At 61.8% G+C, this 110731-nt stretch carries 105 protein-coding genes and 2 pseudogenes (1 of these 107 only partly in view); 59 read left to right on the top strand and 48 right to left on the bottom strand.

Going from position 1 to position 110731, the window contains the following annotated elements; all coding sequences use genetic code 11:
* From repC to repA, 3 genes are all read right to left on the bottom strand, one after another.
* Nucleotides 1-1215 carry a plasmid replication protein RepC gene (gene repC / locus AMK02_RS29850; protein ID WP_064808804.1) on the bottom strand — a complete coding sequence of 405 codons (1215 nt, stop codon included), beginning with the start codon at nt 1213-1215 and terminating at the stop codon, nt 1-3.
* Nucleotides 1216-1369: 154 nt separating this feature from the next.
* Nucleotides 1370-2365, bottom strand: coding sequence for a plasmid partitioning protein RepB (repB, locus tag AMK02_RS29845; protein WP_064808803.1), 996 nt, complete (start codon nt 2363-2365; stop codon nt 1370-1372).
* Nucleotides 2362-3558 (bottom strand): plasmid partitioning protein RepA, encoded by a 1197-nt coding sequence (gene repA / locus AMK02_RS29840; protein ID WP_064808802.1) that lies wholly within the window; start codon nt 3556-3558, stop codon nt 2362-2364. Before repA ends, repB begins: the two co-directional genes overlap by 4 nt.
* Nucleotides 3559-3761: 203 nt before the next feature.
* On the opposite strand from repA, the gene cobF reads away from it, so the two are divergent.
* The 5 genes from cobF (at nt 3762) to AMK02_RS29815 (ending at nt 8093) form a co-directional block, all read left to right on the top strand.
* Nucleotides 3762-4526: a precorrin-6A synthase (deacetylating) gene (gene cobF, locus AMK02_RS29835; protein WP_064808801.1), complete on the top strand. Its 765-nt coding sequence runs from the start codon at nt 3762-3764 to the stop codon at nt 4524-4526.
* 63 nt (nt 4527-4589) lie between these two features.
* The gene (gene cobG / locus AMK02_RS29830) at nt 4590-5969 is read left to right on the top strand and encodes a precorrin-3B synthase (RefSeq protein ID WP_064808800.1); all 1380 of its coding nucleotides are present in this window, start codon (nt 4590-4592) and stop codon (nt 5967-5969) included.
* Nucleotides 5970-5971: 2 nt separating this feature from the next.
* Nucleotides 5972-6604, top strand: coding sequence for a precorrin-8X methylmutase (locus tag AMK02_RS29825; protein ID WP_064808796.1), 633 nt, complete (start codon nt 5972-5974; stop codon nt 6602-6604).
* On the top strand, nt 6601-7332 hold the full coding sequence (locus AMK02_RS29820; protein ID WP_064808795.1) for a precorrin-2 C(20)-methyltransferase: 732 nt from the start codon (nt 6601-6603) through the stop codon (nt 7330-7332). The genes AMK02_RS29825 and AMK02_RS29820 overlap by 4 nt, the downstream gene beginning before the upstream one ends.
* On the top strand, nt 7329-8093 hold the full coding sequence (locus tag AMK02_RS29815; RefSeq protein ID WP_064808793.1) for a precorrin-3B C(17)-methyltransferase: 765 nt from the start codon (nt 7329-7331) through the stop codon (nt 8091-8093). The genes AMK02_RS29820 and AMK02_RS29815 overlap by 4 nt, the downstream gene beginning before the upstream one ends.
* Here AMK02_RS29815 and AMK02_RS29810 read toward each other — a convergent pair.
* Nucleotides 8057-8827, bottom strand: a complete 771-nt coding sequence (locus AMK02_RS29810) for a cobalt-precorrin-6A reductase (RefSeq protein ID WP_064808791.1) — start codon at nt 8825-8827, stop codon at nt 8057-8059. The two genes, AMK02_RS29815 and AMK02_RS29810, sit on opposite strands and share 37 nt — an antisense overlap.
* Here AMK02_RS29810 and AMK02_RS29805 point away from each other — a divergent pair.
* Both AMK02_RS29805 and cobM read left to right on the top strand, forming a co-directional pair.
* Nucleotides 8826-10058, top strand: a complete 1233-nt coding sequence (locus AMK02_RS29805; protein WP_064808789.1) for a bifunctional cobalt-precorrin-7 (C(5))-methyltransferase/cobalt-precorrin-6B (C(15))-methyltransferase — start codon at nt 8826-8828, stop codon at nt 10056-10058. The genes AMK02_RS29810 and AMK02_RS29805 overlap by 2 nt on opposite strands.
* A 4-nt stretch (nt 10059-10062) precedes the next feature.
* On the top strand, nt 10063-10821 hold the full coding sequence (gene cobM / locus AMK02_RS29800) for a precorrin-4 C(11)-methyltransferase (protein ID WP_064808787.1): 759 nt from the start codon (nt 10063-10065) through the stop codon (nt 10819-10821).
* A 56-nt stretch (nt 10822-10877) separates the two neighbouring features.
* Here the strand turns inward: cobM and AMK02_RS29795 are convergent, their stop codons facing one another.
* The gene (locus AMK02_RS29795) at nt 10878-11690 is read right to left on the bottom strand and encodes a TIM barrel protein (protein WP_064808785.1); all 813 of its coding nucleotides are present in this window, start codon (nt 11688-11690) and stop codon (nt 10878-10880) included.
* 163 nt (nt 11691-11853) lie between these two features.
* The gene (locus tag AMK02_RS29790; RefSeq protein ID WP_010007774.1) at nt 11854-12882 is read right to left on the bottom strand and encodes a LacI family DNA-binding transcriptional regulator; all 1029 of its coding nucleotides are present in this window, start codon (nt 12880-12882) and stop codon (nt 11854-11856) included.
* Between the two features lie 131 nt (nt 12883-13013).
* Between AMK02_RS29790 and AMK02_RS29785 the strand changes: the two genes are divergently transcribed.
* The 13 genes from AMK02_RS29785 to AMK02_RS29730 all read left to right on the top strand — a co-directional run bounded on the left by AMK02_RS29785 (nt 13014) and on the right by AMK02_RS29730 (nt 25808).
* Nucleotides 13014-14102: a fatty acid desaturase family protein gene (locus AMK02_RS29785; RefSeq protein WP_064808783.1), complete on the top strand. Its 1089-nt coding sequence runs from the start codon at nt 13014-13016 to the stop codon at nt 14100-14102.
* A 21-nt stretch (nt 14103-14123) separates the two neighbouring features.
* Nucleotides 14124-14438 carry a MocE family 2Fe-2S type ferredoxin gene (locus AMK02_RS29780; RefSeq protein WP_011428298.1) on the top strand — a complete coding sequence of 105 codons (315 nt, stop codon included), beginning with the start codon at nt 14124-14126 and terminating at the stop codon, nt 14436-14438.
* A gap of 10 nt (nt 14439-14448) precedes the next feature.
* Nucleotides 14449-15675, top strand: a complete 1227-nt coding sequence (locus tag AMK02_RS29775; RefSeq protein WP_064808781.1) for an NAD(P)/FAD-dependent oxidoreductase — start codon at nt 14449-14451, stop codon at nt 15673-15675.
* Nucleotides 15676-15700: 25 nt separating this feature from the next.
* Entirely contained in the window at nt 15701-16516 is an 816-nt protein-coding gene (locus AMK02_RS29770; RefSeq protein ID WP_189637049.1) for a 3-methyl-2-oxobutanoate hydroxymethyltransferase, read from the top strand.
* Nucleotides 16517-16595: 79 nt separating this feature from the next.
* The gene (locus tag AMK02_RS29765) at nt 16596-17534 is read left to right on the top strand and encodes an NUDIX hydrolase (RefSeq protein WP_189637048.1); all 939 of its coding nucleotides are present in this window, start codon (nt 16596-16598) and stop codon (nt 17532-17534) included.
* A 69-nt stretch (nt 17535-17603) separates the two neighbouring features.
* On the top strand, nt 17604-18575 hold the full coding sequence (gene nadA / locus AMK02_RS29760; protein ID WP_064808777.1) for a quinolinate synthase NadA: 972 nt from the start codon (nt 17604-17606) through the stop codon (nt 18573-18575).
* Complete coding sequence (locus AMK02_RS29755) at nt 18572-20113, top strand: L-aspartate oxidase (RefSeq protein ID WP_064808775.1); 1542 nt, start codon at nt 18572-18574, stop codon at nt 20111-20113. The genes nadA and AMK02_RS29755 overlap by 4 nt, the downstream gene beginning before the upstream one ends.
* Nucleotides 20091-20981 (top strand): carboxylating nicotinate-nucleotide diphosphorylase, encoded by an 891-nt coding sequence (gene nadC / locus AMK02_RS29750; RefSeq protein ID WP_189637052.1) that lies wholly within the window; start codon nt 20091-20093, stop codon nt 20979-20981. The genes AMK02_RS29755 and nadC overlap by 23 nt, the downstream gene beginning before the upstream one ends.
* Before the next feature lie 271 nt (nt 20982-21252).
* Nucleotides 21253-23208, top strand: a complete 1956-nt coding sequence (locus AMK02_RS29745; RefSeq protein WP_064808771.1) for a BTAD domain-containing putative transcriptional regulator — start codon at nt 21253-21255, stop codon at nt 23206-23208.
* 106 nt (nt 23209-23314) lie between these two features.
* The gene (locus AMK02_RS31980) at nt 23315-23458 is read left to right on the top strand and encodes a hypothetical protein (RefSeq protein ID WP_164517828.1); all 144 of its coding nucleotides are present in this window, start codon (nt 23315-23317) and stop codon (nt 23456-23458) included.
* A gap of 15 nt (nt 23459-23473) precedes the next feature.
* Nucleotides 23474-24736, top strand: coding sequence for a YcaO-like family protein (locus AMK02_RS29740; protein ID WP_064808769.1), 1263 nt, complete (start codon nt 23474-23476; stop codon nt 24734-24736).
* Nucleotides 24733-25476, top strand: a complete 744-nt coding sequence (locus AMK02_RS29735; protein WP_064808767.1) for a TfuA-like protein — start codon at nt 24733-24735, stop codon at nt 25474-25476. Before AMK02_RS29740 ends, AMK02_RS29735 begins: the two co-directional genes overlap by 4 nt.
* 65 nt (nt 25477-25541) lie before the next feature.
* Nucleotides 25542-25808, top strand: coding sequence for a hypothetical protein (locus tag AMK02_RS29730; RefSeq protein WP_004668299.1), 267 nt, complete (start codon nt 25542-25544; stop codon nt 25806-25808).
* Between the two features lie 41 nt (nt 25809-25849).
* Here the strand turns inward: AMK02_RS29730 and AMK02_RS29725 are convergent, their stop codons facing one another.
* From AMK02_RS29725 to AMK02_RS29715, 3 genes are all read right to left on the bottom strand, one after another.
* Complete coding sequence (locus AMK02_RS29725; protein WP_064808765.1) at nt 25850-26254, bottom strand: helix-turn-helix domain-containing protein; 405 nt, start codon at nt 26252-26254, stop codon at nt 25850-25852.
* Between the two features lie 269 nt (nt 26255-26523).
* A complete protein-coding gene (locus AMK02_RS29720; RefSeq protein WP_064808763.1) occupies nt 26524-27360 on the bottom strand; it encodes an amidohydrolase family protein in 837 nt (278 codons plus the stop codon).
* Between the two features lie 89 nt (nt 27361-27449).
* A complete protein-coding gene (locus AMK02_RS29715; RefSeq protein WP_064808761.1) occupies nt 27450-28235 on the bottom strand; it encodes an IclR family transcriptional regulator in 786 nt (261 codons plus the stop codon).
* 295 nt (nt 28236-28530) lie between these two features.
* Between AMK02_RS29715 and AMK02_RS29710 the strand changes: the two genes are divergently transcribed.
* Together AMK02_RS29710 and AMK02_RS29705 are read left to right on the top strand one after the other, a co-directional pair.
* Nucleotides 28531-29265, top strand: a complete 735-nt coding sequence (locus AMK02_RS29710) for an SDR family oxidoreductase (protein WP_064808760.1) — start codon at nt 28531-28533, stop codon at nt 29263-29265.
* Nucleotides 29266-29343: 78 nt separating this feature from the next.
* Entirely contained in the window at nt 29344-30621 is a 1278-nt protein-coding gene (locus tag AMK02_RS29705; RefSeq protein WP_064808758.1) for an L-fuconate dehydratase, read from the top strand.
* A gap of 60 nt (nt 30622-30681) precedes the next feature.
* Here AMK02_RS29705 and AMK02_RS29700 read toward each other — a convergent pair whose 3' ends face one another.
* Complete coding sequence (locus AMK02_RS29700; RefSeq protein WP_064808756.1) at nt 30682-31575, bottom strand: NAD(P)/FAD-dependent oxidoreductase; 894 nt, start codon at nt 31573-31575, stop codon at nt 30682-30684.
* 202 nt (nt 31576-31777) lie between these two features.
* On the opposite strand from AMK02_RS29700, the gene AMK02_RS29695 reads away from it, so the two are divergent.
* Together AMK02_RS29695 and AMK02_RS29690 are read left to right on the top strand one after the other, a co-directional pair.
* A complete protein-coding gene (locus AMK02_RS29695; RefSeq protein ID WP_064808873.1) occupies nt 31778-32434 on the top strand; it encodes a TetR/AcrR family transcriptional regulator in 657 nt (218 codons plus the stop codon).
* A 28-nt stretch (nt 32435-32462) separates the two neighbouring features.
* On the top strand, nt 32463-33326 hold the full coding sequence (locus AMK02_RS29690) for a class I SAM-dependent methyltransferase (protein WP_064808754.1): 864 nt from the start codon (nt 32463-32465) through the stop codon (nt 33324-33326).
* 259 nt (nt 33327-33585) lie between these two features.
* Here AMK02_RS29690 and AMK02_RS29685 read toward each other — a convergent pair whose 3' ends face one another.
* From AMK02_RS29685 to AMK02_RS29670, 4 genes are read right to left on the bottom strand one after another with little or no spacing between them, the layout of a single operon-like run.
* Entirely contained in the window at nt 33586-34119 is a 534-nt protein-coding gene (locus tag AMK02_RS29685) for a sarcosine oxidase subunit gamma family protein (RefSeq protein WP_064808752.1), read from the bottom strand.
* A complete protein-coding gene (locus AMK02_RS29680; protein WP_064808750.1) occupies nt 34112-37063 on the bottom strand; it encodes a sarcosine oxidase subunit alpha family protein in 2952 nt (983 codons plus the stop codon). The genes AMK02_RS29685 and AMK02_RS29680 overlap by 8 nt, the downstream gene beginning before the upstream one ends.
* Nucleotides 37060-37341, bottom strand: coding sequence for a sarcosine oxidase subunit delta (locus tag AMK02_RS29675; RefSeq protein ID WP_064808748.1), 282 nt, complete (start codon nt 37339-37341; stop codon nt 37060-37062). Before AMK02_RS29675 ends, AMK02_RS29680 begins: the two co-directional genes overlap by 4 nt.
* 13 nt (nt 37342-37354) lie before the next feature.
* A complete protein-coding gene (locus AMK02_RS29670) occupies nt 37355-38605 on the bottom strand; it encodes a sarcosine oxidase subunit beta family protein (protein WP_064808746.1) in 1251 nt (416 codons plus the stop codon).
* 86 nt (nt 38606-38691) lie between these two features.
* On the opposite strand from AMK02_RS29670, the gene AMK02_RS29665 reads away from it, so the two are divergent.
* The 10 genes from AMK02_RS29665 to minE all read left to right on the top strand — a co-directional run bounded on the left by AMK02_RS29665 (nt 38692) and on the right by minE (nt 47991).
* Nucleotides 38692-39651 carry a GlxA family transcriptional regulator gene (locus AMK02_RS29665; RefSeq protein WP_064808744.1) on the top strand — a complete coding sequence of 320 codons (960 nt, stop codon included), beginning with the start codon at nt 38692-38694 and terminating at the stop codon, nt 39649-39651.
* Nucleotides 39652-39721: 70 nt separating this feature from the next.
* The gene (locus AMK02_RS29660) at nt 39722-40405 is read left to right on the top strand and encodes a helix-turn-helix domain-containing protein (protein ID WP_064808742.1); all 684 of its coding nucleotides are present in this window, start codon (nt 39722-39724) and stop codon (nt 40403-40405) included.
* Nucleotides 40406-40494: 89 nt separating this feature from the next.
* Complete coding sequence (locus tag AMK02_RS29655) at nt 40495-41400, top strand: class II glutamine amidotransferase (RefSeq protein ID WP_064808741.1); 906 nt, start codon at nt 40495-40497, stop codon at nt 41398-41400.
* A gap of 58 nt (nt 41401-41458) precedes the next feature.
* The gene (locus AMK02_RS29650) at nt 41459-42145 is read left to right on the top strand and encodes a GXGXG domain-containing protein (RefSeq protein ID WP_064808739.1); all 687 of its coding nucleotides are present in this window, start codon (nt 41459-41461) and stop codon (nt 42143-42145) included.
* Nucleotides 42146-42159: 14 nt separating this feature from the next.
* A complete protein-coding gene (locus AMK02_RS29645; protein ID WP_064808737.1) occupies nt 42160-43488 on the top strand; it encodes an FMN-binding glutamate synthase family protein in 1329 nt (442 codons plus the stop codon).
* A 79-nt stretch (nt 43489-43567) separates the two neighbouring features.
* The gene (glnT, locus tag AMK02_RS29640) at nt 43568-44875 is read left to right on the top strand and encodes a type III glutamate--ammonia ligase (protein ID WP_064808735.1); all 1308 of its coding nucleotides are present in this window, start codon (nt 43568-43570) and stop codon (nt 44873-44875) included.
* Nucleotides 44876-44977: 102 nt separating this feature from the next.
* Complete coding sequence (gene purU / locus AMK02_RS29635; protein ID WP_064808733.1) at nt 44978-45862, top strand: formyltetrahydrofolate deformylase; 885 nt, start codon at nt 44978-44980, stop codon at nt 45860-45862.
* A gap of 254 nt (nt 45863-46116) precedes the next feature.
* Nucleotides 46117-46839: a septum site-determining protein MinC gene (gene minC, locus AMK02_RS29630; protein WP_064808871.1), complete on the top strand. Its 723-nt coding sequence runs from the start codon at nt 46117-46119 to the stop codon at nt 46837-46839.
* Nucleotides 46840-46918: 79 nt separating this feature from the next.
* Nucleotides 46919-47734, top strand: coding sequence for a septum site-determining protein MinD (gene minD, locus AMK02_RS29625; protein WP_064808731.1), 816 nt, complete (start codon nt 46919-46921; stop codon nt 47732-47734).
* Nucleotides 47731-47991, top strand: coding sequence for a cell division topological specificity factor MinE (gene minE, locus AMK02_RS29620; RefSeq protein WP_064808730.1), 261 nt, complete (start codon nt 47731-47733; stop codon nt 47989-47991). The genes minD and minE overlap by 4 nt, the downstream gene beginning before the upstream one ends.
* A 260-nt stretch (nt 47992-48251) precedes the next feature.
* Here the strand turns inward: minE and AMK02_RS29615 are convergent, their stop codons facing one another.
* Together AMK02_RS29615 and AMK02_RS29610 are read right to left on the bottom strand one after the other, a co-directional pair.
* Nucleotides 48252-49283 carry an aldo/keto reductase gene (locus AMK02_RS29615; protein WP_064808728.1) on the bottom strand — a complete coding sequence of 344 codons (1032 nt, stop codon included), beginning with the start codon at nt 49281-49283 and terminating at the stop codon, nt 48252-48254.
* Between the two features lie 224 nt (nt 49284-49507).
* On the bottom strand, nt 49508-50776 hold the full coding sequence (locus AMK02_RS29610) for a flavin monoamine oxidase family protein (protein WP_064808726.1): 1269 nt from the start codon (nt 50774-50776) through the stop codon (nt 49508-49510).
* A gap of 118 nt (nt 50777-50894) precedes the next feature.
* Here AMK02_RS29610 and AMK02_RS29605 point away from each other — a divergent pair, with 118 nt between their 5' ends.
* The 5 genes from AMK02_RS29605 to AMK02_RS29585 all read left to right on the top strand — a co-directional run bounded on the left by AMK02_RS29605 (nt 50895) and on the right by AMK02_RS29585 (nt 55192).
* Entirely contained in the window at nt 50895-51875 is a 981-nt protein-coding gene (locus tag AMK02_RS29605) for a 3'-5' exonuclease (RefSeq protein WP_064808724.1), read from the top strand.
* Nucleotides 51876-52037: 162 nt separating this feature from the next.
* Nucleotides 52038-52184 (top strand): DUF1127 domain-containing protein, encoded by a 147-nt coding sequence (locus AMK02_RS29600; RefSeq protein WP_011428254.1) that lies wholly within the window; start codon nt 52038-52040, stop codon nt 52182-52184.
* A 543-nt stretch (nt 52185-52727) separates the two neighbouring features.
* Entirely contained in the window at nt 52728-53564 is an 837-nt protein-coding gene (gene kduI / locus AMK02_RS29595; protein ID WP_064808722.1) for a 5-dehydro-4-deoxy-D-glucuronate isomerase, read from the top strand.
* Nucleotides 53561-54325: a 2-dehydro-3-deoxy-D-gluconate 5-dehydrogenase KduD gene (kduD, locus tag AMK02_RS29590; protein ID WP_269465936.1), complete on the top strand. Its 765-nt coding sequence runs from the start codon at nt 53561-53563 to the stop codon at nt 54323-54325. The genes kduI and kduD overlap by 4 nt, the downstream gene beginning before the upstream one ends.
* A 123-nt stretch (nt 54326-54448) precedes the next feature.
* Nucleotides 54449-55192, top strand: coding sequence for a FadR/GntR family transcriptional regulator (locus AMK02_RS29585; RefSeq protein ID WP_064808720.1), 744 nt, complete (start codon nt 54449-54451; stop codon nt 55190-55192).
* 4 nt (nt 55193-55196) lie between these two features.
* Here AMK02_RS29585 and AMK02_RS29580 read toward each other — a convergent pair whose 3' ends face one another.
* Nucleotides 55197-58478, bottom strand: a complete 3282-nt coding sequence (locus tag AMK02_RS29580) for a GH36-type glycosyl hydrolase domain-containing protein (protein WP_064808867.1) — start codon at nt 58476-58478, stop codon at nt 55197-55199.
* Nucleotides 58479-58677: 199 nt separating this feature from the next.
* Nucleotides 58678-59166: a hypothetical protein gene (locus tag AMK02_RS29575; protein ID WP_064808718.1), complete on the bottom strand. Its 489-nt coding sequence runs from the start codon at nt 59164-59166 to the stop codon at nt 58678-58680.
* Between the two features lie 242 nt (nt 59167-59408).
* Between AMK02_RS29575 and AMK02_RS29570 the strand changes: the two genes are divergently transcribed.
* Nucleotides 59409-59819 carry a hypothetical protein gene (locus AMK02_RS29570; protein ID WP_064808716.1) on the top strand — a complete coding sequence of 137 codons (411 nt, stop codon included), beginning with the start codon at nt 59409-59411 and terminating at the stop codon, nt 59817-59819.
* A 14-nt stretch (nt 59820-59833) separates the two neighbouring features.
* On the opposite strand, the gene AMK02_RS29565 is transcribed toward AMK02_RS29570, so the two are convergent.
* The gene (locus AMK02_RS29565) at nt 59834-61375 is read right to left on the bottom strand and encodes a DHA2 family efflux MFS transporter permease subunit (protein WP_064808866.1); all 1542 of its coding nucleotides are present in this window, start codon (nt 61373-61375) and stop codon (nt 59834-59836) included.
* A 238-nt stretch (nt 61376-61613) separates the two neighbouring features.
* Nucleotides 61614-62522 (bottom strand): flagellin N-terminal helical domain-containing protein, encoded by a 909-nt coding sequence (locus AMK02_RS29560; protein WP_064808714.1) that lies wholly within the window; start codon nt 62520-62522, stop codon nt 61614-61616.
* Between the two features lie 378 nt (nt 62523-62900).
* Here AMK02_RS29560 and AMK02_RS29555 point away from each other — a divergent pair, with 378 nt between their 5' ends.
* Nucleotides 62901-64922 carry a beta-N-acetylhexosaminidase gene (locus tag AMK02_RS29555; RefSeq protein WP_064808864.1) on the top strand — a complete coding sequence of 674 codons (2022 nt, stop codon included), beginning with the start codon at nt 62901-62903 and terminating at the stop codon, nt 64920-64922.
* Nucleotides 64923-64931: 9 nt separating this feature from the next.
* Here the strand turns inward: AMK02_RS29555 and AMK02_RS29550 are convergent, their stop codons facing one another.
* Nucleotides 64932-65672, bottom strand: coding sequence for a helix-turn-helix domain-containing protein (locus AMK02_RS29550; RefSeq protein ID WP_064808862.1), 741 nt, complete (start codon nt 65670-65672; stop codon nt 64932-64934).
* Between the two features lie 278 nt (nt 65673-65950).
* Here AMK02_RS29550 and AMK02_RS29545 point away from each other — a divergent pair, with 278 nt between their 5' ends.
* Nucleotides 65951-66865 carry a DMT family transporter gene (locus tag AMK02_RS29545; protein ID WP_064808713.1) on the top strand — a complete coding sequence of 305 codons (915 nt, stop codon included), beginning with the start codon at nt 65951-65953 and terminating at the stop codon, nt 66863-66865.
* Nucleotides 66866-66882: 17 nt separating this feature from the next.
* On the opposite strand, the gene AMK02_RS29540 is transcribed toward AMK02_RS29545, so the two are convergent.
* The 5 genes from AMK02_RS29540 to AMK02_RS29520 form a co-directional block, all read right to left on the bottom strand.
* Nucleotides 66883-68085: an ROK family transcriptional regulator gene (locus tag AMK02_RS29540; protein WP_064808711.1), complete on the bottom strand. Its 1203-nt coding sequence runs from the start codon at nt 68083-68085 to the stop codon at nt 66883-66885.
* Nucleotides 68086-68160: 75 nt separating this feature from the next.
* Complete coding sequence (locus AMK02_RS29535) at nt 68161-69384, bottom strand: MFS transporter (RefSeq protein ID WP_064808709.1); 1224 nt, start codon at nt 69382-69384, stop codon at nt 68161-68163.
* Between the two features lie 103 nt (nt 69385-69487).
* A complete protein-coding gene (locus AMK02_RS29530; RefSeq protein WP_064808707.1) occupies nt 69488-70264 on the bottom strand; it encodes an SDR family oxidoreductase in 777 nt (258 codons plus the stop codon).
* Between the two features lie 38 nt (nt 70265-70302).
* A complete protein-coding gene (locus AMK02_RS29525) occupies nt 70303-71166 on the bottom strand; it encodes a MurR/RpiR family transcriptional regulator (RefSeq protein ID WP_064808705.1) in 864 nt (287 codons plus the stop codon).
* A gap of 22 nt (nt 71167-71188) precedes the next feature.
* The gene (locus AMK02_RS29520; RefSeq protein WP_012490676.1) at nt 71189-71578 is read right to left on the bottom strand and encodes a RidA family protein; all 390 of its coding nucleotides are present in this window, start codon (nt 71576-71578) and stop codon (nt 71189-71191) included.
* Nucleotides 71579-71689: 111 nt separating this feature from the next.
* Between AMK02_RS29520 and AMK02_RS29515 the strand changes: the two genes are divergently transcribed.
* Genes AMK02_RS29515 through AMK02_RS29505 form a run of 3 tightly spaced genes read left to right on the top strand, consistent with a single transcriptional unit; the run spans nt 71690 to nt 74778 of the window.
* Entirely contained in the window at nt 71690-72172 is a 483-nt protein-coding gene (locus tag AMK02_RS29515) for a hypothetical protein (protein ID WP_064808703.1), read from the top strand.
* A gap of 30 nt (nt 72173-72202) precedes the next feature.
* Nucleotides 72203-73678, top strand: coding sequence for a M81 family metallopeptidase (locus AMK02_RS29510; RefSeq protein WP_064808701.1), 1476 nt, complete (start codon nt 72203-72205; stop codon nt 73676-73678).
* Nucleotides 73678-74778, top strand: coding sequence for a D-TA family PLP-dependent enzyme (locus AMK02_RS29505; protein ID WP_064808699.1), 1101 nt, complete (start codon nt 73678-73680; stop codon nt 74776-74778). Before AMK02_RS29510 ends, AMK02_RS29505 begins: the two co-directional genes overlap by 1 nt.
* 179 nt (nt 74779-74957) lie before the next feature.
* On the opposite strand, the gene AMK02_RS29500 is transcribed toward AMK02_RS29505, so the two are convergent.
* Nucleotides 74958-75716, bottom strand: coding sequence for an SDR family NAD(P)-dependent oxidoreductase (locus AMK02_RS29500; protein WP_064808860.1), 759 nt, complete (start codon nt 75714-75716; stop codon nt 74958-74960).
* Between the two features lie 169 nt (nt 75717-75885).
* On the opposite strand from AMK02_RS29500, the gene AMK02_RS29495 reads away from it, so the two are divergent.
* Nucleotides 75886-76785 (top strand): AraC family transcriptional regulator, encoded by a 900-nt coding sequence (locus tag AMK02_RS29495; RefSeq protein WP_064808697.1) that lies wholly within the window; start codon nt 75886-75888, stop codon nt 76783-76785.
* A 293-nt stretch (nt 76786-77078) separates the two neighbouring features.
* Here the strand turns inward: AMK02_RS29495 and AMK02_RS29490 are convergent, their stop codons facing one another.
* From AMK02_RS29490 to AMK02_RS29475, 4 genes and pseudogenes are all read right to left on the bottom strand, one after another.
* On the bottom strand, nt 77079-77804 hold the full coding sequence (locus AMK02_RS29490; protein WP_040111566.1) for a hypothetical protein: 726 nt from the start codon (nt 77802-77804) through the stop codon (nt 77079-77081).
* 179 nt (nt 77805-77983) lie between these two features.
* Nucleotides 77984-79747, bottom strand: coding sequence for a hypothetical protein (locus AMK02_RS29485; RefSeq protein ID WP_064808695.1), 1764 nt, complete (start codon nt 79745-79747; stop codon nt 77984-77986).
* Between the two features lie 167 nt (nt 79748-79914).
* Nucleotides 79915-80547, bottom strand: a pseudogene (locus AMK02_RS29480) (ABC transporter ATP-binding protein); the annotation flags it as partial.
* Nucleotides 80548-80672: 125 nt separating this feature from the next.
* A complete protein-coding gene (locus AMK02_RS29475) occupies nt 80673-81659 on the bottom strand; it encodes an MBL fold metallo-hydrolase (protein ID WP_064808693.1) in 987 nt (328 codons plus the stop codon).
* A gap of 134 nt (nt 81660-81793) precedes the next feature.
* On the opposite strand from AMK02_RS29475, the gene AMK02_RS29470 reads away from it, so the two are divergent.
* Complete coding sequence (locus AMK02_RS29470) at nt 81794-82690, top strand: LysR family transcriptional regulator (RefSeq protein ID WP_064808691.1); 897 nt, start codon at nt 81794-81796, stop codon at nt 82688-82690.
* Between the two features lie 230 nt (nt 82691-82920).
* Here AMK02_RS29470 and AMK02_RS29465 read toward each other — a convergent pair whose 3' ends face one another.
* From AMK02_RS29465 to AMK02_RS29450, 4 genes are read right to left on the bottom strand one after another with little or no spacing between them, the layout of a single operon-like run.
* Entirely contained in the window at nt 82921-83430 is a 510-nt protein-coding gene (locus AMK02_RS29465; RefSeq protein WP_064808689.1) for a hypothetical protein, read from the bottom strand.
* Nucleotides 83427-83915, bottom strand: a complete 489-nt coding sequence (locus AMK02_RS29460) for a TspO/MBR family protein (RefSeq protein ID WP_064808687.1) — start codon at nt 83913-83915, stop codon at nt 83427-83429. Before AMK02_RS29460 ends, AMK02_RS29465 begins: the two co-directional genes overlap by 4 nt.
* 60 nt (nt 83916-83975) lie before the next feature.
* Nucleotides 83976-84200 carry a DUF378 domain-containing protein gene (locus AMK02_RS29455; protein ID WP_009990023.1) on the bottom strand — a complete coding sequence of 75 codons (225 nt, stop codon included), beginning with the start codon at nt 84198-84200 and terminating at the stop codon, nt 83976-83978.
* 26 nt (nt 84201-84226) lie between these two features.
* Nucleotides 84227-84712 (bottom strand): fasciclin domain-containing protein, encoded by a 486-nt coding sequence (locus tag AMK02_RS29450; protein ID WP_009990021.1) that lies wholly within the window; start codon nt 84710-84712, stop codon nt 84227-84229.
* Between the two features lie 161 nt (nt 84713-84873).
* Here AMK02_RS29450 and AMK02_RS29445 point away from each other — a divergent pair, with 161 nt between their 5' ends.
* Nucleotides 84874-85458, top strand: coding sequence for a helix-turn-helix domain-containing protein (locus AMK02_RS29445; protein WP_040111560.1), 585 nt, complete (start codon nt 84874-84876; stop codon nt 85456-85458).
* Between the two features lie 176 nt (nt 85459-85634).
* Here AMK02_RS29445 and AMK02_RS29440 read toward each other — a convergent pair whose 3' ends face one another.
* The 5 genes from AMK02_RS29440 to AMK02_RS29420 all read right to left on the bottom strand — a co-directional run bounded on the left by AMK02_RS29440 (nt 85635) and on the right by AMK02_RS29420 (nt 91045).
* Entirely contained in the window at nt 85635-86768 is a 1134-nt protein-coding gene (locus AMK02_RS29440; protein WP_064808685.1) for an ABC transporter ATP-binding protein, read from the bottom strand.
* A gap of 91 nt (nt 86769-86859) precedes the next feature.
* Nucleotides 86860-88065, bottom strand: a complete 1206-nt coding sequence (locus tag AMK02_RS29435) for an ABC transporter substrate-binding protein (RefSeq protein WP_064808683.1) — start codon at nt 88063-88065, stop codon at nt 86860-86862.
* Between the two features lie 70 nt (nt 88066-88135).
* Complete coding sequence (locus AMK02_RS29430; protein ID WP_064808680.1) at nt 88136-88993, bottom strand: carbohydrate ABC transporter permease; 858 nt, start codon at nt 88991-88993, stop codon at nt 88136-88138.
* Nucleotides 88990-89874, bottom strand: a complete 885-nt coding sequence (locus AMK02_RS29425; protein ID WP_011428222.1) for a carbohydrate ABC transporter permease — start codon at nt 89872-89874, stop codon at nt 88990-88992. Before AMK02_RS29425 ends, AMK02_RS29430 begins: the two co-directional genes overlap by 4 nt.
* 13 nt (nt 89875-89887) lie before the next feature.
* Nucleotides 89888-91045, bottom strand: a complete 1158-nt coding sequence (locus AMK02_RS29420) for a Gfo/Idh/MocA family protein (protein ID WP_012490664.1) — start codon at nt 91043-91045, stop codon at nt 89888-89890.
* A gap of 329 nt (nt 91046-91374) precedes the next feature.
* Between AMK02_RS29420 and yghX the strand changes: the two genes are divergently transcribed.
* Nucleotides 91375-92262 (top strand): YghX family hydrolase, encoded by an 888-nt coding sequence (yghX, locus tag AMK02_RS29415; RefSeq protein WP_012490663.1) that lies wholly within the window; start codon nt 91375-91377, stop codon nt 92260-92262.
* Between the two features lie 42 nt (nt 92263-92304).
* Here the strand turns inward: yghX and AMK02_RS29410 are convergent, their stop codons facing one another.
* A complete protein-coding gene (locus tag AMK02_RS29410) occupies nt 92305-92745 on the bottom strand; it encodes a DMT family transporter (protein ID WP_064808678.1) in 441 nt (146 codons plus the stop codon).
* The gene (locus AMK02_RS29405) at nt 92742-93227 is read right to left on the bottom strand and encodes a DMT family transporter (RefSeq protein ID WP_064808858.1); all 486 of its coding nucleotides are present in this window, start codon (nt 93225-93227) and stop codon (nt 92742-92744) included. The genes AMK02_RS29410 and AMK02_RS29405 overlap by 4 nt, the downstream gene beginning before the upstream one ends.
* Nucleotides 93228-93378: 151 nt before the next feature.
* Here AMK02_RS29405 and AMK02_RS32655 point away from each other — a divergent pair.
* Both AMK02_RS32655 and AMK02_RS29400 read left to right on the top strand, forming a co-directional pair.
* Nucleotides 93379-93623 (top strand): annotated as a pseudogene (locus AMK02_RS32655) (pirin family protein); the annotation flags it as partial.
* Between the two features lie 250 nt (nt 93624-93873).
* Nucleotides 93874-94098 (top strand): hypothetical protein, encoded by a 225-nt coding sequence (locus tag AMK02_RS29400; RefSeq protein WP_009995706.1) that lies wholly within the window; start codon nt 93874-93876, stop codon nt 94096-94098.
* Nucleotides 94099-94475: 377 nt separating this feature from the next.
* On the opposite strand, the gene AMK02_RS29390 is transcribed toward AMK02_RS29400, so the two are convergent.
* The 3 genes from AMK02_RS29390 to AMK02_RS32650 all read right to left on the bottom strand — a co-directional run bounded on the left by AMK02_RS29390 (nt 94476) and on the right by AMK02_RS32650 (nt 98295).
* The gene (locus tag AMK02_RS29390) at nt 94476-96470 is read right to left on the bottom strand and encodes a glycosyltransferase (RefSeq protein WP_064808674.1); all 1995 of its coding nucleotides are present in this window, start codon (nt 96468-96470) and stop codon (nt 94476-94478) included.
* On the bottom strand, nt 96452-97684 hold the full coding sequence (locus tag AMK02_RS29385; protein ID WP_064808673.1) for an HlyD family secretion protein: 1233 nt from the start codon (nt 97682-97684) through the stop codon (nt 96452-96454). Before AMK02_RS29385 ends, AMK02_RS29390 begins: the two co-directional genes overlap by 19 nt.
* A 410-nt stretch (nt 97685-98094) precedes the next feature.
* Nucleotides 98095-98295 carry a hypothetical protein gene (locus AMK02_RS32650; protein WP_064808671.1) on the bottom strand — a complete coding sequence of 67 codons (201 nt, stop codon included), beginning with the start codon at nt 98293-98295 and terminating at the stop codon, nt 98095-98097.
* Nucleotides 98296-98772: 477 nt separating this feature from the next.
* Here AMK02_RS32650 and AMK02_RS29375 point away from each other — a divergent pair, with 477 nt between their 5' ends.
* Entirely contained in the window at nt 98773-99915 is a 1143-nt protein-coding gene (locus AMK02_RS29375; protein ID WP_064808669.1) for a helix-turn-helix domain-containing protein, read from the top strand.
* 206 nt (nt 99916-100121) lie between these two features.
* On the opposite strand, the gene AMK02_RS29370 is transcribed toward AMK02_RS29375, so the two are convergent.
* Complete coding sequence (locus tag AMK02_RS29370; RefSeq protein ID WP_064808667.1) at nt 100122-101147, bottom strand: LacI family DNA-binding transcriptional regulator; 1026 nt, start codon at nt 101145-101147, stop codon at nt 100122-100124.
* A gap of 172 nt (nt 101148-101319) precedes the next feature.
* Here AMK02_RS29370 and AMK02_RS29365 point away from each other — a divergent pair, with 172 nt between their 5' ends.
* The 6 genes from AMK02_RS29365 to AMK02_RS29340 all read left to right on the top strand — a co-directional run bounded on the left by AMK02_RS29365 (nt 101320) and on the right by AMK02_RS29340 (nt 108694).
* Nucleotides 101320-102579, top strand: a complete 1260-nt coding sequence (locus AMK02_RS29365; protein ID WP_064808666.1) for an ABC transporter substrate-binding protein — start codon at nt 101320-101322, stop codon at nt 102577-102579.
* Nucleotides 102580-102639: 60 nt separating this feature from the next.
* The gene (locus AMK02_RS29360; protein WP_003594698.1) at nt 102640-103521 is read left to right on the top strand and encodes a carbohydrate ABC transporter permease; all 882 of its coding nucleotides are present in this window, start codon (nt 102640-102642) and stop codon (nt 103519-103521) included.
* Entirely contained in the window at nt 103514-104350 is an 837-nt protein-coding gene (locus AMK02_RS29355) for a carbohydrate ABC transporter permease (RefSeq protein ID WP_064808664.1), read from the top strand. Before AMK02_RS29360 ends, AMK02_RS29355 begins: the two co-directional genes overlap by 8 nt.
* A gap of 13 nt (nt 104351-104363) precedes the next feature.
* Nucleotides 104364-105506, top strand: coding sequence for an ABC transporter ATP-binding protein (locus AMK02_RS29350; protein ID WP_064808662.1), 1143 nt, complete (start codon nt 104364-104366; stop codon nt 105504-105506).
* Between the two features lie 53 nt (nt 105507-105559).
* The gene (locus AMK02_RS29345; protein WP_064808660.1) at nt 105560-106921 is read left to right on the top strand and encodes a NosD domain-containing protein; all 1362 of its coding nucleotides are present in this window, start codon (nt 105560-105562) and stop codon (nt 106919-106921) included.
* A 111-nt stretch (nt 106922-107032) separates the two neighbouring features.
* On the top strand, nt 107033-108694 hold the full coding sequence (locus AMK02_RS29340; protein WP_064808658.1) for a glycoside hydrolase family 32 protein: 1662 nt from the start codon (nt 107033-107035) through the stop codon (nt 108692-108694).
* A 78-nt stretch (nt 108695-108772) separates the two neighbouring features.
* On the opposite strand, the gene AMK02_RS29335 is transcribed toward AMK02_RS29340, so the two are convergent.
* Nucleotides 108773-109180, bottom strand: coding sequence for a carboxymuconolactone decarboxylase family protein (locus tag AMK02_RS29335; protein ID WP_064808656.1), 408 nt, complete (start codon nt 109178-109180; stop codon nt 108773-108775).
* A 299-nt stretch (nt 109181-109479) separates the two neighbouring features.
* Here AMK02_RS29335 and AMK02_RS29330 point away from each other — a divergent pair, with 299 nt between their 5' ends.
* Nucleotides 109480-110409 carry a TauD/TfdA dioxygenase family protein gene (locus AMK02_RS29330; RefSeq protein ID WP_064808654.1) on the top strand — a complete coding sequence of 310 codons (930 nt, stop codon included), beginning with the start codon at nt 109480-109482 and terminating at the stop codon, nt 110407-110409.
* 83 nt (nt 110410-110492) lie between these two features.
* Here AMK02_RS29330 and aspA read toward each other — a convergent pair whose 3' ends face one another.
* Nucleotides 110493-110731, bottom strand: the end of a protein-coding gene (aspA, locus tag AMK02_RS29325) for an aspartate ammonia-lyase (protein ID WP_064808652.1). 1189 nt of this gene lie beyond the right edge of the window; the window shows 239 of its 1428 coding nt (coding positions 1190-1428); the start codon falls outside the window, past its right edge; it ends in the stop codon at nt 110493-110495.

Raw genomic sequence — 110731 nt, 5'->3', positions numbered from 1 at the left:
TCATCCCGTTTTTCTCGTCATCGGACCATTGGCCCGCATCAACGCCATCAGCATCGGACCGAGCGAGAACTCACCGCGCTCCGCCCGCCGCGTCAGATCACGCAGATAGCCGCCGGCCGAATTGATATGGCCGCCGCGTTCCAGAATGCAGGCGATCACGGTGGCAGCATTCTCCGGCCCCATGACGTCGCAGGCTTGCTGATAGGCGCTGGGGCTGACGCCAAGGGTGGAACGGACGACGACGGCGGCGGCCATCAAATCCCGCCAGCTACCGATTCCGCCGCCCGGCCCATAGGCAACAATCTCGGGGCAGGCCTGCAGCACCACGGCAAGGGGGAAGGATTTCGGCGGCTCCCGCCACGGCCGCGGTTCTTCCTCCGGCTTCGCGCCCTGCTTCGTGTCGAAGCTTGGTTCAAGTTCAGATATGGGGTGTGGGTTTGAATTATGTATGTGCCGACCGTTTTGGCTGTCATTGGCGTCTGTTTTTTTTGCTTTTGCCTTCGATTCCAGCGTCTTGACGATCATTTCGCGGAACGCTTCGAGATCAGTCAGCAGGCTCTGGATCTCCGCGGTCGACGGGCGGCGCGGCAGGCTTGCCGATAGGCAATTGAAATGTTGCTGCATCTTGATCCACTCGCCGGCGATTTCCTCTTCCAGCGCGATCTCGATGAGCTTGGTGATGTCACGCCGGCAAAGGCTCAGCCGCTCTCTCAGGCGCTTCCATTCAAGCTTGTCGGCCAGCACCTGCGCCGCCTGGGCTTCGATCTCGCGAGCGCGCACGACGAGCGGTGCCAGGCTGAAGCCGAAGGCGTCCCCAACCCCGCCCTCGCCGTTGCGGCGGGCAAAACGTTTTCCGTTCGGACTATCCCGCCGGATGATCAGGCCGGCCTCCACCAGCATCGCCAGGTTTCGCCGCAGCGTGGTGCCGGCCATGCCATGAGTGCGCAGCGACAGCTGCTCGTTCGAAGGAAAGACGACGAAGCCGTTGGTCTCGGCAATCTCGTTCTTCGGATAGAAGGTCAACAGCGCGTTGAGAACGGCAAGCGCACGGTCGGACACGCCGATCAGGCTCTTTGCTTCACAGAGCGCACGAAAGATCTTCCATTTGTCGACCGATGCGTCCGCATCGATCCTGCTGGCGCTTTCCTGGCTTTCCAGCATGCCAAGCGTCATCGATCGCCGCCCGAAGGGCGTCGATACATATTGAGGCTCCATGTCCCTCACCTTTTTTCAAGGCAAAAGAAATCTACCATCCAAAAGGATGCCGAAGAAGCTTGACACTGATTCGAGGAAGTGCGATTCTCAGATTGTCCAGATATGAGAAAGGCTTCCGCGACGGCAACGTTCGGAGGCTTTTTTCTTTTGCGGCCTACTCTCCTGCTTGCAACTTGCCGGCCTGATAAGCTTCGTAAAGCTCATCGAGACGGCGTGAAATGTAAGCGCCGAAATCCGGCGCATCGCCTGTTTTCAACGCGATCGTGAAGGAACTGCCGGCGCTTTTGATTCGGCCGGCAATCTTGCCGCCGCTCTTCGGCTTCCAGTCATATTCGGTGGGCTCGGGCCTGGCCTCTTTCCTGGCGAGTTCGGCGACCAACAGCTCGAATCGGCGGTCGCTCTCCTCCGCCCTGAACCGATCCGAGGCGATGAACTTCGCAAGCCGCGCCGCCGTCGTCCCATTCCAGTCCTGGGCAAGCGCCATCCACTTGCGTCGTCCGATACCGGGTGCGTCCCCCACCGACCTGATGATTTCGGCCGGAATGGCCTTGGCTACCGACAGCAGCTTCGATAGCTCCGTCTTATCAGTGGACAGCGCCTTCATGATAACGGGACGTTCAAAGCCCTTGAGCTCGAGATTGAGAGCGAAGACGGCGCGTTCGATATAGGAAAGGTTCCGGCGCGCCGAATTCTCGATGCCCTGCGCAATGACGACATCGGTGTCGTCGAGCTGGCGGACGATCGCCTGCACCCTGCGCCCGAGCAGCTTGACGGCCTGCAGCCGGCGATGGCCGTAAGCGATCTGGTACCGCTCGCCATCTTCGGGATGGCGCCGAACAAGGATCGGCACTTCCTGGCCATTGTCGGCAATCGACTGCACTAGCTCGTCCTCGCGATCGAGCGGCTGGTCGGCAAGGCGATCGCGGACGAAGGAAGAATCGATCAGCTCGGGATCGAGTTCGACGATGCGCTCGCCGGAGAGCAAAGCCTCCTGCATCGCCCTGCTCTCTTCCTCCATGCGGCCAAGGGTCAGCGCCATTGTCCGAACCGGACCGGCCGATCCACGCAAAGAAGGCTCCTCGTAGTTGGCCGCGGCCAACTCCTGCGCCGTATCGTCGAAAAGACCTTTCAGGCGATCACGTCTGCTCATGTGCGGCCCCAGGCTTTGTGAATGCCGGCAAGAACCTCGCCATTGGCAGCGTTGACCGATTCCAGCGCCCGATCATACGTCGAGCGGCGCACCTGCCCCTTCTCGATTTCGTAAAGCGTCTGCTTTGTCAGCCCGGCATCGGCGATTGCCGTCGATTTGAGAATGGTTGCCGTCAGCACGTCGTCGCCGAACAGGCTGCGCAACAGCGCAACGATCTGTGACTGCGGTGCATCGAAGGGTTCGTGACGGGTGACGACATATTTGATGAAGTCGTGCTGCAGGTCGCCGCCGGCCCTGCGAACCACAGAGAGAAGATCCGAGGTCATCAGCAGGAACTGCGACATGGAGGCGACATCAACCATCTGCGGGTGGATGGTGATGAGCAGCGATGTGGCGGCGCAAACGGCACCGAGGGTGAGGTAGCCGAGCTGCGGCGGGCAGTCGATCACCACCACATCGTAATCGGCCTCGACCTCGGCGATAGCGACGCCGACGCGGCGGAAAAACAGCTCGGCCGGCTTCTGGCGATCATTGAGCGCCCGCGGCGTCTCATGCTCGAACTCCATCAGTTCGAGATTGCCGGGCACCAGATCGAGTCCGTCGAAATAGGTCTTGCGGACGATCTCCTTCAGCGGCTTACGAGCCGCATCGTAGCGGATGGCCCCATACAGCGTATCGCCGTCGGAAAGATCGAATTCCGGCTGAACGCCCAGCATGGAGGAGAGCGAAGCCTGCGGGTCGAGATCGATCGCCAGCACCCGGTAACCCTCCAGTGCCAGATGTTGCGCCAGATAAAGCGTGGTCGTCGTCTTGGCCGAACCGCCCTTGAAATTGGTGACGGCGACCGTCTGCAGCTTTTCGCCGGGGCGACGCCACGGGAGGTAACTCAGCGCATCCTTCGGCTTCAGGTTCGCCATGTAATGGCGCAATTCATTGATCTGCCCGAGCGTATAGGAACGTCGACCATTTGAGGAAAGCTCCGGCTGCGGCCCCTTGCCGTCAAGCGAAAGCTGGCGAAGATAACCGTCGGAAACGCCGATCATCTGGGCGGCTTCGCCGGAAGAGAATGTGCGCAGCGTCTTCTGCGCAAGCGGCGGAAACAGCTTGTCGCGGAGAAGCTTCAGTTGCCGCGAAAGCTGGTTCGCATGCCGCTCGATCCGCACGTCTGTCGTCGATACGCTAATGTTGTCCAAAACACCCAATCCTTTTCGATGCGCTTTTCTGTCAACATAGCGTCAAAAAGCGTATCGAAAGTGACACGATTCGGGATTTACGGCAACAATAGGGGTCAAGCCACCGCGGCTGGCCGAGTTGGCCGCGGCCAACTCCCTGCCCTGCCCTTGCGGGCGGCCGGGTTTTTGGGCAAGACCGCTTGGACTCACGGGGAAATATCCGCTTGAAGCATATCAATATCATCGGAATCGGCACGGGCAATCCGGAGCACGTCACCATACAGGCGATCAAGGCGATGAACTCCGCCGAGGTGATCTTCCTGCCGCTCAAGGGCGCCGGCAAGGAAGAGCTCGCCGAGATCAGGCGGGAGATCTGTGAGCGTTATGTCACCCGTCCAGGCGTCCGGATCGCAGAATTCGCGGTGCCGGAAAGGCAGACCGCACACAGAAGCTACTCCCAAAGCGTCGATGCCTGGCACGGCGAGATCGCGAATATCTATGGAGAATTGATCTCGGGCCTGCCGGACGGCGGCATCGGCGCCTTTCTCGTCTGGGGTGATCCCAGTCTTTACGACAGCACGATCCGCATCATCGAACGCGTGCGTCAAGCAAACAGCATTGATTTCGATTACAGCGTCGTTCCCGGCATCACCAGCATCCAGGCTTTGGCGGCCAGCCACAAAATCCCGCTCAACCTCGTCGGCCAACCGGTCGAGATCACCACCGGGCGGCGGCTGGCGCGGGATGGATTTTGCGGCGGCAGTACGGTCGTCATGCTCGATGGCGAACAGGCTTTTGCGAAGATCGACGATGCCGACGCCGAGATCTTCTGGGGCGCCTATCTCGGCACTGGAGACGAGATCATCCGATCGGGACGGCTCGCAGACATCGCTGCCGACATCCAGACACTCCGAAGCGAGGCGAGGCAGCGGCACGGCTGGATCATGGACATATATCTGCTGCGCAAGGGACGCGACTTCGAGGAATAGCCATCGCCATCGTGTTTTGCCGCGCCGGCCGCGATCATGTAAGAGATGATCAGAGGGTTGAGAATGGGCACAAAGGCCGCCAAGGCAATCGACAGGACAGGCGAGGCGGATCTCGATGATCGGCCGCCGGCGAAGCCACGCCCGCGCGGCGCCTGCCCAGCCCTTGCCGCACCCATGCCGACCGGCGATGGTTTGCTCGTGCGGCTGCGTCCGGCCGGCGGCGCCTTGATGCTATCGCAATTCTCAGCGCTTGCCCGCTCGGCTGCGGAGCATGGAAACGGCATCGTGGAAATCACCGCGCGCGGCAACCTGCAGATCCGCGGGCTGCGGGTCGAGACCGTTAGGCGCCTCGCCGCCGATATCGATGCCGCCGGGATCGCCGTGCCGGACGGGCCGGCCATCGAAATATCGCCGCTGCACGGCATCGATCCCGAGGAGATAAGCGATCCGGCAGCGCTGGAACAAGCGTTGCGCAGCACGCTCGGAGAGCGGCTCGCCTCGCCGCGGCTAGCACCGAAACTCTCGCTCATCATCGACGGCGGCGGCGCGTTCGGTTTATCGGCGCTTCCGGCCGATATTCGTATCGTCGCGCGACCCGGCGCACAATGGCTCGTTGCGATCAATGGCGACGGCGAGACGGCAACGCCAGTTGCGAAGGGTGCAGCAGAAGCGGCGATATCAGCCGTTGGCGAGATTCTCGAGCTGCTGGCGGTCAGGCAGAGCCGACGGGCGAGGGATATCGATCCGGCCCTTCTGCGGGCGCGGTTTCCCGCTATGGATGCCATCCGATTTCGTCCGTCACATCGAGCAAAGATGCCGCTTTCCGGCTTGCACCGGCTGAAGAACGGAAAACATGTGCTTGGTGTGCGGCCGGAATTCGGTCAGATGAGGGCATCCGATCTGACCACCCTGTTCGACGAGGCAAAAGCCCACGGCGCGACAGCCATTCGACTCGCGCCCGGCCGCGGCTTCTTCTTCACCGACTTTCCGGCGGGTGCTGCGCCGGCCCTGCAGATCACTGCGAGCAAACATGGCTTCAGTGTACAATCCGGCGAGAAATGCGAATATGTCGCTGCCTGCGCCGGCGCCGGCGCCTGCGGCTCCGCTTTCTTCGAGACCGGAACGCTGGCGCGCCGAATTCTGGCCGCGGCACCCGACCTTTTCGACGGCTCGCTGATGCTGCATCTCTCCGGCTGCGCCAAGGGCTGCGCGCATCCGCGTCCGGCACTGACGCTGACCGGCACGTCTGAAGGTTACGATCTCATCCTCAACGGGTTGGCAATGGACCGGCCGGATGAACGGATCGCTGGCGGACGGATCGATTTCGCTATAGAGAGGCTCGCCCGCTCCATCGAAGACAACAGAGGCGCTGGCGAATCGACCGCCGCCTGCCTTAAACGGCTTGGCGCAACCGGCGTTGCGAAGGCGCTGCGACAGGGATAGGAATGCCAGACTACGATTATATCCGCAGCGGCGACGCGATCTACGAGCGTTCCTTTGCGATCATCCGCGCCGAGGCCGATCTTTCGCGTTTCACCGAAGATCAAGCCGAGATCGCCGTCCGCATGATCCATGCCTGCGGGCTGGTCGAAGCGGCGGAGCATTTCGTCTTTTCGACCGATTTCGTCGGTGCCGCACGCGAGGCGCTGAAGGCCGGGGCGCCGATCTTCTGCGACGCGGAAATGGTCTCCCATGGTGTCACCCGGGCGCGGCTGCCGGCGCTGAACGAGGTGATCTGCACGCTGCGCGATCCGGCGACGCCAGAGCTGGCGCGCGAGATCGGCAATACGCGCTCGGCCGCCGCCATGCATCTGTGGCTCGACCGGCTCGGCGGAAGTGTCGTCGCGATCGGCAACGCGCCGACGGCGCTGTTCCACCTGCTCGAGCTCCTGCGCGACGGCGCTCCGAAACCCGCTGCGATCCTCGGCATGCCCGTTGGCTTCGTCGGCGCGGCGGAATCGAAGGACGCGCTGGCAGAGAATTCCTACGGCGTTCCCTTCGCCATCGTGCGCAGCCGGCTTGGGGGCAGCGCCATGACGGCTGCAGCGCTCAATGCGCTGGCGAGGCCGGGGCTATGACGGAACATGGCCGTCTGATCGGCGTCGGCACGGGTCCCGGCGATCCCGAGCTTCTGACCCTCAAAGCCGTCCGCGCCATCGAAGGCGCCGAAGTCATTGCCTATTTCGCCAAAGAGGGCAGGGGCGGCAACGGCAAGGCGATCGTCGAGCCGCTGCTGAAACCCGGCGTGACGCTGCTGCCGCTCTATTATCCCGTGACGACCGAGATCGACAAGAACGACGAACGCTACCAGAGCCTGATCACCCGGTTCTATGATCGCTCTGCCGCGGCAATCGCCGACCATCTCGATGCCGGGCGGACCGTCGCGGTGCTCAGCGAAGGCGATCCGCTGTTCTATGGATCCTATATGCACCTGCATGTCAGACTTTCCCAGCGCTACCCGACGGAAGTGATCCCCGGCATCAGCGCCATGTCGGGCTGCTGGTCGTTAGCCGGCATGCCGATCGTGCAGGGGGACGACGTGCTGTCCGTACTGCCAGGTACGATGGCGGAGACGGAGCTGACGCGCCGCCTGGCCGATACGCAAGCGGCCGTCATCATGAAGGTCGGCCGCAATCTGCCGAAGATCCGCCGGGCGCTCAAAGCTGCCGGCCGGCTTGCGGAAGCCGTCTATGTCGAACGCGGCACCATGGCGAATGCGGCCATGGTAAAGCTTGCCGACAGAGCTGACGGCGAGGCGCCGTATTTTTCGCTGGTGCTGGTTCCCGGCTGGGAGGGCAGCCGATGAGCGGCGCGCTCTTCGTGATCGGCACCGGTCCCGGCAATCCCGAGCAGATGACGCCGGAGGCGTTGGCTGCTGTCGAAGCTGCGACCGATTTCTTCGGGTATGGACCCTATCTCGACAGGCTGCAGCTGCGACATGATCAGCTGCGGCATGTCTCGGACAATCGCGAAGAGCTCGACAGGGCAGGGGCGGCACTGTCGATAGCGGCGGATGGTGCCAAAGTCTGCGTCGTCTCCGGCGGCGATCCCGGTGTCTTCGCCATGGCGGCGGCCGTGTGCGAGGCGATCGAGAACGGACCGGCCGCCTGGCGCGCCGTCGATCTCACCATCCTGCCCGGCGTCACCGCCATGCTGGCAGTGGCGGCAAGGGCGGGGGCGCCGCTTGGTCACGACTTTTGCGCCATATCGCTCTCCAACAATCTAAAGCCCTGGAATATAATAGAAAACCGTCTTGAATTGGCGGCCAAGGCCGGGTTCGTCATCGCCCTTTATAATCCGATCAGCCGGGCCCGGCCCTGGCAACTCGGCGAGGCCTTCAAGCTGCTGCGGGCGCATCTGCCTGCAACGACACCAGTTATTTTCGGGCGTGCGGCCGGGCGGCCGGACGAACGTATCGCCGTGCAGCCGCTTTCTCAGGCTGATGCCTCGATCGCCGATATGGCGACCTGCATCATCATCGGCTCGGCCGAAACGCGGATCATCACGCGGCCCGGCAGGCCGGATCTCGTCTATACCCCGCGTTTCATGGCGGAGGGAAAGAGGTGATCGATCGCCGCCAGCGCCGCCGCGACAGTTTCGACCGTCTTGACCGCGGACGCCTCAGCCCGCGCGACCATCAACACCTCGATGCCGAGCAGGCGGGCTGCCTCGATCTTCGCATAGGTGGCGGCGCCGCCGCTGTTCTTCGCAATGATGACATCGATATGGTGTTGCCTCAGCAGAGCCAATTCGCCTTCCAGCGTGAATGGACCGCGATCGAGGATATAATCGACATTCGCAAGCGTCAGCGGCGGCTCGACGGGGTCGACGCTGCGGATGAGATAGTGATGCTGCGCTGCCGCTTCCGCATAATGCGCACCCTGCCGGCCGGTTGCCACGAAGACGCGGCGAGGGGAGGGGCCAAGCGCCCCGATCGCCGCCGGAATGCTTCGCACGTCCCGCCAATGATCGCCCGGCAGGCGCTGCCATTCGGGACGGCGCAGAGCGATTGCGGTTATGCCGATGGCCTCGGCAGCATGGGCGGCATTGGTGGAAATGCGCTCGGCGAAGGGATGCGTGGCGTCGATCAGCAGATCATATCCGCCGGCCTTCAGGAAATCGGCGAGCGCCGCAGCCCCGCCGAAACCACCGATTCGAACCGGAACCGGCTGCGCGGCCGGTTTTTCGGTACGACCGGCCAGCGACAGAAGAACGTCGCAATCGTCACGCGCCGCGAGCGCTTCGGCCAGCAGACGCGCCTCGTTGGTGCCGCCGAGGATCAGGATGCGAGGTCGTCCCATGGCTGATGTCTCTCCTGCCGGCAATCCGCCGTGGCTGACTATTATCGGCATCGGTGAAGATGGTCCAGAAGGGCTGGGCGAGGAGGCGAGGAGGCTGATCGCCGGCGCACCGGCCGTCTTCGGCGGCGCACGGCATCATGCGCTGGCGGCGCCGCTGATATCAGGTGAGACCTTTGCCTGGCAGAGCCCGTTCGAGCGCTCGATCGAAGCCATCCTTGCCAGGCGCGGCACGCCGGTTGTCGTGCTCGCCTCCGGCGATCCGTTTCTCTATGGCGTCGGCGCAACGCTCTCCCGCCATGTGGCAGTGGACGAGATGCGCACCATCCCCGCGCCCTCGGCCTTCAGCCTTGCCGCCTCGCGCCTCGGCTGGCCGCTGCAGGACGTCGCGACGATTTCGCTGCATGGCAGACCGATCGACCTGATCCGGCCGCATCTGCACCCAAGGCGGCGCATCATTGCGCTGACGTCGGACGAGAATGGGCCTCGCGCGCTGGCAAACCTGCTGGCCACCGATGGCTTCGGTCAGTCGCAGCTTACCGTTCTCGAGGCGCTCGGCGGCGCGCGGGAACGGCGCAGAAACGCGATCGCGGCCGATTTCGATCTCACAGATATCGATTCCCTCAACGTCTGCGCCCTGCAAATCGCGGCAGGGGAGGGGGCGCGCATTCTGCCTTTCGCCGCAGGCCTTGAGGACGGGCTGTTCGAACATGACGGTCAGATCACCAAACGCGAAATCCGGGCGATGACGGTGTCGGCGCTTGCGCCGCGTCACGGGCAACTGCTCTGGGACATCGGCGCCGGTTCCGGCTCGATCGGCATCGAATGGATGCTCGCCGATCCGTCGCTGAAGACGATCGCCCTCGAGCAATCGTCGGAGCGGGCGGCGCGGATCGCCCGCAATGCATCCGCTTTCGGCGTGCCGCATCTCGCCGTCGTCGAAGGCGCAGCACCCGGCGCATTGGCGGGCTTGCCGGAACCGGACGCGATCTTCATCGGCGGCGGCGGCAGCGAGCCCAACGTTATCGATGCTGCGACTGCGGCGCTGAAGCGGGGAGGGCGGCTCGTCGCCAATGCCGTGACGCTCGAAATGGAGGCGGTGCTGCTCTCAGAACACGCAAAACGCGGCGGCTCGCTGACGCGCATCGAAATAGCGCGCGCAGGCGCCATCGGCGGCATGAGCGGCTGGCGGCCGGCCATGCCGGTGACGCAGTGGTGCTGGACGAAAGGATGACGGAATGACGGTGCATTTCATCGGCGCGGGGCCGGGGGCTGCAGATCTGATCACGGTGCGTGGCCGCGATCTCATCGCCCGGTGCCCGGTCTGTCTTTATGCGGGTTCGATCGTCTCCCCCGAACTGCTGCAATATTGCTCGGCGGATGCGCGGATCGTCGACACCGCACCCATGTCGCTCGACGAGATCGAGGCGGAATATCTGAGCGCCGCTGCCGCCGGCCAGGACGTCGCAAGGCTGCATTCCGGCGATCTCTCGGTCTGGAGCGCGGTCGCCGAGCAGGTGCGCCGGCTTGAAAAACACGGCATTGCCTATACGATGACGCCAGGTGTTCCGGCCTTTGCCGCCGCTGCCTCGGCACTCGGGCGCGAGCTGACGATCCCGGCCGTCGCCCAGAGCCTGGTGCTCACCCGCGTTTCCGGCCGCGCTTCGCCGATGCCGAACGATGAGACGCTGGCGAAATTCGGCGCGACAGGCGCCACGCTGGCGATCCATCTGGCAATCCATGCGCTGAAGCAGGTGGTGGAGGAATTGACGCCGCTTTACGGCGCCGACTGCGCGGTCGCCATTGTCGTCAAGGCCTCCTGGCCGGACGAGCGCGTCCTGCGCGGCACGCTCTCAAATATCGAGGCAAAGGTTGCGGCCGAACCGATCGAACGCATGGCGATCATTTTCGTCGGCCCGTCGCTTGCGGCAGAGGATTTTCGCGAGAGCTCGCTCTACGACCCCACCTATCAGCGCCGGTTCAGAGGCCGCGAATAGATCGATACGATCGGCCGCTCGCCGGCGGCCGATCGTCAGGCGACATTGCTTAGGCTTCAAACCCTTGCGGAGAGATAATCCATGCTGGCGCGCAACGCGCCGGCCGGGTCCTTGACCGCATGCACTTCGGCTGCGAAGGGCTCGAAGGAGAAGGGACCCTTATAACCCGCCTGCAGCAGCGCCTTGATCTGCCCGGCATTGTCCAGCCGGTCGTCACCGTCGACGAGCACGCGGTGGGAATCGCGCATATCGGCAACGGAAACAGCGGGATCAGCGACGCCGGAAATGTGGACGAGACCGGCCAGTTCGGGGAAGGTCGCGGCTTCGCCGGCAAGGTGATGGTGGAAGGTGTCGTGGACGAGCTTGAAGGTCGATTGCGCGCCGAGTTCCTTGATTGCCTCGGCCACCTCGGTCTTCGAGCGCAGCGAGCAGATCTCGAAACCGAGCGGCTCGACGAGACCGATAATGCCGGCTTTATCGAGCATCGGCTTCAACGCCGTCAAGGACTGGCGCAGATTGGCCTGCCGTTCGCCATCGGCGCAGCCGGTGCCGTCGTTCTTCGGAACGAGGACGAGCGCCTTGGCGCCGCAGGCGCTGGCATAATCGATCAGTTCCTGCGCTTCTCTGGCGCGGGCTTCATTCCATTCGTTGAAGCGCTGCAGGGCGTTGATCGAAATGATCGTCAGGCCGTGGCGGTCGGCAGCCTGCTTGATCGCTTCGGGTTTGGTGCCGTCGAGAACCGCATTGCCGGAAAGGTCATTGCGGATCTCGACCTCTCCGATGCCGAGCGACTTTGCCAGCGCGAAGAAATCATCGATTGCGAGCGACGGCGCGGCCATGTGGTTGAGCGCAAAGCGGATCGAAGTCATGACGGATATATCCTCCTCGTCTCCGCGACATCAGCGGAGCAGTTCCTCGTGAATGAGCCTGCGAATCTCTATCGGAATTCCTGCGGCAATCCATCGGGCATCGCTGCCGCCCGCCCTCATTGCTGAAAGAATTTCAGCCGAAATGATAGATTTCCATCATTTCTCAGATATTCTCCGAAATATGGATATCGAAGGGCAGGAAGAACTGGCCGGGAACGGCCGTTTCGCTGTTTTCGATCGCACTTGTCATCAGCCCTATCAGCTCTTTGCACAGTGCGGGCAGGGGGGTGCCGATCGCCATGGCGACGATATCGTCGGCAAGCCCGGCTTTGCTGTCGGGCGTCAGCTCGTTGACCACGAGAACGATCCTGCCGCCGAGATTCTCCTCACGGATCGCCGAGATCGCGCCCTCCATGCCGCCGCCGCAGACATAAAGGCCGACGAGATCGGGATGCTTCTGTAGCAGCGTCAGCGTCGCCTCATGGGTGATCTCCGGAGTATCTAGGTTGATCAATGTATCGATGACGTCGAATTCCGGCGCGTTTTCACGAAAATAGGAACGAAAACCGATCTCACGCAGCTCATGTCCGTGAAAACGATGACTGCCGACGAAACAGGCGACCTTACCCGGCACACGGGCAGTCTTGGCAATCACCCACGCGGCGGTCCGGCCGACCTTGCGGTTGTTGACGCCAATATAGGCATTGCGCACCCCTGAGGCGAAGTCGGAAAGCAGCGAAAAGACGGGAATGTCTCTTTCCCTCAGTTCCTCAATTGCCGCCGTCACCGCAGGATAGTCTGGAGCGACGAGAGCGATGGCCTGATTGCGGGCGCCGAGGGCCTTGAGCTTCTCGACGATCGCCGCCGGTGTTGAAGCCGAGGGATAGTCGATCTGGGTCTGGACACGGGCGGTGGTCACGGCGCGCGCCGCCACTTCGATCTCGCGAGCGAAAGCCTGATAGAAGGGCTGCATCGGCTTTTGCAGCAGGAACGCCAGCCTGTATTGCGGCAGATCCTCGAAGACCCGTTGCCGGATGAGGCCGACGGCATGGTAGCCGATCGACTGGGCTGCGTCATAGACCCGCCGCGCCGTTTCCTCGCGCACGCGGTGGCGACCGTTGAGCACCCGGTCGACGGTGGCGACGCTGACGCCCGAGGCGCGGGCAAGGTCGGAGATGGTGGGGCGGCGCATGGTGTTTCCTGATGGATTCGCTCATGGATGCGAGCCACTCTTGATGGCTTTTGATAGATTACATCAAGCCTGCATTGAGCCTCGCCCAAAGTCAACCTATTCTCCCGGCAACAGCATTAGGGAGGCGGATAATGGCGAGCGAGACCAAGAAGCGTGACTACGACCTGCTCGGCGAAAGCGGCCGCACCGCGGTGGAGACGGGACTGGCGGCTGCCGAATGGTATCACACCGAGATTCCCCGCAAGGAGATGAAGGCGCTGATGCAGCGATCCGATGCGCCGGCGATCCGTGACACGGTCATCTGGCTCGGCAGCATGGTGGTCTTTGCCGGTCTCGGCATCTATTTCTGGGGCTCCTGGATCGCGCTGCCCTTCTTCCTCGCTTACGGCGTGCTCTACGGCTCGGCCTCCGACAGCCGCTGGCATGAATGCGGTCACGGCACCGCCTTCAAAACGCGCTGGATGAACGACGCCGTCTACCAGATCGCCTGCTTCATGATCATGCGCAATCCGGTGACCTGGCGCTGGAGCCATACGCGCCATCATACCGATACGGTCATCGTCGGCCGCGATCCGGAGATCGCCGTCATGCGGCCGCCGGACCTGCTCCGGTTGATCCTCAATTTCTTCGGCATCCTCGACGTCTGGCATGCTGTCCTCGACATGCTGCGCAACGCCTTCGGCATCATCAGCGCGGCGGAAAAGACCTTCATTCCGGAGATGGAGCAGCCGAAGGCGATCCGCTTCGCCCGTATCTGGCTGGCGATCTATCTCGCGACGACCGCCGTCGCGGTCGCCACCGGCTCGATCCTGCCGCTGATGCTGATCGGCCTGCCGCGCCTCTACGGCGCCTGGCACCACGTGCTGACCGGGCTCCTGCAGCATGGCGGCCTTGCCGACAACGTCATCGATCACCGGCTGAACAGCCGCACGGTCTATATGAACCCGATCAGCCGTTTCATTTATTGGAACATGAATTACCACGTCGAACATCACATGTTCCCGATGGTGCCCTATCACGCGCTGCCCCGGCTGCACGCAATGATCAAGCATGATCTGCCGGAGCCAAACCGGTCGATCTGGTCGGGCTACCGCGAGATGATCCCGGCTTTCCTGCGCCAGCTGCGCAACGAGGATTATTTCCTGAAGCGGGAACTGCCGGCCACCGCACGGCCGTACCGCGAGGAATTCCACAACGAACTCGCCCCGGCGGCGCAATAATCACAATCAAGGGAGTTAGAGATGAGCGGAAACTGGATCGAAGTCTGCGGCAAGGACGAGATCGACGAAGAGGATGTCATCCGCTTCGATCATGGTGGGCGCACCTTCGCGGTCTACCGCAGCCCCGACGACGAATTTTTCGCCACCGACGGACTCTGCACGCATGAACATATCCATCTCGCCGACGGGCTTGTGATGGATGAAATCATCGAATGCCCGAAACATAACGGCCGCTTCAACTACAAGACGGGCGAAGCCAAGGGTGCACCGGTCTGCGTCAATCTCAAGACCTATCCGGTCAAGATCGAAGGCGACACCGTCTTCATCGCTGTCTGAGGAGGCTGATGTGGCTCATTTCGTCATCCTCGGTGCGGGCGAATGCGGTGCTCGCGCCGCTTTCGCTCTGCGGGAAAAGGGTTTTGCCGGCGAGATAACGCTCGTTGGCGCCGAACCCCTTCACCCTTATGAACGGCCGCCGCTTTCGAAGGCCGCTGCCGCCGATGCCGGCGATCCGAAATTCATCGCGGCTGCGGAAAAATACGCCGAAAGCGGCATCCGGCTGCTGATCGGTCTTGAAGCCAGGGATTTCGATCCTGCCTCCCGGACCGTCCTGCTTTCGGATGGCGCCGCACTCTCCTACGACAAGCTTCTGCTGGCGACGGGCGCGGCCGCGCGATCGTTCCCGGGCGCCTCCGAAAGCAATCCGCATATCCGTTCGCTTCGCACCCATGAGGATGCGGCCGCTCTGCGCGAGGCCATGAAGCCCGGCCGGCATATCGCCATTATCGGCGGCGGCTTCATCGGGCTGGAACTTGCCGCGACGGCGCGCCTGCTTGGCGCCGATGTCACCGTCATTGAGGGCCTGGAACGCGTGCTGAAGCGCGGCGTGCCGGACGAGATCGCTCATCTGCTGACCGAACGCCACCGGGCCGAAGGTGTCGATATGCGCTGCGGTGTCTCGATTGAGACATTGACTGCGGAAAGCGGGAAGGCCGTCGTCAAACTGTCGACTGGCGAGGTGATAGAAGCCGATCTCGCCCTCGTCGGCATTGGCGCGCGGCCGAATGTCGACATCGCCGAAAGAGCGGGGCTTACAATCGAAAACGGCATTGCCGTCGACACCTATCTCCGGACCTCGGCGCCTGATGTTTTTGCCGCCGGCGACTGCTGTTCCTTTCCGCTGCCGATCTATGGCGGCCGGCGGGTAAGGCTCGAATCCTGGCGCAATGCCCAGGAGCAGGGCACGTTGGCCGCCGCCAACATGCTCGGCTGCGACGAAGCCGTTTCAACCGTGCCGTGGTTCTGGTCGGATCAATACGACATGACGCTGCAGATATCAGGCCTCGCCGAAGGGGCGGTCCTGCATCTGCGCCGCGACCTCGGACCGGACGCCTTCATTCTCTTCCACCTCGACGCCGATGGCCGCTTGATCGCCGCAAGCGGCATCGGCCTGGGCAATGCCGTGGCGCGCGACATCAGACTTGCGGAAATGTTGATCGCGGCTGGCGCCCATCCAGACCCTGCTGCGCTGACATCAAGCAACGTCAAGCTGAAATCCCTTCTGGCCGCCTGAGCCCCCGATATTTTCAAAGGAATTGATGATGAAAAAACATAAGCGTGCAACCGTTGCCGATCTGCTTGCGGAAAAGGGCAAGCGCCAGCTGACCATGCTGCGCGTCACCTCGCTCGAGGAGGCCGAAGCCGCCGAAAAGGCCGGGATCGATATCGTTTCGGTACCACCGTCGCTGCTCGGCCCGGTCTTCCGCGAGATCGCCCCCACGCCCTTTGCCATTCCGGGTCTCGAATATGGCGACCACGTCTCGGCCGAAGACTACCTGCGCGCCGCCTTTGCGGCCCTGAAGGCCGGCGGTGATGCCGTCTATTGCGCCGCGAGCCTGCAGACGATCCGTCGCCTGCGCGACGAGGGCATCCCCGTCTGCGGCCATCTCGGGCTGATCCCCTCGAAAGCCACCTGGACCGGAGGCTTCCGCGCCGTCGGCAAGACGGCAGCAAGTGCGGCCGAGATCTGGCGGCAGACCAAAGCGCTCAAGGAGGCTGGCGCCTTCGCCGCCGAAATCGAAGTCGTGCCGGGTGACGTTGCCGCCGCCATCAGCAGCAACACCTCGATGCTGATGATCTCGATGGGCGCGGGCAGCGGCTGCGACGCCCAATATCTCTTCGCCGACGACGTGCTCGGCGCCAATCGCGATCATTATCCCCGCCATGCCAAGGTCTATCGCAACTTCGCCGCCGAACATGATCGGCTGCAGCGCGAGCGCATCGCCGCCTTCACCGAATTCGCCGAGGACGTCAGGACCGGCGCCTATCCGGAAAAGCGTCACTGCGTCGGTATCGACGAGGCCGAACTGAAGATTTTCCTCGACCGGCTGACTAACGAGACGGGCAAGCGCTGACGCCTGCCCGGCGACTCCCTTCTTCCCAGCGGGGAGAGGGGGAAAGTTGCATTGGCTTCCGTCGCCGCCTGTGGCAGGAATGATCCGTTCGATTCATTCGGAACGGAGTATTCGGCCCCCTGTGACGATCGGCTTTGCGCATGCGGAACTGATTGCAGTGCTCGTCGCGGTGACGGGGGATGAGCCGCGCGTCATGACCATCCGCTCCGGCAACGCGCTGCCGTCGGGCCCATTCGAAATGGGCCATCGAACCCTGCAATCGGGCCTGCGCGAATGGGTGCAGGAGCAGACCGAGCACCCGGTTGGTTATCTCGAACAACTCTATACCTTCGCCGACCGCGACCGGAACAACGAGATTCTTGGCGGGCGGACGATCTCGATCAGCTATCTCGGCCTCGTCAACGAGCAGGCGGGCGCCGGCCGGCCCGGATGGCACGGCTGGTACGACTATTTTCCCTGGGAAGACCATCGGCAGGGCCGGCCGGCCGTGCTGGATGAAATCGTGGCCCGCCTGAAAAGCTGGGCGGATGCCGATCCGACCCGGCGGGACCATCGCCATCGCCGCGCCGACTTCACCTTCGGCCTCGACGGCGGCGGCTGGAATGAGGATCTGGCCCTGCAACGCTACGAACTGCTTTATGAAGCCGGCCTCGTGGCCGAAGCCGGATGCGGGGCGGAAGCCAATCTCGGCCGGGCGATGTTTGCCGATCATCGCCGCATTCTTGCGACCGGGATTGCTCGGCTGCGCGCCAAGATCAAGTACCGCCCCGTCGTCTTCGAACTGATGCCGGAGAGTTTTACGCTTCTGCGGCTGCAGCGCACAATCGAGGCCCTGGCCGGACTGACGCTGCACAAGCAGAATTTCCGCCGCCTGATCGAACAGCAGGAACTGGTCGAGGAAACCGGCGGAACCGAAAGCGAAACCGGCGGCCGGCCGGCCAAGCTCTTCCGCTTCCGCCACACCGTGCTCGAAGAACGGGCGCTCGCAGGAACGAAATTACCGCTCTCCCGCAATTGACATATGCTCATAGCGAGAATATGTCTTTGCCTGTGATATGCTCAAATCGAGCATAATTAGGAGCCGGTCATGAATCACGCAGTTTCCGCATCCTCGCTCTACAACCGCGTCAGCCGCGTCATCCCCAAAGCCGAATGGATGTCGTTCGCGGACGACGTGGACGCCATTCTCGAGCTCAAGCGCCGCCGTAATGCCGTCATTCTCGCTCACAACTATCAGACGCCTGAGATTTTTCACGGTGTGGCCGATATCGTCGGCGACAGCCTGGCGCTCGCCCGCAAGGCTGTCGAGGTCGATGCCGATGTCATCGTGCTGGCCGGCGTGCATTTCATGGCCGAGACCGCCAAGCTTCTGAACCCCGAAAAAACCGTGCTGATCCCCGATCTCGGCGCCGGCTGCTCGCTGGCGGATTCGATCACGCCGCAGGATATTGCGCTGCTGCGCCAGGCCCATCCCGGCGTGCCGGTCATCACCTATGTCAATAGCTCGGCGGCGGTGAAGGCCGCCTCCGACATCTGCTGCACCTCGGGCAATGCCAAACAGGTGGTGGAGTCGCTCGGCGTGGCGAAGGTGCTGATGATCCCCGACGAATATCTCGCCCGCAACGTCGCCCGTGAGACCGACGTCGAGATCATCGCCTGGCATGGGCATTGTGAGGTGCATGAACTCTTCACCGCAGACGATGTTCGCCAACTGCGTGAAAACCATCCCGGCGTGACGGTGCTCGCCCATCCGGAATGCCCGCCGGACGTGGTGGCGGAGGCCGATTTCGCCGGCTCCACCGCTGTGATGTCCGATTATGTCGGCAGGCAGAAGCCGGCGCGCGTCGTGCTACTGACCGAATGCTCGATGAGCGACAACGTCGCAGTCCACCATCCCGACGTCGAATTCATCCGCCCCTGCAATCTCTGCCCGCATATGAAGCGGATCACCCTCGCCAATATTCGCGCCGCACTTGAGGAAAACCGCCATGAAGTGACGGTCGATCCGGCAATCGCCGCAGCGGCGCGGCGCGCCGTCGAAAGGATGCTGGCGATATGAGCGAACGTCTCGATCATCTTGCCGGGCGCACCGTCATCGTCGGCAGCGGCCTCGCCGGGCTGATGACGGCACTGACGCTGGCGCCGGAACCCTCCGTCATAGTCACCCGCGCCGCCCTCGGCACACAGACCTCAAGCGCCTGGGCGCAGGGCGGCATTGCCGCCAGCATCGGCGCCGACGACAGTGCGGCGCTTCATCTGGCCGATACGCTTGCTGCCGGCGACGGGCTCTGCGACCGGACCGTCGCGGCCGGCATCATTGCCGAGGCACCGGCAGCAATTGCCGCGCTGGAACAGGCCGGCGTGCGCTTCGACCGCAATGCGACGGGAGAATTCTCGCTCGGATTGGAGGCGGCCCATAACCGCCGCCGCATCGTCCATGCCGAAGGCGATGGTTCGGGTGCGGCAATCATCGCCGCATTGGTACGGGCCGTGGCGCAGTCGCCTGCCATTTCAGTGCTCGAAGGCTTCGAAGCGCGGCGGATTCTGATGGACGGAGAAGGGGTCGCCGGCCTGCTCTGCGCGACGGCGGATGGGACTGCCATCCTGCCGACCGCGAAGGTGGTGCTGGCCACTGGCGGTATCGGGGGCCTTTATGATGCGACCACCAATCCGATCGGCAATTTCGGCCAGGGGATTGCGCTCGCGGCACGGGCGGGTGCCGACCTTGCCGACATGGAATTCGTCCAGTTCCATCCGACGGCGCTCGATTCTCGCCGCAGGCCCTTGGCGCTGGTCAGCGAGGCGGTTCGCGGCGAGGGGGCTCTGCTCGTCAATGAAAGCGGTGAACGGTTCATGGCCTGCATCCCGGGCGCCGAGCTTGCGCCGCGCGATGTGGTGGCGCGCGCCATCAGTGCCGAGATCGCCCGCGGCGGCAGGGTCTTCCTCGATGCCCGCGACGCGCTCGGCAGCCGGTTCGCTACACGCTTCCCTGTGATCGCAGCCCTTTGCGGCGAAGCCGGAATCGATCCGGCGAAAGACCTCATTCCGGTGCGCCCGGCCGTTCACTACCACATGGGCGGCGTCGCAACTGATGCCAACGGCCGCAGCTCCGTTCCCGGCCTCTGGGTTGCCGGGGAGGCGGCCTCGACCGGCCTGCACGGCGCAAACCGGCTGGCCAGCAATTCGCTGCTGGAAGCGGCGGTGATGGGCATGCGGGCGGCGCGCGACATAGCGGGCATGCCGGCACGAACCGGCAGTCCCTTCCAATCGGAAAGGCTGCCGGCGCCGGCCGACGCATCGCTGGTCCGGCCGGTCGTCTCGCGCCATCTCGGCGTGCTGCGCAATGGGGGCGCGGTGCAGGACGCGATTGCCGCCCTGCTGCCGCTTGCCGAAAGTGACGGCCCGGCCGCCGATCCGGCCATCGTCGCGCTTCTGATCGCCGTCTTTGCCGGTCTGCGGATGGAATCGCGCGGCGCCCATGCCCGCACCGATTTTCCGCTGAAGCTCGCTGATATCAAGCGTCGTCGGATGCGTCTGTCCCAGGCGTTGGAGATCGCCCGTGCAACACCGTCGTATGCCCTTGCCAGGAGTGCCTGAGATGAGCCTTACTCCCCTTCCGCGTCTGATTATCGAACCCTTGGTGCGGGCAGCCCTGCTCGAAGATCTCGGCCTTGCCGGCGACATCACCTCGGCATCGGTCATTCCCTCGGATCACCACTCCACGGTGGTGATGGCCGCCCGCCAGCCCGGCGTGATCGCCGGCCTCGATGCGGCCGACCTCGCCTTCACGCTCGTCGATCCTCAAATCGTCATGCGCCGCCACATCGAGGACGGCGATGCGGTCAAATCCGGTGACGTCATCGCCACCATCGAGGGCCCTTCGCGCGGACTCTTGACCGGTGAGCGCACCGCGCTGAATTTCCTCGGCCATCTCTCCGGCATCGCCACCGTCACCGCCGGGATTGCCGCTGCCATCAGCGGCACCAAGGCCTCGGTCGCCTGCACGCGCAAGACGACGCCGGGGCTGCGGGCGCTGGAAAAATATGCAGTACGGGCCGGCGGCGGCATGAACCACCGTTTCGCGCTTTATGACGCGGTGCTGATCAAGGACAACCACGTGGCCATATCAGGCGGCGTTGCCGAGGCAATCCGCCGGGCGCGGGCCGGCGTCGGTCATCTGGTCAAGATCGAGGTCGAAGTGGACAGGCTCGATCAGCTGCAGGAGGCGATGGCCGTCGGTGTCGATGCCGTTCTGCTCGACAATATGACGCCGGACCAGCTGCGCGAGGCGGTCGCCATCGTTGCCGGGCGGGCAATCACCGAGGCATCGGGCCGGGTGACGCCGGCAACGGCCGCTGCAATCGCCGCTTCCGGCGTCGACCTTATTTCGGTCGGTTGGCTGACGCACAGCGCGCCCGTGTTGGATATCGGCCTCGATTTCGTCGAGGCCGCCGGCGCGGCGTAAACCAGCGCCAAATAGATCGCGCCGATGCTGTGATCGATCAGGATCGCTTGCTGTCGGTTGCGGCTGTAGAGGCCGCAACGGCTGGAATAACGGATCAAAATCACGTCGGGGGGCAAAGTGTTGGCAAGCATTTCCGGCCGCTTATGTGAGAAAATGCAAATATTCGGTGTAAAAACTTCTTTTTGCGCTATGCGCGGGCCTATTATCGCTCTAACATGTTCCTGAGCGACCGGTGCGTATGCGCGTCTGGTCTTCAGGGGTGAGAAGCGGGATGCAACGGACATCCGGACAGATGTCGACGAACAGGCTTTGCCTGCTCGGAAGACCGCGATTGCTGGCAGCGGGGAGGGAACTCCCCTTGCCGGAGAAATCTTATTTTCTCTTCGCCATGCTCGCCGCCGAAACCAATCTCGAACTCGACCGGGAAACCGTCAGGCGGCAGCTCTGGCAATCGGAAGCCCCGGAAAAACGCGCAGGCAGTCTGCGCCAGCTGCTGGCGCGCATCGAGCAAAGCATTCCCGCCGACCTTCCGCCGCTGCTGAAAACGACCCGAACCCATATCGGCCTTGCTGACGGCTGGGAGGTCGACGTCCATATACTGAAACAGAAAGGGCCGCTCGCGGCCGAAGACGGCGACATTCTGAATGGCGAATTGCTTGAAGGCGCCAAGTCGCCGACGCAGGGCGCCGAAGACTGGCTGACTTTCGAGCGCCAGCGCATCGATGAATTGCGCGCCGCCCATCTGACGCGGCTGGTGGAAACCGCTGAAGACAGATCGGATGAGGAGCAGGTGGCCTTTGCCCGTCGCCTGCTGGAGCTCGACCCCGCCAGCGAGACGGCCTATCGGTCGCTGATGCGCACTTATGTCAGGATGAACGATCCGGCCGCCGCCCGACAGTCCTATCTGAAGTGCAAGAGCCAGTTGAAGGAAGAGTTCGACACCGAGCCGGAGGAAAGCACCACCGCGCTTGCCCGCGAACTCGGCCTGATCCCGGCAGCTCAGCCCGCAGCGGCCGAACGTCCGTCGGCAGTGCCCGGCGGCTTCGCCGATCTGCTCGGTCAGCCGCGGATCATCATCCTGCCGCCGGAAAGCATTTTCACCGATCCGCTGATGGAGCGCGTCGGCAGAGCCTTGCTTGAGGACGTCACCATCGGCCTCAGCCAGCAGCGCGGTTTCAAGGTGATCGCAGCCCATACGAGCCTCGAAATCCTCAGCCGTTCGGTCGATCCGGCCCGCGTGGTGCCCCGCGCGCTCGACATTAGCTTCGACTATGCGGTTTACGTCACCATCCAGGGCCGCGACGAGGATGTCTATGCGACCTGCCGTCTGACGCGGACGACGACATCGGAGGTGATCTGGGCTCTGGAACTGCCGCTGGTCATGCAGAAGATCAGCGAATCCTTCGCGCATCTGACACGGCGCATCGTCTCCTCGCTTGCCGATACGGTCGAACGCCACGAGCTGGCGATGCCGATCGGCGAGGCGCCGCCATCCGCTTACCGTCTCTATCTGGAAGGCAAGCGGCTGATCGCCCAGACCGATCTGCAGCATCTGCGCCAGGCGCGAAAATGGTTCAGATCCTCGCTTAATCGGTACGAGAATTTCTCGGCCGCCCATGCCGGCGTATCGCGTGCGCTCGGCATGGAATGGCTGATCCGCGGCATGCAGGACACCGAACTGCTCGACGAGGCGAACGGTGCGGCCCGGCTGGCGCAGCAATCCGACCCGAACAGCGGCCGGGCTTACCGCGAACTCGGCTTCGTGGCGCTGTATCGCCGCCGTTTCGACGAAAGCCTGGACTATTTCCAGCAGGCTCAGGATCTCAATCCGAACGACGCCGACATCCTTGCCGATTATGCCGATGCGCTTTCTCACGACGGCGATTTCGATCGGGCGCTGGAGCTGAGCAACGCGGCTTTCAAGCTCAATCCGCTGCCGCCGGACTATTATTACTGGAACCTCGGCGGCATCCATTTCATGCGCGAAGAATATAAAAAGGCGATTGAAGCGCTGGAACCGGTGAAGACCAAGCAGGCAACGGCGCGCCTGCTGGCAGCCTCTCATGCTATGGCGGGCGATCAGGGCAAGGCTGGGAATTACGCCCGGGTCGTCCTTGAAAACTTCCCTGATTTCCGCAGCGACGATATCCGTCACTTCGTTCCCGATCGCGACCCCGCCTTTACGGAACCGCTGATAAAAGGCCTGCAACTTGCCGGTCTTCCGTGATTGCATCGCCTTTTAACGAAGCCTGTAACGCTTAAATGACGCAGGCAATGTTTCCTTCGAATGGTTAACGGCAGAAACGCGCCGTTTAATCAATCGGAGATGAAACATGAAGACGAATGCTGAAACTCCCGCCGCTCAGACACAGTCCCTGCGCTTTTCCGCAGCCGCCAAAGCAGCCCTGAAGCAGGACGAACTCAACGTTTCCGCCAATGGGCTCGAGAGCCTGACGCATGCCCTGAGGTTTCGTTAAAGGGACGAGATCGGTATGTCCGCCTTCGCCGACCTCGAAACGCTTGCCGGTGACCTCGAACGATCATCGGCAGGCGTCAGCGACTATCACGACCGAGCAGTCACGCCGGCGCAGACACTTGCAGCCATCAGGCCGCATCTGCGCGGATTCGGTATTACGCGCGTCGGCCTGCTGACGGCTCTCGACGTGCTGAACATCCCCGTCGCCTTCGCGACGAGGCCGAACAGCCACACGCTTTCGGTCTTCCAGGGCAAAGGCATCGACAATGATGCCGCCATGGCCTCGGCCGCCATGGAAGCGATCGAGACGCGGATCGCGGAAATACCGCCCGCCGACCTGACGCAGGCGACGGTGGAGAGCATGCGGGCGGAACGCGCCGCCATGATCGATCTCGACAGTGTCGCACGATGCGCGCCCGATGAAATCGGCGGTGACCCCGTCCCCTGGTGCTCCGGCCTCGACGTTCTGTCCGGCAGCAGCGTCTTCGTCCCCTGGTGGCTCGTCGGCCTCGACCATCGCGGCGAACGGCCGCCGGGCTTCGAGCAATCGAGCGATGGGCTTGCCTCCGGCAATACGCCGTCCGAAGCGGTCCTGCACGGACTTTGCGAGCTGGTCGAGCGCGACGCCTGGGCTCTGACCCAGTTGAAATCACCACAGCGCCTCAAGGAAAGCCGCATCGACCCCGCCTCCTTCGGCGATGCGGTCATCGACGTCATGACCGACCGGATCGCGCGCGCCGGCATGCGGCTGCTGCTGCTCGACATGACTACGGATATCGGTGTTCCGGCTTTTCTGGCCGTCATTATGCCGGGCAATCTTTCCGACCGCGTCGACGCGCGCTGGTCGCATGTCTGCGGCGGCTGCGGCTGCCATCCCGATCCTGTGCGCGCCGCGCTGCGCGCCATTACCGAAGCGGCCCAGAGCCGGCTGACCGCAATCGCCGGCAGCCGCGACGATTTCTCCCCGCGCGTCTATCAGCGGCTCGACCGGAGTGCGGCGATGCAGCAGGTGGTCGAGCTCTGCCAGGGCGACGGCCGAACGCGCGCCTTTCAGAACCGCCATCACCGCTCGGCGACAATCCAGGAGACCATCCGCCACATAGCCGACCGGCTGGTGGCGAACGGGATCGAGCAGATCGTCGCCGTGCCCTTTGCCCATCCGGCTTTGCCGGTCTCGGTCGTCAGGGTGATCGTGCCGGGCCTGGAGGTCGATATATCAGGTCAGTACATCCAGCTCGGCCTGCGCGCCGTCAATACCATGAGAGGAGCCCAATCATGAAGGTTCTGTTCGTCGGTCCGAGCCTTGGTGGCGGCCTTGCCGCAGCGAGAAACATGTCTCCCTGCATCGATTTCCGCCCGCCCGCCGCCCGCGGCGATATTCTGAAGGCGGTGGAGGATGGCGCCACCGCGATCGGCCTCGTCGACGGCTATTTCGGCGATCTTCCTTCGGTCTGGCACAAGGAAATCCTCTACGCGCTCGAACATGAAGTCGCCATAGCCGGCGGCGCCAGCATGGGCGCGTTGCGGGCTGCGGAATGCGCGCCGTTCGGCATGGTCGGCCTCGGCTCGATCTTCAAAGATTACGATTCCGGACGGCTGCTCGATGACGAAGCCGTTGCGCTGGTACATGCGCCGCAGGCGCTTGGCTGGCTGCCGCTTTCCGTGCCCTGGGTCGATTTCGAGCCGACGATCGATGCGCTTTATGCCTGCGGGGAGATTTCGACGGGTGAGCGCAAGAAACTGCTGCTCTCCGGCCGCTTCCTGCATTTCTCCGAGCGCACCTATGCGCGCGTGGTCGACGAGTGCCATTTCCGCAAGCCGCGCCGCGATCACCTTCTCGCCGCTCTCCGCAAGAATCGAGTCGAACGCAAGCGCGACGACGCGCGGCTGGTGCTGGAGTGGCTGCACCGCGACGAATTCGCGCCCGTCAACCGTGACTGGCGCTTTGCCGCAACCTCGCATTGGGAGCTTTTGCACGCCGAAGTCACACGCAATGTGACTCCTGTAACGCTAGAATAACGGTCTCGGCGAAATGATGCAGTACTGATGGAATCTGAGGCTTAACGGCCAAAGGGGCGGGAACAATGTTTGAACAACATAACGAAGGTACAGGCAGTGAATACGCAAGGATCTTCCGGCTGCTGTCGGCAGCCAAGGAGGAGGCTGAAAAACTTCAGCTGCGTAATCTGATGCACCTGACGAACATGGCGCTGCTGCAGGTCGTAATCGATTGGGACGGCATAGATCCGGACAGGGAACTTGACGTCAACCTCGAGAAACTGCTCGGCAGCAAGGCCAAGATCGCAATGAAGGACGCTAGCGAGAATCTGATCCTGATCGATCGCCATTGACCATCATGCCGTCCGTTAGGATCGCGTGAAGGAGACCCGGCCTATTCGGCCGCTTCACCGTCGACCTGTTCGGTGTGGGCGATTGCCTGAACAAGCTTCAGGATCTTCTTGCGAAGAGCTTCGTTTTTGATCGAGAAGAACGCCGCATTCAAAAGGACACCCTCGCGCGAAATAACGAATTCCTCGCTGGGTGCGGGGTTGTCGTTAGCCGTTTCAGGGGTCGACAGGTCGTCGAAGAACGTCCTGACGTCGACATTCAGCGCGCCGGCGATTTCAACCAGCATGCTGGCGGAAACGCGGTTGGAGCCTTTTTCGTATTTCTGGATCTGCTGAAACGTTACGCCGACACGATCGCCCAATTCCGTCTGCGAAACTTTGCGCAGCAGACGCTGTATGCGGATCGTCTTTCCGACATGAACGTCCACTGCGTGCGGTTCTTCTTTCATTTGTTTTCCCTCCTGAGGACACGGACATGAGGTTATTCGCCATATCCGTGTCTGACAACTTGTAACTGAGACACACAAAGCTAGCAATTGTTTGGCTGTAAGTCGTCCCAAACCGAAACATTGCATCGCTTCATATTAGCAGCAGCAAAAAACATGCCAAAGTAGCACTTTTGGGGGGTACATCATCCGATTTCAGGGTGCCGGATATGGTGCGCAAACTTTGGCGGCGGGTTTCGCAGCCAAAGGATCGGGGCAGCGTAAACAAAAAGTTACAATGACCAGAGGCGCTGGGCATTGGCGAAGAGCAGCTTGGACCGCTCCGCCTCGCTGCTGCCGGAGATGACGGCATGGGTCGCTGCAACCCAGGTGGAAAGGCCCCCGCCGAGCGTGCAGACCGGCCAGTCGCTGCCCCAGACGACATGATCCCAGCCGAAACTTGCGATCACATGTTCGATATAGGGCGTCAGCGTCTGTGCTGTCCATGTCTGCGCATCCGCATAGGCGACAACGCCGGAAATCTTGCAGATCACGTTCGGCCGGCGGGCGATCTCCGAAATGCCGGCCTTCCATGGCTCGAAGGCATCGGAGCGGATATCCGGCACGCCGCAATGATCGAGGACGAACTGCACGTCGGGCGCGAGATCGACGAGAGCGGTGACGCGACCGGCCTGGTGCGGCAATGTGCAGAGATCGAAGGTCAGGCCGCTGCCACCGATGCGCCGGATATTGTCTCGAAACAGGACACTTTCCGAGACGGTGTCAGGCACGACATGCAGCACGCGGCGGAAGCCCTTGACGAAGGGATCGGCCTTCTGCCGCTCGAGATAGGCTGCAAAACCCTCCTCTTCCGGGCGGCAGGAGACGATCGCCCCGGCAATCAGGCTGCCTCGCCCTTTGGCGAGAGAGGCAATGTGGTCGGTCTCAGCCTGCATCACGGCCGGATCGACATCGACCTCCATATGCAGCGCCGTGGTAATGCCGCAGCGCCGCGCCTCGGTCGCATAGGTCTCATAAAGAAAGTCATGATCGAGGGCCGGCACGCCGGAAAGCCAGGGATAAGAAAGCGCCGACCGGTCGATGATGTGCAGGTGGGTGTCGATGAGCACGTTTTCCTCCTCCAGAAATGGCCTTTGCCGCAACCTATTTCTCGTGAATGGATTATTCAAATAGAAATTCCCGAGATCCTCCCACCGATTCAGCCGGAATTGATGACATCCGCCCCGGCCAGCAGCGAAAGCTGAGCGGCGGTCTTCTGCACCAGCGTGATCGTCTGGGTGATATCGGGGGCAGACGGGGCGTTGACAAGGGCGATGAAGGGGCAGGTGAGGGCGGCGATGCAACGCCGATCCGGCCCGAGAACGGGCGCCGACAGATTGTAGACGCCCGATGTCTGGGCGCTTGCCATCATCTCGTAGCCGCGCTCGCGGATCTGGTCGAGACGATCGTAGAATTCGGCACCGAGGTCGATCTCGGCGCGGTTGCGCGCATGTTCCGATATCATCATCTCCCGCTCCTCGTCGCTGCGGAAGGCGAGCAGTACATGCCCCGAGCCGGTGTCGAACAGGCTGATATGAGCGCCGATGCGGATCGAGAAGCCCCAATAGTCCGGCGCCTCCTGCTGGGCGATGACAACGGCGGCGCCACGGTCGAAGACGGCGAGATGATTGGCCTGGCGGGTGCGCTGGGCGAGATCGCGCATCAGCGGCGTGGCGTAGGAGGCAAGCCGGCGCACAGGCGCATGCAATTGCGCAAGACCGAAGAGCTTCAGCGTCAGCGAATAACGATCGCCGTCCAGCCGGGTGACGTAACCGCGACGCACCAGCCGGTCGAGCATGCGATAGAATTCATTGGGGCTGCGGTCGAGCCGCTTGGCGATCTCCGCCTGGGTGAGGCCGCTGTCGACGCCGGCAAGCAGCTCCAGGATATCGAGACCCTTGTCAAGGGCAGGAGCGCGGTAGCGGTCTGACTCGTCGGTCTCCATTCCTTCCTCCTGTGAATATTGTTCTGCATATACGCAGAACCACGGCCGGAAAAGGAAAACTTCGCGCTTGACCCTTGGCCAATCGTCTGTTTGTCTATAAACAGACAAATCATAATTGAAGATAGCCGATCAGCGGAAACGAGGCGAGGCTTCGTGCCTTGCTCCAGACCGGACGAAACGCGCAAAGAGAGAAAATGGCAGGCTCTGATGGACGCCCTATTCCATCACTGCTCGGCCTTCGGCAAGATAACCGCATGCATCGTCTCATGTAGACAATCCAGAAGAGGTCCGTGACATGACAAACAGACTTTCCGGCAAGACCGTTCTCATCACCGCGGCCGGCCAGGGCATCGGCCGGGCGACGGCGGCAGCCTTTGCCGCGGCCGGCGCCAAGATCCATGCAACCGACATCAACACCGATGCGCTGGCGACCCTTGCCGCGGAAACCGGCGTCTCCACCCATAAGCTCAACGTGCTCGATGGGGATGCGGTCACGGCGCTCGTCGCCGAAATCGGCGCTGTGGACGTGCTGTTCAACTGCGCCGGCTTCGTCCATGCCGGCTCGATCCTGGAAATGCCGGATTCCGATCTCGAATTCGCTTTCGACCTCAACGTCAAGGCAATGATCCGCACCATCCGGGCGGTGCTGCCCGGCATGCTCGAACGCAAGGACGGGTCGATCATCAACATGGCCTCCGTCGCCTCCAGCATCAAGGGCGTGCCGAATCGCTTTGCCTATGGTGTCACCAAGGCGGCGGTCATCGGTCTTACCAAATCGGTCGCCGCCGATTATGTTGCTCAAGGCATCCGCTGCAATGCCATCTGCCCCGGCACGGTGGAAAGTCCGTCCTTGCAGGACCGCATGCGCGCCCAGGGCGATTATGATGCGGCCCGCGCCGCCTTCATCGCCCGCCAGCCGATGGGCCGGCTCGGCACGCCGGAAGAGATCGCCGATCTCGCCGTCTATCTCGCCGGCGCTACCTACACGTCTGGCCAGGCGATCGCCATCGACGGCGGCTGGACGATCTGACGTCGGCTCGTGACGCGGCCGGCAGACCGCCGGCCGATCCGGCTATCGCAATTGGCCCCATAAATCGGGAGGAACACCATGACCCGCATCACCGACCTTCGCGTCTTCGATCTCCGCTTTCCCACCTCGCAAAGCCTGGACGGATCCGATGCGATGAACCCCGATCCCGACTATTCGGCCGCCTATGTCATTCTCGACACGGATGTTCCAGGCCTTGCCGGCCATGGCCTGACCTTCACCATCGGCCGCGGCAACGACATTTGCTGCATGGCGATCGAAGCGATGCGCCATCTTGTCATCGGCACCGACCTCGCCGAAGTTCTCGCCCATCCCGGCAAATTCTGGCGGCACCTGACCAGCGACAGCCAGTTGCGCTGGATCGGCCCGGAAAAGGGCGCCATTCACCTGGCGACCGGTGCCGTCGTCAACGCTGTCTGGGATCTGCTTGCCAAACAGGCCGGCAAGCCGGTCTGGCGGCTGGTCGCCGAGATGTCGCCGGAAGAAATCGCCGATATCGTCGACTACCGCTACCTCACCGACGTGCTGACGCGCGATGAAGCGGTCGCTATCCTCAAGAAGGCGGAAGCCGGCAAGGCGGAACGGATCGCCATTCTCGAAAAGGAGGGCTACGCCTGCTACACGACGTCGGCCGGCTGGCTGGGTTATGAAGACGAGAAATTGCGCCGGCTCTGCCAGGAAGCGATCGATGCCGGCTTCAACCATATCAAGATGAAGGTCGGCCGTGATCTCGACGACGATATCCGCCGTCTGAGGATCGCCCGCGAGGTGATCGGCCCCGACCGCTACCTGATGATCGACGCCAACCAGGTCTGGGACGTCGGCCAGGCGATCGACTGGGTCAAGGCGCTCGCCTTTGCCAAGCCCTTCTTCATCGAGGAGCCCACCAGCCCCGATGACGTCGCCGGCCATCGCAAGATCCGCCAGGCAATCACCCCGGTGAAGGTCGCGACCGGCGAGATGTGCCAGAACCGCATCATGTTCAAGCAGTTCATCGCCGAGAGCGCCATCGACATCGTCCAGATCGATTCCTGCCGCATGGGTGGGCTGAACGAGGTCCTTTCTGTGTTGCTGATCGCCGCCAAGTTCGGCCTGCCGGTCTGGCCGCACGCCGGCGGCGTCGGCCTCTGCGAATATGTGCAGCACCTGTCGATGATCGATTACGTCGCGGTGTCAGGCACCAAGGATGGCCGCGTCATCGAGTATGTCGATCACCTGCACGAACACTTCCTCGACCCCTGCCGGATCGAGAATGCCGCCTACATGCCGCCGACCCTGCCGGGCTTCTCCATCGAGATGAAACCGGCTTCGATCAGCGGCTATACATTTCGAGGCTGAGCAACCAGCGCCGGCGGCGCGCTCGTCCCCGCCAGAACCCGGAGAAGGAATTCTCTGCTCTCAAACCAGCATCGACTGCTGGGCGAAGATACCCGCCATCGCACCCTGCGATATTGCCGTGGTGACGGAGGCCATGGCTGGGTTGGCGACGTCGCCGGCCGCGTAGATGCCGGGCATGCTGGTTTCGCGGCGCTCGTCGACCTTGAGGGCGATGCCGAAGGGCGTATCGACCGTGGCGAGGCCCAGTGATTCATGCAGGCTTGCGGATGGCTTGTTGCGCGGATGCGCGAACAGGATATCAACCCCGGCATTGCGGCCGCTCTCGAGATTAACGGTGGTGATATGGCCCCGGTGATGGGCGATTTCGGCGATCCGGTCATCAACGACAGGTATGTTGCGGCGCGCCAGATCGGCGCGGATATCGGGCGCAATGTCGTGACCATCGGCGAAGACCGTCAACGTGTCGGTCCAGTCGTGATACAGCCTGACATAATTGTGCGACGGCGGGCCGGACCAGACAAGGCCCCAATGCTGGTCGGCGACTTCAAAGCCATCGCAATAGGGGCAGGGCACGATGGAAGTGCCCCAGCTTTCGGCAAAGCCGGGAACATCAGGCATCTGATCGGCGACGCCATAGCTCAGGATGAGGCGGCGCGCCCCAAGGCTTTCGCCATCGCCAGTGAGGACGGAGAAATCATCGATGGCGCCGGAGATGCTGTCGGCCCGGGCATTGACCAGCCTAACCGCGGGATAGCGTGCCAGCTGCTTCCGCGCCTCGGCCAGGATCTCCAGCGGTGGCTTGTGATCGTGGCCGAGCAGGCCATGCGAGTGGCCGGCGAAGCGATTGCGCGGCAGGCCCGTATCGAGAACGGTGACCCTGCGGCGGGCACGGCCGAGCTGAAGGGCGGCGGCGAGACCGGCAAAGCTGCCGCCGATGATGATGACGTCATCCATGGTGATAAGCTCCGTGCTGTTGAGCGAGTGTGATTGGCTGAGCCTTGGCGCGTCTCGTCCACCGATCTGCATCGATATGGCCAAGCGGCTTAGAGACTCGATCTATGGGACAGGATAAAATCCGTTCGTTGGCTTGCATATTTCCGATACTGCGTGGTATCGTAAGACATGAATAACGATACTGTCAAGGATCTTAATGGTCGTGACCGAAAATAGTCGAGGCCGGCGCGGCCGGCCAGCCAACGAGGCGCTTGGCCAAACGATAGTCGACGCAGCATACGAACTCTTTGTGGAATTGGGTTTTCAAGCGACGACATTGGACAAGGTCACCCAGCGAGCGAAGATATCCAAGCTCAGCATCTATCGGCACTTCGAGAACAAAGAGGCGCTGTTCAGCGCTGCCATCGCGGACCGCTGCCATCAGTTTGCACCACAGGCCCTTTTTGAAGGCGTCGACGGTTCCGCCGAAGAGCAGCTCATGGCGGTGGGATCATCCCTCCTTCGCACGCTGTTGAGCCCGGACGTCCGCAGTGTCGAAGCCATGGTCATGGCCGACAAGACGAATCAAAAGTCGTTAAGCAAGCTCTATTACGAAGCCGGCCCCGCCCATGTCATCGCCCAAATCGAGGCCCTATTGCGTCAGTTGCATGCGAAGGCGGTTCTGAACGTCCCCGATCCTCTCCAGTCCGCCCGCTTGTTTGGCGCGCTTTTCAAAGGATCCGATCTCCTGATTATTGCGCGCTTCGACCCGGCAAGAGCAGAGGACGATAACGAAATCGAATCCTATTGCCGGTCGGCCGTCGCCATGTTCATCGCCGCGCACGGTGGCAGCGACCACGCGGGCGGATCACTTGGTTAAGAACGGATCAGAACAAGGATATGGCATCGTGGCAGAGGAAAATTTTTATCAGGTAGCCGACTGGAATGGCCAAAGCGGGGAGCGCTGGGTCGCCAACCAGGCTCGGCTCGACGCCATGCTGGCGGTGTTCGGCCAGGCCGCGATCGAAGCCGCCGCGCCCGCCATAGGCGAACGCGTGCTGGACGTCGGCTGCGGCGCGGGGGCGTCTACTCTGGATTTGGCCGCCCGCGTCGGCGCGGGGGGCCAAGTGCTGGGCGTGGACATATCCGAACCGCTGATCGGCAGAGCGCGCGCGTTAGCACCGCAGGATACGCCGGCCCTGTTCCAGGTGGCCGACGCCAGCAGCGCCGAACTGCCCGAGGGCGCGTTCGACATCTTGTTCTCGCGTTTCGGCGTGATGTTCTTTGACAACCCGACAGGGGCGTTCGCCCATATGCGCCGTGCGCTCAAGCCGGGCGGGCGGGTTGCTTTCGTCTGCTGGCGCGGCATGGCCGAGAACGATTGGGTGCGCTTGCCGATGGGCGCGATCAAGGGCATCCTCCCGCCGACCGCGCCGCCCGATCCCGAAGCGCCCGGCCCGTTCTCGTTCGGCGACCGGGGGAGGGTGGCGCGTATCCTGACGGCGGCTGGCTTCACCGATATCGCTATCGCGCCATTCGATGCCTCCATCCCATTCGGCGAGGGAAGGACGCGGGACGCGGCAATCGACGACGCGGTTGAGATGACACTCGAGGTCGGCCCGCTGTCGCGCGCGCTCGCTGATCAGCCAGACGACATCCGCGCCCGCGCCTCGGCCGCGGTTCGTGCCGCCTTCGCGGACCGCCCCGGCGAGCGGTCGGTGATGATCGACGGCGCGGCATGGATCGTCACGGCGCGCAAGGCGGCAAGCTGACGGGGATTGACCGGCATTATGGCCCTCAATATGCCACAGCAAGCGCCGCGGGCAGAGCCATGTTCGCGACCTCGCGATTGGAGAAAAAGAGCAGCAACGACGCCGATCGCCTGAGTAAATATCTCGCGCGCTTCAGTCTTAGATTCGAAGACATCAAGAAACCGGGATAAGGGCTATTGCTGCGCGCGCGACTGCCGATCATCTCTTTCCATTGAGGCGACAAACATTGGCGGTTGACGGCAAGGATAGTCTTTACGCGCTATCCTTCAGCGCCCGCCGCCATATGCTTAAGCTCGTCCCAGAGGCTTTCGGCGAAGCTGCGCAGGACCGTGAGCTCGAAGCTGTCATCGCCGGTGCGGGCGATCTGTACGGAGATATGGCCGATCATCGTCATCGCCGAACTGTTTTCCTGAAAGACGGCGGGGTCGAGATCGACGGCGGTGCCCTTTGAAAGAAGCAGGCGCGCAGACCGGCCGGAAATGCCGATGCGGACACGGCCGTGGCTCTGATCCATGACGAAGGCTTTTCCGGCAAGCGCTGCTGTGAGAGTTTCAAGACCTGCGGATGAAAGCGGCGCGTCGCCGGCGACGAACCATTGCCGGAAACCGGCCTGACGGATCGAACTTTCCGCAAAGCCCGCCTTCGTCAGTTCAGCGGCAAGCGCCGCTGGCTCACTTCCGCCGAGCACATGCAGCAGATGGCCTTCCGGCAAGGCTTCCAGCCGGATGCCGGGTCCCGTTACGTTATGTGCCGTGCCGGCGAGAACCGGTCTATGCTGGGGAAGATCAGGCATGGAGCTTCTCGCTTTCGGGATCGATGAAGACGGGATGGCAGAGCACCGCTTCGGTGAATTCATTGCGCAGGCCGTTCCAGACCGTCACCTTTTCGCCGATGCGCTCAGGCCCGCGCCGGACCAGCGCCAGGCCGATCGTATGGCCGAGGCTCGGTGAAAAGGCGCTCGAGGTGACATAGCCCTGGTCGTTTTCCAGCGTCGCCGCGGCGCCCTCGGCAAGGATATGCGAGCCGGTGCGGAAGCCGCTTGCCGGGTTGAGCGGCTTGACGCCGACGAGGCGCGGCCGCTCGGGATCCTGCAGGCCTTCGCGGGCGAGCATCGCCTTGCCGATGAAATCCGGCTTGGTCGATGACACAATGCGGCCGAAGCCGAGATCACCCGGGGTGACCGTGCCGTTGATCTCGGCGTGGGTGACATGGCCCTTCTCGATGCGCAGGACGCCGAGCGCTTCGGCGCCGTAGGCGCAGATGCCGTGTTTTTCGCCGGCGGCCATGATGGCGTCGGCAACGCTTTCGCCGTAGCCGGCCGGCACCGCCAGCTCGTAGGCGCGTTCGCCGGAGAAGGAGATGCGGAACAGCCGGCCTTCGAGACGGCCGCCGAACAGCGAAATCTCGCGGGCGCTCATGAAGGGGAAGGCGGCATCGGAGATATCCTCGTCGACGATCTCGGCGAGGATGGCGCGGGACTTCGGCCCGGCAACGGCCATCTGCGCCCATTGGTCGGTCGAGGAGGCGAAGCAGACGTCGAGCTCCGGCCAGAGTGTCTGGGCGCAGAATTCGAGATGGGTCAGCACGCCGGCGGCAAGCGCCGTCGTCGTGGTCATGAAGAAATGCTCGTCGCTGAAGCGGCTGGTCGTGCCGTCGTCATAGATGAAGCCGTCCTCGCGCAGCATGATGCCGTAACGCGCCTTGCCGACGGCAAGCTTGGCGAAGCCGTTGCAATAGACCCGGTCGAGGAAGGTCGCGGCATCACGGCCGAAGATTTCGATCTTGCCGAGCGTCGAGACGTCGCAGAGGCCGGCATTTTTACGGATATTCAGCACTTCGCGGTCGACGCTTTCGCGCCACGTCGCCTCGCCCGCGCGCGGAAACCAGGAGGAGCGATACCAGAGGCCGGTTTCGACGAAGACCGCGCCGTTCTTCTCAGCCCAGCCATGCAGCGGCGATTTGCGCGCCGGCTGGAAATCCTTGCCGCGCGATGCCCCGGTCAAGGCGCCGAAGGAGACCGGCGTATAGAAGGGCCGGAAGGTCGTCGTACCCACCTCGGCGGGCGACACGCCACGCGCTTCGGCCAGGATGCCGATGGCGTTGATGTTGGAAAGTTTGCCCTGGTCGGTCGCCATGCCTGATGTCGTGTAGCGCTTGGCAAGCTCGACATGGCCGTAGCCCTCGCGCACGGCAAGACCGAGATCTTTGAGATGCACGTCGTTCTGGTAATCAACGAAAGCCTTGCCCTTCGAGCCTTTGACCGACCAGAGCGGCTTCGTGCGCTGAGCCGTCTCGGCGGCTAAGGCAAAGGCCGGTTCCGCTGCAAAGCCGATTGCCTGCAATGCGGCGGCAGCCTTCGCCGCGCCATCGCCGAGGCAGGCCGTGGTCTGCGCAGGGCTGGCGGCCGCGCCGGCAACGGCGAGGCCGTCCTGTGATGCCGGCGCCAGAAATGCCGAAGACTCCTGCGACCATTGCGGCTTGCCGCCGCGATGGCAGGCCAGATGAATGACCGGGCTCCAGCCGCCCGACATGGCGAGCGCATCCGCGTCGATCCGGCGAATGCCGCCTGCGGTCTCGATGTTGACGCCGCGCAGGCGCTTGCCGCCCTCTGCGTCGATGACCCGGGCGCCCCGCAGAACCTCGGCGCGGCCCTGCCAGTTCTTGCCGCCATCGGCGCGGCTGTCGACGATCGCGGCAACTCGAAGGCCGGCGGCTTCGAGGTCGGCGGCGGTGTCATATGCAGTATCGTTGGTGGTGAAGATCACCGTGCTTTGGCCTGGCGCCACCGCCTGCCGATTGAGATAGCTGCGCATGGCGCCTGCCATCATCACGCCGGGAATATCGTTGCCGCCGAAGACGAGCGGCCGCTCCTCGGCTCCCGTCGCCAGAAGCGCCTGGCGGGCGACGATGCGCCACAATCGTTCGACGGGGCGCTCGGGATCGGGAAGCGCCACATGCTTCTGCACACGTTCGACCGCGCCGAAAACATTGTCGTCGTACCAGCCGAACACGGTCATGCGCGGCAGGCGGCGCACATTCGCCAGCCCTTCGAGTTCGGCCAGCAGCTCGCCGAGAAGAGCGTCCGCCGGCTTGCCGTCGACGGCGCCGCGGGCAAGCAGACTGCCACCGAGTTCGGAGCCTTCGTCGGCGATAATGACGCGCGCGCCGGCGCGTCCCGCCGTCAGCGCTGCGGCAAGACCGGCAGGGCCCGCGCCGATCACCAGCAGGTCGCAATGCGCCCAGCATTTCTCATAGATATCGGGATCGGCTTCGTAGGAGGCGCGGCCGAGGCCCGCCGCCTTGCGAATCACCGGCTCATAGAGCTTTTCCCAGAGGGCCGCCGGCCACATGAAGGTCTTGTAGTAGAAACCGGCGCTGAGGAAAGGGGAGAGCAGGCCGTTGACGGCGCCGACATCGAAACCGAGCGACGGCCAGCGGTTCTGGCTCTTGGCCGTCAGCCCCTGGTAAAGCTCGATCATCGTCGCGCGCGTGTTCGGTTCGGTGCGCCCGCCGCTGCCTGTCGTCACCAGCGCGTTCGGTTCGGCGGCCCCCGCCGTCAGAATGCCGCGCGGGCGGTGATATTTGAAGCTGCGACCGACGAGCTGGATACCGTTGGCCAGCAGCGCCGAGGCGAGCGTATCGCCCGGATGGCCTTCCAGCGCCTTGCCGTCGAAGGTGAAGCCGAGTGTCGCGGCCCGGTCGATGCGGCCGCCGGAGGAAAGACGGAAACTCGTCATGCCGGTTCTCCGCCGAGCTTGGCAAGGGCGGCATCCCTGACGCCATGGACCTTATGGGTGACGGTATCGCGTTCGACGATCAGCCACCGGCGGCATCCGGAGGAATGGTGCCAGTATTCGCTGTGCCGGCCCTTCGGATTGTCGCGCAGATAGACATAGTCGTACCAGGCATCCTGACCGGCATCCGGCGCCGGCCGGACCAGGTTCGCGTCGCCGCGGATCGAGAATTCCTCCTTGGGCCGGACGCCGCAATGGGGACAGGAAATCAGGCTTGCCATCGTCTAAATATCCTCAGTGCAGATTGGGCTGGGCGCCGACGCCCTTTTCATCGATCGGATGGCCGCGCGCGAAACGGTCGAGCCGGAAGGCGCGCGCCGTCTGATGCGGCGTGTTGCGGGCGATCAGATGGGCGTAGCAGAAGCCGGAGGCGGGCGTGGCCTTGAAGCCGCCGTAACACCAGCCGGCGTTGAGATAGAGATTATCGATATGGGTGCGGTCGATGATCGGCGATCCGTCCATACTCATGTCCATCACCCCACCCCAGGAGCGCAGGTAGCGTACGCGCGACAGGGACGGGATCATTGCAACCCCGGCCTCGGCGACATGTTCGACCGAAGCCAGATTGCCGCGCTGGGCATAGGAATTATAGCCGTCGATATCGCCGCCGAAGACGAGGCCGCCCTTGTCGGACTGGGAGACGTAGAAATGCCCGGCGCCGAAGGTGACGACATTGTCGATGAAGGGCTTCAGCCCTTCGGAGACGAAGGCCTGCAGCACATGGCTTTCGATCGGCAGGCGGAGGCCGGCCATATCGGCGACGACGGTGGAATTGCCGGCGGCTGCCAGCGCCAGCTTGCCGCAGCCGATGAAGCCCCTGCTGGTCTCGACGCCGGTCACCCGACCGTTTTCGCGGCGGATGCCGGTGACTTCGCACTGGGTGATGATGTCGACGCCGCGGCTGTCTGCGCCGCGGGCATAACCCCAGGCGACCGCATCGTGGCGCACCGTGCCGCCGCGCGGCTGGTACAAACCACCCATGACCGGGAAACGGGCATTGTCGAAATCGAGGAAGGGCAGTTTTGTGCGCACCGCCTGCCGGTCGAGCAGCTCGGCATCGACGCCGTGCAGCCGCATGGCATTGCCGCGGCGCGTATAGGCGTCTCGCTGCGCATCGGAATGGAAGAGGTTGAGCACGCCGCGCTGCGAGACCATGGCGTTGAAGTTGAAGTCCTGCTCCAGGCCTTCCCAGAGCTTCATCGACAGCTCGTAGAAGGGATTGTTGCCGGGCAGCAGGTAGTTCGAACGGATGATCGTGGTGTTCCGGCCGATATTGCCGGAGCCGAGATAACCCTTTTCGAGAACGGCGACATTGGTGATGCCGAACTCCTTGGCGAGATAATAAGCCGTCGCGAGGCCGTGGCCGCCGCCGCCGACAATGACGACATCATAATGCGGCTTCGGCGCGGGGTCGCGCCAGGCAGGCGCCCAGCCTTTGTTGCCGCGAAGGCCGTTCAGGAAAATCGAAAGAGCGGAATAGCGCATGGGTCACCCGGAAAGAACAGCGGCATGATGCCAGAAAGAAGCGGCCTGACTTGCACAATAGGGACATGAATCGCTAAGAACGGGACATGTCTTCACTTGATAGCAGAAACGTCCAGACGATTGGCTTCATTCTGATTCCGGGATTTGCGCTGATGTCCTATGCCTCGGCGACGGAGCCGCTGCGGGCGGCAAATCTTCTGGCCGGACGCGAGATCTATCGTGTCTCCACCTATTCGCCGGACGGCACGCCGGCCCTTTCCTCCTCCGGCGTCAGCGTGCCCGCCGAACCGCTTCCCATGCGGGGATCGGGTCTTGGTACCGCCTTCGTCTGCGCTGGCGGCCTGCCTCGGGACTGGCGATATCCCGGCGTGCTTGCCTGCCTGAGGCAGCTGTCGCGCGAAGGCATGCGGATCGGCGGCATTTCCGGCGGCCCCTATCTGATGGCCGCCGCCGGTCTGCTTGCCGGCCGCGATTTCACCATCCACTGGGAATATGCGGCTGCCCTGCTCGAAACCTTCCCGGACCTCACGCCGCGCCAGGCACGCTTCATGATCGACGGCAGTAGAATCACCTGCGGCGGCGGTATCTCGGCGCTCGATATGATGCATGTGCTGATCGCCGAGCGCATGGGGCCGGATTTCGCCCGCCGCGTCAGCGACTGGTATCTCCACACGGAGGTCAACGAACCCGCCGCGCCGCAGCGCGCCTCGCTCGCCGAGCGCTACGGCGTCCACCACCCCGGCCTGCTCAACGTTCTCGAACGGATGGAGGAGACGATCGAGATGCCGCTCGGGCGCACCGCCATGGCGCGCATCGCCGGCGTCACTCCCCGCCATCTCGATCGGCTTTTTTCCGCCCATCTCGGCACGACCTTTCTCGATCAATACCACAGGATCAGGCTGCAGCATGCCCATCGCCTGCTGAAACAGAGCCCGCTTTCCGTCTCGGAGATCGCCGTCGCCACCGGCTTTTCCAGTCTGAGCCATTTTTCCCGGCTGTTCCGTGCCGTCTATGGTGTGGCTCCGCGCGAGGCGCGGCGGGAATAGGCTTTCCTCACGGTTGAGCAAATTTCACTATGGCGATAGGGTTGCCTCTGAATGAAATCGAAGGCGAGCCATGAAATCCAAGCGAGCAACGGCAGATCAACCGGAACAGGCGCATGGCGGGCGCACTCCTTTTTCCCAGGACCCGCACGCCGTTCGGGAGCCGAAGGAAAACAATCTCGAAATGGCCATCGGCCATGAGGTGCGCGCCTACCGCAAGAAACTCGGGATTACGGTCACCGATCTTGCGGCCGCGACGGGCATTTCGCTCGGCATGCTGTCGAAGATCGAGAACGGCAACATTTCGCCGTCGCTGACGACGCTGCAATCACTGTCGCGGGCGCTCGGCGTGCCGCTGACCGCTTTCTTCAGGCGCTATGAGGAACCGCGCAATGCCGTTTTCGTCAAGGCGGGCGAGGGCATCGAGCTCGAACGGCGCGGCACGCGCGCCGGCCATCAATATAATCTGCTCGGCCATATCGACAACAATTCGAGCGGCGTCATCGTCGAGCCCTATCTCATCACGCTGACGGCCGATTCCGACGTCTTCCCGACGTTTCAGCACGAAGGCATGGAGTTCCTCTACATGCTCGAAGGCGAGGTCGTTTACCGCCATGGCGATCAGCTTTTCCAGATGCAGCCGGGCGACAGCCTGTTCTTCGATGCCGATGCGCCGCATGGGCCGGAGCAACTGGTGAAACTGCCGAGCCGCTACCTCTCTATCATCAGCTATCCCCAGCAGAGCACCAGGGGCTGACTTGCCTTAAAAGAAAAATTTATTCCCCTCAGTTGAAGTCCGCAGTCAGACCTGTTAGTCCTTTCTCAACTCGAAAGGAGGCACAGGCTATGTGCGGCATCGTTGGACTTTTCCTCAAGGACAAGAGCCTTGAGCCTCAGCTGGGGAATCTGCTCTCGGACATGCTGATCACCATGACCGACCGCGGGCCGGACTCGGCCGGCATCGCGATCTATGGCGGCTCCGCAGAGGGCAGAGCGAAGGTGACGATCCAGTCCGCCAATCCTGGTGTCGACTTCGAGGGCCTCGCGGACGACCTCGAGAAGGCGGGCATCAAAGCCCATGTGTGGATTAAGAGTACGCACGCCGTCCTCGAGCTTGATGTCTCCAAGCTTGGCGCCGTGCGCGAGGCGCTCGAACAGATCCGGCCGACAGTGCGTCTGATGGGCTCCGGCGAAAGCGTCGAAATCTATAAGGAGATCGGCCTTCCGAAAGACGTGGTCGCGCGCTTCGACGTGCGCGCCATGGGTGGCACCCACGGCATCGGCCACACGCGTATGGCGACTGAATCCGCCGTCACCACGCTCGGCGCCCATCCGTTCTCGACCGGCGCCGACCAGTGCCTCGTGCACAACGGCTCGCTGTCCAACCACAACAACCTGCGTCGCGAACTCATCCGCGAAGGCATGAGCTTCGAGACGCAGAACGATTCCGAAGTCGCCGCCGCCTATCTGACGGCCGAAATGGCCAAGGGCAAGGATCTCGGCCAGGCGCTGACCGGCGCACTCGACGATCTCGACGGGTTCTTCACCTTCGTCGTCGGCACCAAGTCCGGCTTCGGCGTGGTGCGCGATCCGATCGCCTGCAAGCCCGCCGTCATGGCCGAGACCGAGCAATATGTCGCCTTCGGTTCGGAATACCGCGCACTGGTCCACCTTCCCGGCATCGAAAATGCCCGCGTCTGGGAGCCGGAGCCGGCGACTGTTTATTTCTGGGATCACGACAAGGCCGCCTGAGGGGCGCCCCGAAAGCCAGGAGCCGGCTGAAACCGTCTCCCAGATCAACGAGGAACCAATGCCCACATTCGATCTTTCCAACACCCCTCTTCGCGAGCTGAACAGCGCGCTGCATGCCCTTTCCAAAGGCGCCAACGACACCGCATTCGAAGTCATCAACCCGCGCGGCAGCCATGCCGTCGCCGTCGGCATCGACAGCCCCGTCACGGTCGCCGTTAGAGGCTCGGTCGGCTATTACTGCGCCGGCATGAATGACGGCGGCACCATTACGGTTCATGGCTCGGCCGGTCCGGGCGTTGCCGAAAACATGATGTCCGGCACCGTCGTCATCGAGGGCGACGCCAGCCAATATGCCGGCGCCACCGGCCGGGGCGGCCTGCTCGTCATCAAGGGCAATGCAGCCTCGCGCTGCGGCATTTCGATGAAGGGCATCGACATCGTCGTTCATGGCAGCATCGGCCACATGTCGGCCTTCATGGGCCAGTCCGGCCATCTGGTCGTGCTCGGCGATGCCGGCGATGCGCTGGGGGATTCGCTCTACGAAGCCAAGCTGTTCGTCCGCGGCGAGGTAAAGAGTCTCGGCTCCGACTGCATCGAGAAGGAGATGCGGCCGGAGCATCTGGAGAAGCTTGCCGAGCTGCTCGACAAGGCCGGGGTCACGGACGTCAGGCCCGAAGAGTTCAAGCGCTACGGCTCGGCCCGCAAGCTCTACAATTTCAACATCGACAACGCCGACGCGTATTGAGGCGAGGGACATCCATGAGCTATCACAACCCCTATACCCCGCCCCGCAAGTCCGCGACCTTCGACGACTATACGCTGGCCGAAATCCGCCGCGCGGCGGCCACCGGCATCTACGACATCCGCGGCGCCGGCACCAAGCGCAAGGTGCCGCATTTCGACGATCTGCTGTTTCTCGGCGCCTCGATTTCGCGCTATCCGCTCGAAGGCTATCGGGAGAAGTGCGACACGACTGTTGTGCTCGGCTCACGCTTCGCCAAGAAACCGATCACGTTGAAGACGCCGATCACCATTGCCGGCATGAGCTTCGGCGCGCTTTCCGGCAATGCCAAGGAAGCGCTCGGCCGCGGTGCGACGATCGCAGGCACCTCAACGACCACAGGCGATGGCGGCATGACGGATGAGGAACGCGGCCATTCGCAGACACTGGTCTATCAGTACCTGCCGTCGCGCTACGGCATGAACCCTAAGGATTTGCGCCGCGCCGATGCGATCGAAGTCGTGGTCGGCCAGGGCGCCAAGCCCGGCGGCGGCGGCATGCTGCTCGGCCAGAAGATCTCCGACCGCGTCGCCAATATGCGCAACCTGCCGAAGGGCATCGACCAGCGCTCGGCCTGCCGCCATCCGGACTGGACCGGCCCCGACGATCTCGAAATCAAGATCATGGAGCTGCGCGAGATCACCGATTGGGAAAAGCCGATCTACGTCAAGGTCGGCGGCGCGCGCCCGTATTACGACACAGCCCTTGCCGTGAAGGCGGGAGCCGACGTCGTCGTGCTCGACGGCATGCAGGGCGGCACGGCGGCCACACAGGACGTCTTCATTGAGAATGTCGGCATGCCGACGCTCGCCTGCATTCGGCCGGCCGTTCAGGCGCTGCAGGACCTCGGCATGCACCGGAAGGTGCAGCTCATCGTTTCCGGCGGCATCCGCTCCGGTGCCGACGTTGCCAAGGCGCTGGCGCTCGGCGCCGATGCGGTGGCGATCGGCACGGCCGCACTTGTGGCGATCGGCGACAACGATCCCCGCTGGGAAGAGGAATATCAGAAGCTCGGCTCGACGGCCGGCGCCTATGACGACTGGCATGAAGGCAAGGATCCGGCCGGCATCACCACCCAGGACCCGGAACTGGCAAAACGCCTCGACCCGGTTGCGGCCGGCCGCCGCCTCGCCAACTACCTCAAGGTCATGACGCTTGAGGCGCAGACGATCGCACGTGCCTGCGGCAAGAACCACCTGCACAACCTCGAGCCGGAAGACCTCGTCGCACTGACGATCGAGGCATCGGCCATGGCGCAGGTGCCGCTCGCCGGCACCAACTGGATCCCCGGCAAGACCGGTTTCTAAAAATGCCCGGCCGGGCGCGTTTGGGAGGATGCGGCCGGCTTTTTCATCAAGTGTCTAAGATCAACATAAGGGGACAAATGTGACACTCGACCTCTCGCAATACGCCTCCGAAAGAGGCATCAAATATTTCATGATCAGCTACACCGACCTGTTCGGCGGCCAACGCGCCAAGCTGGTCCCTGCCGAAGCGATTGCCGACATGCAGAAGGATGGCGCCGGCTTTGCGGGCTTCGCCACATGGCTCGATCTGACGCCTGCCCATCCGGACCTGTTTGCGGTTCCCGATGCTTCCTCCGTCATCCAGCTCCCATGGAAGAAGGACGTCGCATGGGTCGCGGCCGACTGCGTCATGGACGACCGGCCTGTCGAACAGGCGCCGCGCGTGCTGCTGAAAAGACTGGTCGCCGAGGCTGCCAAAGAAGGGCTCCGGGTAAAAACCGGCGTAGAGCCCGAGTTCTTTCTGATCTCTTCTGATGGTTCGGTGATTTCGGATCAGTTCGATACCGCCGAGAAGCCTTGTTACGATCAGCAGGCAGTGATGCGCCGCTATGATGTCATCGCCGAGATTTGCGATTACATGCTCGAACTCGGCTGGAAGCCCTATCAGAACGACCACGAGGATGCGAACGGCCAATTCGAGATGAACTGGGAATATGACGATGTTCTGAAGACGGCGGACAAGCATTCCTTCTTTAAGTTCATGGTCAAGTCGGTCGCCGAGAAACACGGGCTTCGCGCCACCTTCATGCCGAAGCCCTTCATGGGCCTGACCGGAAACGGCTGCCATGCCCATATCTCGGTCTGGGACATCGACGGCAGGATCAATGCCTTCGCCGACAAGGAAATGGCCTTCGGCCTCTCCGCCCAGGGCAAGACCTTCCTCGGCGGCATCATGAAACATGCCTCCGCACTTGCCGCGATCACCAATCCGACGGTCAATTCCTACAAGCGCATCAACGCGCCGCGCACCACCTCCGGCGCCACTTGGTCGCCCAACACCGTGACCTGGACGGGCAACAACCGCACCCACATGGTGCGCGTGCCGGGGCCGGGACGGTTCGAGCTGCGGCTGCCGGACGGGGCGGTCAATCCCTATCTGCTGCAGGCGATCATTATCGCCGCCGGCCTCGACGGCATCCGCAGCCAGGCAGACCCCGGCCCGCACTACGATATCGACATGTATGCCGAGGGGCATCTGGTGAAGGACGCACCGCGCCTGCCGCTCAACCTGCTCGATGCGTTGCGCGCTTATGATGCCGACGAGGGCCTGAAGCAGGCGATCGGGGCTGAATTTTCAGCCGCCTATCTCAAGCTCAAGCATCGGGAATGGAATGCCTATTGCTCGCATTTCACCCAATGGGAACGCGACAGCACGCTCGACATCTGAGCGGCCAGACCGACGCCTTCGACGACTGCTGGCACGCCGGCCGACAAAGCCCCCGGCGTGACCGGGCCCCTCTGCGCTTGAAACGGCGAAGGAAGAGCCGACATGAAAAGCTATGTATTGACGGTATCCTGCAAATCGACGCGCGGCATCGTTGCGGCGATTTCGAGCTATCTGGCCGAGAAAGGCTGCAACATCATCGACAGCTCGCAGTTCGACGACCTCGATACCGGTAGGTTCTTCATGCGCGTCAGCTTCATTTCCGAGGAAGGACTTTCCGGTTCCGCGATCAGCGCCGATTTTGCTGCCGTCGCCGCACCCTTCGAGATGGACTATGATTTCCACGACAGCGAGAGCCGCATGAAGGTGCTGTTGATGGTGTCGCGCTTCGGCCATTGCCTCAACGACCTGCTCTACCGCTGGAAGATCGGGGCGCTGCCGATCGACATCGTCGGCGTCGTCTCCAACCATTTCGACTACCAGAAGGTCGTCGTCAATCACGACATCCCCTTCCACCACATCAAGGTGACGAAGGAGAACAAACCGCAGGCGGAAGCCCAGCTCGTCGATCTCGTCGATCAGACCGGCACCGAACTGATCGTGCTCGCCCGCTACATGCAGGTTCTCTCCGACCAGCTCTGCAAGCAGATGTCGGGCAAGATCATCAACATCCACCATTCCTTCCTGCCGAGCTTCAAGGGCGCCAACCCTTACAAGCAAGCCTATCAGCGCGGCGTCAAGCTGATCGGCGCGACCGCCCATTACGTCACCGCCGACCTCGACGAAGGCCCGATCATCGAGCAGGACACCGCCCGCATCACCCATGCGCAGTCGCCCGACGACTATGTCTCGATCGGCCGCGACGTCGAAAGCCAGGTGCTGGCGCGCGCCATCCACGCTCATATCCATCACCGCACCTTCATCAACGGCAACCGCACCGTCGTCTTCCCGGCCAGCCCCGGAAGCCACGCCTCCGAACGCATGGGGTGAGTCGGCCGAGGGTCGATCACAGGCGCCAGAAATCAGTCGAATCTTAACCAATTCCGTCGCCGCGATCGTGGCGACAGATCTTCGCTCCGACCATACGTGATGAGTATTCACATTACTGAAACCATATTTATTTTCCGATACTTCGCCTCATCATCAGCTGAATTGATCGGCCTCCCGTTAGGGAATTTCCCGTCTGCGTTAACCATTTGTTAACCATGTCAGCGGTAGACATGGTCAACGATTTCTTCACACAGATGACCAAAGTGCTAACAGACGCTCGCTCTATCCGCATCAAGGGCCGCTCCTTCCTGGCCGTCATGTTGTCCCCGGACCTTCCTTTCGATGATTGGTTGGCAAGGCTCGACGATCTGGCCTCGCGTTCGGCCGGCTTCTTCCTGGGCCGGCCCGTCGTGCTTGATGTGACAGACCTGCAGATCGACCGGCCGCAGCTCAAGGAGCTCATCGCCGAACTCGCCAAGCGCAATGTCAGTATCATGGGCATCGAGGGGGCACGGCCTTCCATTCTCGGCGCGGGCATGCCTCCGGCCCTCAAGGGCGGCCGCTCCGCTTCCGATATCGAGGTTCAGCCGAATGAGCCTGCCGGACCAGCCGGCAAACCGGCAGTGGCCGAGCCCCGCCCGGCAACGACACAATCCATCGTCATCCGGGAGCCGGTTCGCTCGGGGCAATCGGTGATCTTTCCGGAAGGCGACGTCACAATCATCGGCTCGGTCGCTTCGGGCGCCGAAGTCATCGCCGGTGGGTCGGTCCACATCTACGGCGCGTTGCGCGGCCGCGCCATGGCCGGATCCATCGGAAACGCATCGGCGCGCATCTTCTGCCGCAAGCTCGAAGCCGAGCTGGTGGCAATCGACGGCATCTACAAAATGGCGGAAGACATGGCCCCCAATCTTCGCGGACAGGCTGTTCAGCTCTGGCTCGAAGAGGATGCGATCATGGCGGAAAAACTGATCTGACGACAGCGCAGCGTCTTTAAGAGACGCGTGAAGGACGCTTAGCACTTTGAATTACTGCGGCACGGCAAAGGAGAGAGAAATGGGGAAAGTGATCGTCGTCACGTCAGGCAAGGGCGGGGTCGGAAAGACGACCTCGACCGCCGCATTGGGAGCGGCGCTGGCGCAACGCAATGAAAAAGTCGTCGTCGTCGATTTCGACGTCGGCCTGCGCAATCTCGACCTCGTGATGGGCGCCGAGCGCCGGGTCGTCTACGACCTGATCAACGTCATTCAGGGCGACGCCAAGCTGACCCAGGCGCTGATCCGCGACAAGCGGCTGGAAACGCTGTTCCTGCTGCCGGCGTCGCAGACGCGCGACAAGGACAATCTGACGGCCGAGGGCGTCGAGCGCGTCATCACCGACCTGAAGCGCTATTTCGACTGGATCATCTGCGACAGCCCCGCCGGCATCGAACGCGGCGCAACGCTTGCCATGCGCCATGCCGACGTCGCCGTCGTCGTCACCAATCCGGAAGTTTCGTCTGTGCGTGATTCCGATCGCATCATCGGCCTGCTCGATGCCAAGACCGCCAAGGCCGAACGCGGCGAGCGGATGGAAAAGCACCTGTTGCTCACCCGCTACGACGCCAACCGCGCCGAGCGCGGCGACATGCTCAAGGTCGACGATGTGCTGGAAATCCTCTCCATCCCGCTTCTCGGCATCGTACCGGAAAGCATGGATGTGCTGCGCGCCTCCAACGTCGGCGCGCCGGTCACGCTGGCCGAAAGCCGCAGCCCGGCCGCCATGGCCTATTTCGATGCCGCCCGCCGGCTCGCCGGCGAAACCCTGCCGATCGCGATCCCCGAGGAAAAGCGGAATATCTTCGGCAAGATCTTCGGAAGGAGAGCGGCATGAGCATTTTCCGTCTCTTCAACAGGCAGCGCACAGCGCCGGCCGCCCGCGAACGCCTCCAGGTGCTCCTCGCCCACGAGCGCTCCTCGGCTGGATCGGACCTTGTCTCTCTGCTGCGCGAAGAAATCCTTGCGGTCATCGCCAAACACGTCGAGCTCGATCACGACAAGGTGCAGGTGACGATCGATCGCAACGAGTTTGTCTCGACCCTGGAGATCGACGTCGAAATCCCGCTGAACGCTGCCGTGCAGGCGGCCTGAGGGTAACGACACGCTTCTCTCGTTGCCTTTGAAAATGCGAAAGCCGCCACGGAACATGGCAGCTCAGTTTGATGGCAACCTTGCTCTCCCCGACGTCATCCTCGGCCTTGTGCCGAGGATCTGCTGCCCTATCGACCGGGGGCAGATGCTCGGGACAAGCCCGAGGATGACGAAATGAAGGGTCGGCCGACCTTGTCAGCAGTCTGAGCCGCCATGGAAACCATGGCGGCTTCTTGCGTCGGCCTGCCCTGCCGGAAGGCTCAGCGGCCGCCCTCGATCTTGCGGTGGCGCTGCGCAATCCCGCCTTTGCCATAGGGATAATCGAGCGGCTGCGGCGCGCTGACCTCATTGAGCTTGGCCATCTCCTCGCTGGAGAGCGCGACCTTCATCGCACCCAGATTGTCGGCGAGCTGCTCGGGCGTGCGGGCGCCGAGAATGACCGAGGTGACGGCCGGCTGCGCCGCCGTCCAGGCGAGCGCCACCTGCGCCATGCTGACGCCGCGGACCTTGGCGATATCCTCGACGGCCGCGATGATCGCCCAGGTGCGTTCCTGGGCGTTGCGCGGCGCATAGGATTCGCTGCCGCGATTGGGGTTCTCGCCGAGACGGGTGGCGCCGGTCGGCATCTCATCGCGCTTGTATTTGCCGGTCAGCCAGCCGCCGCCGAGCGGCGACCAGGGTAAGAGGCCCATGCCGGCGTCCTGGCAGGCCGCGACGATTTCGAGCTCGATATCGCGCGCCAGAAGGCTGTATTGCGGCTGCAGCGTCACCGGACGCGTATAGCCGCGCGCCTTGGCAATCTCCGAAGCCTTGGCGATGTGCCAGCCGACATAGTTGGAGAAGCCGTAATAGCCGATCTTGCCCGAGGAAATCGCATCGTCGAGGAAGCGCAGCGTCTCTTCGATCGGAGTCAGCGCGTCCCAGGCGTGCATCTGGTAGAGGTCGATCTGTTCGAGACCGAGGCGGCGCAGCGAATCGTCGAGCGCCTGGCCGAGATGCCGGCGCGAAAGGCCGATCTCGTTGGGGCCGTTGCCCATCGGAAAACGCCCTTTGGTGGCGACGATCGCCTGGCGGGCCTCGGTCGGTCGCGCCTTCAACCAGCGTCCGATGATCTCTTCCGACTTGCCGGCGCTGTAGACGTCGGCGGTGTCGATGAAATTGCCGCCCCATGCGAAATAATCGTCGAGCAGCTTGTGCGAGGCCGCTTCGTCGGCTTCCGCGCCAAAGGTCATGGTGCCGAGGCAATAGGCGGTGACGACGGTCCCGCTCGGACCGAGCTTGCGATAATCCATGTCTTCCTCCTCATGCGGATACCCGCGGCCGACGCGGAAAGTCGTCGGGGTAGAAGCCGGGGCTCCTGCAATCAATGACAATATCGTGCTTGAAGCGGCCTCTGCCGCTGGATGAGGTACAGCGCCCCAGGCTGGGTAGCGCGGGGGCGAGGGCAGAATAACCAATCCCGTCCGTGCGACAAGTGGGAAAAAATATTTCCGCCTGCCGTCGCGGCCGGCAGCCGTTATGGATTTCTCGACGACGCGCCGGCGATCCGGTCGGCTGCGGCAACACCGGTCTCGTAGGCGCCATGCGCCGTCGAATAACGCGAGCGCGAACAGGCTTCGCCGGCAAAGAAGATCCGCGCGTCATGCGGTTCGGCGAGGACGGTGCGCAGATCGGAGGCGCCGGCTTGCGCGTAGGAATAGGAGCCGCCGATATGAGGCATCGCGGCCCAGGTCGAGATTGCCGCCACCGATAAGTGCTTGCGGATGTCGGTGCCGAATTGTGCCGCCAGCTCATCCGCGGCGAAAGAAAAGGCAGCCTCTGCTCCCATCCGCTCCAGATCATGCGCGAGATCGCCGGCGAAATAGGCCTCGACAACGGGAGCGCCGAACGGCCGCAGTTGATAGGTGCCGGTCGCGCCGCGACTGGTCGAGCCGAGCATATGCGTATCCGCCGGCAGCGCCTCCGGATCGGCGACGCTGAGGAAGAGCTTATCGGCGAGCCCCAGGGGCAACCGAGCTGCGGCTTCGATCTTGTCGGGTAGGGGAGGATCGAAGGCGATCCTGCCGGTGGCAAGCATATTTGTCGACACGGTGACGAGCACAGTGTGGGCGGTGATCGTTCCCTGGTTCGTCTCGATGCTGATACGGCCGGCATGGCGGTGATCGACGCGCTTTGCTTCGACGCGGAGCCTTGACCGAACCGGCGCGCCATAGAGCGCGATCAATGTTCCGTAGCCCTGCCGGACACGCCAGTCGGGACCGGCGCCGGGATCATATCTCTTGTAGTCGACGATCGACGAGCGCTCCAATTCGGCGCCGGTGATGTAAGTGCCGATCGCCCGGATCTGGCCGTTCCAGCGACCGCCGGGCTGGAGCTTTGCTGCCAGGTCGCTATCGTTGCCTTCATGGCTTTCGAGGCGTTCGAAATAGGCGCCGATCGCCTGCTGCGCGGCCTGGATCTCCGCATCATCCCGCTGAAGCCGCCGGCCGCCGTTCCAGGGCGCCGGCGAGCGGTCGACCGTCAGTCCGACCTCACCGGCAATCGCCGTCCAGGCATTGGTCCGCGCCCCGTGCAGCCAGCCGCAACCGAGATCGAAACCGAGATCGCCGGCTCCAGGCAGCCCGACCGTCCAGGCCCTCCCACCGAGACGGTCGCCGGCTTCGAGCAGGAGGACGGAAAGGCCGGGACGGATTGCCATCAGGCGGCGGGCTGCGGCAATACCGGCAGCGCCGGCGCCGATGATGACGACGTCTTCGTCGGCGTCCTTGATGTCGTCACGAGGCATGGTCTCTCCTTCCGCCGCTGACACTCAGCTAAACTTTCCTGTCCATGAAAGGCAAGGGGCTGGGCATAGCGCGCCGCGGGCGATGGATTCGCCCGCGCCTCCGTGACATACAAAGTCGATGAGCGTGCACAGAGATTCGCAACTCGACATGTTTGCCAAGGCATCGCCCGCAATGGCCGAAGCACGCGGCCCGGCGCGCCGGCGGCCGTCACCGCCGGCGGCCCGCTCCGATGAAGACATGGCGCGGGCGCTGGAGGAGAGCGGCAACTACCGCATCCTGAGAAAACTCACTGCCCGGCCGGTCGCGGCAGCGAGGCAGCCGGGTTTCTCGCGGCTCGGCGTCATCCTCGACACGGAGACGACGGGCCTCAGCCACCGCAGCGACGAGATCATCGAAATCGGCGCCGTCGCCTTCACCTTCAACGATGGCGGCGCGGTCGGCGATGTGGTCGGCATCTATGGCGGCCTGCAGCAGCCCTCCAGGCCGATCCCGCCCGACATCACCAGGCTGACCGGGATTACCGACGCCATGGTCGAAGGACAGCTCATCGACATGCCGTCGCTGAGTGCCCTGATCGAACCGGCGGACCTCATCATTGCCCACAATGCCGGGTTCGACCGGCCGTTCTGCGAGGCCTTCTCGCCCATCTTCGCCGGCAAGGCCTGGGCGTGCTCGGTTTCGGAGATCGACTGGAGCGCCCGCGGTTTCGAGGGCACGAAGCTCGGTTATCTCGTCGGCCAGGCCGGTTATTTCCACGATGGCCACCGCGCGGTGGACGACTGCCACGCGCTCCTGGAGATCCTCGATCGCGGGCGAGGCGACGGTGAAAGCCCCTTCGCCGAGCTTTACCGCGCCAGCCAACGCTGCCGCATCCGCATTTTTGCCGAACACAGCCCGTTCGAGATGAAGGATCACCTGAAGGCAAGGGGCTACCGCTGGTCTGATGGAAGCGATGGCCGCCTGAAATCCTGGTGGATCGAAGTGGGCGAAGACGATCTCGGGGACGAGCTTTCCTATCTGCGTTCGGAAATCTACCGGTGGAAGGAGGCCGATCCGCCGATCGTCCGGCTGACGGCCTTCGATCGCTTCAAGGCCTGACTCCGGCCGCCGCCGTCAGAACCCATGCATTTGCCGCATAGGTGCAGTGAAGCATTGGCGCTGCAACAACCGAGGGTCCCGTATTATATCAAGCGCATCGAAGCAAACGAGGCGCCAAGGACTGGCAGCTAGGCTTCGAAAGCCCACGGAAAGGGGATCATCATGAACGTAGCACGCTCTTTCAACAATTGGCGCAAGTACCGTCAGACGGTCGCTGAACTGGGCCGTATGTCCACGCGCGAACTGGACGACCTCGGCATCGGCCGCGGCGACATCCGCAACGTTGCGCGCGCAGCCATCGCCCGCTAACAGCCAGACAGACCACCATTTTGAGATTTGCCCAGCGCCTGCTTGCTCCTGAGCGGGCGCTTTGCTTTTTGCGCTTGCCCGCCAGAGGGCGAGCTGCCCGCTTTTCGCATAACGCATAGCTGCCCTGCAAAGAAATGCCTATCATCTGAGCAGGAAATAAGTATGATTATTTCCATCGAAGCGATGCACCTCCTCCCGCATCCCTTCGAACATGCAGGCGCCCCATCCTCCTCCCAGGGTCGCTTGCGGGAACGGCAGCACTCCTCCTCCCAGCTGTCGTTCGGTTTTTATCGAAAGCCTGCCGCACCTCCTCCCGCGGCAGGCTTTTTTTCGTTTTGGCCGAGGAATGTCCGGGCGCGCCGAACACAGCCGCTTGCGATCGCTTCACGTCTGCTCAGCCGAGTCCCGGACAAACCTGTTGACACCAAACTTGTCGTACAACTATGTAACCAGACGGATACCGCCGCCGCGGAAGACGCCTGATGGACCGGCTTGCGCAATAGCGACGATGCGTGACGACAACGAAGCTGAAGGAAAACTGACATGCAGATCGACGTGAGGCACGCCTCCCATCCCGAGGCCGTGCGCGAATACGACACCGAAACTCTGCGGCGTCACTTTCTGGTCGAGACCGTTTTCGCAGGCGGCGAGATCCGGCTGACATATTCCCATTACGACCGGATGGTCATCGGCGGCGCCACGCCGCTTGGCTCTGCGCTGACGCTGACGGCGCCGACGGCGATCGGCCAGGAAACCTTCCTCGCCGAGCGTGAACTCGGCGCCCTGAACATCGGCGGTGCGGGCCGCATCATCGTCGACGGCACGAGCTACGACCTTGCCAAATATGATTGCCTCTACGCGGGCAAGGGCGCCAAGGACATCCGGTTTGAAAGCGCCGATGCCGCCAATCCGGCAAAATTCTATCTCGTCTCGACGCCGGCGCACCAAACGCACCCTACCGTGCTGCTCACCCGCGAAAAGGCGCGCCACCTGACGCCGGGCGAAGCGGCGACGGCCAACAAGCGCTCGATCTACCAGTTCATCCACCCCGAGGTCTGCCAGTCCTGCCAGCTCACCCTCGGCTTCACCATGATCGAGCCGGGCAGCGTCTGGAACACCATGCCGGCCCATACGCATGACCGGCGCATGGAAGCCTATCTCTATTTCGACCTCGACGCCGACCAGCGTGTCTTCCATTTCATGGGCGAGCCGCAGCAGACCCGACATATGCTCGTCGCCAACGAACAGGCAGTCATTTCTCCCCCCTGGTCGATCCATTCGGGCGCCGGCACCAAGAATTATAGCTTCATCTGGGCGATGGCCGGCGACAACAAGAGCTTCACCGACATGGATCATATCGCCATTGCGGATCTGAGGTGAGCACCGTGGCAAATCCCTTCGACCTCTCCGGCAGGACCGCCGTCGTCACCGGCGCCAATACCGGCATCGGCCAGGCCATCGCCGCCGCCTTGGCCGAGGCCGGTGCATCGATCGTCGCGGTCGGGCGCTCCTCGATGGAGGAAACCGAGGCGCTGGTGCAGCAGGCGGGAAGCCGCTTCCATGTCATCAAGGCCGATCTCGGCACCATCGAGCCGGTCAAGGGGATCGTCGCTGAGACGATCCAGACCTTCGGCGGCCTCGACATTCTCGTCAACAATGCCGGCATCATCCGCCGTGCCGATGCGCTCGACTTCACCGAGGAAGACTGGGATGCAGTGATCGACGTCAATCTGAAGACGGCCTTCTTCCTGTCGCAGGCCGCCGGCCGCCACATGGTCGAGAAGGGCAGGGGCAAGATCATCAACATCGCCTCCCTGCTCTCCTTCCAGGGCGGCATCCGCATCCCGTCCTATACCGCCTCGAAAAGCGGTCTGGCCGGACTGACGAAGCTGCTTGCCTGCGAATGGGCCGGCAAGGGCGTCAACGTCAACGCCATCGCGCCGGGTTATTTCGTCACCAACAACACGACGGCACTGCGCGAGGATGCCGACCGCAACGCCGCCATCCTGGCCCGTATTCCGGCGGGGCGCTGGGGAACGCCGTCCGAACTTGGCGGTGCCGCCGTGTTCCTGGCATCGCCCGCATCCGATTACGTGCACGGGACGGTGCTGCCGGTCGACGGCGGTTGGCTGGCGCGGTGATCGCTTCACCGACTGACGAAGCACAGAGTCTCGGCTCGCGTCGTTTTTGCCTTTCCGGCCGGCATGCGCTAGCAAAGCATAGCGGCCGGCGCAGCCGCCCCGATAGGCAGGATTTGACAAGGGATGACGGACAAGGACAACGCGCTCTTCAGCACCATTCGCCAGCCCTCGAACCTGCGCAGCGGCCTTGCCGATACGCTGACGGCGCAGATCGAATCCGGCGACCTGAAGCCGGGCCAGCGCCTGCCCACCGAACAGGCGATCATGGCGGCGACCGGCGTCAGCCGCACGATCGTGCGCGAGGCGCTCGCTACCCTGCGCGCCAAAGGACTGATTACCACGCACCAGGGCCTCGGGGCTTTCGTCTCGGACGATCCGACACCGAGATCCTTCTCCATCATTCCCAACGATCTGCAGTCGATCGATGAGGTTCTGCGGGTGCTGGAACTGCGCATGGGGGTCGAATATGAGGCGGCCGGTCTGGCCGCGCTGCGGCGCACGCCGGAAGATATCGACCGCATGCAGGACCGTCTCGATGCTCTCGACAGGGCGCTCGAAGAAGGCGGATACGGCGCAGAGGAGGATTACGCCTTCCATAGGTCGATCCTGGTCGCGACGCAGAATTCCTACTACGGCCGCCTCTTCGACACCTTCGGCAACCTCATGGTGCCGCGGCAATGGGCGCGCTTGGACAAGATGACGGCTGCGGAGCGCAAGCGCCATGCCGCCCGCATGCGCAGGGAACACCACGCCATATTCACGGCGATCCGCGACGGCAACGAAGCGGCCGCGCGGCGTGCCATCCGAACTCACCTGTCGAAAAGCACGGCGCGATTTGAAGAACTGCGCGAAGCCAGCACTTCGTGAGCGGTTACACCTTCGGCTTCCTCAGCCGCCGCCAGGCGGCGTGATCCGTCTGCAGATTGACGGCGGCATGCGCCGCACGCAGGAGCGGTTTGCGCCTGCGCCGGCCGAAGCGTCGTTTGAAGCCCAGGATATTTTCGACGAAACTCCTGGTGTAGAGGCCAGGTCCGCTCGAATAGATGCGCCATCCACCGTCGACGGCGATCTTTCCGGTCTTGGCGCGCGCCCAATGCTCCGCCGCCTGATAACGGTCATGGAAAGCCGCGTCGCTGCTGCTGAAATAGGTGTTGCGCTGGCGCAGTGAAGCATGCGGCAAGGCCGTCGTGACGGCGATCGGATTGACGACGGCGATCGCCTTCCACAGCTCCTCCGCCGAAGCCTCCAGCGCCAGCGTTTCGCAATAGCGCAGATGCGCATGTACATACATCAGCCCGATCTCGCGGCCGAAGAAGGACGAAGATTCGGCTCGGCGAAACAGCGTTTCGGGCCCACCGGAGTAGGTCGCCGGCTTTTCCATCAGCCGCACGCCGTCAGGGAAGAGCAGATGCTCTTCGATCAGCCGCATGTGATGCCGCCTCTGCGCCGGCGTGAACAGCTTGCCGAGCATGGCCTGCGTCATCGAGATCAGCGAGAACGAAAGACCGGTGCGTATGTCGCTCGGATGAAGCAGCAATTCGACGCCGTCATGGGCCGGATCGAAGATGCCATAGCCGGCAATGACGCCGTCGCGCACGAGATGGCGGTTGAAATCCCGGCGCATCGCGGTTGCTATCTTCCGCAAGGCCTTTGCCTTGCCGCCGTGGCCGCGGCGGCGCAGGATGGCGGAATAACGGACGATCTGCTCATAGAGCAGGGCGACGGTCCAGCTGCTGACCATCCAGTCGCGCAGATGCGGATCGGCCGGCTGCAGCGAATCGTTCCAGTCTCCCTCGCCATAGCGGATCAGATGCGTTCCCGGGATGAACTGTGTGCGGACAGTATCGAGCAGCTTCTCGACATGGGTCGCGATGGCATCGGTCTCGGGCGCCTTCTGCATGGTCTTTTCGTCACGCCAGGAGACCTTCTCGTCGAGAATGCCAAGATCACCGGTCGCCTCGATGTAGTCGCAGAGCGCCTTCAGCGGCCAGACGATGACGTCGCCGTGACTGTCGCCCGCGCGAATGTTGGCATAGGGCTCCAGCATGAACCATTGCGGCCAGTCTCCTCCTTCCAGATATTGCTCACCGAAGACGGTCTTCACGACCTCCCTGGCTTCGCGGTCGTGCTCATAGGCGAGCAGGAATTCGATCGGCCCCTGGCAGGCATCGCGCGTCCCCCAGGCCGCACCCGTATATTGTTCCAGGCCGTGCGGCACGCTCAGATGGACGATGGCGTCATGCGCGAGCCAGGGCAGGAGGGTCGCCTGGGCAGCGAGATCGGGCGAAGGACTGTCGATGCTCATGCCGCGCACGACGTTACGCCAGAATGCCGATGCCGGCGCAAGCATGGCCTCATCGGTGAGGCCGCTCTCGTAACGGCTCGCCAGCCGTTCAGCTTCTTCGGCATCGGTCATCGAGCCGACGACGGCAAAGGAGAGCGCCCGCGTCGGCCGGGACTTGAGCGCGATGAACGCGCCGTTGCGCGCAACGCCATCGGCATACAGCAGCTCGTCGCCGCCGATCTCGTCGATGGCCTCGGGCGTCGAACTCACCAGCCAGTAGACGGCATCGGGATAACGCTCGCCCCAGAGCCAGGCCGGGTCCGGCCGGAAAGAGATGCGTTTGCGGCCGGGATCGAATTCGATCTGCCCGCCGGCGTCATATTCGCGCTCCCCGAGCACGACGTGGCCAAACACCAGGAAGCGGCACGGCCTGCCCTCCACCGACACGCTCCACTGCATTGCCGCCTCCTCGCCGGAAGCGACCGCCGTGATAATGATCCTGCGCTCCGGGCACTCGTAGATCCAGCGGCAGTCGTTCAGTCCCATCTCAAAAGCCGATGGCACTGCCAGAAGCTGCCAGCCCGCGCCGAGATCGGCCATGATGCGCAGTCCGCTGGCGCGCGTCAGATTGTAGGGATCGCGGGACACCGAAAAGAGCTTGTGGAAGGATGTATTGCCGATCGTCAGCTGCGCGGCGAAAATCCCCTGCATCCAGCAGCTGGCGGCAAGGGTGGAATCGTCGAGCAGCATGTTTTGACCGCTTCGCACGATGGCGCCATGGCGCCGCGCGACGATGAGTTCCTTGTCGCGCAGAACGACGTGGCGGTTGAGAACGCCGTCCGGCACGAAAAATGAAAGAAGCTTTCCGTGCGCGCGCTCTTCGAGGCTCCGCTCCGGATAGAGCTTTCGGATCGCCTTCAGGTCCAGCGCCTCGGCCTCCAGCAGGGGCGCATCCTGGAGCAGGCTGCGAAGGGCCGCAGCCGTCTCGGGATCGGCGGCTGCACTTTCCGGCACCTCGATATCCTCGAGCCGCGAAAGGTCGGCATCGCCTGACGCCTCGGGATGATCGGCGGCGAACAGAGCAAAGAAACTCGCGGTCGCACCGCTTGCCGGTACGGAGAAGGATTTCGACTGAATGGCCGGACAGGCCGTCTCCTGCTGCTGCCGTTCGCTCGGAAGGCTGGTGCCGAAGCGACCGACCAGCAGGTCGCCCTGTCGGTGCTTCGCCTGCACCAGCTGGATCGCGTCCGTGGCATAGGCGACCGCGCCATCGAAGCACCCCTGGACGAGCCAGGGATTGCGGGCGCCCGGCTGCTTGAGATTTTGCCGGTTCATGACAACAGGGCCGTATGTCTCGTGATCGGCGATATGGTGATCGACATATTGCGAAGCATAGGCTTCGCTGTTCATCAGGAAACCGCGATCGCCGAGACCGACGTCCTGGATCAGCACCAGATCCACCGGCAGCGTTCCCTTCCTCGGATGCTTGAGCGAGACGCGCCAGAACCAAGCGGTTTCGGTAGCATGAAGCTCGAGGCGGACGGTGTAGCTGATATCGCCGGCCTTGCCGCTCCAGGAAAAGCTCGTCGCGTCGTGCCCGAAGCGGCCGTCGGCGCGAGGGCCGACGATCTCGATGACATCAGGCTTGCCGCCGCCGATGCGCAGGTAGAGGCGGCTGATGCCGCCGTAGAGCGGCGAGCCCTGGATCTGATTGATCTGCACCACCCCCTTCTCGTCTGCATATTCGATGGCAAACAGCGTGCCGTTCGGCAAAGCCGATATCGACAGGCCGGAACCGTTGCTGATCGCAAGGAGACCCAGCTCTTGGCGTCGTGGCATTTGCAAACTGCGCTTGAGGTTCCGGGCCATAAAGATCTCGTCGATTGATATCAGAGGGGAATCAAAGGATGGCGCAAAAAGATTGAGAGAAATCTTACCGGTGACGGGAAGATCGACAAGGTGCCGCGACTGATGAACGCACATCAGAGCGCTACCGAAACTCGCCTAAAGCGGAACAGATTCAGGCAGAGTGGAACAGGAAACGAAAAATATCACAGTGTGCAGATGGCTATCGCCACTTCTCGATGAGAAATCCAGACAGTCCCTTAAGGGGATCCGTATCGGGCAGGGGCACTGACGAGATTTTCGCCAACATTTCGGTCGAAGCAGCCGAAGTCTGAATGTCGGCATGCTGCCCCTTGGGATAAGCCCCGATGACCTCGAACTCCGACGTGCAGCCGAGGTTTTGGTGCCCGGTTCCGGCTGGAAGCACCAGACAGTCTCCCGCCGCGACTTCGAACGCTCGACCGCCGGGACCGCCGATCAGCAGTGTGGCGCTGCCACGTGCAATGCCCAGCACTTCATGAGCGCCGGAATGGTAGTGCTGATAATCGAAGACACCGTTCGTCCAGATGCCGGTCCAACCATTTGTCGCGAAGCGACTTTTGAAATCACGAGGTCCCCCGTCAGCAAAGACATCCCGGTAAAGCAATACGGGAAGGCGCGGGTTGTTCGGAACCCAGTCGCTCTCATCGAAAATAATCGTCTCGGTGTTCATGCTGAATTCCCACGGTAGGCGATGATGGCCTCAACACGATAGTCTTGCGAGCCATCGGTGCTGGTGGGCGAGTTCGGTGCGTCTGCCATTGAACTCATCTCCGTCGATGGCTTCAAAGGCTAAACTTTGGCGGCCGCCGGCGGTTCCCTCACACGCTGGGCCTCGCTATGCCATAGAGACACTTTTTGCTTGGCGAATTGGCTTAACGCTAGGTAAGACCCCTCTTTTTGAAAGAGGGCAACATGCGAAAATTATTATCGATTCTATTCAGCTCAGTCATCGTGGCGGGAACAGCGCACGCTCAAGCGAGAGTTCAGGCCACCCACAGCAACCGCCTGATCGAGAGCTATCGCGCGTACATCGGCGACGCTGACCTTTACAATTCAAATGGGGCCAGACTTACCCGGCCGTGGCAGATCATCCGACAAGACCGGGCGAATTTCCATCAGTACCATGTGCGCGATCATGACGACCAATCGGACTCATTCTTTGCCGATCCAGCAAATCGCCAGGCTCTGGAGCAGATGCTTCGGAACGGAACGATGACGCGAGAGGCCGCCAATATGATCCTGCTTGGCAATGTATGGATTGTCGTTGATATCTACGGTGACCAAGGAACCGGTCGATGGATCGACGTTTCTGTATCCGATTGATATTTCGCCGGGTCTCATGCCGGCGCCAGCCGCCTGGCGAAAGGGACCGAGAGCAGGGCGCAGCCGGTCAGGACGGCGACGACCATCCAGGCTTCGTTGATCGCCTGAACGCTGGCCGCGGTCTGGACCAGCGGATCGAGCGTGGCCATGGCATCGGCATCGAAGCTGCCGCTATGTCTCGATATGATCTCGGCAGGCGCGCCGACAAACGTGGCCGCCTCGATGTCGCCGGCCGCAAGACGTGCCCAGAGGTCTTGTCCCAGCGGCTCCGAGCGTGTGTAGATGATGGTGTCGATCAGCGCGATGCCGATGGCGCCGCCGAGATTGCGCATCAGATTGAAAAGCCCGCTCGCATCGGGAACGCGATCGGCCGGAAGCGTGCCGAGCGCCAGCCGGGTCGGCGGCAGCAGGCAGAACATGATGGCGACGCCACGCACCACCTGCGGCCAGAACATCGCGTCGTAGTCCGAGCGCGGATCCTGAAACGCGCTCATACCGACGCCGATTGCGAACAGCGCGAAACCGGCGGCCGACAGCAGCCGCGCATCCATGCGCTTCTCCAGCGCGACGGCGACCGGCGCGGTGACCAGCTGTGCGATGCCGGTGACCAGCATGGTCACGCCGATCTCAAGGGCGTCGTGGCCCCTGATGAAAGCGAGAAAAACCGGCATGAGATAGACCGAGCCGAAGAGACCGATGCCGAGGATGAAGCTCAGCACCGAGCCGACCAGAAAATTCCGATCGCCGAAATTGCCGAGATCGACGATCGGCCGGCGTCGGCGCAGCGTTCGCGTTATGAACGCACCGCCCGAGACAAGGCAGACGGCCAGCAGGCTCAGCACATAGGCCGAGGTCCAGCCGCTGGTCGGCGCCTCTTTGAGGCTGAGTTCCAGCGCCGTCAGCGCGGCCGCCATCAAGAGGAGCGACAGGCCATCGAGATGCCTGAGTTCGGAGGGATCGGCCGCCTGCTTGGGAAGGAAGCGGGCCGCCAGGATGGCCGAGGCAAGCCCCGGAAGGATGTTGATCAGGAACAGCCAGTGCCAGGAATAGGTTTCGGTCAGCCATCCGCCGACGATCGGGCCGACGGTCGGCGCAAGCACCGCAAGCACGCCGGCAATCGTCGTCGCGAGCGCTTGCCGCTCGTTCGGAAACAGAATGAACACGGCTGAAAATACCGAAGGGATCAGCGTCCCGCCGGAAAAGCCCTGAAGCACCCGCCAGGCGACCAGCACGCCGAAGCTGCCGCTGGCCGCACAGCCGGCCGAGGCCGTCACGAACAGACCGATGGCGACGACGAACAGCCACCGCATCGTCAAAAGCCGCGTCAGCAGGCCGGTCAGCGGGATGGCGACCACTTCGGCGATCAGATAGGCCGTCTGTATCCAGCTCATCTGATCCGGCCCGATATCGAGCGCCGACTGGATCGTCGGCAGCGATGTCGCCACCACCTGAACATCGAGGATCGCCATGAACATGCCGACGCACATGGCCAGGAAGCCGAGCCAGACGATGGCGGGCGTTCCGTCAGGACGAGCGGCTTCAAGTCGTTCCGACATGCGAGGATCCCGCCAGCGCGGCATTGTCTGCATCGGTGAGAAATCTAGGGCCTTCATGTTTGCGACCGAAACGATCGGCATGTCAACCAGCATCGAGGAGATCGCCACCAGCCGGGCGTTGGTCGCTCATTCCCAAAATGCGACCGAGCCTGACCGGGAAGGACAGGCTCGGTGTTCGATCGGCGAATTTGGGCCGGCCGTTCTATGCGCCCGGCTCCCTTTGCGTCGGCCAGTCCGATTAGCCGCGGAAGAGCGACAGGATGTTCTGAGACGACGAATTCGCGATCGACAGCGACTGGATCGCAAGCTGCTGCTGGGTTTGCAGGGCGGAAAGCCTGCTCGACTCCTCCTCCATATCGGCATCGACGAGGCGGCCGACGCCGGAGTCGATCGAATCCGACAGCGCACCGACGAAGTCTTCCTGCAGTTCGATGCGGGTCGAGACCGAACCCAGCTGTGCACCGGCCGAGGTCATCGCCGAGAGCGCGGATTCGATGGTCGACAGCGCCGACTGGATCTGGCCGGTGGTAAAATCGGTAATGTCGAGCGAGTAAACGGAATCGCCGTTTGCATCAGCCGTTCCGAGGATACCCGTGGAGGTTTCGATCGAGCCGCCGCTCATGCCGAACAGGACGTTGCCCATCGAGCTGGTATCGAGAGCGTAATCGGTCATTTTCACCGAAACGGCGCCGGAGCCGTCGCGGACGAAGGACGATACGACGCTCACGGTGCCATCAGCACCGGCGACCCAGTTTTCGCCTGAGAAGGAAGCCGACTGGGCGATACTCATCAGCTGCTCCTGCAGCTGGCTGATTTCTTCCTGGACCTTGGACTTGTCGACACCGTCTTCGGTCGCGGCCACGAGCTTGGCTTTGATCTCGTCGACGACATCGATCGCACTGTCCATTGCCGTATAAGCGGTATCGACCTTTGCGGCGCCAAGGCCGAGGGCGTCGGACACGGCTGACAGCGCCTTGTTGTCGGAGCGCATCGTCGTTGCGATAGACCAATAGGCCGCATTGTCTGATGCGGTGTCGACCCGATAACCGGTGGAAACACGGTTCTGTGTCGATTCAAGATTGGAATTGACGGTGCGCAGCGTCTGAAGGGCTGCCATCGCGGAATTGTTCGTATTGATGCTGGTCATGGAAATGTCGCCTGATTCGGAAGTTGGATGGATTGCATCCCGGGGGACATCCGGGCCGTGGCGAGCAGCCTCATGCTTATCGACCCCTCTTCGGGCTGGTCAATTCGCCACTGTTGAAGCAATTATGGTACTTAAAGGTACCTTAATCGTTAACGCGAATGGCTGAGCCGGGATTTTTTCCAAATTGCGACACCCGGCGATGTCATCGGCAGAATTTGTCCTGATGCCTGGCAGCAGAAATTCCCAATGGCCGATTGACGGCCCGGCGGGAAACTGGCTATCACTATTAAATCAATTTGATTGACTTCAACCGCACTCCGATCCGGTGGCCGTGCCGGAACGTTCAAAAGCCTCGTTTTCCTCAAAGGAAGAGTGATGATGTCGACACCGCGACCGAACGCCCTGCGGCTTGAAACCCTTTGGAACCCGCCCGCCGACGGCAAGGAATTCTCCTATGTCCTGCGCCTCAAGAACCTCGGCAGCGAACCGCTTTCGAATTTTTCCCTCTGCGTCAGCGGCCCCGGCCGCGTCGATCCGGCCGGACGTGTCGAAGGCGCGACGGTTTCGCAGCGGCTCTCCAATTTCACCGAATTCCAGCCGCCGGCCGGTTTCGTTCTCGGCGCCGGCGAGACCTGGACAATCTCCGTCTATGCGCTGAGCTGGCAGTTCCGCCACTGGACGGACGGGGCGACGAGCGCCTATCTCGCGCTTGCCGATGGCGGCACCATCGTGCTCGGCGTCGAGCCGACGCGCTCTTCGGTCAGCAACGCGGCCCTGAAGCGCGGCGCCGAGATCTACCCCGTTCCCGCCAATGCGCCCGTTAAGATTTCGGTCATCCCTTGGCCGAACCATGTCGCGGTCGCCTCGCGCCGGCCGCTGCCGGCGGGTTTTGCGCCGCGGGCGCAGAGCACCGAAGGGGAGGCGGCGGCGAAAGGCTTCGCGGCGCTGGTCGACCATCTCTTCGCCGTCGAAGGCATCGTGCGCAGCGAGGCGGAAGGCGCAGTGCCGGTCCTCCTGAAGGATGCCGCCGGCTTCGGTCCCGAAGCCTATCGGCTGAACTTCGACGAGGAGAGGCTGACCATTGAGGCGAGCGGCCGCACCGGCTTTCTCTACGGCCTCGTCACACTCGGCCAGATCTGGCGCGGCGCCAGGCTGCATCCCGGCGTCTTCCAATTTCCGGCATCCGGCGAGATCGTCGACGAGCCGTCGATGGGCTGGCGCGGCCTGCATCTCGATGTCGCCCGCCAGTTCTATGGCGCCGCCGAAGTCAAGAAGCTGCTGGCGGTGCTTGCCTGGAACAAGCTCAACCGCTTTCACTGGCATCTTTCCGACGACGAGGCCTGGCGCGTCGAGATCGACGCCTATCCCGCCCTGACCGAGATCGGCGCCTGGCGCGGCCACGGCCTTGCCGTGCCGCCGCTGCTCGGGTCGAGCCCGACCCGAACCGGCGGCTACTACACCAAGTCAGTCATCCGCGAGATCGTCGCCCATGCGAAGAGCTTCGGCATCGAGATCGTGCCCGAGATCGATATGCCCGGCCATTGCTACGCCATGCAGCAGGCGATACCGGAGCTGCGCGATCCGGCCGAGAAGGGCAGCTACTACTCGGTCCAGGGCTTTCCCGACAATTGCATCAATCCGGCCCGCGAGCAGACCTACGAGATCGTCGAGACGATCCTTTCCGAACTGATCGAGCTCTTTCCCTTCAAGGTCATCCATCTCGGCGCCGACGAGGTGCCGCTCGGCGCATGGTCCGGCTCGCCGGATGCACTCGCGCGCCTGCGGGATGTCGCCGGCGACGCGGTTGCCGATGCCCATGCCAAGCGGCTGAACGTCGTCACCAACACGCATGGCGCCGACGATATCCACGGCTCGGGCGCGGCGATCCTGCAGGCGGAATTCCTGGAGCGCGTTCAGCGTTTCCTGGCGAGCAAGGGCTGCATCACCGGCGGCTGGGAAGAGGCGGCGCACGGCGACGTCATCGACAAGGAGAAAAGCTATCTCTGCAGCTGGCGCAATGTCGAGGTCTCGGCCGAGCTCGCCGAACGCGGCTATCAGATGGTCGTCTGCCCCGGCCAGGTCTATTACCTCGACATGGCGCTGAGGCCCGATTGGGACGAGCCGGGCGCCAGCTGGGCGGGGAATTCCGATGCGGAAAAGCTCTATAAGTTCGATCCGCTCAGTGGCTGGACGGCGGCGCAGAAGCAGAAGCTGCTCGGCATCCAGGCCTGCATCTGGTCGGAACCGATGACGGACCGCGCCGTCTTCGACCGCCTCGTTTTTCCGCGCATCTCGGGGCTTGCCGAAACCGGCTGGACCAAACCATCAGCAAAGTCATGGGACCGCTTCAAGGCGCTCGCTGGGCTGATGCCGCTGCTTTACGGGCTGCAGGAATCTTGAGCGCCGGCGTTACTGCCGCTGCCGGTAGGCCGAGGGCGTGAGACCTGTGCCCTGCTTGAAGGCCCGCGTCATGTGGCTCTGGCTGCTGAAGCCGCAGGCCGAAGCGATCTGCGCGATCGGCTCCATGTCTGATAACATCGATTTGGCGCGCTCGACACGACGGTGCGCCACCCAGCCATGCGGCGACACGCCAAAGCTTGCCCGGAACATCCGCTGAAAATGAAAGGCGCTGAGCTGGCCGATCTCAGCCAGATCCTGCAGGCGGATCGTCTCGCCAAGATGGGCCTCGATATAATCCAGGGTTCGGCGCCGCACATGCGGCGCGAGCCCGCCGCTGATCGTACAGGCACGCATGCCTCCATAACGCGGATCAACGAAGAGATCGTGGATCGCCTGCGTCATCGCTTCTTCGGCCAGCAGATGCCCGCCCGCCAACATCGCTTCCGTCATCTGCCGAAGCCTCAGCGCCAAGGCGGGGGCATCGTCGAAGGTCACTTCCGGAAGAGCCATGAGCCGCGCATCGCGGTCAAACGTCTCGGCAAACATCCGCCGCATCTGATCGTCGGGAATATACAGATGGACGAATTCGAAGAAGTCGGTGATCTCCCATTCGGACGAATGCCCCTGCGGCATGATGCACAGCACGCCAGGACGGCCGCGCGCGTCGGGGCCGCCATCCAGCCGACGCGTTCCGGCGCCGCCGCTCAGATAAAGACTGAACGTATGACCGTCCGGCCGCTGATAGCTCATCCTGTCATGCGCATTGCTCCAGATGGCAGCCGATCGCCCGAAACCGAGATCGATCGACTGTGACATCCGCGCAGTGGGAGAGGCGGACAAAAACCTGAAAACCGAGAGGCGGCTATCGTTCACTCATTCTATCTCACAGCTGGGCACGCGTTCAGAATAATACGGGGGGACCCCTGAGATGGCGAGGGGGGAAGTCCGGGCACATCGATTTCATAGCAAGAATCTGCAAGAGACCTGCTCACGGTTTGCCTATTCGTGGGGAAAAAGAGGATACCTCCATGGCAAATGCCGTTCTTTTCATCGCGACCGTCCTGATATGGGGGACGACCTGGATCGCCATTGCAATGCAGGTGGGTCCCGTGCCGGTGCTGGTCTCGGTCTTTTACAGATTTGCGCTTGCCGCCATGATCTTCGTCGCCATCCTGGCTGCCATGCGCCGGCTCAAGCTCCCCGCCTTGCGCGATCAACCCTTCATCCTGGCGCAAGCGCTCTGCCTGTTCAGCCTCAATTTCATCTGTTTCTACAACGCCGCCGCCTCGATTCCGTCAGGGCTGATCTCGGTGATCTTCTCGCTCGCGACGATCTACAATGCCGTCAATGCGCGCCTCTTCTTCGGCGACCGCATTACCGGCCGGACGCTCTTCGCAGCGGCGCTCGGCGCAACCGGCCTTCTCCTGCTGTTCGGAGAGGAGGTTGTCGTCGATTTCGATATGGGCACGTTGAAAGGCATCGGGCTTGCAGCGCTCGGAACGCTGTTCTTCTCGCTCGGCAATATGGCATCGCGCCGCAACAGCGCGGCCGGCATCTCGCCGCTGACCGCCAATGCCTGGGGCATGACCTATGGCGCGATCATCCTCCTCGTGCTGATTGCCGTGACTCGGACGCCGATCGTGGCACCACCCGGCATCACCTATCTTGCCGCGCTGCTCTATCTCTCGGCGATCGGATCGGTGATCGGTTTCACCACCTATCTGATGCTGGTGTCGCGCATCGGCTCCTCACGCGCGGCCTACGCCACCGTGCTGTTCCCGATCGTCGCCCTGTCGCTGTCGACGGTCTTCGAGGGCTATCACTGGAGCGGTCTCGGCCTGATCGGCCTGGCGCTGACGCTGCTCGGGAACGTGATCATCTTTGCACGACCTCTCGCGCGGCGGTCGCCGCAACCAGATGCGAGCTTGCCGGCACGGGGCTGAAAAACGGGCCAAACTTTTTAGCCGACGGGCTTCTGCAGCACGTCGAAGCGCGGATTGGTTTCGGAGAAGATCGGCAGGGCGGCGGCGCCGAGGATCGCGGTATCCTTGCCGGTCATGCCGATCATCACGCGCGGCACCGTTCGCTGCCGGCCGGGGTCGATCGGATCGTGCAGCGGCTCCAGCCGCTCGGCAAGCCGGCGCATCAGCGAGGTCGGCAGGCTGCCGCCGAGCACGATGGTCTGAGGATCGAAGGCGAGTTCCAGGAAATCGACGGTCTGGCGCAGCGGCTGGACGGCCTGGTCGAGCCAGGCATCCAGACCGTCGCTGCCCCTTTCGATCAGCGCGTCGAGCGCGTCGGGCGACAGCCCCTCGGCATCGGCGAGCCCCATGAATTCGTAGGCGACCGACGGCGAGACATAACGATCGAGGCAGCCGCGTTTGCCGCAGCTGCAGAGCCTGCCATGTGGCTCGACTATGATATGGCCGATCTCGCCGGCATTGTTGCGGCTGCCCTTGTAGAGATGGCCGTCGAGGAACATGCCGGCACCGATGCCGCCGCCGCCGGCCAGAAACAGATAGACGAAGCTGGCGAGGCCGCGGGCGACGCCGTGCAGGCGCTCGCCGATCGCCGCCGCCGTCGCATCGTTCTCGACCAGCACCGGCGCATTGAGCCGCTGTTCCAGCTCACGGCCGACGGGGAATCCCTGCCAGCCGGGCAGGCTTTGGGGGCTGAGAGAGGTGGTGCCGCCCTCGGCATAGCGGCCGGGCAGGGCGATGCCGACGCCGAGCAGCCGCTGCTGATCGAAGGCGAAGGCCTGCCGGAGATGCTCGACGATCGACTGGAGGACCGGCATGGCCCGCTGCGGATCGGGATGTTCGACCTGGCGCTCGACGCGCGCGCAGACGGCGCCGGAGAGATCGGTCAGCACGCCGCTCGCCCGCCGGCGGCCAAGTTCGAGACCGATCGAATAGGCGCCGGCCGGATTGATGGAATAGGGGATGATCGGCTGGCCGCGCGCCAGCTTCTGCGCCTCGGCGGCGACGAGCAGATGCGACCTCTCCAGCTCCTCGACGATATTCGACACCGTCTGCGGCGTCAGCGCCGTCATCCGGGCGATCGACGCTCGCGACAGGGAACCGTGCGTGCGGATCAACTCGATCACCACGCGTCGATTGTGAGACTTGGCCTGCTCGAGATTCGTGCCGGAGATCGCCTTCATGTCGCCTTCAAAGGATAAGCCTCACCACCCTTGTCACAAGACGGGTGGCGATGAAAGCCACATTCCTCGTGCCGCCTATCGAACCTCGGCGTCGGCGGGCACAACGGCATTGCGCCGCTGCAGCAGGCCGAGGATCGTGATTCCAGACAGGCCGGTGACTGCGCTCAGAATGGCGGTTCCGGAATAACCGGTCGCCCAGGTGCCGGCAGCGAAGACCAGCGCACCGATGCCCGCACTGGCAAAGATATTGACCGAGATCAGCGCGCTGCCGAGCCCCGGCCGGTCGGCAATGAGATCCTGCAAATAGGTGATCGGGATGCTGATGATCGCCGCAGCACCTATGCCGGCGAGCAGGGTCAGCGCATAGAGGTGCCATGGCGCGGAGGCAAAGCCGAGAAGGCCGAGAAACAGTGCATAGATGATGGTGCCGGCGGCCAGCGCCGTCATCTGCCCGGTCCTCCGCGCGATCCGCGACCAGACGATGATGAAGATGATCTCCAGAAGCGCGACGATGCCGACCAGAATGCCGACGTCGCTGAGCCGGCCATGCGCCGCGCCCGTGGCGATCAACGGCAGCAGGGCGTCGTTCAGATGCAGCGTGCTGGTGATCAGCGCCACGCCTGCGATATGCGCCGAAATCCGCGGCGAAACCACCTGGCGGAGCGCTTCGAAATAGGTGAGGCGGCGAACTTCCGCCATCACCGTTCCCGAGCGCTTCGGAAGAGCAAAGAGGATGATGCCCTGGCAGAGCACACAGGAGAGGCTGGCGAAGAGATAGGCCGGTAGCATGCTCGACGCGCCGGAGAGGACAAGACCCGTTATGCCGGGGATCAGCACCCAGGAGAGCGAGATCATCGCCCGCACGCCGGAATTGGCCGTCACCATGTCGTTCCGGTTCATGCCGTGCATGGCCGCGCGGGCACTGGCAAACAGCAGCGAATTCAGCGCCCCGTAGATCGGCAGCGGCAGCAACGCGCTGACGACGAAAATCGCGGCGCTCGGAAAAGCATAGACCATGCCGTAGCCGACGATGCCGAAGAGACAGGCGCCGATCATCGCCGAACGGTATTCGCCAAGCCGGTCGGCAAGATTGCCGAGCAGGACGCTAATCACCACATTCACCGCCGCCGAGGCGAAGGCGAGGAAGGAATAGAGCCCGTCGCTCAGGCCCAGTTCGCGAATGCCGACGATCGAACGATAGGGCGCCGTCATCGCCCCCGCCATGCCGAAGGTGAAAATGGCGATCATGCTGGCGCGGATCGCCGGATTGCGGAAGACGTCGGGAAAGAGGCGGCTCATGGGATCATCAATCGTCAGGAAAATCGGCAGGCGCGGCCGCGGCGGGCAGTCCCGAAGGTCATGTCATGCTGTCACATATGCTCAGGGATCGGAGCGCCTGATATCAATAATGCTCCGATTGCGAGAAGGTCCGCGCCAGCTCGGCCTGGCCTGCCGTCAGCCCGCAATCGACCGGCAGGCAGACCCCGGTGATGGCGGCGGCGAGCGGCCCGGCAAGGAAGCCCACGGCATTGGCGACATCGCGGGGATCGACGACACGCTGCAGCGGATACCAGCGGCGCGCCTCCTCGAAGACATCAGGATTGGCGGCGGCGCGCGCCTCCCAGGCCTGCGTCTTCACCGTGCCGGGGGCAACGGCATTGGAGCGGATGCCGAACTTGCCGTATTCCACCGCCACCAGCCGGGTGAAATGCAGAAGCCCGGCCTTGGCGGTGCTATAGGCCGGGTGCCCGAAGACCTGCATGCCATTGACCGAGGCGATGTTGACGACGGAGCCCTTCGAGGCCTTCAGCATCGGCTCGAAGGCGCGAAAACACAGGAAGGCCGCTTCGAGATTGAGCGCATTGTCCGCCCGCCAGATCTCCGGCGTCGTGTCGTGCAGGCTGGTGGCCCGCGCCGCGCCGGCATTGTTGACAAGGGTTCGCACCAGCCCGGCATCGGCGGCGCGTTTTGCCAGTTCTGAGATGCTCGTCTCGCTGGTCACATCGCAGCCGACGGCGACGAAACGGCCGGCCGGCCCGAGTTTTGCAGCGACGGCGGCCGCAGCCGCAGCATCGATATCGGCGAGCAGCACGACGTCGTGATCTTCGGCAAGGCGTGCGGCGATCGCCGCGCCGATATCGCCCGCCGCACCCGTGACGATAGCTGCCGACTGGGTCATGGTTTCTTGCTCCCGCTCACAACCGGAATGTCATGGGTTTAATCTCCAAGCAATTGCCGGTCGTCGCCGTCGCGGTGAATGACGAGCTGCTGCTTGATGCGCCGAAGCGTGGTCGTCGCCTTCGGCTGAACGGCATAGGCGACCAGGCTCGAGAGAATATCGACCGTCGCGATATAGGCGATGCGCGTCGAGGTCGGACGATAGATATTGTTGCCTTCGGGAAGGTCGATCGGCACGACGATTTCGGCCGCCTTGGCAACCGGGCTTGCCGTCTGGGTCAGCGCGATCGTCTTCACCTTGGCCTGGCGGGCAAGCTCGAAGGCGCGCACCAGCTCCAGATTGCGCCCGGAGAAGGACGAGCCGATCAGCACGTCGCCCGGCCGGGCCGCCGCCGCCATCATCAGCTGCATGCTGTGATCGGAACTGGCGGTGATGCGAAGCCCGAGACGGAAGAGGCGGTTCTGCAGCTCGTCGGCGATCATCGACGAATTGCCGCCCGAGCCGAAGGCATAGATCATGTCGGCCTTGGCGATATGGGCAACGGCCGCTTCGATCGCCGCCAGATCGAGCGAGCGATGCAGCAGAAACAGCGCGTTCTGCGCCTTGGTGATGATATCCTGGGCGACATCGGCCGGTTCGGTGCTTTTCGATTCCGGCTTCAGATAACGCACGCCGATATGGGCGGTGCGGGCGAGCTGCACCTTGAAATCGGAAAAGCTCTCGCAGCCGAGCCGCCGGCAGAAGCGGGTAACGGTCGGCGGCGACACCTCGGCGCGTTCGGCGAGCTCGATGATCGAGGCATTCACCGCGAATTCGAAATCGTTGACGATGATCTCCGCGATGCGGTTTTCCGAAGGAGAAAGCCGGCTCTTATCTTCCTGCAATGTCGAAAAGATATCCAAACCGACTCCCACCGATCTTTCGCTATGCGTCCTTCTTCTTATAGGCCACGCAATCGATCTCAACCTTGCAATCGACCATCATCGACGATTGCACACAGGCGCGTGCCGGCGGATGCTCGCCGAAATACTCCTGATAGATCTTGTTGAAGGTCCAGAAGTCGCGCGGATCGTCGAGCCAGACGCCGACGCGCACGACATGCTCGACGCCGTAGCCGGCCTCCTTAAGAATCTCCAGCACATTGGCGATCGTCTTGTGGGTCTGGGCGATGATATTGCCGTCGATGATTTCGCCGTCTTCCATCGCAACCTGGCCGGAAACATACAGCCAGCCATCGGCTTCGACCGCACGCGCGAATGGCAGCGTCTTGCCGCCGGCGCCCGTTTGAACCGTGCCATAGCGCTTGATGGGCATGCTGAAGTCCTTGCAAATTATTTTCTTGATACGTTGACAAATGACCATAGAAAGCAGAATTTGACCAGTGAAAAACGCGATTTATGAAAAGAATTTCAATCCGGGGCACACATGCGCGATCCTTTTCAGAACCCTTTCCCGTCCGACAGTGCCCGGCGCGCGATCTGGGAAATGCTCGTTTCGCGCGATATCGACGCGTTTCTCGCCGCCGACTGGTCAATGGTGGAGGATGATTTCGTCGAAGAGGGCTTCATCGGCATCGACGGCCGCAAGGAGGTGAACCCCGACAAGTGGCGGCTCGCCTTCCCGACGCTTGCCGCCTATCGCGAGGAGTGGCTGAGGCAGGCGAAGGATTTCGCCGGGCAGAGCTTCGCCGAAGATCCGCGCACGGCGATCTTCACCACAACGACGCTCGAAGATATCGAGATCGAAGGCGAGACGGCGCTTGTCCGCAAGAAATTCGACGGCGGCATCACCAAGGCCGACGGCACCCGCGACGTCCTGCAATGGCAGACGCTCTATTATTGCAGGCGGCACCAGGGACGCTGGAAGATCTCAGGTTTCACCGGCTACCTGCCGAACCCGATGGGGTGACGCGGGGCCTGCAACACGAAGGCCACTTTCTTGCGCATATTCACCGCAGCACTGGCGACCGAGACCAACACCTTCTCCCCGATCTGCGTCGATCGTCGCGCATTCGAAGCCTCGCTTTATGCCCCGCCCGGCCAGCATCCCGATACACCGACGCTCTGCACCGCGCCGATCACCGTCGGCCGGCGCGTCGCCAGAGAAAAGGGCTGGGAGCTGATCGAGGGCACCGCCACCTGGGCCGATCCGGCGGGCCTCGTCAACCGGGCGACCTATGAGGAGCTGCGCGACGAAATCCTCGGCCAGCTCAAGGCGGCCATGCCGGTTGACGCCGTCGTCATGGGCCTGCACGGCGCCATGGTGGCGGCCGGCTATGAAGACACGGAAGGCGATCTTCTTTCCCGCATGCGCGAGATCGTCGGCCCCGATGTCCTCATCTGCGCCGAACTCGATCCGCACAGCCATCTGACCGCAAAACGCGTCGCCGCGCTCGATTTCGCCGTCTATTTCAAGGAATTTCCGCATACCGATTTCGTCGACCGCGCCGAGGATCTCTGGCGCATTGCCGTCGATACGCTGGAAGGCCGGGTTAAGCCCCTGATGTCGGTGTTCGACTGCCGGATGATCGACGTCTTCCCGACCTCACGCGATCCCATGCGCTCCTTCGTCGACAAGATCATGCGGATCGAGAAGGACGACCCCGAGATCCTGTCGATCTCGGTGATCCATGGTTTCATGGTCGGCGACGTTCCCGAAATGGGAACGAAGCTGCTCGTCGTCACCGACGACAAGCCGGAGAAGGGCGCCGCATTGGCGCGCGATCTCGGCCTCGAACTGTTTGCCAAGCGCGGCACTTTCATGGTGCCGCAGATCGACGAGAGGCAAGCCGTCGCGCGCGCCATGGCCGCGACCGCATGGCCCGTCGTCATTGCCGATGTCTGGGACAATCCGGGCGGCGGCACGGCGGGCGATGCGACCGTCATCCTCGCCGAGCTGATGGCCCGCGGCGTCACCAGTGCCGCGGTCGGCACCATCTGGGATCCGATGGCGGTGCAGATCTGTTTTGCGGCGGGCGAGGGCGCGGAAATTCCGCTGCGCTTCGGCGCCAAATCGGCGCCCGGCACCGGCAATCCGATCGACGGCACGGTAAAGGTCGTCAGGCTGGTGAAAAATGCCGAGATGCAGTTCGGCGAGAGCCTGGCGCCCTTCGGCGACGCCGCCCATATCGTGCTCGACGGCATCGACATCATCCTCAATTCGACGCGCGCCCAGAGCTTCGATCCGAGCCTGTTTTCGGTGATGGGCATCGATCCCACGCAGCAGAAGATCCTGGTGATCAAATCCACCAATCATTTCTTCGCCTCCTTTTCGAAGATCGCCGCGGAAATCCTTTACTGCTCTGCCGGAACGCCCTATCCCAATAATCCGGCGACGACGCCGTACCGGCGGGCGCCGAAGACGATATGGCCGATCGTGGCCGATCCACATGGGTTAAAACGCGGAGCCGCCTAATGCCTGATCGCAGCTTTGCCGTCGTCGCCAGGGCAGGAGACCGGATCGCCGATCTCTCGACGCCGCGCCCCGTGATCGACGAAGACCGGCTGGCCGCCAACATCGCCCGCGTCCAATCCTATATGGACGAACACGGGCTGAACTTCCGCCCGCATATCAAGACGCACAAGATCCCGGCGCTCGCCGTCGCCCAGGTCGCCGCCGGCGCCAAGGGCATCAACTGCCAGAAGGTGACGGAAGCGGAAGTCTTCGCCGAAGCCGGCTTCAACGACATCCTCATCACCTTCAACATCCTCGGACAGCAGAAGCTCGAGCGCCTCGCCAGGCTGAACGAGCGCATTTCGGCCCTCAAGGTCGTCGCCGACAGCGAGGTGACGGTCGACGGGCTGGCCGCCCATTTTTCCGGCCACAAGCCGCTGACGGTGCTGGTCGAATGCGACACCGGCGGCGGCCGCTGCGGCGTGCAAACGCCGGATGAGGCGGCCTCGCTCGCCAGGCGCATCGCCGCTGCCGACGGCCTCACCTTCGGCGGCATCGTCACCTACCCCAAGCCGCAAGCGGCCGCCGCGGTCGAAGCCTTCATCGCCGAGACGCTGCAGCGCCTGCAATCCGACGGCATCGCCTGCCCGATCGTCAGCAATGGCGGAACCCCGAGCCTGTTCGAGGCGCATCTCGTCCCCTCGGCCACCGAACACCGCGCCGGCACCTATATCTACAACGACCGCCAGATGGTGCGCATGGGCCATTGCAGCGAGGACGATTGCGCCATGCATGTGCTCGCCACCGTCGTCTCCCGCCCGACCGCCGACCGCGCCGTCATCGACGCCGGCTCGAAGGCGCTGACCTCGGATCTCCAGGGCTTCAGCGATTACGGCCTGATCGTCGGCTATCCCCAGGCGCGGATCACCAGCCTTTCGGAAGAACACGGCGTGATCGACCTCTCAAACTGCACCGGCCCCCGGCCGCAGATCGGCGAAAAACTCTTCATCGTCCCGAACCACACATGCGTGGTCTCCAACCTGTTCGACACGATGGTGTTTCATCGCGGTGGCGTGGTGACCCGCGTCGAAGAGGTCGCCGCGCGCGGTCTCGTTTGGTAAGAGCCGGTTCCGGTTGAGTGCGGATGGCCTGCCGGCCAGTTGTGCGGCGCTGAGACCAGCCATTGGACGTCGCTTGCATGCCGTGCGACCGGCGTGGAGGCCCTCTCTTTATCGCGCGGCAACAAGCCTTGGCGCGCGCGACGAACTCCACGTGTCCCTCGCGCAGCCGTGGCAGCGGTTTACAGCATCTGGCCACCTGAGATATCGAAGCAGGTGCCGTTCGCCCAGCCCATGTCGTCGGAGAGGATTGCGGCGACAGCGCTGCCGATATCGTCCGGCAGACCGACGCGGCCGAGCGCGATGCCCTGGGCGACGAAGGTGTTGATAGCCTCGTTATCGCGCACCGCGCCGCCGCCAAAATCGGTGGCGATCGCGCCGGGGGCGATAGCATTCACCCGGATCCTGCGCACCCCCAGTTCGACGGCCATGAAGCGCGTCAGGACCTCGGTGGCCGCCTTCATCGCCGCATAGACGCTGTAGCCGGGCAGGGTAAATCGGACGAAGCCGGAAGAGACATTGAGGATACGGCCGCCGTCCTGGATCAGCGGCAAAAGCTTCTGGGTGAGGAAGATCGGACCGCGCAGATGCGTCGTCACCAGTGCGTCGAACTGTTCTTCGGTCGTCTCCGCGAAATTGGCGAAGATGCCGACGCCGGCATTATTGACGAGATAGTCGAACTGCTGACGGCCAAAGGTGTCGTCCAGCGCCGTGACCACTGCTTCGACAAACAGCGGAAAGCTCGACGTGTCGGTCACATCAAGCGGGATCATGGCGGCCTTGCCGCCCTTCGCTTCGATTTCCTGCTTCAACGCATCGGCTTCGGCGGCGCCGGTGCGGTAGGTGCCGATGATGCCGACACCACGGTCGGCGAGGTGAAGCGCCATCGCGCGGCCGAGACCGCGGCTGGCGCCGGTGATGAGAGCGATTCTGTCAGTCATGTTCTGCCTTTGAGAAAGATTGTTCGGCGAACGGCCGCTCATGATGAGCGCCGCCTGCCGCTGCAAGGTAGCGACAAGCCGTCACCCAAACCCGCCTGATTGGATCAACATCTTGCCCAATTGTCTCAACTGGCTTGCCCGGCGCCAAAGCTGCTGACATAGTCGCGGAATGACCGAAGTCTTCGAAGACCATCTCGAGATCGCCTTGCGCCACGCCAAGCCTGATACGCTGCTCACGCCGATCCCGCGCGTCGAGCTGCTGGTCGGCGATCGCCCAACCGGTGAGACGCCCTGCCTTTATCGGTCGATGGTCTGCTTCATTCTTCAGGGTTCCAAACGGGTCGCCTTCAACGACAGCCTTCTGAGCTATGACAGTTCGCAATATCTGGTGAGCGCCCTCGATCTGCCGCTGATGGGCCAGGTGTTGGACGCCGGTCAGCATCGCCCTTATGTCGCCGTCTCATTGACACTCGATCCCGCCTTGCTGGCAGAGCTGGCGGCTGCCATGCCGCCCAAGCGGGAGAGCGACGGCGAGCAGATCGGTCTGTCGATTAATCCGATGACTGCCGAGCTCCGTGATGCGCTGCTTCGGCTGCTTTCGCTGCTGGACAAGCCCGCCGACATCCCGGTTCTCGCGCCCATGGTTGAGCGGGAATTGCTTTATCGTCTCCTGCAAGGCCCGCAGGGGCGCCTGCTCCGCCAGATCGCGCAGCCGGAGGGGCCGCTGGCCCGCATCCGCCGCGCCATCGCATGGATCAGGGACAATCACGACCAGCAATTGCGGATTGACGCCCTGTGCGAGGCGAGCGGCATGAGCCGGGCGAGCCTGCACCGGCACTTTTCGGCGATCACGGGCTTCAGCCCGCTCCAATACCAGAAGCAACTTCGCCTGCAGGAGGCCCGCCGGCTGCTGCTGGGAGGCGATTACAATGCATCGGGTGTCGCCTTCGCGGTCGGCTATGAGAGTGCATCCCAATTCAGCCGCGAATACCTCCGGCAATTCGGCGCGCCGCCCGCCCGCGACATCCGCCAGATGCGGAAACAGATCGATGCCGCATCGGCCAACTGAGCCGCCGTTAGACGGCGCTCGCCAGCAAACTTACGCAGCACGCAATATCAATTTCCGCGAAGCCTCTCGACATCGCGTCGCGGCTAGACTAGCCGAATCCGCAGGGGCGCTGAACGAGACGGTCACTAAGCATGGGCCACAAAACAAAGCTGCGGCCATCGGCATCCCCCGCCAAGAGTCGAACGCGGTATTGCGGGAAAGGTCTAGCATTGTTCCTCGCAAGGTGTTGCCGTGCCTTGGGTTGGGAGAGCGGAAGGTTTAGTGAGCCGCACAAGACCTAGTAGCGCTCGCTCTCACCGAGGCTTGGATGACGGCAACTTTGGACGGACTGCCGTCGTTGTTCTGATGGTGCTATCAATAGAGAACCCGTCTGGTCCCCAAAAATCTTCTCCGGCGCAGGCGGTGTCCCCGAAGAACGCAATTGGGTCAAACGGCAGCCGGTCTATCAGCTTGTAAAGCTGCTGATTGGATTGGAGAACTGTGTCCAGCTCGTTGGCTCTATCAGCCTGCCGCGCCTCAACATAGGGGATAGCAGCTGTCAGAAGCTCCTTCAGTACATCGACGACGACGCTGTCACTTGCCACCCGCCTATGCACAGCAGTGATGGCGTCGCCATGCTCCTGCTCGGTGTAGATGACCTTCTCAATATGCCAGCCGTCGCCCGGCCCGAAGTGGGCCAACACCCTGTCACGAAGAAAACCGATGCTCTCGTGCTGCTTCTTTTGTTCTGGGGAGTAGGCGCCTGTGACCCCGACGTTATAACGCTCAATGGCCTTCGTCGTAGAGGCTCGGCAATAGGTGACCACCGCGTGCATCAGCAGCGCGCGAATAAGGTAATCTTGCGCGGAATCGTCGCCTCTCATCGCAATAAGGGCGTTGACGGATATTTGCGCCTCCTTCAAGTCGTTGGTGACCGAGACGGCAGACTGGAACTTGCGGACGGCTTTGATGAAGTCTGCTGCCTTGGGGTTGTCGGACAGATGATCCGCGGCGGCGGTAAGGTCAAAAGCTTTGTTCATGGTGGTCTCGACGGGAACGAAGATTGTTCGGTCTTTAGTCTAGTAGGTTCAGGAAGGCGCGAGCTTCATGCCGCCGTCCAAGGCATCACGTCGGAAAGTGGAAGCGGGAATGGATTAGACGGCTGGGGGGCATCTCAGGGGCAAAACGGTTGGCTTCGGGTGAGGCGGACGTCTGTGCCTCAAGGGATCTTGGGTTTCCTTGGCGGTCGGGCTCGGGGCGTAGCCGCCTTTGTGTCGGGAGCCGCTGCGACCGGGGCTGCAACAACAGGCGCAGGCGGAGGGGGCAGTTTCACACGCCACGTTTTCTCCACCCGTTCCTTGTTGATGGGCGAGGTAGCCGCGATGCTGATCAGGGCTGCATTGACCTTCCCCACGACCGACGTGACCTCCGGGCTAGGGTTGCCGATGCGTCGGAGATCCGTGACTCCTACGATCCGCTTTTTCAGCTCCTCGCCCTCATAGGATAGAAACACCTTTTCGAAATCGGCGTCCGTGTACTTGTCCAGCTCCTCAAGCGTATTGGAGTTGTAGGTATTGCTGAGACTAATAAGCAATTCCTCGAAACTCGGCTTTGGCTTGGCTGCAGTGTATGCGGCGGCAAGCGCGGCTTTCACATCAATATGGAAGTCGGCGCCATGATAGAAGCTGTTATAGACATTGAACGCCTCGACGTTGCTCTTATTGAAGTCCAGGAAGTGTTCGAGCACCTGATTCGCCGTCGCGGGCTCACCCATGCTGATGCACAGGTCATAGAGCGTGTTGAGATGGTCGTTCGTGTGGTAGGCCGTGTCCTTGATAAAGGCGTCGGCTATCGTTCGCGTGACCGTGCTTGCCGGTGAGGTGAATGAATACCGCCACATCTCCCAAGCTGCCTGCCATCTGTTCATTGCATCTTGTGCCTCAATACGCTTGTTCAGCTCGTCCGCATGGGCAACGACGGTATCCGGGGAGAAGTAACCGCTCGCCAGTCCTTTCACGATCTCCAGGTCGAACGCGTCGATGCCGTTGAACGGATATCCCTCAAGCAGCCGTTTCCAAGCTGCCTGCTGCTCGGTAAGGTCATCCTCCTTGGCGCCGAAGATGAGGCGGCCGTAAGAGTGGAGGAAGTCCATCGTTGGCGCGATGTCCGGCTGGTGCTGGGTCCAGCCAAACAGGACAGTGGACGCGACGACATTCTCAAACACACCTTGTGGAAAATCCTTCAGCAGCGCTTCAAGCTGCGTGACTGCCTTGTGAATCTTCGTAATGACGCGGACGTTTTCGAGCCCCAGCACCAGGCAATATTTGCGGGTGAGCTCGCTGGCCTCGTCCGCTCCCTTTAGCGCAATACCCACGGACTCGAGCGGTGTCGGCGCAAAAAGCAGGCTGACGTCTACGACCTTCTCAAGATAGGCATCGTAGGCGTCCCGGTTCTTCTTATCCAATCCCTCCTCGTTGAGCAGGAACACGACCTTGCATTTGCGCTCGTCCTTCAATTGCGAGGCATAGCCAAGGACGTCGGCTGCGTCCAAATCCTTCCCCTTCCGCTCAAGGTCATCGATGCAAATGATTTGGTTGCGGGCCGAGAGCGCCAGAAGGGATAGGGCGGACTCCATGTCATCACTGCCGGCACCTAGTCTATGGACGAGCGCCAGCCCCCTCTTTGCCCAACCCCAGCTCGCTTTGACCGAGGCCTCCATATCCTCAAGGCTGAAATCCTTGCCGATCTGGTTCGTGTCAATGGTGTTCTGAAAGACTTGGCTGCGCACCTGCGCGAGCGAATTCAGGCCGAACAGCGAGACATAGGCGTACTTTTTTAGCGCGATCTTGCTCCGATTTGAGATGAGCATATCCCGCCACGTCCATGTCTTGCCCGTTCCCCATTTCCCTCTGATGCAAAGCACCTCCTCTTTCGCAGAGGTGAGGAAGCGCAGGATTTCATCTTTCACGAGCTTGGTAGACATAGCGGCCCCGGGCTGGTCGGCCGGATCTTACGCAACCCGTGGCGATTCTACGAGTGGCCGCCTCTCGCCGCAGGGGAATTGCCAATAAATACAATTTATGCGTCGGACCGGTGGCTGGATTCTGCCGTCCGCGGAAGATTGGCCAGGAGACCAGCCCCTTCAAGCCGCGTCGGGTTGATCACGTTCATATCGATTTCGGTCAGCTCCACACGCCGCTCAAAGGCAATGCCCGCCTCGTCGAAGAGATGGCAGTCGGCGGCATTGATGCCGGTGGCAACCGGTGCGTCGGGGCGGATGCCGACGCTGCCGGGGAGCATGGCGCAGAAGTTCTCCGCCTCGCCGTTGAGCGAGGCGTAGGCGACCGTATTCGCGCCGAGGCGCTCGATGACTGTTGGGGTGACGGTGAAGACGATGTCGCCGCCGTTGAGTTGGATGTGCTCGGGGCGGATGCCGAGCGTCAGGGTCTTGCCGGCCATGCCGTCGCGCGGCGTCACCGGCAGGACGGCGGTCTGGCCGAGATAATCGACTTCGACGCCGGCGGCGCTGACGCTCTTGCAGGTGACGGGCAGGAAATTCATTTTCGGGTTGCCGATGAAGCCGGCGACGAATTGGTTGGCGGGCTTGTGATAAAGCTCCAGCGGCGCGCCGGTCTGCGAGATGTTGCCGGCGTCGAGCACGACGATGCGGTCGGCCATCGTCATGGCTTCGACCTGGTCGTGCGTCACATAGATCATCGTCGCCTTCAGCTGCCGGTGCAGCTTGGCAAGCTCGATGCGCATGTCGGCGCGCAGCGCCGCGTCAGGTGGCCCGCGCCTTTGTCCGGTAGGAGCCGGTTCCGGTTGAGGGCGAAATCGCCTGTTCGCGACCCGGCGACGGAGGCGGTCACGGCGACCGCTAGCTAACCTCGCGACCGCCGCAGCCGACCTCAGTTCTGCAAGGCCCAGTCCGCGACCTGCCAGCGCATCTGCCCATGGTCGGCAACGACACGGCCGAGCCCTGGGAAGGGCATGTGCGTGGCGGCGATGAGGGCGCCTTCCGACGCGGCGCGAGGAAAGAACCGGTCGCGCATCGCCTGGGCCGCGGCAGGATCCTGCTCGAACAGGAAGAACACATCGGTCGCCCCAGGATGCACGACTGGAAAGATCATATCCGAAACCATGATGAGGCTCTGTCCGCTATCTTCGACCCGTACGCCGATATGGCCGGGTGTATGGCCGGTCAGGTCGACGATCGAGACGCCTGGCACGATTTCTCGCTCTCCGTCGATCGCCTGAAGTCTAGGGTAGAGGCGCACGACCTCGTCGGCCATCTTGAAACTGGTCTGCAGATAATCGGGCGCGCCGCTGCGCTTGGCCGGATCGGTCCAATGGGCGACGTCGCGTCGATCTATATAGAGTTCCGCGTTGGGATAGTTGTTCTTGCCTCCAAGTATCAGACCGCCCATGTGGTCCTGATGCATATGCGTGACGATCACCGCGTCGATCTGGTCTCGCTGTAGGCCGAGCGCGGCGAGCGCCTGCGGCAATCGGCCGGTTTGCCCGATCGAGCCTGCCGCACCGGCGTCGATGAGGATGCGGCGTTCGCCATCCTCGACGAGATACTGATTGAAGAGGAACCGCACCCCGCTGGCGCGAGCGGTGAACTGCGCGACTGCCGCCTGTTCAACCTCCGCCGCGGTGCGCCCGGGAAAATAATTGTAGGGCATATCCGCATACCCATCCGTCAACGCCGTTACCGTGAAACGACCGATGCGAATCTGCGCGAGCGGCGTAACACTGACCGGCGCTTTACCGGTATCCTGTGTCGCGGCAAGCGCAGACGAGCCTTCAATCATTCCTCCGCCGAGGAGGCTTCCCCCGAGAAGGCCGAGAGGGAGAGCGCTTGCAAAGGCACGACGCGAAAGTTTGGGCATGACGTCCTTCCTGATCATTTGGAATATGGGGAACCGGGCAGCGCCCTTGAACGAAGGTGAAGCTATGACATCCACAAACAGTAGGGTATCCTACCATTTTGGGAACTTTCCTCCCAGATTGCGGAAGGATTTGGATGGACCGTTTTGACGCGATGACAGTGCTGCTGGCGGTGGTCGACGCCGGCAGCCTTTCTGCCGGGGCGCGGCGACTGCATGCACCGCTTGCCACCGTCAGCCGTAAGGTCGCCGATCTTGAAAGGCATCTCGGCGTGCCCTTGGTGCTGCGCACTCGCCGGGGCCTCTCGCTGACCGAGGAGGGGCGCGCCTTCGTCGCCGCCTCGCGGCGTATCCTTGATGAGCTGGATGCGGCGGAGCGGCAGGCGAGCGGCGACCATGGCGCGCTGCGTGGTGGGCTCCATGTGACCGCACCTGTTGCTTTCGGCGAACGTCATCTGCTGCCAATCGCGCTGGAATTCTTGAAGGAGCAACCCAAAATCAATCTGCGCCTGACGCTGGTTGATCGGCAGATCAATCTGGCGGACGAGCAGGTTGATGTGGCTCTTAGAATTGGCCACCTGACGGACAGTGCACTGATCGCAACGCGCGTCGGCAGTGTCCGCCGGGTGATCTGCGCCAGCCCCGACTATCTCGCGCGCCGAGGCGTCCCGCGGCAGCCGGAAGAGCTTGTCGGACATGACGGTATCAGCTTCCAGGGCTTTGCGACCGCGCCGGAATGGCGCTATCGCCGGGACGGTCCAGCCTTCAGCATCGAGCCGCGCCCCAAACTCGCTGTCAACACGACGGAGGCGGCCGTTCAGGCTGCACTCGCAGGAATCGGCATTATCCGCGTCCTATCTTACCAGATTTCCGATCAGCTGCGCTCCGGCGCTCTGCAGGAATTACTGACGGAGTTCGCGCCGGAACCGCTGCCGGTGAACGTGATGCATGGGCCAGCCGATCCCCTGTCGCAGAAGGTGCGCTGCTTCCTCGACTGGATCGTGCCGCGCCTACGCGCGCAGATGGCGTACTAGAGCACCCGTCGCGTCAACGTCGTAGAGAACTGATCGAGCGGCGCAATGCAGCCATACGACCGAAGTCCGCAGCCGGCGGCGTCCTGGCCGTGAAAGCGCCACGCGAGTCAATTCGGCCAGGCCGATCCGCCGGCGCCGAACGAGCCGTTCGGACCGCCGCCGGGTTGATCACGTCCATATCGGTCAGTTGCACGCGTCGCTGGCGATGCCCTGCAGCAGCAAATGGATTATCAAATCGAGCGGCTGTCATATGCCCAATGCATCAGAGCCTGGCGCTGACGCGGCCGGCACCAGCAATCTCCAGGCTCGCAGGCTCGGCGAAGCTGAGCGACATGACGGCGAATGGCTTTCCAACGGGCGATCTGCCGCTCGTCCTCGCCGGGCATGCGGCGACCTTGGTAATAGCGGCAGTACCACTGGAACCAGCCACGCGGATCGTCGGCGTGTATCCATCCCTTGGCCCGCCAGACGCTGAGCGGTTGGCTGGCGTCGACCCCGAAGCAATTCAGCGACGGATCTTTTCGCAGCGACGACAGACGGGCCTCTGCAAACCAACTTTCCGGGAATTCGTCGCGACAATCCGTCATGTACTTGCCGCCGAACACGCCAAGCGCAAGCATCTCGGCGGGTGTCAGCTCCGGCCGGAAATCGGGATGAAACTTGCTGCCGATTGGCGCAGCGAGAGCGTATCGGTAGCCTTGCTGCATCCGATCATTCACGACGAGCCACCGCACCTTCATCGGGCGCCCTCCGATCGTGGCTTCGAGCGGTTGCGCCGCCAGATCGAGAGGTTCAGTGCCGCTGCAAAACTCACCCACATAAGGTAAGGAACAAGCAACAAGGCAGCCGCCGCATTCGCCGGGTAAAACAGGATGATTGTCGCCAGAATCGCACCCCAAAGCAGCATGATCTCCGCCGCGGCTAGCCCGGGTCGGTGAAGTCCAAAAAAGAGCGGCGACCACGCAGCATTGAGCAGAAGTTGGACTGCATAGACGCCGAGCGGGAGTGCTGCGCCAGTAACGCCTGCCTCTCGCCATAGGAGCCAGCCCGACAATCCGATCGATGCATAAAGAGCCGTCCAGACCGGGGCGAACAGCCAATCCGGCGGGCGCCAATCCGGCTTGTCGAGCTGCTTGTACCAGTCGCCTGGCCGGAACATCACACCGGTAGCCGCCGCGGCAAAGCTCGCGACCTGGAAGGCGACCAGCACAAGGAGGGAATGCATGTCCATCCGCCAAAAAATGGAGGGAACCGCCCACGCTGTAAGCGGGTCCCTCCGAACATCCTATCGGTTCTGGCGAGCGGCAAACTCGCCGGAGCCCATTGCAGAAGACAGGGGTATGACCTGCCAGGCCGCCGATAGCCCCACCAGGATGTAAACAATCCGGGCGAGAGCCGAGCCAGCCCCGAAGATGGCGGCCACAAGGTCAAAGCCAAATAGCCCGACCAGACCCCAGTTCAGCCCGCCTACGACTAGGAGGGTGAGCGTGACAATGTTGATGATCTTCATGGTTGTTCTCCAGATCGAGGACGCGGTCAGCCTTCCGGCGGCATGATCACCTTGTCGATGACATGGATGACGCCGTTCGAGGCAGCAATGTCGGCAGAGGTGACGGCGGCGTCATTGACCTTGACTGTGGAGCCATCGACATCGATGTCGATCATTTTGCCATTGACCGACTTCGCTTCATCGATACCGGCCACGTCCTTAGCCATGACCTTCCCCGCGACCACATGGTAAGTGAGTATCTCGGTGAGCTTTTGCTTGTTCTCCGGCTTCAACAGGCTTTCGACGGTACCGGCCGGCAACTTGGCGAAGGCTTCATCGGTCGGAGCAAAGACCGTGAACGGACCTGCTCCTTTGAGAGTGGTGACCAGGCCTGCCGCTTCGAGCGCGGTCGCCAACGTCTTGAATTTACCTGCCTCCACGGCAGTATTGACAACATCCTTCTCCGCGGCGACTGCGCTGAAGCTGCTGCCGAACACCATCGCTGCAGCGAACAAAAGGCTCTTCATTTTCATGTCATTCTCCTCTCGATGACGGGTGCCCATTGCACCTCACCATTTTCATTTGGAGAACATCGGTTTTATTGCCACTCAAATTTTCGTGAGGACAAACACAATTATCTTGTGGTGAAAATTGTCGCCGTGTTAGTTTCCCGAAACGAAAAGGAGTTTACGACGTGCTTTCCGACACGCTCTCCAACGAGCTTCAGCGCTACGCGATCGGCCCTCGTATCAAGGCATTGCGCCTGAGAAAGAAGCTGGGGCTGGTGCAACTGGCGGGGCATACGGGGCTCTCGCCTGCGATGCTTTCGAAGATCGAGCGCGGGCAGATGTTTCCTACGTTGCCGACGCTGCTTCGCATCGCCATGGTTTTTGGGGTCGGCCTCGATCACTTCTTCAAAGCCGACAAGGAGGAGCCGCTCATCGCGGTCGTTCGAAAGGAGCAACGTCTCAAACTTCCAAGCCCGCCGGGCGAAAAGCGCCCTGCCTTTTTCTTCGAAAGCCTGGACTATCCCGCTGCTGACCGCCGCATGGAGGCGTTCTACGCCGAGTTCCCGATCGATTCGCCACCCTCGGAGCCGCATCAACATGGCAGTGCTGAGTTCATCTACGTGCTCAGCGGTCGGCTTGTCGTCAATGTGGACGGCAAGGAGACGGCGCTGGATGCCGGCGACGCCATCTATTTTGACTCAAGCGTTCCGCACAGTTACCGCCGGGAAGGCGAGGAAATTTCCAGCGCTCTTGTTGTGATTTCTCCTTAGGCGGCCGTTGGCTGCGTACTCCCGGAAATCCCATTCATGGGCCGCATTGCGTGGAGGATGTCTGGATCGAGGTCGGGCTAATCAACGGCCGAGATGAGAGAGCATTGCAGCCATCCTCGCGAATGTCCGCGATAGGCAGCAGCGATGATCGACGGGATGTCTCGAACAGAGCCAGCTCATGCCGCCGTCGGATTGATCACGTTCATATCGATTTCCGTCAGTTCCACGCGCCGCTCGAAGGCAATGCCCGCCTCGTCGAAGAGATGGCAATCGGCGGCGTTGATGCCGGTTGACACAGGCGTGTCCGGGCGGATGCCGACGCTGCCGGGCAGCATGGCGCAGAAATTTTCGGCCTCGCCGTTGAGTGAGGCGTAAGCGACCGTATTGGCGCCGAGGCGCTCGATGACGGTCGGGGTGACGGTGAAGACGATATCGCCGCCGTTCAGCTGGATGTGCTCCGGGCGGATGCCGAGCGTCAGCGTCTTGCCCGCCATGCCGTCGCGCGGGGTCACCGGCAGGACGGCGGTCTGGCCGAGATAATCGACTTCGACGCCGGCGGCGCTGACGCCCTTGCAGGTGACGGGCAGGAAATTCATTTTCGGGTTGCCGATGAAGCCGGCGACGAACTGGTTGGCGGGCTTGTGGTAAAGCTCCAGCGGCGCGCCGGTCTGCGAGATATTGCCGGCGTCGAGCACGACGATGCGGTCGGCCATCGTCATGGCTTCGACCTGGTCGTGCGTCACATAGATCATCGTCGCCTTCAGCTGCCGATGCAGCTTGGCAAGCTCGATGCGCATATCGGCGCGCAGCGCCGCGTCGAGGTTGGAGAGCGGCTCGTCGAACAGGAAGATCTTCGGTTCGCGCACGATGGCGCGGCCGATCGCGACGCGCTGGCGCTGGCCGCCGGAGAGCATGCCGGGCTTCTGCTGCAGCCGCTGATCGAGATGCAGGATGCGCGCGGCGTTTTCCACCTTGGCCTTGAGCTTTGCCTCTTCCATCTTCTCGACGCGCAGCGGGAAGGCGATGTTCTCGAATACCGTCATATGCGGATAGAGCGCGTAGGACTGGAACACCATGGCGATGCCGCGCTTGACCGGCGGCAGGTCGTTGACCCTGACGCCGTTGATGATGATGTCGCCTGCGGTCGTTGCATCGAGGCCGGCGATCATCCGCAGCAGGGTGGATTTTCCGCAGCCGGACGGGCCGACGAAGACGACGAACTCGCCGTTCTTCACCTCGAGCTGCACGCCCTTCAGAACTTCGTAGTCGCCGTAGAATTTCTGAACATTGTTGAGAAGGAGCTGTCCCAAAAATCTGTCTCCGCCGGCGGCCTTCGTCGCACATTCGATAGAGGGGAGGGGCCGCGGCTTGTGCCGCGACCCCAGGGAGATTCAGGAGTGCTTACTTGAAGGCTTCGATTTCGCCGGCAGCTTTCTTGAGCGCGGCTTCCGGTTCGGCCTTGCCTGTCACCACCGACTGGATCATCTCGATCATCGAGTTCTGGAAGCCCTTATAGTCGGTGAAAAGCGGCTCGGGACCACCATAGCTGATGCCCTCGATGAGCGGCTTCCAGTAGGGATCCTTGGCGACGAATTCGTCGACCTTTGCCGAGGGGCGCAGCGGGGTGAGGCCGGCGCCGCCCTGCAATTCGTACTCCGACTGAACTTCCGGCGAGGTGATGAACTTGGCGAATTCGGTCGCCTTGTCCTCGACGCCCGAACCCTTGAAGATCGCCAGGCTGTCGGTGATCAGGAGCGTGCCGGGGCCCTTGGCATCGGGGCCGAGCGGCAGCGTGGTGATGCCCCAGCTGATCTTCGTCTCCTTCAGGCGGGAGGCCGCACCCGATCCGGCCTGGATCATGGCAACCTTGCCGTCGAGGAAGATGGCGCGGACTTCGTTCTGCTCATAGGCCGTCGGGCCTTCTTCGGAGTAGGGAACGATATCCTTATAGGCCTTCAGCGCGGCGAGAATCTGCGGGCTGTCGAGGGTGATCTTGCCATCGGCATCGATCACGCTGCCATTGTTGGTGTAAACCCAATGCATGAACTGGTGCATCGTGTTGTCGAAGGTCTTGGCCGAGAGACCGAAGCCCGGAATGCCGGTCTTTTCCTTGATGGTTTTGGCCATCTCGATTTCTTCGGCCCAGGTCTTCGGCGGCTTTTCGGGATCGAGGCCGGCCTGCTTGAACAGATCCTTGTTCCAATAGAGCGCCTTGGTGGAGAAGGCGATCGGAACGCCCCACTGCGTGCCCTCGAAGGTCACCGTATCGACGATGTGGGGGTAATAAGCCTTCTTTTCCTCATCCGTCATCGGCACCTTGACGATGAGATCGTTCTGGGCGAACTCCTTCAGCGTGCGCGAACCGACATAGGCCATGGCAACCGGCGTGCCGGCGGCGGCAAGCGTCGTTGCCTTGTCCTGGCACTGCGCCCAGCCGACGACTTCAGGCGTGACCTTCCAGCCGGCGTTCTTTTCTTCCCACTGCTTGATGTATTTGGTGTGGACCGGGTCGATCGTGTCGCCGCAATAGATCCAGCTGATTTCCTTGTCGGCGGCATGGGCAGTGACTGCGGTCAGTGCCGTCGAACCGAGCAAGGCGAGCGCCATAAGGCCTGTCTTGATTGTTATGCTCACGTCGTAACTCCCATTCTGGTTAGCTGTTCACTCGTTTTTGCTTTTATTGTTTCACCGCACCGGCGGTCAGGCCGCCGACGAGATAACGCTGAAGGAAGAAGATGACGACCATCGCCGGCGCGATGCCGACGAAGGAAGCCGCCATCAGTTCGTTCCAGATGACCTCCTGCTTGCCGAAGTAAGCAAAGAGCCCCACCGGCAAGGGCATGTATTCACTCTTCGAGTTGAAGGTCAGCGCGAAGATGAATTGCTGGGCGTAGGCGCCGATGAAGGTGGTGATGGCGACGACGATGATTCCCGGCATCGCAATGGGCAGGATGACGCGGCGAAGCGTGTAGAAGTGGCTGGCGCCATCCATGAAGGCGGCTTCGTTGAGCTCCTGGGGAATGCGGATCATATAGGTGCGCAGCAGCCAGATCGCCGACGGGATGAGGAAGGCGACACCCGGCACGATCATGGCGAGATAGGTGTTGAGCACGCCCATGCTGCGCATCAGCCGGAAGAGCGGGATCAGAAGCACGGCGCCGGAGAACATGTTCACCGTCAGGAAGGCGCCGAGCAGGATGCCCATGCCCTTGAATTCGAACTTGGCGAAGGCATAGGCCGCCGGAATGACGAGGCAGAGCACGATCAGCGTGACGATGATCGAGATGAAGAAGGAGTTGAAGATATAGCGCCCGAAGCCCGGCACGCTGACCCACATCGTCCGGTAGGCTTCGAACGAGCCGTTCTCCGGCCAGAAACGATAGGGCGAGGAGAAAAGCTGGGCGAGCGGCTTCAGCGACACCAGGAAGCCCTCGACAAAGGGCGCTAGCACGAAGAACAGGAACACCGCAATGCCGCAATAGATCAGGATGATCTCCCACCAGCGGTAACGGTCGATCATGGCAGCACTGCTCATGCGCGCTTCTCCGGGTTGAGGCGGCGGGTGACGCGGAAATAGGCGAAGCAGAAGAGCGACAGGAAGATGCAGATCAGGACGGCGCGCGCAGCACCTTCGCCGTATTTCTTCGAGCCGATGGCCGTCTGGTAGGTATCGATGATCATCGTCGTCGTCTCGCCGCTCGGGCCGCCCTGCGTCAGGATCCAGATAATGTCGAACGAGTTGAAGGTGGCGATCAAGGACAGCATCGACATGGTGATGATGGCCGGCACCATCAGCGGCAGGGTGATGCGGCGGAAGCGGTACCAGCGGCCGGCGCCGTCGGTCCAGGCGGCCTCGTAGAGATCCTTCGGGATCGACTGGATCGCCGCCAGGAAATAGATCGTCACCAGCGGCACGCCGATCCAGACATCGGTGACGATCGTCGCCCAGAAGGCGGTGCTGCCATAGGCGAGGAAGGCGACCGGACCATCGACGAGGCCGAAACGCTGCAGCAGGCCCGAGATCATTCCGAACTGGCCATTATACATCCAGCCCCACATGAAGATGCCGATCGCCATCGGCACGATCCAGGGCGGCATGGTCAAGAGCCGGAACAACGAGCGGCCGGGCACGGCGGCGTTCAGCATGCAGGCGCCGAAGGTGCCGATCACCATTTTCAGGGCGACCGAGAAGAAGGTCCAGACGAAGGTGCGCAGGATCACCTCGGCAAAGGTGGCGTTGAAGATCTTCTCGTAATTGATCCAGCCGACCCAATTGGTGGTCTTCTTCAGCGACGCGTCGGTGAAGGAGAGAATGAAGGTGTCGACGAGGGGATAGGCGACGATGGCGAGAACATAGAGAACAGCCGGAAGAAGAAGGATCCAGGCAAAGATGAAGGCGCTTCGTTGGACACTCATCTTGCCGCCGTCCTCAAGCCGCTCTTGCGTGAAGGGCCTCGTCGAAGCGGTCCCAGATCGGACGCAGGTCGACGACGGTTTTCTTCATCCTCGCTTCGTCCATGGCCAGCGCCAGGATGCCGGCCTCGAGCGCGTTCAGCGTGGAAACGGGCAATTCGAGCCCGGTGCGCACGCTCTCCAAGAGGTCGCTCGCCATCTGTTCATCGGCGCCGTAATGCTGGGAGAGTTCGGTGGCGGCATATTTGTTTTCGACCACCTTCTTGCCGGTCAGCTGCTCGTGCACGTCGAGATAGCCGCGGACGAAATCGCCTTCGGCCATGCCGCGCGAGCCCATGATGGCGAAGCGGCGGAACTGGTCGGGCACGTTGAGATTGGTGTGGAAGTTCATGCCGACGCCGTTTTCATATTCGACGATCGCCACCTGGTAATCGATGATGTCGGCATCGCTGTCGAAGACCTTGTCGGAGCCCATCCAGCCGCTCGGCTTGCGGTGGAAAAGCTCGAGATCGTTGATTCCCTCGCGGGCCGGGTCGTTGGCCGGAATGAAGCTTTTGCGGCCGCCGAAACTGGCGACCCGCTCCGGCCTTGCGCCGACGACGCCATTATAAAGGTCGAGGTCATGGCAGCATTTTTCCAGCATGAAGCTGCCGGAATAGCGCTCGTAGCGGCGCCAGTCGCGCATGAAGAAGGCGCCGTGATAGGGCTCGATATGTTCGGATGCCTCGATCGAGACGATCTGGCCGAGCTTGCCCTCGGCCTGGATGGCGCGCAGATCCTTGTAAAGCGGGGAGTAGCGCAGCACCAGGCCGACCATCAGCCGCTCATGACCGAACTTCGCCATCAGATGGGCGAGCTCGATGCTTTCGGCGATCGTCGTGACGATCGGCTTTTCGCAGAAGACCTTGAGCCCGGCCTGCAGTCCGAGCCTGATATGGCCGAGATGCATGTGGTTGGGAGAGCCGATCATCAGCAGATCGAGCTTTTCGGAGGCGAGCAGCTCTTCCGGCGAGCCATAGGCCTTGCCGGCCGAAATGCCCTTTTCCGTCAAACCAGGAAGGCCGGCGGGATCGGGATCCACGTAGCCGACGATGTCGAAGCTGCTATCGATCGCTTTGAAGACGTAACCGAGGTAGCCGAGCCGGAATCCGAGCCCGATGATGCCCACTTTCATGCCGATCCAGTTCCCGATTTAAGTAATTTATTTTCTTTAAGTTGGGACAAAAATCGGAAGGCGTCAATAGAAAACGGGCCGCAAGACGCGAGCATGAAATTAATTTTCATAATCCGATGATCGGCTGACGCATAGGTGCTGCAACCGGCGGCATGCGCACTTGCCCGATCGAAAGCGCGCGCCGTGGAGGCTGGAATCTCGCAGGCAAACGCGTGGCTGCAGACCGCTTTTGCGCCGGCAAGCTCACGCGCAACTCGCGAAATATTGAAAAGAGCGGCGCGCTTACCTGTGTAGGATGCAGCGAGAACCCGAGGCCAGGAGGAGCCATCATGACCCGCATGACCGCCAAGGATTTCCCACAGGAACTGCTCGAACTCTACGATTATTACGCGCATGGGAGGATCACCAAGCGCGAGTTTCTCGATCGGGCGGCCAAATTCGCCGTCGGCGGCGTCACCGCGGCCGCCATTCTGGCGTCGCTGAGCCCGAATTATGCGCTGGCGACCCAGGTCGAGGCAACCGATCCCGATATCTCCGCCGAATACATCACCTATCCCTCGCCGAAAGGAAATGGCGACGTCCGCGGCTATCTCGTCCGCCCCAAAAACGCCACCGGCAAGGTCGCCGCCGTGGTGGTCGTGCATGAGAACAGGGGACTCAATCCCTATATCGAGGATGTGGCGCGGCGCGTGGCGAAGGCCGGTTTCATCGCGCTGGCGCCCGACGGCCTCACTTCGGTCGGCGGCTACCCGGGCAATGACGAAAAGGGACGGGAGCTGCAGCAGAAGGTCGATCCGGAAAAACTGATGAACGACTTTTTCGCGGCGGTCGAATATTTGATGAAGAGCGATCTCACCACCGGCAAGGTCGGCATTGTCGGCTTCTGCTATGGCGGCGGTGTCGCCAACGCCGCGGCGGTCGCCTATCCCGAACTGGCCGCCGCCGTGCCGTTCTACGGCCGGCAGCCGCGCGCCGAGGACGTGCCGAAGATCAAGGCGCCGCTGCTTCTCCACTATGCCGGCCTGGACAAGGGCGTCAACGAAGGCTGGCCGGCCTATGAAGCGGCGCTGAAATCGGCCGGCAAGACCTACGAGGCCTATATCTACCCCGACGTCAATCACGGCTTCCACAACGATACGACGCCGCGCTACGACGAGGCGGCCGCCAAGCTCGCCTGGCAGCGAACGGTCGACTGGTTCACCAAATACCTTGCTTGAGACTGCAGCGAGCTGACGCGGCGGGGAGGCATCCCCGCCGACCTATCGCGAACGGTCGGCCTTGCGCCGTCCCCGGCTGACCATCATTCCGCCGATGATGAGGGCAATTCCGCCGGCGTTCGCCCAGAAGGAGGCCGGCATGCCGCTGACATAATCAAACGCCACCCCGGTGACCATCTGCCCGCCGATGATCAGCAGAGCCGAGTTGACCGCGCCGATCCGCGCAATTGCCCAGCTGCCGGCCGCCACGAAGACAACGCCGAGCGGACCGCCGAGATAAGCATACAAGGGCGCCTCGGCAGCACCCGCGGGAAGCAGGCCGCCGACGAAGACACCGAGGCAGGTGAGGGCGGCAAAGCCGATGGCGTGATTCCAGAAGGAGGCGATCAGCGGCGTCGTCGAGAGGCTCAGCCGCCCATTCAGCTGGCGGCTGAGGCCGACGAGCACGCCGCCGAGGCAAGCAAGCAGAATGAAGAGCGTCATACAGCACCTCGCCCGAACAGGATGATCAGCGCCGCTCCTGCAACGACCAGGCCGAGTGCCGCGATGTCGCGGGTATCGGGATGGCGCTTCTGCAGGCCGAACAGTCCCCAGCTGTCGGCCGCGACGCTGAAGACGACCTGGCCTGCGAGCCCCAGAGCCAAAGTGCCGGAGAGCCCGAGCGGCGAGTTGACCGTGGTCGAGGTCAGCATGACCGTTGCCGCGCCGGAAAGCCCGCCGAGATAGGCCCAGAGAGGCGCCCGCAAGCCTCGTTCCGGCTTTGACCTGCGCCGCCGGTGGACCAGCAGGAGAAGAATGATGGCCGCGACCATGCCGGTGCCGTGCGCCGTCCAGGACGAAAACAGCGGGCTCCCATAGCGCGCCAGCTCGCCGTTCAGGTGCACCATGAAGGTGAGGAGCCCGCCCGTGGCGAAAGCCCCGGCAAAATAGATCGGATGCGGATTTCGTGCGGCGTCGATGGTCATTGGAGATCCCGTCAGCGAATCGGTTGCGGCGGATGTTTTCAGATTGCCACTAAGGCCATTCATCGGCATCGTCAGCAAGACGATTGCCACCAGCCAGTTAGCCCCCGCGGCGCACGGGTTCGATTGATGGCAGCAGGCGTTCTCACGCATCTTCTACGTCTTCAGCGGCGCCGTTGTCGCCGACGGACAGACCTTTATCGAAGGCGAGCAGGGCCTGCATCAATCCGATGACAGGCTCGAAGCAGAGGCGAAGAGCGCAAGCATCCTGGTCGCCCGAACGCACCGATCGCCAGGGAGTGGACGGTCGGCGACCACCGGAAGATACCGGCGGCCATCGTCATTCGCGCACTTCTGAAATGGCGGAGGTTTCGCCAGATAGGGCGGCGTTCTTCATAGCTGCGGCCTTGTTCAATGATTACCGCAAGTCGCTTCCGCTTTCGCCAATTGTGCGGTAGCCTGTAGTTTCGTTCACATCGAGCGAAGATTTTCGCTGCGACCCAGAGGCGCCGCGGGCGGACGAAGTTGCGACCGTCCAGAGTTTCGCAACAGTTTCCGTCAGCCATGATACGGCTAAAAATGCGATGTGAGCGGAACAAGCATGCCTGCAATTGGGTTTCGAACCTTAGCGTTCAAAAGGAGGAGCATTATGCCTACGGTTGCTGCGACACCCATCACGCCGCCCGACCAGCACGTTGTCACCGCACGCGAGGCCATTGAGCCGCTGTATGAGAAGCTCGAACTGCAAACGGAATCCCTGGTCCTGTCAGCAGCGCTGGAGGCCGGATGGTCCCCTGATGAGGCAACGAAGGCACTGGCTGCGCTCAGGCTGCAGGACGCGCTTTCCACTCTGGACGAACAGTCTGACCAGTAAGTTCGTCAGGAGTGGCGGCTCCGTCATGGCGACAGATCTACCTTTCTCTGCTTCTGAGGTCCCACACACCAGGTGGGATGCATGAGTGCTTTGCGCCGTGACCGCGGCACCGGCCTTCGGAGCGATCCTTCAATAATCAATTATCCCAGGCAAGTATCGCGGGCGCCCGTTCTTATCTCTTCAAGGCCGGGCACGCCCGAAATGTCGCGATAGCCCCGCAGAATGTTCCCTGTGCGGACGTGGCGGGCGATGAGGAAACTTTCCAGAATGGCAGCTTGGCGAATGGCTGCGGCCGAACGGAGCCGGAAAACAGACACATTCTCAGCCGGCGGCTGATGCATGCGCGAAGACGCCCACGCAGGCCCTCATGAGCCGGACTACAACGTGCGCGTTCGTCCGAATGACCGCAGCAACAGATTGAGCGAGACGGCAACCTTGTCGATGTCGCGAATGTCCCGCGAATATTGGCCGGTGTAGAGTTTGACAATCATGCTGTCGCGAGCAGAGCCGCTGAGCTCGAAATAAAGGTGCAGGTAATAGGCCTGCTTATCGCCGCCGCGACTGATGCTGCTTCGTCGTTGGGTGACCTGGCCGAGCTCTGCTTTGATCGGGTCGAAGCCGGCAATTTTCAGCATCACCGATTTGGATTGAAATCTGGCCATGTTGTGGACGGCAACGACCGCCTTGTCCAGTGCCAAACTGACGATCCGGCCGGGGACATCGTCGACGACAGCGGGCTCATCGAGCTTGAACGCATGAAACAGGCGCCGGGGTTTCTCGAAGCAGATGAGCGACGCGATGAGCAGGACGACGATATTGATCCCTGACCACCAGGCTGCGACCGGCGAAAACTGGCCTTGTACATGCGACGTTTCCGGCACGACGTTGAGCAGCAGACCGAAGACGGTGATCGAGATCATGCCTGCGATCCAGGCGAAGCTGTAGCGGTCGAACTGGTTCGCCTCGTTGCCACTGCCCTTCGGCGTCACCCTGAACGGCTTGCCAAACGGTCTCACCAGGCTGGAGACCACTGTCGGCAGCATGCGGAATGTCGCAAAGGTCCCGACGGCGCTGGAAACAACAGGCAGATAACGCGTCGGCGTGATCCACAGCATAAGCAGGAAATACGCCGCCAGCAGCGGCACCTGATGCGAGACATAATCGGCTATGTCGGTGAAATAGAGCGGGAGCAGGCCGAACCAGAGATAGACGATGGGGACGAGCAAGATCATGAAGCGGACCAGATACTGCACCAGCCATGATGCCGGCAGGAACATGATCCTCTGAAAGAGCGTCAAGCCGGGGCCGCGCAGTGGGCCATTATACAGGTAGAGGGTTTGAATACCGCCCTGGCACCACCGTTCGCGCTGCACAAAATAACCGGTCAGGTTTTCGGCGGCCAGTCCCATCGACAGCCGCTCGTTCAGGTAGCGCGTCTTGTAGCCCTTGTTGAGCATCGACAGAGTGGTCAGCAGGTCCTCCGTGATCGACTCCGTCGGAAACCCGCCGATTGCGTCGACGGCCTTGCGGCGGGCAATCGAGCACGATCCGCAGCAGAAGCTGACGTCCCAGGCGTCGCGGCTGGGCGCGATCTCGTCGAAGAACAAGCGCTGCTCGTCCGGCCAGATGTTTTCCAGCCCGAGGTTTGATTGCACCGGATCGACATTGAAGAAATGTTGAGGCGTCTGGACGATGCCGATGCTGTCATCGGAAAAGAAGGGCAGCGTCCGGCGAAGAAAATGCCGATAAGGAACAAAATCGGCGTCGAAGATCGCAATAAAATCGCCCGAGCTGACCTTCAGGCCATTGTTCATATTGCCCGCTTTGGCATGGCTGTTGTCGCCGCGCGTGACGTGGATGACGTTCTTTTCTTCGCAATAGGCCTTCAGCCAGTCGCGGCGTTGATCGTCAAGCACATACACCCTCAATTTGTCGGCAGGATAATCCAGCGAACGGGCGCCGATGATGGTTCGCTCAAGCACGTCGAGCGGCTCGTTATAGGTGGGAATGAAAACATCGACGGTCGGCAGCTCCCGCTTGTCGCGCGCGAAGAAAACCCGACCGAGCCTGTCCGCCTCTGCGCTCCGGTCGACATGGCGGCTCATCAATATCAGAAAAAGCATGACTTCGAAGCAGGCCAAAACTTCGACGGCAAAGAGGATCCAGACCCAGTAGAAACTCGGACCGTCGCTGGGATAGGGAAGCACTGTCTCCGTCAAGCGCCAGAACATGTAGCGCAGTGCGAGTGCTGCGACGAACGCGCAGGTCACCGCCCGTGTCCAGCTGTGATGGCGCGACCAATTGAACGGCCCCAGGAAAAAGAACGCCAAAACGACTAGGGTCGGAACCAGCGCTACAAGATACTGAACCACAGGCTTTTCACCCAGTTGGATAGATTGATGCCGTGTTTGGAAAACCGGACCTGCACTGTGCGTCCGACCTGGCAGGAGTTCGCAAAATCATTATTCATGAAGGATGGATCGAGGCGAACCCGAATGCGGGCATTGCGTTGCGTCGACGGCGGCAAGCTGGCGGCAAAGGAATCGGCCTCGACCGAAGCCGAATTGCCTCTGACGGAAATGACCGTGCCCTTGAAGACATCGCTGCGGCCGAACAAGCGCACCTGCGCAACAAGTCCCGGGTAGATCTCGTCGTAATTGACCTCGGGAACAAGGATATCCACGAACAGCTCTCGACAGTCGAGGAGGCGCATCAGCTCGTCATTCAGCACGACGTTCGAACCGTTGACGATACTCCTGGTCCAGACAACGCCGTCGAATGGCGCTAATGCGGTTGCGGATTCAAGGCTGTTGACGCGGTCTGCCTCTTTGACCAGCTGCTTTTGAACTTCGGTGGCGCGTGTCTCATTCTCCGCTATGCGCGAGTTCAAGTCGTTGATGCGAACGACGACCTCGTCCTCGCGCTGGCGCGAATAGGGCACGTCATTTTGCCCATCGCCGAAGACAAAGATACCTTGACGGACCGCATTGAGCCTCTGCTCCAATTGATCGACAGTCAGGTTGCTGATTTCGACCTCGCCGCCGGTCGCAGCTCCGGCGGCACGCGCGGCCTCGACCAGCTTCTGCGTCAGAATGCCTTTAGACTCGAGCTGCACCCGCCTGCTCAGGTCGACCTGCGCGACCAGATCCTGAGCTTGCGACACTTCGACTTTTTTCCTGAGGATTTCGACTTCGCGTTCGAGATTGGCAATGGTGGTCTGCTTGTAGACTTCCAATCTGGCAGACAATTCCTCGCGAAGTGCGGAGAGTTCCTCTCGTTCCTTTTTAAGGGCGGCGACGCGGTCGAGCGCCGTGTTGCGATCTGCCTCGAGCGAAGCGAGGATTGCGCGATTGACACGCGTATTTCTGATTTCCGCGAGGGCTTGTCCCGCTTTGACCGCGCTGCCGGCCTTGAGTGGTTCTTTGGCAATCGTCCCATCGATCGGGGCATTAACGACGGCAAACCGCGCGTTGACCGTGCCATCAAGGCTGGTAAAGCCGGTAATCGTCGGCAATGAGACGACCGCCACGAGCGTCAGGAGCAACAGGCCGACAACGATGCGCGTGATGCGATGGTTCCAGATCATGTTGCCATCCGAAGGTATCGCTTTGCAGCCATCGGCCCCTGCCGGGGACAAACGGATGCAACTCATTCTTGCATAATTTAGCGCATTATAATTTGTAGGCAAGTGATGGTCGTAACGCCGCGACAGAAACAGTTCGGCTCTGTAGAAAATGCCGACGAAACTGCCCTGACACCGTATCGGCGCGGCCCCCGGGTCAAGCCCTCACCGGCGCGGCGACTGACTGGATGGGTGGTAATGGGGTGCTGGGAAACTGCGCCGCCTCACGTGCTGCCAGAGACAGAAACAGCACAATTCCCCGCGATTTTTCTAATGCCCATCGCATGCAATTTGATTCATGCGATGCGCATTAGTTCTTTGTCTTTTGCACGTCGTTATCCCGGGACCGTCGCACACTTCCAGGGCGACAGGCATTAATGGGGTCGAAGCCGTTTGGTGGCGATCAGCATGACGAGATCTTCGGAGGCATCTGCGAGCTCCAACGCCAATTCCGCAGCGGACCATCCGCGTTTCTGCAAACTGACGAGCATTTCCACCATCGCAACTTCGACCTCTCGTCTGCAGTTCGAAATCGGCTTCAATTCGATTTGTTTCTCTTCACATGCTGTGGTCATCTTAACCTCCGTTCTGCCTTCGCAAGGGCAGCGTTGCAAAAATTCGCCAATGGGTGGTGTGGTTGGGGTTGCGCGCAAGCCGCGGGTCATTACGCATTGACACAGATGACCTCGGCTGCGCGCAACCCTTCGCGCGCTCTTATTGGCCGATGTCCGGCCTCACGAGCGTCTTCTGGTCTCTGACGGTGTTCGCGCAAAGCGCGCACGAATATTGCTCCGATAGTTCACGACTATCCTCCTCTGCTTTTATTTGTTTTGATTAGTGTCGTTTCACGTTGAGAGTGCTCTAAAACTACATCGCACCCGGCAAGTGAGAATTTTGGAATTTCCGAACGTCCTTCGGAATAACCATTGCTTATTTAGATATAGGAACATGGCGCAATTGTCGTTATCGCCGCATCCTGGAAATTATCGGTCCGTCCATTTCTGCTCGCCAGGGAATATGATAAGTAACTTATGCACGCGCTGGAGGAGTGGATGGCTACGGAGTCTGGAGATAAGCCCGCTGCGGGACAGGAATGGCCGGCCCACCTGGAGCGGCGGCGCTGGCCGCGCGAGCCGTCCCCGCAGAAAGAACATCGGGTGGATGTTGCTCCGGCGCTGGTGCCCTTGCGATTTTCGACGCACGACCTGCCACCGAATGAACAGTTCCAGTCCTGGCGATCACACATGGCGCCGCTTGTCGATGTTCATCTGCCGGACGGAAAATCAGAGGACGACGGTTTTCTCGCGGAACAGACGGCCTGGCAGCTTGGCGATATTCTCATCGTCCAGCAGCGCACGCAGTCCTGCAGCTATATCCGCGATCAGGCCATGCTGCGCTCGAGCCCGATCGATCACTGGAACGTCGGCATACTGCGCAGCGGCCGGGCCTGGACCGAGGCCAATCGGCAGGTAACGGAGACCGGCCCGGGTGAGATATTTTTCAGGTCTCTTGGTTATCCGTACCGAGGGCGGATGACCGATTCCGTCGCCGTGCTCGTCTTCTTGCCCTATGAACTGTTGAGCCGTGACGCGCCTCTCCTGCAGAACGCCAACAATATCGTCCTCTCCGGCAGCCTGGCTGAATTGCTCGTCAGCTATATCAATGGCCTGGAAGCCAATCTCGGCAATCTGACGGTGGAGGAGGTGCCGCGGATCATCCAGACGATCGGCGATATGGTCGTTGCATGCGCTGCATCGTCCACAAGTTCGGATCGGGGCCGGGAACAGACCAATATGGGGCTGATGGAGCGGGCGCATCGCTATATTCACCTCAATCTTCATTCAGACAGCTTGACGCCTGACGTCATGTGCCGTGCGCTGGGCATCTCGCGCACGCGGCTCTACCAATTGTTCGAAACGAGCGGTGGCGTCTTCAATTACATTCGCAAACGTCGATTGCTGCAGGCCTATGCGGATCTGACCAACCCGACCGACACCAGGCCGATCGCGGAGATTGCCGAGGCCGCCGGCTTCGACGTTGCGGCCAATTTCACGCGCGCCTTCAGCCATGAATTCGGGCTCAGCCCGCGTGAAGTGCGAAAGACCGTAGCAACTGAGCGCCCGGCCATTCCCGCAACACGGCCCACGCGACGTTCTGGGGCAACGATCGGCGATTGGCTAACCCTCGCACGTTGATTTGGGAACGCGCTAGAAGTAATTGATATTGCTGCGTATTTTCAAAACGATTATGCAGCAGCGTTTGCCTCGCGCTTTCAAGTTCCATAACACATAATACGCCGGATTCACCCGTTTCTCCACTCCACTCCACCACCACCGTTCAGCTGTGGCAACGCTCAAATCAGACGTAATCACTCGAGGCAGGCAGGAGAGAATCTCGACGCCTAATGAGGGTTAAAGGCGACAGAGCTACGTTCAACCAGCTTGCAAGAGACAACCCGACTGCCCGGATAAATCTTCTCGCCCGCTATCAAATCGTTCAGCCACGTCGCACCCTCTCGGCCGAGATCGTAGTATGGCAATGCCGCTGTGGTCAGCTCTGGCTTCAGCGCCATGGTGACTGTTCGAAAATCGTCAAAGCCGACGATGCTGACGTCTTGTGGAATCCGCAATCCCAGTGCCATGGCGGCAATGTAGATTTGAATTGCCATTTCGTCGTTGCCGCTCATGATCGCGGTCGGACGATCGTCTTGTTTGAGCATTTCTGTCGCTGCCGCAAAGACATAGTTGTTTTCTGCCCCAACAGGTCCTTCCATGCCAAGGCTGATCGAGAGGTCGTTCTCCGGGAGACCGAATTCGCTTGTCGTCCGGCGAAATGCATCCAGACGCAGTTCGGCTCCCAATAGAATCGGATTGAGCCGGATGTAACCGATTCTGCGATGGCCCCGTTCAAGGAGGTACCGGGTAAGATCTCGCGCCCCCTGATAATCATCGGGCTCGATGGACGGCAGGAGCTCCCTTGTTTGCGGCCGGCAATTTATCATCACTGTCGGGATGCTGACATCGCCCGTCTCCGGATCCACAATGCGGCGGTACATGGTGACATACAGGACTCCATCGATGCGATGAGACTGGAACATTTTCCAGATTTCCACCTCTCGCTCGGAAGACCCCCCGGTGTTGGCGATCAGGATGGTTTTCCCGTTCGCATTGGCCCAATCCTGAATTCCGCGGACAATATCGACCGAATAAGGCGTCGTGGAAACATAATCGGTGATAATCCCAAAGGTGTTGGAACGGCTGGATCGGATGAGGCGCGCCGCCATATTCGGGATATAGCCGAGATCGCGAATAGCCTTTTCCACCCTCTCCCGGGTTTCCTCAGTCACGTAGGGCTCGCCATTGATGACGCGAGAGACTGTTTTATTCGAAACCCCGGCCGCTTTTGCGACGCTGACGATGCTCACCATGTCCACCAATTCTCCTGATGCGGGTCTGTTGTAAACCACACGCATGACAACGTCGACATATTTTTCTGACAACGTCGACAATCGCGATTGACAACGTCGTCATAGCGCGCCTATGGTCCCGTTAATGGAACAGCCTGAGGCAAGTGCTTCCGGCGGAACAAGGGAGGAATTCATGAAGAAACTGCTTGGCGCCAGCGCGCTCGCGCTCGTTTGCATTGCGGCCTCCGCCAAGGCCGAAACCATCAATATCCTCGTGGAAGGCGGCGGCGAAATGCTGCAGAAGGCGGCCGCAGAGAAGTTCACCGCGGAGACCGGCATCAAGGTGGACTTCACCGTCGTTCCCTATCAGGGCGTCTTCGACAAGTTTTCGGCCGAAATCGCCTCCGGCTCATCGGCCTTCGATGTGGTAACGATCGACGTCGTGTGGAACGCGAAATTCGCAAGCCATGTCGAAGACCTCGCGCCGCTCTTCACCGATGCGGTTCGCAAGGACCTGCCGCCTGCCTTGCTTGCCGACGCGAAGATCGGTGACAAACTGATCGGCATGCCTGCCTGGGCCAATGCCGAAATTGTTTTTTATCGCAAGGACCTCTTCGACAAGCCGGAGGAACAGAAAGCGTTCCAGGCAAAATATGGTTATCCCCTCGCCCCGCCAAAGACTTGGGAGCAATGGCGCGACATCGCAACATTCTTCACCCGAGACACAGATGGTGACGGCAAGACCGACTTTTGGGGCACCGACACCATCGGCAGCTTCTCCGAAGAATGGATGGCGCATGTGCTTCAGGCGGGCTCGCCAGGTGTGATCCTCGACAAGGATGGGAAGGTGATCATCGACAACGAAGCGCATCGGAAGGCGCTCGAATTCTACATCGCGCCACACTGCATCGATCATTCCGTGCCCGAAAACGTGAACGAGATCGGCTGGGGCGAGGCTCAGAACCTGTTCTATCAAGGCAAGACGGCGATGATGAAATTCTGGGCGCACGCCTACAAGATGACGCCCGCTGATTCCAAAGTCAGCGGAAAGGTCGGCGTCGTCCCGATGCTGGCCGGTGATGCCGGAATCGCGGCAATTCCGGGTCCTTGGTACAATGTCGTTCCGTCGACCTCCCAACACAAGGACGCGGCCAAGAAGTTCATAGCCTTCGCGATCGCCAACAATGCCCTCGGTATCGAAGCGCCGCTTGGATTGGCCGCGACGAACTCGGCCTATAACGGCTATGCAAGCAAGCCCGGTTATGAGCATTTCACGCCGCTACTTGAGACGTTGGGTGCTCCTGCGACGCAAGGCCGTCCAATGAACGAAAAATATCAGGAATTTGTCGACGAAGCGGTTCTTCCAGCCGTGCAGCAGGCCCTGACGTGCAAATCGGATGTCGGCAAGGTCCTGACAGACGCCAAGGAAACGATCGAAGACATCCTCGACTAGTCCCTCGGCGGCGAGGAGGACGGGTGGTCCTCCTCGCATCATCAGCTTTCGGAGAGCGCCATGTCGGGTGAAGACCGATTCGTGCTGTGCATGCTTGCGCCAGCCCTCGCCATCCTTGGCTTGCTGGTCGCATACCCGGTAGGGCTTCTGGTGTTCGACTCCTTTTTTAAGGTCGACACCATTACTCCCCACATACGAGAGTGGATCGGGCTCAAGAACTATATCGACGCGCTAACCTCGAAGCGCGTCGCCGAAAGCGCATTCAGAACAATCCAGTATTCGATCTTTGCGCTGTTCTTCGAATTTACCTTCGGTTTCTGCGCCGCTCTGCTGTTTTCGGCGCTCCCCGGTCAGTCGCGCTGGCACCGCACGATCTTCACGCTGCCATTGATGGTGCCGCCCATTGTCGCCGGCCTCTTGTGGCGCTTTCTCCTGGTCGGGAACATCGGCATCTTGAATTATGGCCTCGTCCATCTGGGCGTCATCAGCGACCCCGATGCGATTGCCTGGTTGTCCGACGAAGATATCGTCATCTATTCCGTCTCTTTCGCCGATATCTGGCTGACGACATCCTTTGTCGCCCTCGTCTCCTATGCCGGATTGACAAACATTCCCAAGGACCTGCTCGAGGCGGCGCGGATCGACGGCGCGAACGCTTTCAAGCGCTTCTGGCATGTCACGCTGCCGCTGATGCGCCCGGTGATCGCCGTCGTCGTCATCGTGCGTGGGGTGGATGCGGCCAAGACCTTCGACCTCATCTGGATCCAAACGCAAGGTGGCCCCAACCACGCTTCCGAAGTGTTTTCGATGAACATCTATCAGCGCATGGTGCGCTTCGGCGATCTCGGCGAGGCCTCGGCCTCCGGCACGCTGTTTCTGATCGTCATGATGCTTCTGGCCGCCGCTGCCTATTGGAAGATATGGAGGCCGGTCCATGCGTAGTGCGCGCCGCCTCAATCTCAACGGCATCGTAATCAAGGCCGCCGCGCTCGTCCTCGTCCTGTCCTATGCGCTGCCTTACGTCTATCTGCTCATGACGTCGATCAAGCCGGCAGCGGATGTCCAGCAGATTCCCCCGAGCTTCTTTCCCGTGGTGATCTCATTCGAGAATTTTCGCAATGTCCTGCAATCATCGACCCTGCCGCGGGCCTTCGCAAGCTCGCTGATGGTGGCAGTGCTGACAACCATCCTTTCCCTGGCTGTGGCGGTTCCGGCCGCTTATGTCGCGACCCACTATCGGCGCCGGATCACCACCCTGTTCCTGCTTTTCGCGCTGGTCACGCGCATGGTGCCCTCGGTGTCGCTCGGCGTGCCATTGTTCCAGCTTCTGAAGTCGCTCGGTTTGCTGGATACCGTTCCCGGTCTGGTGCTCGCCCACACATCAGCCGCGGTACCTCTTGCGCTTCTTCTCATGGCAGCCTTCTTCGAAGGCGTTCCGAAGGATCTGGAAGAGGCGGCGCGCATGGACGGCTGCACCCGTTTCCAGGCCTTTCTGAAGGTCATTCTTCCGATCATGACGGGTGGAATCGCCGTCACCGCGCTCTTTACCTTCATCACGAGCTGGAACGAGTTCCTTTACGCACTGCTGCTGACGTCAGAGGCGACCAAAACGGCACCGATCGTCATTGCCGAATACAACTCAGTCTATGGCCTTGCCTGGGGAGCGATGACGGCTGCGGCCGTGCTCTATTCACTGCCCGTCATCATCGTAACGCTTGCACTTCAAAAGCAGATCGTCGGCGGCCTGACTTTCGGCGCTGTAAAAGGATGAGGGAGGCGGAGATATGGCCGGTATAGAACTACGCAACGTCAACAAGATCTACGGCAACAGCTTTCATGCGCTGCATGACCTGAGTTTCAACATCAGGGATGGTGAGTTCATGGTGTTTGTCGGTCCCTCGGGTTGTGGGAAATCGACGGCGCTTCGGATGATCGCCGGCCTTGAGAGCATTTCGAGCGGCGAACTCAGGATCGGGGACAGAGTCGTCAACGATGTCGATCCGAAGGATCGCGACATCGCCATGGTCTTTCAATCCTACGCGCTGTACCCGCACAAGACCGTGCGCGAAAACATCGCCTTTCCACTGCTGATGGCAGGGTTGCCGAAATCCGACATTGCCAGCCGCGTGGACGAGGCCGCGCGCATCCTCGAGCTGACGGCCCTGCTCGACCGCAAACCGGCGCTGCTCTCGGGCGGCCAGCGGCAGCGCGTCGCCATGGGTCGGGCGATCGTCCGTCAGCCGTCGGCCTTCCTGATGGATGAACCGCTGTCCAATCTCGATGCAAAACTGCGTGTGCAGATGCGCGCCGAGATTGCCAGCCTCCAGAGAAAACTCAACGTCACCACGATCTACGTCACTCACGATCAGGTTGAGGCAATGACGATGGGTGACCGTGTCGCTGTCATGAAAGGCGGTGTGCTGCAGCAAGTCGACACACCGCAAAACCTGTACAGTCGCCCTGACAACGTCTTTGTTGCGGCTTTTATCGGATCGCCATCGATGAACTTGTACGAGGCCGTTCTGAATGGAAGGACGGTGGTCCTGGGCAGCAACAGTTTCGAAATTCCTGACCGGGTTTTCGAATGCCGTCCCTCGCTCAACGGTGCGTCTCACCGTCAAATCCTTCTCGGCATCCGGCCGGAGCATATGAACGACGCGGCAATCCGGCCTTCTTCGGCCGAGATCTCGGCCCCGGTCACTCTTGTTGAGGCGCTGGGTTCGGAATCCATGGTGCATCTGAATATCGATGCACCTTGGGTGGATGCTGGCGACCCGGACGCCATCGCCGACATCGGCGACCAAAAAGCTGCGGTAGCCCGTTTTTCCCCAAAGAGCACAGTACGAGCAGGTGACATCGCGCGCATCGCTGTCGATGCCGAAGAACTTCACTTCTTTGACCCGGGCACCCGCACCAGCATCTGGTGATGGCACAGCCAAAAGAAACAAGATTAACCCTCGCTGTCCTAGGAGACATGACAATGCTCAGCGAAAATTGTTACGACGTCACCAAGTATCCAACAGGCAACCCTCGTGAGGATATTGGCGCCGTCATCAATAGCATCATTGCGGATATCAAGAACAGGCAAGCGGTGGTCGATGCCAATGACGGCGGAAAACCTGGATCGGTTATCTATATACCGCCGGGCGATTATCGTCTTGTCACTCAAGTCGTTATAGACGTGAGCTATCTGAAAATCGTTGGCTCTGGGCATGGTTTTACGTCGTCGAGCATCCGCTTCAACACACCCGCAAGCGAGTTGGCCCACTGGCACGAAGTGTGGCCGGGTGGAAGTCGAATCCTTGTGGACACGTCTCCAGAGGCCGCGGACGGTGAGGCTGCTGGTGCCGCGTTTTATGTCAAGCGCAGCGGAAATCCTCGGATAAGCTCTGTGGAATTTGCTGACTTTTGCATCGATGGCTTGCATTTCACCGACGATGGTTCGGGGCAAGACGACGCGGAAAATACATACAGGAACGGCAAAACGGGAATTTACGTAGGCAGCGCCAATGACTCCTTCCGAATAACGGGGATGGGTCTTATTTACCTGGAGCACGGAGTTACCGTTCATGATGCAGACGCGCTCGCGATAGATAACAATTTCATCGCAGAGTGCGGCAACTGTATCGAACTGAAAGGTATGGGGCAGGCCTCAAGAATAGCAAATAATTTTGTCGGCGCCGGATATAGGGGACACTCAATTTACGCCGAGAACTACGCCGGCATTCTGGTATCCTCGAACAACGTATTTCCTCGAGGAGCAAGCAGTGTCCATTTCTCCGGCGTGGTGCGTTCCTCGGTCACAGGAAATAGGTTCCATTCCTTTTATCCGGGAATGTTGGTTTTTGCTGCTAACTGCTGCGAGAATTTGGTCTCCTCAAATCACTTTCTGCGAGACCGCGAGCCATGGGCGCCGATGCAGAAGTACGACAATGGCTTGGATGATCTGTTCGGGCTATTGCAGATTGACGGCAGCAACAATTCGGTGATCGCGAACCATATTTCACACACCATAGACACTCAATATATCAGGCCTCCCGCAGCCAAACCCGTCATAATCAATGTAGTTTCCGGCAATGGAAACTACATAGCCAACAACCACATCGTGGCCACCACAGAAATACTTCAAAAAGACCGGAGCGATGCGCCAAACAGTGCCTGTTTTTCAACACAAGTGAGCGCATTGCTTTCAACCGGGAATTCGACATTGCTCGACGTAACGACAGTGTTGGTGCAAAAGGCGTCCGCACGGAACACAGTCCTGGACTCCGGAACTGTCGAACAAGTGGTGATGGACAGAACGGCAAATGCATTCAGGGGCACTCCGGTCCCTGGGCAATAGACCGCAGCCGCCAGGCCTCTCCCGCCGGTCGTGGGACCACAAGTCCTCTTCCCGAGAACAACTTGGGCCAGTCTTCGCACCGGCCGTTCTTCACTCAGATTGCATCTCCAAATGGCTAAAGCGACTGTCTCTTTTGCTTCGGGCGAGCGTCTGGAATTCTGGGCAGTTGGCCCTGGGACCGTCACCATTTCACAACATGGTGAGACCCTCTGGCATGTGCCCGCTTTCGAAGCTCGTCCATCATACTATTCCTATCACCACCGCGAGGCCGGCAGCGTCGTCGTTGAATGGGATCGCCCGGAAGCATTCCTTTGGGCTTACGCCTACGATCCGGCGACTGTTGCGGAGGCCGGCATAAAGCTATGGGAATTCAGCACGGATGAAATTCTCATTCGCGCAGGAAAGGAAATTGACACATGGCTGCGAAGCGATCCTCAGCGGCCTCGAATTCATTTTTCTCCTTGTCGCAACTGGATGAACGATCCCGTGGGTCTCTGCAGGATCGGCGATTGCTGGCACCTGTTTTATCAATTCCATCCGTGCGGCGACGACTGGGGGCCAATGCACTGGGGACATGCTACCAGTCCTGACCTGTTCAACTGGACACACATGCCGGTTTTTCTCCATCCGGAGCAGAACCTCTGGCGTCTCGGTGCAACCGGAGGCGCATTCTCCGGCAATGCATTTCAGGATAGGGATGGCAGCCTGATGTTCTTCTACACCGAACGCCTGCCGGCCTATGACCTTTTCAAAGGTTATCGAGAAATACAGAAGATCGCCCGGCCGGACCGGCGGATAATCAAGGCGGAAAGCATCTCGGCGGTGCTCGAGCAGCGCCCCGAAGGCGTTGAGCACGACTTCCGCGATCCAAAGGTATGGTGGGATGAAGCCTCCCGCGCCTATCGCATGGTGCTCGGCGCTTCTATTCATGGCGACCCGGCAGTCTTGCTTTACGGTTCGGAGGATCTGCTTGAGTGGAAATATCTGGGACCGCTGTACCGTGCACCACCCTTCTTCCGCGAGCAGGGCGCCAGAGCAGTTGAATGCCCCGATTTTTTTCCCATCGACGGCAAATGGGTGCTGATCATGGGGCTTGTCGGACACTGTGATCCTGAGAGCGGGCGACACAACCTGCTCTACGGGCTCGTCGGAGATTTCGTCGATGACCGCTTCATTCCGGACTCCGATGCCCTGCAACTCCTCGATTTCGGCAGCGACTTTTATGCGATGCAGAGCTTCGCGACGGGTGGCAGGCAGATTGCCTTTGCGTGGCTCTTCAATTGGGAGTTCCGCAAGCCTGCCGGATCGCCGTATTCCGGCGAGTTGTCCTTACCCCGCCAGCTATCGCTGGATGCGCGCAACAGGATATGTATGAGACCCGCTGACGAAGTGGAGCAGGCCCTCACTCATGCGCCTCTGTCTTCTGCAGAGCCCGGCACATATGTTCTGGACGAAGCACCCGTCGATATCCGACTGAACGGGATGCTCGACGGAACAAGGATCACTGCGACCGAAGCTGGACGATTGTCATTTTCCATCGTGGTGGCAGATCAAAGTATCTCCGTGCAGCTGCCACAAGACGACGGATCGATCCGTTACGCCGCGGCCATTACCGATGCGACGGATCTGAGAGTCATCCACGACAAGGGCATCTTAGAGATTTTTGCTGACGGAGGAGCCGTCTGCGGCACGCGGCGCAACTATCTCAACGTCAGACCGGATGATCTTGTTATCCTGTCAAAGGCACATGTGAGCGTTTTCAGCCGGGAGTAATCGTATCGTGCTGAAGGCGCTCTAAGAGGCAGATTCTGTGTGTCGATGCCGTAGCCGCGAAGTTACGCGCGTCGTTTCCTACCCCACCTCGAATTCCGGATCTGTGGGAACCTGCATGGCGAGAGCGAGATGATTTGTCTGCGCGGCAAGCCCGATGATCGTCAGGAGTTCGCCATGTTGGGCATCGGTCATGCCGCGGGCTCGGGCGGCTGCGGTGTGGGATTGAATGCAGTACTGGCAGGCATTGGCCGTCGACACGGCGATGTAGATCATCTCCCGCGTCAACGGATCGATGGCGCCTTCGACCGTCATGACCGATTTGAGCGTCTCCCATACCCGCTTGAGATTGGCGGGATCGTTGGCAAGCGCACGCCAGAAATTGTTGATGAAATCGGTCTTCCGCGTCGCCCTGATGTCATCGAACACGGCTTGCACCGCCGGAATGGCCGCGGCCTCTTCATCCGACAGGAGTTTAACTGTTGCCATCGAAAGTTCCTTTCCGGGCGCCGATCCAGGGCCTCGAGCATGATTTGCTCGGCGATCCCACGCTGCCGGCGGAACATACGAAGAAATGACAACGGCTGCCAGCCTCCCTGCCGGTGAAGATATCGAAGATGGCTGTTTCAGGAAAACAGGCAAAATTAGAAATTATTGTCTACAGATTTAATAGATTATACGGTTCCATAGCCCTGTCGACTTCAGCACTGAGATTTCGAACGCCCAAAGGATGCGTCCTTGGGCGCATATGACCTGCCGACTTCTTCCAATATCAACAGGAGATTTCCATGAGCAATCCGGTTCTCGTCAATCAGATCATTTCCGAGTCCGATGTCGTCCCGCTAACCGGCCGTGTCGGAGCCGAAATCAAGGGTATCCGCCTTGGCGGAGATCTTTCGGATGCAACGGTGGCAGCCATCAACCAGCTTCTGCTGAAACACAAGGTCATCTTCTTCCGCGATCAGGGACATCTTGACGATTCCGAACAGGAAGTCTTCGCACACAGACTCGGGGATCTTGTGCCGCATCCAACCCAGGGACCGGTCGCCGGCACGGCTTCCATCCTCAATCTCGATTCCAGCCGCGGCGGCGGCAGAGCGGACCAGTGGCACACCGACGTCACCTTCGTCGACGCCTATCCGAAATTCTCCATCCTTCGCGGCGTCGTCATCCCGGCGGCCGGCGGCGACACGATCTGGTCCAACACCCATGCCGCATATGAAAGCCTGCCGGCGCCACTCAAATTGCTGGCGGACAATCTGTGGGCCATTCACAGCAACGCCTATGACTACGCTGCCGTGCGCCCTCGCGCCACCGCCGAAGAGAAGAAGCATTTCGAGGAGGTCTTCACCTCGACCATTTACGAGACCGAGCACCCGGTCGTGCGTGTCCATCCGGAAACCGGCGAAAGATCGCTGCTGCTCGGCAACTTCGTTCAGCGCCTGGTCGGCCTGTCGAAGAGCGACTCCGTAAAACTCTACGAGGTGTTCCAGTATTACGTCACCGCCCCGGAAAATACCGTGCGCTGGCGCTGGAGAGCGGGGGATGTGGCGATCTGGGACAATCGCGCCACCCAGCACTATGCCGTCAACGATTATGGCGACCAGCACCGCGTCGTGCGCCGCGCCACGGTGGACGGCGATGTCCCCGTCAGCATCGACGGCCGCCGCAGCATAACCCATGTCAAGGCCGCCAAGCCGCAAGCAAAGGCGGCGTAATCGCGCACATCAGTGTTGCCCGCCCATGAAGCGACAAGAGCTTCATGGGCCGGCCTTCGCAAGGGCAAACCGAGCCGCATGCCTTACGAGAAGGAAAGCTTCTCGCTCGGCCGGGTCAGCGTTTCCGGGCGCAGGACCGCATCGAGATGCTCCTTCTGCATCAGGCCGCGCTCGAGAAGGATTTCGTAGACCCCCCGCCCCGAATGATGCGCTTCCAGCGCAACTTCCGTGGCATTGCGATAGCCGATATAGGGGTTCAGCGCCGTCACGATGCCGATCGACTGCTCGACCGTCTGGCGCAGCCGATCACGGTTCGCAGTAA

The organism is Rhizobium sp. N731 (assembly GCF_001664145.1).
In the GTDB taxonomy this organism is placed as follows: Bacteria; Pseudomonadota; Alphaproteobacteria; order Rhizobiales; family Rhizobiaceae; genus Rhizobium; species Rhizobium esperanzae.
This window is presented reverse-complemented; position numbering and strand designations above follow the sequence as displayed.

Bases quoted from the DNA above. Each gene is read 5' to 3' on its own strand.
- AMK02_RS29455 (WP_009990023.1), bottom strand. From the start codon at position 84,200: ATGAAGATCATCAACATTGTCACGCTCACCCTCCTAGTCGTAGGCGGG.
- AMK02_RS29470 (WP_064808691.1), top strand. From the start codon at position 81,794: ATGGACCGTTTTGACGCGATGACAGTGCTGCTGGCGGTGGTCGACGCC.
- AMK02_RS29430 (WP_064808680.1), bottom strand. From the start codon at position 88,993: ATGAGCAGTGCTGCCATGATCGACCGTTACCGCTGGTGGGAGATCATC.
- AMK02_RS29350 (WP_064808662.1), top strand. From the start codon at position 104,364: ATGGCCGGTATAGAACTACGCAACGTCAACAAGATCTACGGCAACAGC.
- AMK02_RS29735 (WP_064808767.1), top strand. From the start codon at position 24,733: ATGAAGGTTCTGTTCGTCGGTCCGAGCCTTGGTGGCGGCCTTGCCGCA.
- yghX (WP_012490663.1), top strand. From the start codon at position 91,375: ATGACCCGCATGACCGCCAAGGATTTCCCACAGGAACTGCTCGAACTC.
- AMK02_RS29515 (WP_064808703.1), top strand. From the start codon at position 71,690: ATGCGCGATCCTTTTCAGAACCCTTTCCCGTCCGACAGTGCCCGGCGC.
- AMK02_RS29520 (WP_012490676.1), bottom strand. From the start codon at position 71,578: ATGCCCATCAAGCGCTATGGCACGGTTCAAACGGGCGCCGGCGGCAAG.
- AMK02_RS29725 (WP_064808765.1), bottom strand. From the start codon at position 26,254: ATGAAAGAAGAACCGCACGCAGTGGACGTTCATGTCGGAAAGACGATC.
- AMK02_RS29465 (WP_064808689.1), bottom strand. From the start codon at position 83,430: ATGAAGGTGCGGTGGCTCGTCGTGAATGATCGGATGCAGCAAGGCTAC.
- AMK02_RS29600 (WP_011428254.1), top strand. From the start codon at position 52,038: ATGAACGTAGCACGCTCTTTCAACAATTGGCGCAAGTACCGTCAGACG.
- AMK02_RS29645 (WP_064808737.1), top strand. From the start codon at position 42,160: ATGAGCTATCACAACCCCTATACCCCGCCCCGCAAGTCCGCGACCTTC.
- AMK02_RS29570 (WP_064808716.1), top strand. From the start codon at position 59,409: ATGCGAAAATTATTATCGATTCTATTCAGCTCAGTCATCGTGGCGGGA.
- AMK02_RS29825 (WP_064808796.1), top strand. From the start codon at position 5,972: ATGCCAGACTACGATTATATCCGCAGCGGCGACGCGATCTACGAGCGT.
- AMK02_RS29675 (WP_064808748.1), bottom strand. From the start codon at position 37,341: ATGGCAAGCCTGATTTCCTGTCCCCATTGCGGCGTCCGGCCCAAGGAG.
- AMK02_RS29370 (WP_064808667.1), bottom strand. From the start codon at position 101,147: ATGGTGAGCATCGTCAGCGTCGCAAAAGCGGCCGGGGTTTCGAATAAA.
- AMK02_RS29615 (WP_064808728.1), bottom strand. From the start codon at position 49,283: ATGGATTATCGCAAGCTCGGTCCGAGCGGGACCGTCGTCACCGCCTAT.
- minE (WP_064808730.1), top strand. From the start codon at position 47,731: ATGAGCATTTTCCGTCTCTTCAACAGGCAGCGCACAGCGCCGGCCGCC.
- AMK02_RS29355 (WP_064808664.1), top strand. From the start codon at position 103,514: ATGCGTAGTGCGCGCCGCCTCAATCTCAACGGCATCGTAATCAAGGCC.
- AMK02_RS29385 (WP_064808673.1), bottom strand. From the start codon at position 97,684: ATGATCTGGAACCATCGCATCACGCGCATCGTTGTCGGCCTGTTGCTC.
- AMK02_RS29330 (WP_064808654.1), top strand. From the start codon at position 109,480: ATGAGCAATCCGGTTCTCGTCAATCAGATCATTTCCGAGTCCGATGTC.
- AMK02_RS29495 (WP_064808697.1), top strand. From the start codon at position 75,886: ATGACCGAAGTCTTCGAAGACCATCTCGAGATCGCCTTGCGCCACGCC.
- repB (WP_064808803.1), bottom strand. From the start codon at position 2,365: ATGAGCAGACGTGATCGCCTGAAAGGTCTTTTCGACGATACGGCGCAG.
- AMK02_RS29575 (WP_064808718.1), bottom strand. From the start codon at position 59,166: ATGAACACCGAGACGATTATTTTCGATGAGAGCGACTGGGTTCCGAAC.
- AMK02_RS29400 (WP_009995706.1), top strand. From the start codon at position 93,874: ATGCCTACGGTTGCTGCGACACCCATCACGCCGCCCGACCAGCACGTT.
- AMK02_RS29365 (WP_064808666.1), top strand. From the start codon at position 101,320: ATGAAGAAACTGCTTGGCGCCAGCGCGCTCGCGCTCGTTTGCATTGCG.
- AMK02_RS29545 (WP_064808713.1), top strand. From the start codon at position 65,951: ATGGCAAATGCCGTTCTTTTCATCGCGACCGTCCTGATATGGGGGACG.
- minC (WP_064808871.1), top strand. From the start codon at position 46,117: ATGACCAAAGTGCTAACAGACGCTCGCTCTATCCGCATCAAGGGCCGC.
- AMK02_RS29815 (WP_064808793.1), top strand. From the start codon at position 7,329: ATGAGCGGCGCGCTCTTCGTGATCGGCACCGGTCCCGGCAATCCCGAG.
- minD (WP_064808731.1), top strand. From the start codon at position 46,919: ATGGGGAAAGTGATCGTCGTCACGTCAGGCAAGGGCGGGGTCGGAAAG.
- AMK02_RS29610 (WP_064808726.1), bottom strand. From the start codon at position 50,776: ATGCCTCGTGACGACATCAAGGACGCCGACGAAGACGTCGTCATCATC.
- AMK02_RS29375 (WP_064808669.1), top strand. From the start codon at position 98,773: ATGGCTACGGAGTCTGGAGATAAGCCCGCTGCGGGACAGGAATGGCCG.
- AMK02_RS29410 (WP_064808678.1), bottom strand. From the start codon at position 92,745: ATGACGCTCTTCATTCTGCTTGCTTGCCTCGGCGGCGTGCTCGTCGGC.
- AMK02_RS29650 (WP_064808739.1), top strand. From the start codon at position 41,459: ATGCCCACATTCGATCTTTCCAACACCCCTCTTCGCGAGCTGAACAGC.
- nadC (WP_189637052.1), top strand. From the start codon at position 20,091: ATGCCCTTGCCAGGAGTGCCTGAGATGAGCCTTACTCCCCTTCCGCGT.
- AMK02_RS29560 (WP_064808714.1), bottom strand. From the start codon at position 62,522: ATGACCAGCATCAATACGAACAATTCCGCGATGGCAGCCCTTCAGACG.
- AMK02_RS29505 (WP_064808699.1), top strand. From the start codon at position 73,678: ATGCCTGATCGCAGCTTTGCCGTCGTCGCCAGGGCAGGAGACCGGATC.
- AMK02_RS29405 (WP_064808858.1), bottom strand. From the start codon at position 93,227: ATGACCATCGACGCCGCACGAAATCCGCATCCGATCTATTTTGCCGGG.
- AMK02_RS32650 (WP_064808671.1), bottom strand. From the start codon at position 98,295: ATGACCACAGCATGTGAAGAGAAACAAATCGAATTGAAGCCGATTTCG.
- AMK02_RS29785 (WP_064808783.1), top strand. From the start codon at position 13,014: ATGGCGAGCGAGACCAAGAAGCGTGACTACGACCTGCTCGGCGAAAGC.
- AMK02_RS29755 (WP_064808775.1), top strand. From the start codon at position 18,572: ATGAGCGAACGTCTCGATCATCTTGCCGGGCGCACCGTCATCGTCGGC.
- AMK02_RS29820 (WP_064808795.1), top strand. From the start codon at position 6,601: ATGACGGAACATGGCCGTCTGATCGGCGTCGGCACGGGTCCCGGCGAT.
- AMK02_RS29770 (WP_189637049.1), top strand. From the start codon at position 15,701: ATGATGAAAAAACATAAGCGTGCAACCGTTGCCGATCTGCTTGCGGAA.
- AMK02_RS29765 (WP_189637048.1), top strand. From the start codon at position 16,596: ATGATCCGTTCGATTCATTCGGAACGGAGTATTCGGCCCCCTGTGACG.
- AMK02_RS29790 (WP_010007774.1), bottom strand. From the start codon at position 12,882: ATGCGCCGCCCCACCATCTCCGACCTTGCCCGCGCCTCGGGCGTCAGC.
- AMK02_RS29810 (WP_064808791.1), bottom strand. From the start codon at position 8,827: ATGGGACGACCTCGCATCCTGATCCTCGGCGGCACCAACGAGGCGCGT.
- AMK02_RS29605 (WP_064808724.1), top strand. From the start codon at position 50,895: ATGAGCGTGCACAGAGATTCGCAACTCGACATGTTTGCCAAGGCATCG.
- AMK02_RS29530 (WP_064808707.1), bottom strand. From the start codon at position 70,264: ATGACCCAGTCGGCAGCTATCGTCACGGGTGCGGCGGGCGATATCGGC.
- AMK02_RS29660 (WP_064808742.1), top strand. From the start codon at position 39,722: ATGAAATCCAAGCGAGCAACGGCAGATCAACCGGAACAGGCGCATGGC.
- AMK02_RS29665 (WP_064808744.1), top strand. From the start codon at position 38,692: ATGTCTTCACTTGATAGCAGAAACGTCCAGACGATTGGCTTCATTCTG.
- AMK02_RS29425 (WP_011428222.1), bottom strand. From the start codon at position 89,874: ATGAGTGTCCAACGAAGCGCCTTCATCTTTGCCTGGATCCTTCTTCTT.
- AMK02_RS31980 (WP_164517828.1), top strand. From the start codon at position 23,315: ATGAAGACGAATGCTGAAACTCCCGCCGCTCAGACACAGTCCCTGCGC.
- AMK02_RS29730 (WP_004668299.1), top strand. From the start codon at position 25,542: ATGTTTGAACAACATAACGAAGGTACAGGCAGTGAATACGCAAGGATC.
- AMK02_RS29540 (WP_064808711.1), bottom strand. From the start codon at position 68,085: ATGAAGGCGATCTCCGGCACGAATCTCGAGCAGGCCAAGTCTCACAAT.
- AMK02_RS29740 (WP_064808769.1), top strand. From the start codon at position 23,474: ATGTCCGCCTTCGCCGACCTCGAAACGCTTGCCGGTGACCTCGAACGA.
- repC (WP_064808804.1), bottom strand. From the start codon at position 1,215: ATGGAGCCTCAATATGTATCGACGCCCTTCGGGCGGCGATCGATGACG.
- AMK02_RS29670 (WP_064808746.1), bottom strand. From the start codon at position 38,605: ATGCGCTATTCCGCTCTTTCGATTTTCCTGAACGGCCTTCGCGGCAAC.
- nadA (WP_064808777.1), top strand. From the start codon at position 17,604: ATGAATCACGCAGTTTCCGCATCCTCGCTCTACAACCGCGTCAGCCGC.
- kduI (WP_064808722.1), top strand. From the start codon at position 52,728: ATGCAGATCGACGTGAGGCACGCCTCCCATCCCGAGGCCGTGCGCGAA.
- AMK02_RS29500 (WP_064808860.1), bottom strand. From the start codon at position 75,716: ATGACTGACAGAATCGCTCTCATCACCGGCGCCAGCCGCGGTCTCGGC.
- AMK02_RS29745 (WP_064808771.1), top strand. From the start codon at position 21,253: ATGCAACGGACATCCGGACAGATGTCGACGAACAGGCTTTGCCTGCTC.
- AMK02_RS29450 (WP_009990021.1), bottom strand. From the start codon at position 84,712: ATGAAAATGAAGAGCCTTTTGTTCGCTGCAGCGATGGTGTTCGGCAGC.
- AMK02_RS29490 (WP_040111566.1), bottom strand. From the start codon at position 77,804: ATGAACAAAGCTTTTGACCTTACCGCCGCCGCGGATCATCTGTCCGAC.
- cobM (WP_064808787.1), top strand. From the start codon at position 10,063: ATGACGGTGCATTTCATCGGCGCGGGGCCGGGGGCTGCAGATCTGATC.
- AMK02_RS29435 (WP_064808683.1), bottom strand. From the start codon at position 88,065: ATGGCGCTCGCCTTGCTCGGTTCGACGGCACTGACCGCAGTCACTGCC.
- AMK02_RS29555 (WP_064808864.1), top strand. From the start codon at position 62,901: ATGTCGACACCGCGACCGAACGCCCTGCGGCTTGAAACCCTTTGGAAC.
- AMK02_RS29345 (WP_064808660.1), top strand. From the start codon at position 105,560: ATGCTCAGCGAAAATTGTTACGACGTCACCAAGTATCCAACAGGCAAC.
- AMK02_RS29565 (WP_064808866.1), bottom strand. From the start codon at position 61,375: ATGTCGGAACGACTTGAAGCCGCTCGTCCTGACGGAACGCCCGCCATC.
- AMK02_RS29580 (WP_064808867.1), bottom strand. From the start codon at position 58,478: ATGGCCCGGAACCTCAAGCGCAGTTTGCAAATGCCACGACGCCAAGAG.
- AMK02_RS29705 (WP_064808758.1), top strand. From the start codon at position 29,344: ATGACCCGCATCACCGACCTTCGCGTCTTCGATCTCCGCTTTCCCACC.
- AMK02_RS29680 (WP_064808750.1), bottom strand. From the start codon at position 37,063: ATGACGAGTTTCCGTCTTTCCTCCGGCGGCCGCATCGACCGGGCCGCG.
- cobG (WP_064808800.1), top strand. From the start codon at position 4,590: ATGGGCACAAAGGCCGCCAAGGCAATCGACAGGACAGGCGAGGCGGAT.
- AMK02_RS29475 (WP_064808693.1), bottom strand. From the start codon at position 81,659: ATGCCCAAACTTTCGCGTCGTGCCTTTGCAAGCGCTCTCCCTCTCGGC.
- AMK02_RS29340 (WP_064808658.1), top strand. From the start codon at position 107,033: ATGGCTAAAGCGACTGTCTCTTTTGCTTCGGGCGAGCGTCTGGAATTC.
- purU (WP_064808733.1), top strand. From the start codon at position 44,978: ATGAAAAGCTATGTATTGACGGTATCCTGCAAATCGACGCGCGGCATC.
- AMK02_RS29715 (WP_064808761.1), bottom strand. From the start codon at position 28,235: ATGGAGACCGACGAGTCAGACCGCTACCGCGCTCCTGCCCTTGACAAG.
- AMK02_RS29780 (WP_011428298.1), top strand. From the start codon at position 14,124: ATGAGCGGAAACTGGATCGAAGTCTGCGGCAAGGACGAGATCGACGAA.
- AMK02_RS29795 (WP_064808785.1), bottom strand. From the start codon at position 11,690: ATGACTTCGATCCGCTTTGCGCTCAACCACATGGCCGCGCCGTCGCTC.
- AMK02_RS29700 (WP_064808756.1), bottom strand. From the start codon at position 31,575: ATGGATGACGTCATCATCATCGGCGGCAGCTTTGCCGGTCTCGCCGCC.
- AMK02_RS29685 (WP_064808752.1), bottom strand. From the start codon at position 34,119: ATGCCTGATCTTCCCCAGCATAGACCGGTTCTCGCCGGCACGGCACAT.
- AMK02_RS29710 (WP_064808760.1), top strand. From the start codon at position 28,531: ATGACAAACAGACTTTCCGGCAAGACCGTTCTCATCACCGCGGCCGGC.
- AMK02_RS29550 (WP_064808862.1), bottom strand. From the start codon at position 65,672: ATGAGCTATCAGCGGCCGGACGGTCATACGTTCAGTCTTTATCTGAGC.
- AMK02_RS29805 (WP_064808789.1), top strand. From the start codon at position 8,826: ATGGCTGATGTCTCTCCTGCCGGCAATCCGCCGTGGCTGACTATTATC.
- AMK02_RS29460 (WP_064808687.1), bottom strand. From the start codon at position 83,915: ATGCATTCCCTCCTTGTGCTGGTCGCCTTCCAGGTCGCGAGCTTTGCC.
- AMK02_RS29535 (WP_064808709.1), bottom strand. From the start codon at position 69,384: ATGAGCCGCCTCTTTCCCGACGTCTTCCGCAATCCGGCGATCCGCGCC.
- AMK02_RS29655 (WP_064808741.1), top strand. From the start codon at position 40,495: ATGTGCGGCATCGTTGGACTTTTCCTCAAGGACAAGAGCCTTGAGCCT.
- AMK02_RS29335 (WP_064808656.1), bottom strand. From the start codon at position 109,180: ATGGCAACAGTTAAACTCCTGTCGGATGAAGAGGCCGCGGCCATTCCG.
- AMK02_RS29420 (WP_012490664.1), bottom strand. From the start codon at position 91,045: ATGAAAGTGGGCATCATCGGGCTCGGATTCCGGCTCGGCTACCTCGGT.
- AMK02_RS29585 (WP_064808720.1), top strand. From the start codon at position 54,449: ATGACGGACAAGGACAACGCGCTCTTCAGCACCATTCGCCAGCCCTCG.
- AMK02_RS29360 (WP_003594698.1), top strand. From the start codon at position 102,640: ATGTCGGGTGAAGACCGATTCGTGCTGTGCATGCTTGCGCCAGCCCTC.
- AMK02_RS29485 (WP_064808695.1), bottom strand. From the start codon at position 79,747: ATGTCTACCAAGCTCGTGAAAGATGAAATCCTGCGCTTCCTCACCTCT.